Here is a 115343-nt window from a genome sequence, read left to right on the forward strand (position 1 = left end):
CCAGCTATCGCGAAAATTTACCAACAGCAATATGAAGCAGAGCTCGCTGCCTGGGAGAAAGCAGGTTCACAGGGTCGTAAGCCACATATGCAAAACTTCCATAGCTGGGATCAAGATATGGAAAAATGGCGTGCTGAGTTTGATCATCCACTGTGGAAACGCATGGGTGAAGAAGCAGTACGTAACGGTGGCCACGGCGGTATGGACTTCATTATGCTTTGGCGCATGATCTACTGCTTACGCAATAATGAGCCACTCGATCAAGATGTATACGATGCCGCAGCATGGTCATCAATCTTCCCGCAAAGTATGGCATCGGTTGCAGATAGAAGTAACAGTAAAACAATTCCAGACTTTACCCGTGGCGCTTGGCAAACAGGTAAGCCTCTAGGAATTGTGTCTTAACACTTTCTCTCCTGAAAAACTAAAAGCCCGCCCTTTGCCCTGCGGGCTTTTTTATTTCATTGTTCACTCCCTTTAGAGCTTTACTCTATAAAACTTTACCCACAAAAAAGCCCGCAACGTCAGCGGGCTTTTTAATTAGGCCTTTAGCTTACTGAGCATGTGCTGCAGCGCGGAAAATCGTGTTAGCTAAAAGTACATTCATGCCCTCAAGGTAGGCGCGGTAGGTTGGTGATTGTGTAAAGCCTATTACCATGCCTTTGCCTTGCGGTTGATGAACAAGCAATGGCTTATACGCAAGCTGTGCTTTATTTTGCTGCCACAGATAACCACTTGCTAGCACATCATCTTTACCTGTAAACCACGCTAGGTTTTTACCTGAGTTCAGTTTTATAGGCGTGTAAATATCATTACCGTAAGCTACCGCAACAAGGTCTTTATCAACCCCAGCGGTTAACCAGTGCTCTTGGTCTACTTCAACATTAGCAAGTACACCGGCTACATAGTCTGGCGATGTATGTGGCTCAATGCTCGCTGCTTTTAAATCATCACGAGAAGCGAATAACTGCCCTGCCACTTTACTGCTTTTATCATCGCTGCTGTCGGCTTTATCTTCTCGGTAAGCTTGCTCGCGTTTAACATCTAACAAACCGTAATCAGCGTTGGTGGTAAAACGGTTAGCATTACCGAGGGCAATCAACACGCCACCTGCTTCAACCCAGCTTTTTAAATTAGTCGCGCCCGATTTACCGAGTGCTTGCTCGTAATTACCTTCTGGTAAAATAAGCACTTGGTAATCACTTAAATCAGCCCAAGCAAGCATGGGTGTGCGAATAGCTGTCACCGGGTAGCCAAGCTGTCTTTCGATAACAAAACGGGTGTTACCGGCGCTTAGCTCTCGAGTGGCTGCATCCCATGCAATCGCCACTTTTGGTGCTACCATAGGCACTGTTTTGTTACTACCGAAGCTTGGGCCTTCAATCACCCAACTTGAATCAACACCATCAACTATTGCACCAGTTTGCTCGGCAATTTGGCTAATTTTAGTCAGTAAGTCTTTATCGTTTAGGCGCTTTTCGATTACTAAGCTACCCGCTGGGTAGTTAGTTTTATCACCTAATACAAATGCTTGGTCAGCACTTTTCAGTTTAATGCCAGCTTGCAGCGCTGCTGTTAAAAAGCGTGCTGCGGCCGTATCACTCCAAGCAACAATATAAGCCACTGAGGCTTCTGGATTATTCACTTTACCAAGCAATGTGTCGTCGGCCTGAACCACTTTACTATCTGCGCTAACTGCGCGACCACAACTTTCGCTATCAACATTAAACATCATCGGCAGCGACCAACCTGTGACATCGTAAATTTCATCACCTAGGTTACGAGCGCGGCGTCTTTCTTGCTCTTTTACAAAAGCCTCTGCCATATCTACTTGGTCAGTAAAGGTGGTACGTACAAATACCCCGCGTGGCTGTGCAGTATCAATAAAATAGCTGCCTGCTTTGTACTTAACGCCACAGGCTTTGAAGTCTTCAGTTGCTTGTTTAACTTCAACACCATGTTCAGCCATTAAGGTTGCGAGTCTATGAGCGCCTTCACGGTTACTTTGTTTAGGTAAGATATAAACACGCTCTTTGCTATCTTTACCCGAATCAATCGCATCAACTTGATATTGATAAAAGTCACCTAGTAGTTTTTCACGTTGATTGGCAGCCCCTTCGGCAGTCGAAATTGAGGCCACAAACTGACGCTTTACAGTATTAAAATAGGTGAGTAGTTCGCCGGTATTTTTCTCAAAAACATGGCCACGCGCAGAGCCTACTTCGTAAGTTGATGCTGATGCACCATAAAATACTGGCCAGCTATCACCGTAGCCTGGGTAAAAGGCATCAAAAATTTCACGGGTAAAGTAATCAAAGCCAAATTCATCAAAATACTTCGCATGATTTTGCCCAATTGCATCCATGTTGGCGATTTGAGTTTTCGTCATATGCGGATTAAATGGCTGAGCAGCCGGTGCAAAGTAGTAAGATTGGTCGCCGCCCATTTCATGAATATCAACCACTACTTGCGGTTTATATTTATTGATTGCAGCCACTCTACCTTTACTTTCAGGCTGAGTAAGTGCCAACCAATCACGGTTCATATCAAACAAATAATGATTTGTTCGGCCTCTTGGCCATGGCTCATTATGCTCTGCACTTAACCTATCTGCACTGTGCTCAAGACCCACGGTTGCATAATAACGAGTAACAAAGCGCTCACGGCCATCAGGGTTTTGCAATGGGTCGATAAACACCACGGTGTTGTCTAAAATTTTGCTGTTAACGGCATCATTCGGGGCTGCTAGTAAGTGATATGCAGTGAATAGAGCAGCATCGGTTGAGCTAATTTCATTACCGTGCACGGCATACTGAAGCCACACAGACGTCGGTAAATTTTTAATTAGCGACTTAGCTTCTTTTTCAGAGGTGATACGCGGATCAGCCAAGGCTTGGGTGTTATTGGCGAGGGTTTCTAATGAGCGAATATGCTTCGCTGTGCCAACCACCGCATAAACCAGTTCACGACCTTCCCAGCTGTTTGCGTACTTAAACACTTTAAAACGATCAGGCGCAGCTTGTTCAAGGGCGCTTAAATAACGGCGCATATCGTTGTAATTGGTAATGCGCTCACCTACATCGTATCCGAGCACTTGTTTAAATGTTGGTATTTGCTGATTATAAGCCGTGCCTGGCCACATTGCTTCGGTATTCGCAGCACTGGCATTAAAGCTTGCCGTTATTGCCATAACACTCACTGAAATGGCTTTTATTATTTGTTTGGCGCTCATTATTTTTCCCAAGTAAAAGTATCTGCTTTGTACATTACAAAAGTATTGAAAATAAACAAATTAAAAACGTTAGATTGGCAAAAAATTAAAGACATAAAAAAACCGCAGCAATTGCTGCGGTTATTTTCAAAATAGCAGGGCTATTTAACTAAGGTCATTTCATCAAGTAGGTAACCTGCGTTATCAACTTCTTCCATTAACCAAAGCATGTATCGAATATCAACGTGAATAGCACGGGTGATTTTGGCGTTAAAGTACCAATCTTTGGTGATTGATTCATAAGTCGAGTCAAAATTAAGACCCACTAATTCACCTTTACCATTCATGACTGGCGAACCTGAGTTACCCCCTGTGGTATCAGCGCTACTTAAAAAGTTGACTGGTACTGAGTTAACTTCAAGAGGTTTAGCCGCTTGTGACTCACAACCAAAGCTGAATAAGCTACAACTTACGCCTGGTAGACCTAAGTCACCACGGTAATACGCGCCAAATGCTTGCTTTTTGTATGCTTCAAGTACTTTATCGGTAACAACAAATGGTTTTTCACCTGTGTGTTTAGCCACTAAACCACGTAGTGATGTAAATGGCGTTTTATACACAGCATCTGCTGCTGGGTAACCATCAACTTGTGCGTAGCTTACGCGTAATGTGCCATTTGCATCTGGGTAAACTGGCTTACCTTTAGCATTATTGAAAGCGATCACAGCTTGCATATACTGCGGGCGAATTTCAGCTAAACGCCCCGCCATTTCTTTTTCGTCAGCTTCTTGTGCCATGTTGGTATCGTATAGAGCAACAGCTAACTTTATGAATGGGTCGTTTGATGCTTCAAACTCTGCGACAGATTTACCAATCCAGTTAACACGTGCTTCTACATCTGTAAGCTCTGTATTAGCATAAAAAGAAGCAATAATCGCATCAAGTTCAGCTTGTGTTGTGGTATCTGTAATACCTAAGCCGTCGTTTAATGCCGCAACTTGCGCTGCTTTATCTTGCGCTAAATAGTTACCTAAGTAGCTTAACCATAAGGCTTTATCGACTTCAGGCGTAAACTGTTTTTGTAAACGCTCCAAACGCGCTTTAAGCATAGGAAGATCGCGCTCTTGATAACCCATTTCGCGCTCTGCATTTGGTTTTTCACTTTCTTTAGCTAAACGATATAAACGAATTGCCGTGCTTAGTAAGTCTGCGCGTTTTGCATAATCAAAGTAAAAATGGCTTTGTTGCTGTGCATGTGCTTCAACTAATAATGACTTTAATGCGTGATATGAATCTGCGTATGCTTTACGTTCAGCACTTTGTGCAAACCAAGCGAGGTACTCTTGCTCTTGAGCAGCTTTAATACCCGGAATATCCGTTACTTTAAAGCCATCTTGTAAGCCTTCCAGTTTCTTTAAACGGTTGTTAGTGCTTTTTACACGAGAGGCATATTTAACTTGTGCTTGCTCATCGCCTTCACTCTGCTTGGCGATTACGTCTAGGGTCATGTTATAAGTATTAAGCAATGTTGGGTAATACCAACTCGCAGAATAATTTACTTCGTCTGCAAGCTTATAGCGGCTAGTTCGACCCGGGTAACCGGCCACCAGCACACCATCACCTAAGCTTACGCCGCTCGCATTCACTTTTAAGAACGACTTTGGCTCATAAGGTACGTTATCTTCGCTGTAATCTGCAGGCTTACCATCTTTACCAACGTAACCACGTACAAAGGTAAAATCCGCCGTGTGACGTGGGTATTCAAAGTTATCAATGTCGCCACCAAAGTTACCTAGCGCTTCTGCTGGAGCATACACTAAGCGCACATCTTTGATCATCAGTTGTTTGATCATGAAGTACTCTAAGCCATGGTGAAAATCACGCACGGTACAACGGTAGTTAGGATCTGACTCACACTCGCTGATCAAAGCTTTGCGATTTGCTTGAATTGCTTCATAACGCGCTTTGCCGTGTAGTTCTGCAGGTAAGTTACCCAGTACGCGCTCAGTAACATCACCCACTTGTTCAGTTACATACAAACGCTCTTGCGGGCCTGCAGGTAATTCTTTTGATAAATCAGCTGCTAAAAAACCTTTTTCAATTAAGTTGTTTTCTGGTGTGCTGTTATTTTGGATCGCGCCATAAGCACAGTGATGATTAGTTACCGCTAAGCCTTTTGGTGACACAAATGACGCTGAACAATAGCCTAAACCAACCACTGCATTGAGTGGATATTGGTTAAGATCTGCCACTTGTGATGCAGGTAATTCGATACCAACGCGATCAAACTCGCTTTGTAATTGTTTTAATTGATGCGGTTGCCACTGCCCTTCATCAGCGTGCGCGCTACCGATAGCGACAACACCCATGAGTGCTAATGAAGTAGTAATAATATTTTTTTTAATCATGTTAATCCCAGTCAGTGCAAAGCACTATTCCATTGTTGCCTTAAAAAATCGCGCTAAGACTACCATAACCTTGATTGACTCAAGACATATTGCGATTAAATACAATTGGAGAGTAAAAATAGAGGGGAGAAAAAGCTCCTACCGTAAGAATGCAGTAAGCAGGAGCATTAGCTTCGATTCAATTATTAAGCATTGGCTTTTAAAAAGTCATAAAGTTCATCTTTAAGCACGGCGCGTTGTTGCTTTTTTTCATGCATATCCGCATCTTCAATCGGCGAGTTTTGCAATTCAAGCTCACGAATTTCTTTATCCATATCATCATAACGCTGCATGGTTTTCTTGAAATGAGCATCGTGTTTTGCAAGGCTGTGGATTAGTTCATTAAACTCAGGGAATTCATTCAATAACGAGTGTTTCTCACCTAACATGGGCAACTCCTTTGGCTAGAATTTCAGTTCAATTTCAATGTATCACCCTAACATACAGAGTCAATGTCGCAACCTTGTCCAAGATCAATAATACAGCGATTCATACAAGTTTCTGAAACTCATTGAGTAAGCAACAAAGAAGATGTAGTTCGCACAAAATTCTAAGAATTATTCCTAGACATAACCATTTGAATTAGAGATATAATCAAATTTGATGGAGGGAAACATGCGTATTGGTATTATTGAAGATCACCAACTAGTAAGGGATAGCTTTAAAAAGTTACTAGAACTACAACAGGAGTGGCAGGTAATTATTGAAACCTGCACGGTTAGCGAGGCTAAACTTGCCGTTGAAATTGAACAACCTGATATTTTTATAGTTGATATTTCAATGCATGAAGGAGAAACTGGCCTAGCATTTTTAAGCTACTTAAATAGTTACTACCCTGAAATTAAAACAATTGTTGCCTCCATGTATGACTACGAGCCTTATGTAAGCAACGCTCTTAGCTTGGGCGCGCAAGGTTACGTCTCTAAACGTTCAGCATCAGAAGCCTTAATCGACGCTGTCAATTCTGTAATTAAGGGCGGCAGGTATATAAGTGAAGATGTGAAGTTTAACTATAAAGACCCTTCTAATAAACTCGCTTTACTAACACCAAGAGAAAAGGAAGCTTTACCTCTATTTGCAAAAGGGCTTAACGCAAAACAAGTGGCGCAACAGTTAGACATGATGCCTAAAACTGCTCATGTGCATAAGGCTAATATTTACCAAAAACTAAAAGTATCTAACTCGTTCGATTTACTCAAAATTGCAATAGATAATGGACTCATTGCGCTTGATGAACTGGCATAATTTCCCTTTCGTGAATGTATCTGTGAACCAAGCTTTTGCTGAGTTTACAAAACAAGCTCTAGTCGCTGTTATTTACTTTGTTACCTTATGCTTTTCTTCTTGGGTAAGTAATCATTTAGAAACGGTGGCGCAAAGTAGCGCCATATTCTTGCCTGCGGGAGTTAAGCTCGCTTTTTTTATTATCTTCCCAATTAGGTTTTGGCCAATTCTTTGGTTTAGCTCAAGGCTTTATGCTGCTTATATCGGCATGTTTTATAACGATGCTTGGCACTTCGATTTATTACATGGCTTTTGGCAAGAAGCTACCTACATGATAATAGTACACTGCTTTAAAGAAAGTCGTTGGCCACCCAAGATCGATGCTAATACCGGCGTTATCTCAATCGTTTTGTTGGCTACTTCAACAGCCGCTATCAAGTGGTTTTTGTTTGCTAGTGCTTTTGAGTTCACTACATGGTTAGCTGGTAAGCAGTTATTACAATACCAACTCAATATGACCCTAGGTGATTTAACAGGGACACTACTCGTTGCGCCAATATTGCTAAGTATTAAGGAAAGCTATAAACATAAAATTACGCTAAACAACTATTTACTCGTAATTGCGCTGTTAGCCCTGACCATAGTTTACCTTGCAGCCTATATACATAGGCCTGACCTATATTCTCTGCTACGCTTGTTCTCTTTACTGCCTATTCTTTGGTTTTCTTATAAGTTTGCTACAACAGGTGCTATTTTGAGTGCTTTACTCAGCAATAGTCTAATTGTTGTACAAGCAGGCATCCAACAAGATGCAACGAATACTTATATAAGTCAGTTATTTATCTTAGCAAACTCAATTACTGGGCTTTTAATTGGTACTGCAACAAATGAACTCAAATTAAAAAACGCTGAATTACAACAAAGCAATGAACAACTTTCTCAATTACTTGCTAAAAACAAACAACTTGCAAAACGGATGGTTACAATCCAAGAAGACGAGCGCAAATATCTGTCTCAAGAATTACATGACGAATTAGGGCAAAATCTCACAGCGCTAAAAACAGATTTAGCAGTATTATCACTCTCACAACAAAACAGCAATAATTCAATCATTGCTACCCTTAGAGAAAATGCCAAAGCTATGTATGACTCTGTGTATCAAATTATGCATCATTTGAGACCGAGAGAGCTTGACGAGTTAGGCCTTGAACACGCTCTAAAAAATGGCAAATTAAAATCCCTATTAAATAAAGCTGATATCGAGTATCAAACGAACTTAGATATCAACAGTACATTGGCTGATGAACACCAAACGGCTATTTACAGAATCTGCCAAGAAGCTGTTACCAATTGCATTAAACACAGCAGCGCCTCACAATTATTAGTTCAGTTGAGTGTACATAAACAAGCCATAGATCTCTTAATTAAAGATAATGGTGAGCAAGTGCGTAACAACGCAGAATCTGGTGGCTATGGCCTTTTATTTATTGAAGAGCGAGTGCTTGCTTTAGGTGGTAAGTGTAGTTTTGACACGCAGGGTGGCTTCACTATTAAAGTATCTTTTTAACTTCATGTATTAGAGTTACGTAACCAACGTGATAAATATGCGATTTATCGTTTCTACTCGAATTGTTTATTAAAAACGCTACACTGGGTGCGTCAATTAAAAAACAACGAGAAAGATGAATGAAAGCGCAATTATCACTTTTGAGCTTAGCCTTGGTGACAAGCCTTGGTAGTGCACAGGTTAGTGCGAAAGAAGCTCTGCAATTTAAAGACGTGTTTGATTTTAAATACGCAAAAGGCACCCAACTTTCTGAAGATGGCCAAATTCTTAGCTTTAGTGCCGACCCTTATCGCGGTAATGCACAAGGTCAGGTTTATACATTAAACAACAACACCCTACTAACTAGCGTTGAGCGCGGTACTCGCCCAACTATTAATAAAGCAGCAAACTGGGTGGCTTTTACTCAGGTACCAACCCTACTTGAAAAAGAAACCACCAAGAAAAAAGATGAGCTAAAGAACAACCTTGTTTTAGTGAATACTAAAAGTGGTGAGCAACAGACCTTTAACGATGTAAAAGACTATGTATTATCGGATGATGGTGCATGGCTTGCTTACCGACTCGATAAAAAAGCAGATAAAAAAGACAGCGAAGAAAAAGACGAAAACAGCAGCGAAATCAAGCCAGATAAAAAAGATAAAAGCTTTGATTTAGTGCTTGTTAACCTTCAAGACAAAACCACGCACACTCTCAACAACGTATTCAGCTATGCGATGAGCAGTACCGGTGAGCAGTTATTAGCAAGCCAAAGCTACAGTGATGGTGCCGACAACCAAGTTGTATTAGTTAATCTTAATAATGACTTTAAAACTAGTGTGTTGATCGATGAGCCAGGTGTTGTGGCAAACAAAATTGCTTGGCAGCCAAACAGCAATACCGCAGCGCTGTTAATTGGCAATTATGTGAATGATGATACACGCCGTCGTGACCACAGCTTACAGCTTTTACAAAACGGGGCGCTTTCAACTATTAATTCTGCAGATAGCAGCTGGACTATTGGCAAAACAGCATCGCTAAAATGGTCTGAAGATGGTGCTCGTTTATACTTTGAAAACCACCCTAAACTCGCTGCAAAAGTTGCCCTAAAAGAATACAAAGATGAAGCCTCTTTATATGATTTCGATACCATTCGCGACCAAAAGGGCCTTAACGTTTGGCACAACAAAGACGCTGAAATTAAGCCTCGCGAAGAGCAGCAATGGAACAAAGCGAATAAGCTTCGTCATTACCAAGCGGTATATCATGTAAATGGTCAGCACGTTGTGCAGTTGAGCACACCGAACATGCCAGAGGTGTCGCTTAATACTCATCGTGAAGCGCTATTAGGCTATTCAGACCGACCTTACCTAGAACGTGTTATGTATGGTGGTTTTTACGCAGATTATTTCAGTGTTGATGTTAAAACCGGTAAACAAACCGCTATCGTCAGCGACTATCCGTTTAGACCAAGCCTTGCGCCAAATGGTCAATTTGCAGCATTTTTCCAAGACAGCCAAGTACAGCTTAAAGATTTAGGTAACAACAAGGTTTCAACCTTATCTAAAGCAATTAACGCTATTTTTGCTGATGATAAACATGACTACCCATCACCTCAGCCGGGTTATGGTTTTGCAGGCTGGTTAAACGACAGCAGCCAAGTACTGGTTTACAGTAAATTTGATATTTGGGCTTTTGATGTCGCAACACAAAAGGCAACGCGCCTAACTCAAGGTAAAGAAAGCAATACCCAATATCGTGTTATTAAACTAGATAAAGACCAAGTGGGCTTTGCCAAAGACGAAACATTATTACTAAGCGCAACCAACCTGCAAGATAAGCAAACTGAAATTGCAAAACTTGATTTAACAAGCAATAAAGTAAGCAAAGTACTTTCGGGTAAAAAGCGCTATGATGTAGTTAAAAAGGCGAAAAATGCCGACAAATACCTATTCACAGCGCAAACATATCAGCAATTCCCTGATTACTACCAAGCTGATTTTAGCTTCAAAAAGCCACAGCGTGTTACCAACCTCAACCCACAAATTAGCAACTTTGCATGGGGCGAAAAACCTGAGCTTATTAGCTATAAAGGGTTTGATGGTGAAGATTTACAAGGCGTATTAATTAAGCCTGCGGGCTACAAAAAAGGCGATAAGGTGCCAGTGGTTGTGTACTTCTACCGCTATATGAGCCAACGCATGTATGACTTCCCGAAAATGGAATTAAATCATCGTCCTAACTTCCCGATGTTTACTTCAAATGGTTATGCGATTTTCTTACCTGATATCCGTTTTGAAATTGGTCATCCGGGTAAATCGTCAACCCAAACGATGATCAACGCCACTCAAAAGTTGATTGATTTAGGCATTGCTGATCCAAATAAAATTGGTTTACAAGGTCACTCATGGGCAGGCTACCAAAGTGCCTTTATGATCACGCAGACAGATATGTTTAAGGCGGTTGTATCGGGTGCGCCAGTATCTAACATGACCAGTGCATACAGCGGTATTCGCTTAAAATCAGGTCTTGCTCGTCAGTTCCAATACGAAACAGGGCAAAGCCGCATTGGTAAAACGTTATTCGAAGCGCCAGAGCTATACATCGAAAACTCACCGGTGTTCTTCGCTGATAAAGTGAATACCCCAATTCTGATTATGTTTGGCGACAAAGATGATGCTGTGCCATGGCACGAAGGTGTTCAATACTACCTAGCACTTCGTCGTGCGGGTAAAGATGCCACCTTCTTACAATACGAAGGTGAACCACATCACCTGAAGAAATTCCCTAACCAAGTGGATTTCTCAGTACGCATGATGGAATATTTTGATCACTACTTAAAAGGCAAACCAGCCGCTGAGTGGATCAAAAACGGCGTACCCTTTATTGAAGAATAAGCAACAAGCTGAATTTAAGCTTACTGCACACTCCCCTAGAGCCAGCATTTTCGCTGGCTTTGTTCTATAAAATCAATTAAACCATCTGTTTTTTCGATTTTATCAATCGATTTAAACCCCAGTTTGTAAGTGGAAAGTTAACCTGAACAAATCTATATTTCACCCAACTTCTAACTGGAGACTACACAATGTTTAAAAAATCAACGTCAGCTTTGTCTAAAGTAGCTGTTGCGGTATCACTGTTGGTGGCAACAGGCGTACAAGCTACAAACGACATCAAATCAAACCAATTCTGGTGGCCAGAGCAATTAGATCTTAGCCAACTTCGTGCCCATGGTGCAGAGTCTGATCCTATGGGTCCTTACTTTGATTACAAAAAAGAATTCTTAAAGTTAGACCTAAACGCAGTGAAAGCTGATATTGAGAAAGTATTGACTGATTCTCAAGATTGGTGGCCTGCTGACTACGGTCACTATGGTCCATTCTTCATCCGTATGGCGTGGCACGCATCAGGTACTTACCGTACGTTTGATGGTCGTGGTGGCGCAGGCGGTGGTCAACAACGTTTCGACCCGCTAAATAGCTGGCCTGATAACGCAAACCTTGATAAGGCACGTCGTTTACTTTGGCCTATAAAACAAAAATACGGTCGCAGCATTTCTTGGGCTGACTTGATGGCGTTAACAGGTAACGTTGCGCTTGAATCAATGGGCTTCAAAACCTTTGGTTATGCCGGTGGTCGTGAAGACGATTGGGAACCAGATTACGTATACTGGGGCCCTGAAGGCAAAATGTTAACTGACGAACGTCGTGACAAAAAAGGCAAACTTAAAGGCCCATTAGCGGCAGTTGAGATGGGCTTAATCTATGTAAACCCAGAAGGCCCTCACGGTAACCCTGATCCACTACTTGCAGCAGACGACATCCGTTTATCATTCGGCCGCATGGCAATGAACGATGAAGAAATCGTTGCACTAATCGCCGGTGGTCACAGCTTTGGTAAAGCACACGGTGCGAAAAAAGCGACCTGCTTAGACAAAGAGCCTGCAGCAGCCGGTATCGAAGAGCAAGGTTTAGGTTGGAAAAACAAATGTGGTAAAGGTCACTCAGAAGACACCATCACTTCAGGTCTTGAAGGTGCATGGACAGTGACACCAACACGCTGGTCAATCAACTACCTACAAAACTTATTTGCTTTTGAATGGGTTAAAACTAAGAGCCCTGCAGGTGCGACTCAATGGATCCCTGAAAATGGTCAAGCGTCTAACCTAGTGCCAGATGCACACATTAAAGGTAAGCGTCATGCGCCTATCATGTTCACAACTGATATCGCGTTAAAAGCAGATCCTGAGTTTCGTAAGATTTCAGAGCGTTTCTTAAACGACCCGAAAGAGTTCGAACTGGCATTTGCTAAAGCATGGTTCAAACTAAACCACCGCGATATGGGCCCACGTGCTCGTTACCTAGGTGACTTAGTGCCAGAAGAAGTATTAATTTGGCAAGACTACATCCCTGCGGTTGACCACAAACTAGTTGATAGCAAAGATATCGCGTCACTTAAAGCTAGCATCTTAGATTCAGGTTTATCTGTATCTGAACTAGTGCGTGTTGCTTGGGCATCAGCAGCAAGCTACCGCGACACAGATATGCGTGGTGGTGCAAACGGTGCACGTATTCGCTTTGCTCCGCAAAAAGATTGGCCGGTAAACAACCCGAAAGAAGTAGCTAAAGTACTTAGCAAACTTGAGAAAATCCAAACTAAGTTCAATAAAAAAGCATCTGGTGGTAAAGAAATTTCACTTGCAGATATGATTGTTCTTGGTGGTGCGGCTGCAATCGAAAAAGCAGCAAGCGACGCAGGTTTCTCTATCGCAGTACCGTTTAAGCCAGGCCGTATGGACGCGTCATTAGAAATGACTGACGTTGAATCATTCGAAGTACTTGAGCCAACAGCAGATGCGTTCCGTAATTACTACAGCTCAGCATGGAAATCACCGGCTGAAATGTTAGTTGAACGCGCTGATTTACTAAGCTTATCAGTACCAGAAATGACTGCACTACTAGGTGGTATGCGTGCCCTTAACGCGAATACTGACCAAACTAAACACGGTGTATTCACGAAAAAACCAGGCACATTAAGCAACGATTTCTTCGTTAACCTATTAGATATGTCAACGAAGTGGTCTAAGTCTTCTGACGAAGGTGTTTACGAAGGCCGTGACCGTCAATCAGGCAAACTTAAGTGGACAGCAACACCAGTAGATTTAATCTTCGGTTCAAACTCAGAGCTACGTTCAATCGCTGAAGTGTATGCCTCTGACGATGCTAAACAGAAGTTCGTTGATGACTTCGTAGCAGCGTGGACTAAAGTAATGACGCTAGATCGCTTCGACCTACGTTAACCCTATATCAATCGTGTTAAGTCGATTGGTATCATATTTTCGCAACCAACAAAGCCGCTAAGTTAGCGGCTTTTTTATTTCAAACCGAGTTATTAGAGCACTTTGAGATTTACAGGCACTCGAGTTCAGCTCATTACTCAATAGCATGAAGCCACCGTAACATTAGATGTAGGTCGCCATTTATGGCGTCATAATAAACGCGCTAAAGCACGACCTACAAGCAAGTGCTAACCTAGCAACTAGCAGCTAGCAGCTAGCAGCTAGAAACTTAAATCAACAATACTGCCCTGCTGCAAAGCCGCAGCTCCAGGCGTATTGGAAGTTGTAGCCGCCTAGCCAGCCGGTGACGTCAGTGACTTCGCCGATGAAATAAAGGCCCGGTGACTTTTTCGCTTCGAAAGTTTTTGAACTTAACTCGTCGGTGTCTACACCGCCAAGCGTTACTTCGGCTGTTCTATAACCCTCTGTGCCGTTGGGTTTAATTTGCCAATTGTGAATGTAGTCATGTAACGCGTCGATTTGCGCATGGCTTAGCTGGTTTACATTGCAATCTGGGATCGCTTTCGTGTCGTGCAGCATTTCAACAAAGCGTTTTGGTAAAATGGTCGCTAGGGTATTTTTTAGTGACTTTTGCCCTTGGCTTTGACGCCAAAGCTCAAGCTGCTGCTTTAAATCGAGCTCGGGTAACAAGTTGATGTACACAGTTTGCCCTGCACGCCAAAAAGAGCTGATTTGTAAAATAGCTGGGCCCGAAAGGCCACGGTGAGTAAACAAGATGTTTTCTTTAAACTGGGTGCCATCTTCACTGGTAACCAGACAAGGAATGCTGATCCCCGATAACCCATCAAAGCGATCTTTATCATGCTGGTGCAACGTAAATGGCACTAATGCCGCCATGGTTGGTAGCACTGTTAAACCAAATTGCTCAGCAATTTTATAACCAATTGGTGATGCCCCAAGCTTAGGCATGGTTAATCCGCCCGATGCGACAACTAACGACTCGCATTGATAGCTATCTTGCTCGGTAATAACTTCATAACCCGCATCGGTTTTTGTCACGCTGAGTACTTCGTTACGCAGCGCTATGTTAACACCTGCCCACTCACACTCAGTTAAAAGAATGTCAACGATATCTTGTGCGCTGTTATCACAAAATAGCTGACCCAGCGTTTTATGGTGATACGCCAAGCCGTGACGGTCCACCAGCTCTATAAAGTCATGTTGGGTATAACGGCTTAAACACGATTTTACAAAGTGAGGATTGCCACATAAGTAGTTGTCTGGGCTTGCGTTTTCATTGGTGAAGTTACAACGTCCGCCGCCGCTGATTAATATTTTACGGCCCGGCTTTTTGCCCATATCAAGCACAGTAACATTGCGACCACGGTAGCCTGCTTGTGCAGCGCACATCAAACCTGCGGCGCCGGCACCAATCACAATTACATCTACTTGGGTCATTACTCATACTCACTAAAAAAATTTAGCTGATTATAACAAGTTATTGTCGTCGCTGTGTTAACTCAGAGATGTTTTTACAAAAAAGATAAAACCAAAAAACGAAATAAAGCAAAAACTCAAAACCATAAAATTATAACTTTATTATGAGAAAATAAGCAAAAAACACCACAAAAAGACTGATTTAGACGTCTATACATTTAGTTATAACCAAAATAGAGACAACCATAATAAAACGATATTTTAACTAAATTAACATATATTTTACCTTTGTCCCCCTTCACGAAAAACATCGTGGAGATTTACATAACAATCTAGGGATCATTATGACAACTAACAACAACTTGAAGAAATGCGCAATTGCACTGAGCTTGACTGCGTTGTTTGGAACAACAGCAGCTATGGCTACTCCAGATCAACTTATGTCACCATCTATGCAGGAAACTGCAGCTAAATTACAAGGCCAAGAAGGCTTTGGTACTCAATTTATCATCAAGTATAAAAACAATAGTGATGAAATGATGACCATGTCGGCAGCAGAACAAACGCCGACTATGATGAACAAAAAAGCAAAAGGCTTTATTAAAAACTTCAGCAGCAAAAAAGGTAAAGTAAAAGCACAATACGTTCGTGCAATGGCGATGAGTAATCACCACGTAATGCGTGCTGATAAAAAACTATCAGCTGAAGAAACCCAAGAATTTATGCAAGAAATGGTCGCTTCTGGTAACGTTGAATACATCGAAATCGACCAAATGTTAAAGCCGTTTGCGACGCCTAACGACCCTCGTTATGACGACCAATGGCACTACTACGAGCAAGCGGGCGGTCTTAACCTTCCTACTGCTTGGGATACAGCAACGGGTAGCGGTGTCGTTGTAGCGGTACTTGATACTGGTTACCGCCCTCATATTGATTTAAATGCTAACATTCTTCAAGGCTATGACATGATCTCTAACGTGTCTGTAGCGAACGATGGCGGTGGTCGTGATAGCGATGCACGCGATCCGGGTGATGCAATCAGCGCTAACGAATGTGGTTACACACACAGTGCACAAAGCTCAAGCTGGCACGGTACACACGTTGCGGGTACTGTTGCAGCAGTCACTAATAACGGTGAAGGTGTTGCCGGTGTTGCTTACAACTCAAAAGTAGTGCCAGTGCGTGTACTTGGTAAATGTGGTGGTTTAACTTCTGATATCGCTGACGGCATCATCTGGGCATCGGGTGGTTCAGTTTCTGGCGTACCAGCAAATGCTAACCCTGCTGATGTTATTAACATGAGTTTAGGTGGTAGCGGTTCATGTAGCTCAACAACGCAAAATGCAATCAATCAAGCGCGTAACAACGGTTCTGTAATTGTAATCGCTGCAGGTAACGATAACGATAACTCTGCAAACTACAACCCTGGTAACTGTAATGGTGTTGTAAACGTTGCATCTGTTGGTCGTAACGGTGGTCGTGCATACTACTCAAACTACGGTAGCAACATTGACGTTGCAGCACCGGGTGGCGCGCAAAGCTTTGCGAATGACTCTGAAGGTGTGTTATCTACTCACAACTCAGGCTCTTCAAGCCCTAGCAGTGATTCATACCACTACTCACAAGGTACATCGATGGCAGCTCCACATGTTGCGGGTGTCGCAGCATTAATCAAACAAGCTAAGCCATCAGCAACACCTGATGAAATCGAAAGTATCTTAAAATCGACAACTCGTTCTTTCCCAGCAACATGTACTAGCTGTGGTACAGGTATTGTTGATGCGGCAGCCGCGGTTGCAGCAGCCTCAGGTACAACACCGCCACCACCAACGGGTAACGTATTAGAAGATGGTCAAGCACTAACTGGTTTAAGTGGCTCTGCTAGCAGCCAAACTTTCTACACAATGGAAGTTCCAACAGGTGCGACTAACGTAACCTTCACAATGAGTGGCGGTTCAGGCGATGCTGACCTTTACGTTCGTGCAGGTAGCGCACCAACAACATCAACCTATGATTGTCGCCCGTATAAAGGCGGTAACAACGAAGTATGTTCTATCGATAACCCAACAGCAGGTACTTACCATGTAATGCTGAATGGTTACTCTGCATACTCAGGTGTTAGCCTAGTAGGTGATTTAACAACTTCTGGCGGTGGTTCAGGCTCAGGTTCACCACAAGCAGGTGGTGGCACAGTAACAGATATCTCTGCAAGTGCAGGCCAATGGAAGCATTACACTATTGATGTTCCTGCCGGTATGGCAAGCTTTACAGTAACGACATCAGGCGGTACTGGCGATTCAGACTTATTCGTTAAGTTTGGTAGCCAACCAACATCATCAAGCTATGATTGTCGCCCTTACAAAAACGGTAACGCAGAAACTTGTACGTTCAGTAATCCACAAGCAGGTACTTGGCACTTAAGCTTAAATGCTTACCGTACTTTCTCGGGTGTTACACTGGATGCGCAATATCAACCTTAATAGTTGATCTCCTAAGTCACCCCCAGGGACTTTCAGCCGGACTTACGTCCGGCTTTTTTGTATTTATGAATTGCTATTAAAGCTTTTCTAGCACAGCTTCAGCGCGGCTTACTACAAACTCTTTGTCTTGTTCAACAAACAGCCCTGTTACAGTTTGGTTTTCAACGATCATTGCATAACGCTTAGAACGTATACCACCAAAACCAGCTGTGTCTTTATCTAAACCAAGTGCTTTGGTAAAACTTGCATCACCATCTGCTAACATACGAATATGCTCAGCGTTATGAGCTTCTCCCCATGCTTTCATTACAAATGCATCGTTCACCGATACACAGTAGATTGCATCAACGCCTTTAGCAGTAATTTTATCGGCCAGGGTAATAAACTCAGGTAAGTGAGCATTAGAGCATGTTGGTGTAAATGCACCCGGCACCGCAAACAACACTACTTTTTTATCTGCAAATAATGCCTCTGTTGTTAAGGTTTGCATGCCTTCGCTAGTTAATTCACTAAGGGTTGCTGTAGGTATAGTGTGGCCTTGTTCGATCATCGTAATTCCTTGAAAGAAAATAAGAGTACAGAGTATATACCTAAAAAATTGAATACAGCATGATTTTAAGGACAAACAACGTAAACCATTGCTCGCCCTTTGAAGGGTTATAAACCTAAGCTGGCTTTAATGGTATGCATTTGCTCTTGTAGGCGATGTTGAATATCACTAACCAGAGAGTTTGATTCGCTTACCTGCCCTTTCATGCTTTGCATTGATTGACTGAAGTTTTCTAGTAAGGCGTTTTGCTGTTTAGCCAGCTCCATAGCATCAAATGCGACCTTATTTGCATCTTGCGCGTTGCCAGCTACGCCTTCGGAGTTACGTTTAAGTTCTTGGGCATTTTGTGTTTGTAGCTCGGCATCATTAGCCAGTGCGCTAATTTGCTCCGATACCATGGTGGAGTTTTCACTTAAGCGGTTTAACTGATTGTTAATATCATCAAGTGACCCCTGCGTTTGTCTGGCAAGTTTTCGTACTTCGTCAGCGACCACCGCAAAGCCTCGGCCATGCTCACCTGCACGCGCCGATTCAATCGCTGCATTCAGTGCTAATAAGTTTGTTTGCTCAGCAATATTTTTAATCACCTCAATAACTTGACCCACATCATCAACGCCTTTTAATAGCTCTTTTAAGCTATCTAGGCCTTGCTCAACGCGTTCTTCAGTACGAGAGCTTGCGGTTAACATGCTATCTGCAAAGCCTAGGCTCTGCTCCATCGCACCAAAGGTTTGTTTGGCGTTATCAGCAACTTGACCATTGATGTTATTAACCTGTTCACCAATGTCTTGAATATCAGTAAGTAAACTTTGGTTTTGTTCAACCTGAGAGTGGCTAGCATCAGTTTGCTGGGCAATCGTATGTAAGTGCTCGCTCATCTCTAGCATAAAGTCATTAATAACCTTAAGCATTTGTGCTCGTTCTTCTGCTTCACCACGCTGGCGCTCAATCAATTGATTAAAGTAATGGGCAATTTCACCGACTTCAGTTTTCGGATTTTTACTCTCAATGTTTTTAAGCTCATTACTCTCAATTAAGAAAGCAAAGCCATCACGCAATTGACGCAGCGGGTTAAGCACTTGGTTACGCTGTACGAAATACACACCCGCTGCTAAAACCACCAGCATGCCAATGGCTACACAAAACACGATAAACACTTGCTGCTTAAGGTCGCTCTGTTCATCTTTTAGCTTTTGCTCTGCACCGAGCACCGTTGTAGACAAGGCGCCTATTTGCTCGCGCAATGCTTGCATGCCGGTTTGACGCTGCTCTGCTTGCTCAAGAGTGGATGCTAAATCACGTGGGAAGCGTTTGGGCCAGCTACTTAACTCAGCTTTTATGTCACCGGCCAAATCTTCTGCTTCTTCGCCAAAAAATAAAGCGTCTTCATCCACTTCGCTCATTACACCTAAATTTTCGAGTTTATCGATTTTAGCCCCAAGCGCATTTAGGTTTTCAACACTTTGATTGAGGCTGTTTTTAGTGTCTTGATCAAAGTTGATCACTAACTTATAAGTGTACAAAGCAAGTGAAGTGACTTCGCTGTAGTAGTCAGCAGCTAGTTGGTAATACTCAAGTGCAAGCGCTGTTTGCGGCTCGGCTTTACTTGCATAGCCAATTAATGATGAAGCTGAACCTGCCATTTGTCTTAACGAGTTATCAAGCAGCGCCATTTCGTTACCCGATAGCTTACCTAAAGCGCGGTACTTACCGTTGATGTCTTTATCGAGTGCTGTTAGCTGGCTATTAAGCTGACTTGCAAGATCACTAGGCAACTTAGCTAAAAGCTGCTTTTTAACATCACTTATCAGCGTAGAAGCTTTATTTAAGTGTTGGCTGTCACCTTGTTCTAAATAATCATCAAGGTAGCTTTTTAAATCAATAATGATGGTGTTTTTTAGCTTGTTATAAGCGTTATCTTGTTGCTCTAAACCGAATAAGGTTTGACTTGCCCAAAACAGAGTGGCTGCTAATAAAATACTAGCGAGAGTAAGTAAAACGGCCAATAGCCGAGTAAATGATGACACGCGCATAAACGATATTCCCAAGTAACGTTGCGCGCGTAGAATATTAACCTTTTATGACAATATGATGAAATGCCACCATAAACAACTACACGAAAAAACCAGATACATCCAAAAACATTAGATTTAAACCATTGCCGCTTTTACATATACATCAAAGCGGTTCTTTTTGGTTTTGATTTGCATACTCGGGGTTTTGTCATTTAAAAATGGCGCGTAATCAGGGCGCTTCACAACCACTCGCTTACTAGCAAGCGGATAAGCAAACTCTAATAGATCATCGGCATCGCTATCTGAGCCAACAAGCTCTTGGAATACTCGCATTTCTTTTTTAACGAGGGCTGATTTTTCACGATGAGGAAACATAGGATCTAAGTACACAACATCAGGAGTATCACTACATTGCGCCAGTAACGTATGACTAGAGCCAAACACTAAGCTCATGTTTTCTTTCATCCAGGGGCCAATTTCTGCATCGTTATAGGCGCGTTCTAGGCCATCAAATAATAGCGCAGCAACTACTGGATGGCGCTCATGTAAAATCACTTTACAGCCTAGTGATGCCAGTACAAAGCCATCACGACCAAGGCCTGCGGTGGCATCAAGAACCACTGGTGTGGCACCTTTATTTAACCCTACAGCCTTTGCTATAGCTTGCCCTTTACCTCCACCAAACTTACGGCGGTGAGCTGCAGCACCCGTTACAAAATCAACGTGGATTGCACCCAGCTTTGGCTCGTCCTTTTTCTTCAGGCTAAGACCTTGGTCGTCATAATGAAGCGAAAAGCCCGCATTCTGCTCAGCCCACTTAGCTAAACCAAAACGTAACTCTATTGCATCTAAATAAGGACGCATTTCTTTAAAAGGACAATGAATTACCACACAAAACTCCGAGCTATATTAATCGGCGTCAGTATAGCATGGCTTAAAATAGCTCGATATCCGTTTGTGAAGTGACATCTTCAGTGTGACTAGGCTCTGCCATTTTTTGCAAACTGGCGAGAAGATCACTACGCGCTTCAATAATGTGTTTTAACTGATATTTTATAAACGCTAAATCATCATTGAGCGAAGAAAATAATAACTTAGTCTGCTCTAATTGCTGTAGATGAAAAGTTACTTCATCACTACTCGACAAATTGCTTTGTGCGATTGACTTATTTAACTCATCCAATTGCGCAGCTAGTTTTTCAACCGCTCGTTCGCGTGAATCACTGTTTTGATACATTTGTTGAGATAGTTCATTAAAGGCATTCCCAATTTGCTGTGCCTGAGTCAGTGCCCGCTCATTAATTTCCATATCTTGAACTTTTGCGTTTGTGACTTCGAGGATGTGCGGGAATAAATCTTTATAACGACCATAAAGTTGGGCATCATCTAGTGGCATGTTTTTGACTAACATTGACACTTTAGGGTAATTAATAATGGTGCGGTGGCTAAAATCAACAAAGCGATTCGCATCACGATGTTTTTCAAGTAACTCCTGCTCTAAAGGACATACTCCACCTTCGGCACAGCAAAACACGCCGACATCGTGATACCAAAACGCCAGCACGACATCAAGCTCCATCGGGTTAAAAAACTCAAACATATGCTCAGATAACGCTTTGATATCATGCGCATGATAAGTCTGCCCAACGTAGCGCATGATGCGTCCCATATCACCTGAATCTGTCATCGCTATTTCGGCGGTTATTTGCGCTCGCTCAACGTCACTGGTTAATTTTTTTGAATGCTGGCGGTACTGATATAACACGCGAATACGTGCCATCAGCTCTTCAGCATTAAATGGTTTTACAATGTAATCAGCTGCACCTGCGTTATAGCCTTTTACACGGTCTGGTAAGTCCGCTTTACCCGATAAAAACATCACAGGAATATCTTTAGTTTGCGGGTTAGCTTTTAATTCGTTACACACCTCGTACCCTGATTTAGCAGGCATTTCAACATCAAGTAAAATAATGTCTGGGCTGTACTTTATCGCCTGTCTTAATCCTTCTTCACCATTTTTAGCATGGATCAACGTGCAAAAGCCCGATAGTGATTCTTCAATCACATGATGGACATACTTATCATCATCAATGGCTAATACAAGTTTTGACATACTTAATTCCTGCAACTGTTTTTAAAAAGAATAGTACGCAAGATTGAATTTGCTAAGAATTATTAATAAAAAAGCGCCTTACGGCGCTTTAGTTTAAGTAATGTGTATTATGCTGCAATACCACTATGTCTTAGTAGTGCATCAACTTGTGGTTCGCGTCCGCGGAACTTTTTAAATAGCTCCATAGGCTCTTCGCTCCCCCCTTTTTCTAAAATGTTCTTTAAGAAAGCTTCGCCCGTTGCTGGGTTAAAAATGCCTTCTTCTTCAAATTTAGAAAACGCATCGGCCGAGAGTACTTCAGCCCATTTATAAGAGTAATAACCTGCGCTATAACCGCCTGCAAAAATATGGCTAAAGCCATGCTGGAAACGATTAAACGCTGGCGCTTTAACAACAGCCGTTTTACTGCGTACCTCATCAAGTGTTGCTTGAATATGACATGGCTCACCTGCTTTGTAAGTATGGTGAATAGTAAAATCAAACAACGAGAACTCAAGCTGACGCAGCATTTGCATACCTGATTGGAAGTTCTTCGCCGCAAGGAGTTTATCTAGTAACTCTTTTGGTAATGGCTCATCTGTTTCGTAATGACCCGAAATAAAGCTCAGCGCTTCTTCTTCGTAACACCAGTTTTCAAGGAACTGACTTGGTAACTCAACCGCGTCCCATGCAACACCGTTAATACCAGCAACTGGCGCAGCATCAACTTGTGTCAACATATGGTGAATACCATGACCAAACTCATGGAATAACGTAGTCACTTCGTTATGCGTAAACAAAGCCGGCTTATCACCCACTGCTTTATTAAAGTTACACACTAAGTACGCAACTGGGGTTTGTAATTCGCCGTTTGCACGTACTTTTCGACCCATGCAGTCATCCATCCACGCGCCACCGCGCTTGCGATCGCGGGCGTATAAATCTAGATAAAAGCGACCACGTAACGTGTTGCTGTTATCGTAAATTTCGAAGAAACGTACATCAGGGTGGTAAGTATCAAACTCTGTCACTTCTTTAACGCTAATACCAAATAAACGATTAACGGTAGTGAATAAGCCACTTAGAACTTTATTGGCAGGAAAATATGGGCGCAATACTTCATCAGAAATCGCGTACTTCTCTTGCTTGAGCTTTTCGCCGTAGTAAGCGTAGTCCCACGCAGCCAGTTCAGTCACACCGTGCTTATCTTTTGCGTAAGCTGTTAGCTCAGCAAGCTCTTGCTCAGCTTGTGGCTTAGACTTAGCAGCTAAATCTTCTAAGAATGAGAAAACTTGCTCTGGCGTTTCTGCCATTTTAGTCGCCAATGACATATCAGCGTAGCTGTTAAAACCAAGTAACTCGGCAAGTTCATGACGCAGGGCAAGCTCTTCGCTCATAATAGCTGAGTTATCAAATTCACCAGCGTTAGGGCCTTGATCAGAGGCACGCGTCACAAACGCAGTGTAAAACTCTTCACGTAACTCGCGGTTATCAGCATAAGTCATGATTGGTAAGTAAGATGGAAAATCTAGCGTGAATACCCAGCCTTCTAGCTCTTTGCTTTTAGCTGTATCAGCACCTAGTGCTAACGCAGACTCTGGTAAACCAGCCAGTTCGCTTTCATCTGTAATATGCTTTTGCCAAGCAAGCGTGGCATCCATTACATTGTTACCAAACTTAGAGGCCAGCTCAGATAAGCGCGCACTGATTTCGCCATAACGCTTTTGTTGTTCAGGTTTTAAGGCAATACCAGATAGCTCAAAATCGCGCAGTGCATTAGTAATGGTTTTTTGCTGGGCAGTCGTTAGTGTTTTAAATTCATCACTGTTGTGAAGCGCGTTGTAAGCATCGTACAAACCTTGATGCTGACCAACAAAGGTTGAATACTCAGATAACAACGGCAAACATTGCTCATAGGCTTCACGTAGCTCGTCGTTATTAACGACAGAATTCATATGTGATACCGGTGAAAATAAGCGTGATAACTTGTCATCAGCTTCTTCAAGCGGAAGCACCAAATCATTCCATGTGTATGATTTAGTTGCCAGTACCTCATCTATTTTGGTACGACACTCAGCAATCGCTGCTTTTAATGCTGGCACTACGTGTGCTGGTTTAATTTTAGAAAACGGCGGTAGCCCTTCTAAACCAATGAGCGGGTTATTTTCTGCAATTGTCATTTTCGTTCTCAAATTTTATGCGAAGATGATTTTGAAGTTGGGGCGAATTGATGAAATACAAGGGGCTTAACCTTGGTCTTTATTATGCTATTATCAACTTATTACTAAATCGATTAATTAATAAAAAGTTATCTATTTTTGAGGACAAACTATGGCTCAGCATTTTGATTACATTGCAATTGGTGGTGGTAGTGGCGGTATTGCCTCTGCAAACCGTGCAGCAATGCGTGGCGCAAAAGTCGCTCTTATTGAAGCAAAACACATGGGTGGCACCTGTGTAAACGTGGGTTGTGTTCCAAAGAAAGTAATGTGGCACGGCGCACAAATTGCTGAAGCAATTAACGCATATGCACCTGACTACGGCTTTGATGTTGAATTAAAAGGTTTTAGCTGGGCTAAATTAGTTGAAAGCCGCGAAGCGTATATTGGCCGTATTCACCAAGGTTACAACAAGTACTTATCGAGTAATGGTGTAACTGTAATCAATGGCTTTGCTAAGTTTGTTGATAACAAAACGGTTGAAGTAAACGGTGAGCTATACACGGCAGACCATATTCTTGTTGCTGTTGGTGGCCGCCCTACTATTCCTAACATTCCAGGCGCTGAGCTTGGTATTGATTCAAATGGCTTCTTTGAGCTAGACACACAGCCTAAGCGTGTTGCTGTGGTTGGTGCAGGCTACATTGCCGTTGAAATCGCAGGCGTACTTCATAGCCTTGGTACAGAAACACACCTGTTTGTTCGTAAAAACAAACCACTACGTACTTTTGACCCATACATTGTTGATACGCTTATCGATATTATGGCAAAAGAAGGCCCGACTCTTCACACTGAGTGCACACCTAAAGAAGTAGTTAAAGAAAGCGATGGCAGCTTAACCATTCACTTTGAAAATGGTCACAGCCAAAACGTTGATGAAGTTATTTGGGCAATTGGCCGTACACCTACAACTGACAAGATCAATCTTGCTGCGGCAGGTGTTGAAGTAACTGAAGCTGGTTACGTTAAAGTAGACGAATTCCAAAATACCACAGCTGAAAACGTATACGCAGTTGGCGATATCATCGAAAACGGTATCGAACTTACGCCAGTAGCCGTTAAAGCAGGTCGTATTTTATCAGAGCGCTTATTCAATAAAGAACTACCTGATGATTTAAAAATGGACTACGAGCTAGTACCTACTGTGGTATTCAGCCATCCACCAATCGGCACAATTGGTTTAACAGAGCAGCAAGCGATTGATCAATACGGCAGCGATAACGTTAAAGTATATAAATCAAGCTTTGCAGCAATGTACACAGCGGTTACTCAGCACCGTCAAGCATGTAACATGATGCTAGTGTGTGCAGGCGAAGACGAAAAAGTTGTTGGCTTACACGGCATTGGCTTTACCGTTGACGAAATGATCCAAGGCTTTGCCGTTGCAATGAAGATGGGCGCAACCAAAGCAGACTTTGATGCTGTTGTGGCTATTCACCCGACGGGCTCAGAAGAGTTTGTAACGATGAGATAAACTCGCGTTGCGAGTCAATTTTAAAACCTTGTGGTGCTGCCACAAGGTTTTTTATTGAGTAAATTTGGTAGTGATTTCAGTACACTATCAAAGCTCAGAAATTGCTTGACTAAAAATACGTTTAAGTAAATCTAGGTTTAAATTCACACCTGCAATATTCGCATCAATCCACTCTCTCTGAGAGATTGGAGGCCACGAAACCTTATAGCCGATGCTATATAACACTTCTTCAAAAAAGAAACGTAACACTCTACCGTTACCTTCGCGGAATGGGTGAAGTAAATTTAGCTCACAAAACAAGTCTGCCACTTTTTCAATTAGTTCATCATTATTCTGACAATTCGATATTGCCGGAATGGTTCGAAATAATTTGTTAGCTTAAGGCTCAATACGCGTCCAAGTACAAAAGCGGGTATTACCCTTGGAGATATCAACATCCCTAATTTGACCTGCCTACACATATAAGTCTTGAAATAAGTGGTGATGAAGATGTTTTAAATGCTCAAGTGAAAACTTAGATAGAGGTTGTTCGGGGGAGTCATAAGTTCTATAGCGTTCAGCGGTAAACTCAGCTTCAGCTTGATCTAATATATCCGATTCTCGAATATCTAATAAATTAATTAATACATCAGAGGCAGGGTAGCAATATTTATCTTGAGCTACCCCGTATTTATCGCGCATATTTACGCTTCAATTCAGCAATACTTTTGCCTTCACTATTAGTTTTCAGCGTTAGACCTTCATAGCTTAAACTGACCTTAAAGTTATCCATATCGGGCATAAACTTAGTTTTTTGCTGATTGCTAGTCTTAGCAGTTTTGGTAGTCATAAACCCTCCTGTAATACTGATAATTCTAGCTTATTCAAGCATAAATTGCCATTAATCAACTTATTCGAAAGTACAGCCAAAAAGAAGAGAAAAAGGCAATTAAAATACTGACCAATTTAAACTTTTTAATGCCTATGATTACAAAGTGAGGGGGAGTTGTTAAACTCAGCTAAAAGAATAAAAACGTAAACTACTTTGCAATCAATCACTTTATTCCCTGTACACCTTGTACAGAGTATCTTTCTGTTCCAAATGTTATTTGGTGCATTATTAATTAATAGCCAAAAACAAAGTCGTTCCTTGGTGCTGCTGTTTGCATTTCAAGGCTGTGTGTGCGCCTTTAACCTGCTAGAAGGGTTAGGGTTTTCTAGTTACTTAATTACCCCTGCATTTACATTACTGTATGGGCCTATGATTTACTTTTTTACCTTGTCGATTACAGGTAAACAGCCCTTTAAAACATCACAATACGCGGTACACTTAATTCCTGCGGCTATTTCCTTGGCCTTTACCCACTACACGCAAGCGATCATTTTACTTGGTTCGCTCAGTCAACTTGGTTATTTCTACTTCGCTTATGGCATTTTAAAGCGCTATCACAAACAACTTATGCATGCGCGCTCAGATGCTGAGAGCCTTAAATTAAAGTGGCTGATCAAAGCATTATTTATTTTTGCCATTATTGTCGTATTTGATTTGCTGCGCATGAATGTGCAACCAATCACGCCGCTCGATTTAAAGATGCACTGGTATTTATTAAATGAAATACTGTTACTGCTGATGTTTAGCTTTTTGTTGTTTCACACCATCAAAAATAGCTTTCAATTCGAGCCAGTCACATTGTCAGAAGAACCCGAAGCTGAACAAACTGATTCGGCTGACGAGCAACTTGCGCAGCAAATTTTCTCAACCATTGATAACTTGATTATTAACGAATCGCTTTATCGACAACCTAGGCTCTCACTAAACGACTTAGCAAATCAAACCGGGCTCGGTAGTAAAGAAATATCTTGGGCTATTAACAGCACAACGGGGAACAATTTTTGTGAGTACATCAACCAGCATAGAGTGAATGATGTTAAACGCGAAATAGAGCAAGACTCACCTCAAAAACTCAGCCTGATAGAGCTGGCATTTCAAGCAGGCTTTAATTCTAAATCGACTTTTAATGCCGTGTTTAAAAAAGAAACGGGATTAACACCGAGTCAATTTAAGAAGCAAACGCAAAAGAATTAGCTCATAAAACAGACAAAAAACGTCCTAAATCCTGTTTTAGGACGCTTTTTTACAACTCAAACGCTAATTTAAACAAAAAACAACTTTGAGACTCCTGATGTACAAGTCCTATTTTTTACTACTAACTTTGTGCCTATTAATAAACTTTTCGGGTTTTGCTTTAGCAACGAATCACTCTTTAGAGGTGACGAATCAAGCTTTAAAAGTGCAGCCAAGTCGTGTTGGTGCAAGCGATCCAATCGCTTACTTTCAATCGAAAACAGCAGCAATAGAATTTGCTAAACAACAAAACTGGGCTCAGGTGAATAAACTCACAAAAATGCTCATTAATGAATATCAACACGATGGCGATACTTGGTATGTACTTGGCCTCAGTTATTTTCAATTGGCCGATTACCAAAATGCCAGCAATGCTTTGCAACGCGCACTTGCAATTGGGACTAGCTTAAAAGGCATTCCTAATGGGGCCAGTAACCCAAACGATTTAATGGTTAAAATTGCAGAGGCATACGCAGAGCTTGATAACCAACAGCAAGCCGAGTATTGGCTTAAAAAAGCACTAGCAGCAAGATGGGATGACCGCCCAACACTTGCTGGCACCAGCTTATTTAAATCTGGTATTAACCCTTACTTTGAACGCTTTGCACAATCAGCCAGTTATAAATCACTTGCGGGTAATAATTTGGATACTGAACTCAATCGAGATCAAAAATGGCGCGCCGATTTAGCGTTTTTAGTCTCAGAAATTAAACGTTTACACGTGGCAATGTATCAAAACATGAGCTCACAACAGTTTGCAGAAAAAGTAGCTGAGATTGATAAGTCGATTCCTATTCTAACCGATCAGCAAATTGTTTTTCAGTTTATGGAGCTAATTGCATTACTTGGCAATGGTCATAATCTATTGATCCCAGCATGGGGTGAAACAGGCAACTTTCAGCAACTACCATTTCAGTTTTATCAATTTAGTGACGGTTTATACATCAGCAAAGCAAGTAGCGATTACCAGCAATATGTTGGCTATAAAGTTGAGGCATTTTCCGATACACCAGCCCAGCAAGCTCTTGAGTTAACTAAACGTATTAATGCTCGCGATAATGAAATGCAAACCCTTTGGTTGGGTCCCTATTATTTAAGTTTGCTTGATGTGCTAAACGGGCTTGGCATTAGCAAAGGGAGCGAGGTAACACTTACGCTCAGCTCACCACAAGGCGCTATCACCACAGTTACACCAGCGCTCAAACCAATGCAATTTACAGGTTTTCCTAAGTTACCAAAACTTGCTGAGCACCCTACGCTTAGATACTTAGCAAAAAACAATACGCCGTTTTGGAGCGAACAAATCAAAACGAATAAATTACTGTATGTACAATTCAATGATGTGCGAAATAACAAAGATCTCACCCTTGCTGAATTTGCCATGCAGCTACAAGCACAAATCAAACACGATGACATTGAGCATCTGGTGCTAGACCTTCGCCATAACAGTGGTGGTAATGGCTCGCTCACCCCGCCTTTGGTGGCAACGGCCGCATTTTTTAACGTATTAAAACCACAAGGAAAGCTATTTATATTAATTGGCCGCAATACGTTTTCGGCAGGCCATGATGTAGCTGTAAAGATTGCCAATATAGTGCCAGCGATTTTTGTAGGTGAGCCATCAGGCACCCGCCCGAATGTGGCAGGTGAAGCTGGCTGGTTTAACCTGCCATACAGTAAACAAACAGGCCTTATTTCGAGCCAATTCCACCAGCAAAGCCGAGCGGAAGATCATCGAATCTGGTTAGCGCCCGATATGCCAATTACACTTTCTGCAAAAGACTACTTTGCAGGTATCGATCCGGTAATGGATGCTGTTTTAACTATAACTAAGCAATAACCCGTGCTGGCACAAACCTTGTAACTGTTAATAAAGTAACCAGTTATAGCAAGAGTTTGCTCTTGTTTACTGTGTAATTAAGTAGTTATTACGCAGTAAACAAGGCATTTTTACAAGGAGGCACTGTGTCTAAGTCTGCAATTTTATATCGCATGGTGACCGATGAGCATATTTGCCCATTCGGTTTAAAATCAAAAGATTTACTAGAGCGTCATGGTTACGATGTTGATGATCGTCACTTAACCAGCCGTGAGCAAACTGACGAATTCAAACAGCAGCATGATGTAAAAACCACACCACAAACCTTTATCAATGATAAACGCATTGGTGGTTACGATGATTTACGCGACTTTTTTAATCTGCCCGAGGCTGGCCAACAAGGTACCAGTTATACCCCTGTTTTAGCCATTTTCGCAGTAGCTATGCTACTAAGCTGCGGTTTCACTTATGCCAGTGGTGAGGCTTTATTTTCTATGCAAAATCTGATGCTGTTTGTTGCATTATCCATGGCGGTATTAGCGATACAAAAGCTGCAAGACTTATACAGCTTTTCTAACTCATTTATTACCTATGACTTACTAGCCATGCGTGTCGTGCACTACGCCTATGTTTATCCATTTATAGAGGCGTATGTAGCGATAGGTATGGTGGCTAAATTACCCGCCTTAGCTGTAGCACCATTTTCATTATTTATTGGTGGTATAGGTGCGGTATCAGTTATTAAGGCTGTGTATATCGATAAACGAGAGCTGAAATGCGCCTGTGTTGGTGGCGACAGTAATGTGCCGCTCGGCTTTATCTCTCTGAGTGAAAACTTATTTATGATTGCCGCAGGTATATGGATGCTATTGAGCTAATACAAAAACGCGAGGGATTACCCTCGCGTTCACTATAACTATCAGTAGGGACAATTAAGCCGTACCACCCACAGTTAGGTTATCAATTTTAAGGCTTGGTTGACCCACACCAACAGGTACGCTTTGGCCATCTTTGCCACACACGCCAACGCCTTTATCAAGCGCTAAGTCGTTGCCTACCATCGAAATTTGCTGCATCACTTCTGGGCCATTGCCAATCAGTGTTGCGCCTTTGATAGGTTGCGTGATTTTACCGTTTTCAATTAAGTAGGCTTCAGAGGCACTAAATACAAACTTACCTGACGTAATATCCACTTGGCCGCCACCAAAGTTAGGCGCGAAGATACCTTTTTTCACTGAGCTGATGATATCAGCTTGGCTGTGCTCGCCACCTAACATATAGGTGTTGGTCATACGCGGCATAGGTAAATGAGCATACGATTCACGGCGTGCGTTACCAGTAGGGTTAACTCCCATCAAACGGGCATTTAGCTTATCTTGCATGTAGCCTTTTAGAATACCGTTTTCAATAAGCACGTTATACGCAGCTGGTGTCCCTTCGTCATCCACGTTCAATGAACCACGGCGATCAGCAATAGTGCCGTCATCCACGACTGTACACAGCTCAGATGCCACCTTTTGACCTACTTTACCGCTAAACGCCGATGCGCCTTTACGGTTAAAGTCACCTTCTAGGCCATGGCCTACCGCTTCGTGTAGTAACACACCCGGCCAACCTGCGCCTAGCACAACTTCCATGCTACCGGCAGGTGCATCGATTGCTTCTAGGTTTACTTTTGCTTGACGAACAGCCTCTTCAGCGTATTCCATCCAACGCGGTTTGCCATCGACTAATTCTTTAAAATAGCCATAATCTAAACGCGCACCGCCCCCTGCACCACCGCGCTCACGACGGCCGTTCTTCTCAAGTAACACTGAGCAGTTTAAGCGAATAAGCGGGCGAATATCGGTGGCAAAGGTGCCATCACTTGCAGCAATTAACACTTCTTCATAAACCGCCGACATTGAACTGATCACTTGCTCAGCATCCGGCGCTAATTGACGAATATAGTTTTCAAGTTCACGTAGCAGGCTTACTTTGTCATCGTTGCTCATGCTTTGAATTGGCTGATGCGGCGCATACTGTTGTTTAGCAGCTACATCACTGAACACCTGAATTGTTTTGTTTTCGCCAGCATTGGCAATGCTACGTGCAGCCGTTGCTGCTTTGTTTAACGCTTCAAGGTTAATCGCATCTGAGTATGAAAAACCGGTTTTTTCACCGCTAACAGCACGCACACCCACACCACGCTCAACGTTGTATGAGCCTTCTTTTACTAAACCGTCTTCAAGCACCCAAGATTCGTGATGGCTCGATTGAAAATACAGGTCGGCATAGTCAACTTGGTGCTGATGAATAAAAGCGAGCGTTTTTTCTAATTCTTCTCTTGTTAATTGGCTGTCATGTAATAAATGCTGTTCAACCGTGTTCATAATAAATGCTCTCTAAATCGTTGCTGAGACTGCACAGGCATGTCTTGGCGAATTGTATTCAAGCGGTTTAAATCAAGCTCATGGCTGATAAACCCGGTACCAGAGGCAAGCTCACTGAGCGTTTCTCCCCATGGTGAAATAATAATGCTGTGCCCATAAGTGTGGCGGCCATTCTCGTGCTCGCCCCACTGCGCTGCGGCAACCACATAACATTGTGTTTCGATTGCACGTGCAGCTAATAAAATATGCCAATGAGCAGCACCGGTGACTGTGGTAAAGGCACTGGGCACTAAAATAAGCTCAGCCCCTTGGCGCTGCATGGCGGTAAATAAGCCACTAAAACGTAGATCATAACATACTGCTAAGCCAATTTTACCAAATGGCGAGTCGACCACCACAATATCATTGCCTGCTTGCGTCGCATCAGACTCTCGGTAACTGCGGGTAGTGTCGGCTACATCTACATCAAATAAATGAATTTTATTGTACTGCGCAACAACATCGCCTTGGTTGTTAAATAAAAACGAGGCGGCTAAATACTTACCATTTTGCTGCGAAACAGGCAGGGTGCCAGCGGCTAACCAAATATCATGTTGCTTGCATAAATCGGCAAGTTTCGCTTTATATGCCTCACTTTGGTGACCTAATTGATAGCTTGCTTGGCTTTGCTTACTAAAGATCAAAAAGCTTTCCGGTAAACACACTAGCAATGGCCGAGTTGCAGGTAACTGATTCAACGTCTCTGCTAAAAAAGCGAGATTTTGCTCAGCATTCATACTTGAGCACATTTGTACTGCAACAACCTGTGGGTGAGGATTAGCCTTCATTATTATCTAAACTCGCTGAAGATGCGGCATCTTTTAATTTTAGTTGCGTCGACGACTGCGGCTGGCTTTGCGCGGCTTGCGGTAACGTCACTTCACGGCTCTTACGATCAACTTCTTCGACAACAGGATCGTTCATACTGCCTGTTACTTTAAAGTTGATCTCTGAGATCACCCGCGCTGAGTGAATCACTTTGTCGATTGCCAACGCAGCAAGACCACTTACCGGATTAACCATCCATGCCACAATCACTGGAATACTCGACGTTACCTGCGGCGCAACCGCTAGGTCGTAATCAATTTCAAAGGTATTTAAGTTTGTATGGCCTTTAATCGTTAAATCAGCAGGCACACCATCAAGTTTGGTATCTTGAGTGTAAGCAATGCCCTTTTCTAGCTGCATCGTGCCTTGCATGCTGTTATAGAAAAAGCCTTTGGAGAATACATCCCTAAAGTCCAGTTTCAGCTTACGCACTAACGAGTCTAAACTCAGTAATGAGAATACTCGCGCACCACCATCACTGATCTCAGCAAGGTGCCCTTCACCTAAACGCCAATCTAACTCACCGGCTAAACTTGGTACATCAAAGCTATAAGGGGCGCCTTGCCATGCAAGATCAAACTTAATATTGGCGTCAGAGTCTTTTACTGTAGTAGTGATATCAAACTCATCAAATAGCGCACCAATATCGTCACTTTGTAAGTTACCACTAAAGCGTGTTTGACCATCGGCAAATTGCCCTTTACCGCGCAATACGTGATCGCCTTTGTCGATAACCAGCTCAGTAAACAAAAGTTTATCGTTCTCCCCAACTAAGCTACTTTTAATTTTATCGAGCTGATAGTCAGCGACTTTACAATCTTCACAGTTAAACTCGATGGCCGGGACTCGGGTTAACCAGCTTAAATCTTCAGGTTCAGTGCTTTGCTCTGTTTGCTCTGCAACTTCGTTAAAATTAATACGCAGGTAGTCAGTAAAAATTTGAATTGGTCTGCGTGTTTCACCGGTTGGGATCAGTGCATCGGCACGTAATTCTTTAGCATTTAGCTTTAACTCTAAATCTGATTGTTTTGGCGCTAAGCGAAATTCAAAATCGTTAAAGTCGATATTGTGTAGTGCCAGTTTATTAAATTTGCCCGTTACGTTGTTGAATGCAGGCATCACACTTGGCGCATCTGACTTAACTTTGGTAAGCGCAATAATTTGATCAATTAAGCCAAACCAAGGCACTATTTCGGTTTCTGGTAAATCAATAGATACCGCAAAACCTTCACGGTTCAAACCTAAATCTTGTGCACCTAAAATTAAATGGGCATTACTAAATTTCTTTTCGCCATTATCTAAAATCGCATTAAAAAATAACTGCTCATCAACATTTGCGGTGATCAAATTAGAAATACGGTCGCCCTGTACCACTGCAGTTAATGGCCATTTCTGCTCTGCGCCTTTGTTATAAGGTGCAGGTAGTTGGCTAGTCACACCGATTAAATTACCACTCACATCGGCGCGGTAATTAAAGTCATTCGGTAAAAAGTTAAGCGACACATTAATATCTACATCACTTTGGCCGCTTAAGTAACCGGCCAGTAAACCATGCGCCTGTTCAATTAAAGGCTCAGCTTCAAGTGCTAACTTTATAGCAATTTCAGCGCGATAGTTATCAGCCACACTTTCACTGTTATAACTTGCAGTGAGCGGCATACCCATCCAATCTGCTTTGGCATTTTTTAAGTCGATTTTATCGTTGTTAAACTTAACAATACCGGTCATGTGATTAAGTGTGATCCCAGGCTGTGCAAGGTAAATCGGAATATTAGCTAACTCAACTTCACCAATCGCATCAACATGACCAGACTCTAGATCTACTAGTAATTCAATTTCAGCCTGCGCTTCCCCTTTAGCTTGAACTACCTCAAATACATCAGCTAACGGTTTTGCTAACGGAGTCGCAGAAAAGAAGGGATTAAGCTTATCGCCATGGGCGCGTTTATTAATAGCAACTTTTAAGACATCTGCATTCATTAAATCGGCAATACTGACATGCACGCTATCGCCAAGGACTAGATTAACCAACTTGCCCGACTTGCTATAGATATCCATGCGCTCATTTTCGAAATGTAAAATGACGTTGGCATCTTCAACTTCTGGCCAGCTTGGTGAAAACTTATAGTTCGCGTTTTCAACATTCGCTAACACTTCAAATTGACCTTGCTGCTCTTTGAACGGAAACCCTTTAAATGGCCCTGAGAACAACACTTGCGCTTTATTTACTTCGCCACCTTTAATGGCTCCATTGAGGTAGCTAACAAGGCTTTTGCTCATGACAGGTAACGGAAAATAATGCCCAGCGACTTTAGCATCAGGGGCATAGGCTTCAGCATATAAATCTAACCACGGTTCATCAGTCAGGCTGAGCATCATCTCAGCAGCCACAGTTACTTCGTCGTTATCAAGCCAAATATTATCGCTACTAATGCGCCAGCCATCATCGTAATGATGAAGGTCTAGTTCTACATTTAATTGGTTATAGGCAATATCTTGGCTAAAGCTGCCGTTTGTTAATAGTTGATTATTCTCGCCATAAAGCTGAATTCGCCCAGCTGATTGATTAATTAAGCCATTAACGCGGATAGCTTGCCCACCCGGAACACCTTGCAGCGACAGCCAATTAATTTGTTCGCCCTGAAACCAAAGTTGCCAGTTATCCTGCTGACCTAACTCAAGGTAGGCATCACTTAACTGACCATTGGGTTGACGAGCTAAAAACGGGGCAAGTACTTCAAAGTTACTTAACTGCGATAACTTGGCCAGCAATGCAAAATCAAATTGCTTTAACCAAATTTGATTTTTATCGCCAAGCTGACCTTCAAATTGTAAGGTTGGCCATTGTTTTAAATCGCTTTCAAAGGTAAGTCCGGTGCTTTTTAAGCGCCAGCCACCTTGCTTTGGAAATAAATGAAAACCACCTTCGCTTAAACTGATTTGATGCGCTTCTTGGTTTTGTTGCCAGTTGATAAAACTCGGTAGCCACTGCACTTTTACATCGCTGATCAGGCCTTTATCAAGGCTAAACCAAGTTTGTAAGTTGATGTCTGAATTAAGCTGCTGCTTGTCGGTATTAATATATTGTGCCAGCCATTTAGATACATCAACGTTCGCCGCTTGCACATAGATATCACCTGCCATGGTTTCGAGGGTCGAACCATTCAGCGCCATACGGGCGTCAAAGCTACCAACAGAAATTCCTGGTAACGCTAATGTACCTGAGCCTTGATGTTGCTCAGGGGTATTTTGCCAGACAATGTTTTCAAGAATGAGCTTACGCTCTTTACCATCATTGAGGATAAAGTTAAGGCTACTATCTTGCACTGCAAAGTGCCCTGTTTCACCAAGAAACAAACCTTCGATAAGTTCTTTTTGCTCAAAGTTACCTGATTGTTGATTATTGCCTAAATCAAGCATCGTTGGTAAATCGACATCAGCATGAAAACCATTGATCACAAAGTAGCTCGATTTAAGCTGACGGGTTTTTACCGATTCCCATAAGTTAACTTCAAGGCTCGCTTTATCAATGGTGAGTGCAATGGGTGAGGTTTGGTTATCTTCAAAGGAAATATCTTCGATGACTAAGGCGGGTCCTTTCCCCTGCCAACTGGCTGAGATTGAGCCAATCGCTAAATTTACATCAAAACGTTCATACAAAAACGCTTCAATGTCATCTTTATAGTCATTCGCGTATGGCAGTGAGTACTTTACCACAGAGACAATAACGGCCAGCAGTACGAGAGTAATAGCAAATACTTGCCATAACTTACGTAAACAATAAAAGCAGACCGTTTTTGCCTTCATTACATCATTACCACATCAAACTGTTCTTGGTTGTATAAACTCTCTGTTTGAATACTGACTTGCTTACCAATAAATAGTTCCAGCTCAGCAAGGTTGTGATACTCATCATTGATCAATGCTTCACTTACCGAAGGCGATGCGTAAACCATGAACTTATCAGCTGCATAGGCACGGTTTACCCTCACGATTTCACGCAAGATTTCGTAGCAAACCGTTTCGACCGTTTTTTGCGAGCCGCGCCCTGAACACGCTGGACACACATCACAAAGAATGTGCTCCAAGCTTTCGCGGGTGCGTTTGCGGGTCATCTCTACTAAGCCTAGTGCAGATAAGCCATTTATGTTGGCTTTTGCACGATCTTTTGCAAGCGCAGATTCAAGTGAATGCAATACTCGGCGTTTGTGCTCATCACTAATCATATCGATAAAGTCGATGATAATGATGCCGCCTAAATTACGTAAACGTAGCTGACGAGCAATTGCTGAGGTTGCTTCGATATTAGTATTAAAAATGGTCTCTTCGAGGTTACGGTGGCCAACAAACGCACCGGTATTTACATCAACGGTTGTCATCGCTTCGGTTTGGTCGATAATTAAATAACCTCCCGATTTAAGCTCAACTTTACGATGTAGTGCTTTTTGGATCTCGGTTTCAACATCGAATAAATCGAAAATAGGTCGCTCACCCGGGTAGTATTCTAATGCTCCCGATAACAGCGGCACAAATTCTTCAGTAAATTCTTTAAGCTCTTGATAGGTTAGTTTTGAGTCAACACGAATACGCTCCATGTCTTCACCTACGTAGTCACGTAGAGTACGAAACGCCAGTGTTAAGTCTTCATGCAAGATACTTTCTTTACTGGTTTTTTTGCGCTTAGTGACGATTTTTTGCCACAGCTTTTTTAAAAATTCCGCATCGTGACGTAGCTCTGCTTCAGATGCACCTTCTGCTGCGGTACGAACAATAAAGCTGCCGTCATCATCACCATATTCAGCAACAATTTTCTTTAAACGCGAACGTTCTTCTTCGGTTTCAATACGCTGGCTTACACCTACATGTGTTGCATCTGGCATAAACACTAAATAACGAGAAGGAATCGTGATATCGGTTGTTAAGCGCGCGCCCTTGGTACCTAGCGGGTCTTTAACCACTTGCACCATGATATGTTGACCTTGGCGCACAAGCTCTCGAATATCTTGTACTTTTTTGATTGGCTGTTCGTCAACGCCTTCTACAATTGAGGCACTGTTTACAATGTCTGATGCATGTAAAAAGGCGGCTTTCTCTAAGCCAATATCGACAAACGCAGCCTGCATACCCGGTAGTACGCGGCTGATTTTACCTAGGTAAATATTGCCCACTATGCCAAGGTTGCCAATTCGCTCTAATTGGATTTCTTGCAGTACGCCATTTTCGATAAGCGCAACGCGACTTTCGCTCGGTGTAACGTTGATCAGTAATTCGGTGCTCATGTTACCCTCTTAAAAATTCGTTTAATAACTGCTCTGTCTCATATAAAGGTAAGCCGACAACCGCAAAATAGCTACCCGAAAGATGACTCACAAAGCGGCCACCTAAGCCTTGAATGCCATAACCACCGGCTTTATCTTGCGGCTCACCACTATGCCAGTAGGCATCAATTTCAGCATCGCTGAGTGGTTTAAATGTAACATCGGTGACAACAAGGCAGCTTTTTACTTGCTCACTATCAGCAATAGCCACAGCCGTCATCACTTGATGGGTACGGCCAGATAAGCGCTTCATGGTAGCGGTAAAATCAGCTTGGTCTAGCGGCTTACCAAGTGCGGTATCATCAATGACAACCACGGTATCGCTGCCAAGTACTGGGCGGTCGGTGTAACCCATAGCAACGCCCGATTGTGCTTTGAGTTTGGCTAGGCGCTCTACAAAGTCACGCGGGGCTTCGTTTGGGAATTGGCTTTCATCAGCATCAACGCTAAATTGAGAAAACTCAACGCCAAGTTGGCTGAGCAACTCTTTTCGGCGCGGTGATGCAGACGCCAAATAAATTGCGGTTTGCATTATCTAATCCTGAAATGACGGCGATATTTACGCAAAATTAAGAATATCCACCACCAACAAAGCATGCCGGTTAGCACTGGCCACATATAATGCGGGCTAAAATAAACGCCCATTAAAAAGTGGTTAAGCCAAAATTGCATGAGGTGGTAAAGCGTTAAAAACAAAGCAATTAAAATGCTTTGCTGCCATAAAGAAAAGTTTCTAATTTTTTGGAAGTTACTCGCAGTGATAAATATACACACCGAATAAGTCAGTGAGTTCACACCGAGTGGCGAACCTGATGCAAGGTCCATTAATAAACCAACGACCCAGGCTGTGCCAATATTTAGACGGTGCGGCACCGCTAACGACCAATACATTAATACCATTAACACCCAGTCTGGGCGGTATGGCTCAAACGAAATTGGTAACGGCATTAGTGCCATTACCAATGCAAAAAAGATACTGATAGCAATCAGCAAAGAGTGACGACTATTCATTGCTGATGCTCTCCTGCTGATTACGCCACAGCACAACCAATAAGCGAATACGGTCAAGTTGCGCAATTGGCTCAGCATAAACTTGCGCAAAAGGACGCCCTTCATCGCGGTTAATTTCGGTCACCACGGCAACCGGATAACCCTCAGGGAAAGTACCACCAAGACCAGACGTAACCAAAATATCGCCAATACGAACATCAAGGCTATGCGGCACATGCGAAAGCTTTACCACGTTAATTTTACCAATACCCTCAACCACGGTACGCACATCGTTACGTAAAATACGCACAGGTGTGGCATGAGTTGTATCTGTCATCAGTAGTACGCGCGAGGTAGTTGACCCCACTTGAGTGATTTGCCCTACAACACCCATTTCGTCAATCACAGCTTGGCCTTCGCTTAGGCCATCGGTTGTACCACGGTTAATAACCACTTGGTGGCTATACGGGTTTGAGTGAACAGAGAGGACTTGTGCAATAATTTTACGATTTGATTGTTTAGCCGATGAACCAAGTAAAGCACGTAATTTATCGTTTTCACGAGATAGAAATTGCAGTTGTTGTAATTGTTCGCTTTGTAGTAACTGCTTCTTTTTTAATGCTTCGTTTTCGGTTAAAAGCTGTTCGCGGGTATGCAGATTCTTCGCGCCAATACTAAATAGCTCATAGGGCAAGTTGGCAAGGTAAATGAGTGGGCTAACTAGAGTGTTTAGGCTGGTGCGGATTGTTGTACCACCTTGCGTGTAGCGATCGCCCACGATCAGCACGACACTCAAAAGCACTGCGACAAAAAGCCGCAGTTGCAAAGAGATGGTACGACCAAAAAGTAACTTCATTAGTCGTAGCTAAATACGTCACCACCGTGCATATCAATCATTTCTAGTGCCTTACCGCCGCCACGTGCAACACAGGTTAATGGATCATCAGCAACCACAACTGGGATACCAGTTTCTTCCATTAATAAACGGTCTAGATCCTTTAATAATGCACCACCACCGGTTAATACCATACCGTGAGCAGAGATATCAGATGCAAGCTCTGGTGGAGATTGCTCAAGAGCAACCATTACCGCGCTTACAATACCCATTAATGGCTCTTGCAGTGCTTCTAAAATTTCGTGCGAGTTAAGGGTGAATGAGCGCGGCACACCTTCCGCTAGGTTGCGACCACGTACTTCAATTTCAATTGGCTCATCTGTTTTGAAAGCCGAACCGATTTGGTGTTTGATGTTTTCGGCAGTTGCTTCACCAATTAAGCTACCAAAGTTACGACGTACATAGTTAATGATAGCTTCATCAAACTTGTCACCACCGATGCGTACAGATGAAGAGTAAACCACACCATTTAAAGAAATAATGGCAACTTCAGTTGTACCACCACCGATATCAACAACCATTGAACCGGTTGCTTCAGACACTGGTAGGCCAGCACCGATAGCCGCAGCCATTGGCTCTTCGATTAGATAAACTTCACGAGCACCGGCACCCATAGCCGACTCACGAATCGCACGTTTTTCTACTTGTGTTGCACCACAAGGCACACAGATAAGAACACGCGGGCTTGGGCGCATAAAGTTGTTGTTATGCACTTGCTTGATAAAGTGTTGTAGCATTTTTTCAGTCACGTAGAAGTCAGCAATGACACCGTCTTTCATTGGACGAATTGCTTTAATGTTACCCGGTGTACGACCTAGCATTTGCTTAGCTTCGGTACCGACAGATGCTACGCTCTTAGGGCCACCAGCACGCTCTTGACGAATAGCAACAACTGAAGGCTCGTTTAATACAATACCTTCTTCTTTTACGTAAATTAGGGTATTGGCTGTACCCAAGTCGATCGATAGATCGTTTGAAAAAATACCACGGAGTTTTTTAAACATGAGGCTGGATGACCTTTGAAAATTCGTTCTTATATTAGCTGCTCTCACTCTATCATGCTAATCATGAAAAAGCGCAACTGCTTTAATTAAATTGCTAAAAAGGAAGCATCCATTGCTTCCTTTTTAAATTCTTATCGTTCGCGTACTAAACGGAAACCGATATAGTTTGCACGAAAATCTGGCGCTAAGATTAAGCGCGTTGAAACGCGTGCTAGGCTTGGAGCAAAATTCCATGCACCGCCTCGAACAGCCACATCAGACTGCCCTGACTTTTTGTTTGTCCATTCCCACACATTACCTACTGTATCGTATAGGCCGAATGCGTTAGGAGAAAACGACCCTGTTGGTGCTGCGCTCCTGTTTGACCATTCGCTTCCACACCAGCCACAGTTCGCTAAATTTTTACCAATTTCGTTACCCCAAGGGTATTCAGTTTCTTTACCTGCACGTGCAGCGTATTCCCACTCAACCTCGTTTGGTAAACGAAATAACTGGCCTGTTTGACCCGATAACCAATCTGCATACGCTTTGGCATCGTTGTAAGTTAAACAAACCGCCGGGAAATCGCTTTCTTGATCAAAACCCGGATTGCGCCAGTTTAGAGTTGCTTCCCAAACTGGTTCACCATTTAAGTAATATGCACAGCCGCGATCTTTTTCTGCTTCTGTTTTATAGCCGGTATTCGCAACGAATTGCTCATACTCACCAACGCTTACTTCTTTGCTTTGCATTGCAAATGAGTTAGCAATGGTTTTTTCTACCACTGGGCGCTCATTCGCTAACCCATTGCCGTTAATATCACCCATCTTAAATTTACCAGCAGGAATAACTACAATGCTGGCAGAACTGGTTTTATTAACAATACTTGCAACAGGTGCTGTTACAGGTTGCTCTGGTGCCGCTGTCACTTCAGCAACAACTGGCTCAGGCACTTTAACTAGGTTTGCATTAATGGTTTGTGCTTTACGCAGATCAATTCGCGCTTTATAGCTTTTGTAGCCACGTTTGCGAATTTCAATATTGTGAAAGCCCTTTGGTAATGACGTTGTTAACCTAGTTGCACCATAGCTCACGCCATCAATAAACACTTCATCATCATAAACATTTGAACGCAGTGTTAATTCAACCATTTTAGATTTATTTTGATCAGGTAATGGTTCAACCTTAATTGGCTTTTTTACAGAATAATCGCTTACAGGTTGCTCATTAAAACGTGATACAGAGACCACTTGATTATTATCCTGAGAGTTACTGAATGTTAACTGACTATCTGAATACGTTGCGTCGTAATTTGCTTGATAATTACCGGCCAAAGGCGTGCCATAATCTGCACAAAAACGATTGTCTAAATTAAGTAGGCTACATAAACGACTGCTGTTTACATCACCGCGCATGGTCACGCTTAAATTAACGTTGTAGTTACCTTGACCACTAAAAGCACTGTTCACGACATGGCTACTTAAAATCTTAACCTGTGCACCGGCAAGGTTACGTTTTGGTTCAACTAAACGCTCTTCTGTTAAGTTAGCAAAAATCTGGTCTACAAAGCGTTTAGTGGCTTTTTGTAAGCCCATTTGTTGGCCACGCTGCTCACAGGCAGCAAGTGTTTCGGTGCGCTTACAGTTAATCGTATGATTAACCTCTAATGTGCCTTCACGAGTGAATTCGTTACGTAAACGCTCAACACGTGCCGTTGCTAACTGCTCTTTTAAACTTTCTAAGGTATTTAACTGGGTGTGCTTTGATACACGAATTTGCTCAATGTCTTTTCTATGTGAAGCAATTGCCGCCAATTGCATCGAAATATCATCTTTGTTTTGTTTGTGATCAACCACAGCTTTTTGGTAACGCGACTGCGCATTGCTGATATCAAGGGTTGGGTCATCAATCAGTCGGCGATACATCTCATTCATTGCATCTAGCGCTTGGTTTTTTTCTTTATCTAGCTCAGTTGAGCGGGCGCGCAATAATTCGAGTTGTTTTTGTAACTGACTTTCTTCTTTTAGGTGTTTTTCGAGGATTAGGGTCGAGTTATCGTATTCGGCTTGTTTTTTACTGATCTCTGATTCAATGCCAGTTACCGTAGCTGTATCTTGTGCAAATGCACTTGTCGCTAGCAAACTAACTGAAATTAACAGAGATAAAGGAGCAATTCGCATATATTCCATTCCCAAAAAGCGGCAATTATTTGGTCATTATTATTTTTTATAATTAAACTCTTATGCTATGTACTTGCAAGGCAAAACACAAGCTTTGTTCAATTATTATCTCAGTTTACCTCTATTACCTTAGTTGATGCCAGTAAATAACAAAATCATTTTGGTTTAATTGACTAATTTCTATCTCTAAGACGACTTTGCTACAATTGGGCGTGTTTATTTACTAAAAAATGATACCGTGAATAGTTCTTTTGAATCACCAGTACAAACAATTCATCACCCCTTATTAGCGGCACGTAAAGTTCAGCTCAGCATCAAGCGTGATGATCTTATTCACCCGCAAATTAGTGGCAACAAATGGCGTAAGCTAAAATTTAACTTGCAAGCCATGCAGCAACAGAAGAAATCTGAACTACTCACTTTTGGTGGTGCATTTTCAAACCATATTCATGCCACAGCAACTGCGGGTAAACTATTTGGTTTTAAAACACACGGCATTATTCGCGGCCCTGAACTAGACGAAGCAAATCCAACACTTAACTACGCAAAGCAATGCGGTATGAGCTTACACCCAGTAAATCGAATTACTTACCGGTTAAGGCACGACCACACTTACTTAGCACAGTTACAAGCACAGTTTCCGAATGCCTACATATTGCCAGAAGGCGGCACCAACGCAGCTGCGCTTTTAGGTTGCAAAGAGTTAGCACAGAGCCTACCAAGTTCTGATGTGATTGTTTGCCCTACTGGCAGTGGCGGTACATTGGCGGGGTTAATTGAAGGCGCACCGCAGCACACAAAGCTGTTAGGTGTCGCAGTACTGAAACAAGCGCACTACTTAATTGATGAGATAAAGCAGCTAAGTAATAAAGCAAATCAGCAACAAAACTGGCAGCTGCTTTGCGACTTTCATGATGGTGGCTACGGAAAGTTTAGCGATAACTTGTGGCAATTTTGCCAAACTTTTAGCAAGCAACACACAATTCCGCTTGAGCCAATTTACAGCGGTAAAATGCTCTTTGCTGTATGGCAACTTATAGAGCAAGGCTACTTTGCTAAAGGTTCGCACATCATTGCAGTCCATACAGGTGGGCTACAAGGGTTAAATGGCCTCAAGTACCGAGGACTCATTGACTAACTATAGGGCGTAATATCCGCCAGCTTTTGTAATGGCTCGGCAAAGTAAAAGCCTTGCGCGGCAATAACACCTAAGTTTTTTAAGGTCGCAAGTTCGTTCTGTGTTTCTACTCCAACTGCATAGACAGGAAAGTTTAGTTCTGCCCCTTTAGTAATTATTTGCTTAACAATTCTTTGTTGCTGAGCACTTGTGTCTATATTATGAATTAGCTCTAAAGCTAGCTTAATACTACAAATGTTATTAATGCCTTTGTAGGTCGCTAGGTGCTCACTGCTGCGTACATTATCAATAACTATACCTGCCGAGAGTTTTTCTAAACACTCGAACTGTGTACTAAGCTTTTTATGCTGTTTTAAATAATCATCTTCGCTGAGTTCAAATTGCAACCTGTCGATACACTTAAAGTCATCTGTCTGCTGATTTAACCAATCCCAAAACTCATCATTGAACCAGTTCATCGCATGCAAGTTAATACTTACCTTTAAGCTAACAGACTCATTCAACAACATCTTTTTTACTTGTAAAATTACGGTTTTATCTAACAGTAAAACATCTTTTTTACTACTCATGTGTGGAATAAAGTGCCTAGCAGCAAGCAAACCTAAGCTTTTGTGTCGAATACGGATCAATGCCTCATGCTGCAAAATATCGCCCGTTTGCAAGTCAAATAACGGCTGAAAAAACAACATAAAGTGTTTTTTCTTTATATACTCAAAAAGATGTTCTTTGCTATCAGCCAGCATGTTTGACTGCGTGTGACCAAAAGGTAAGCGATGAATATGCTGCCAAGCGCTTTGTTTCGCCAGTGCTAATGCCGATTTAGTAAGCTGATAAACCACTGCCTGATCAGCCCCTGTGCGGTAATTACACACACCAATTTTTATATCAGCGCGAGACAAATCACTACGGTAATTTAAACAAGCTTGATAGATAACTTGATGTAGTCGCTTTGTGTATTTATCAATTTCAGTGGCAGGTACATTATTTAAGGTGACAGCGATACCGCCAGAAGGCAGTAATTTAACAGAGCGATTTACAAGCTCACCAAAGCCTTTAGCAATCACTAATTTAAAGTAGTTATCGATATCAAGGTTAGCAGGAAACGGGCTTTTCCAAAAAAATAGTGCAAACAAATGATTATAATTAGTTGGCACACCATATAAGATATTCAAATCTTGGTGCGCTAATGGTTTTGGAGATGTTAACTGCTTTGGCGGTGCCTCAACCACTTGCTGCTCTTGGCTTTGTATTTGTGGCTGCTCTAAGGTTTCTAATTGCTTGAACATTTTTTTCCACCAACGGAAACCCCAATACCCAGTGCCAAGCAATATTAAATTTAAAAATATAAATAAGTGACTTTCAACTAACCATGAAGGCCAATGAAATAAGCGTAAATTAACGGTCTTATAGCTAAAAACCTCCTGCTCAAGATCGATGAAATTCGCAAAGTTTTGCGGAACGTCGCTAGCATTCATTGCAAAGCCTTGGCTTTTAACTAATGTGGCAATGATATCTTGCGACACAACCGGATCAAGGTTCAGCTCATACACCTGCTTGGCTAGTTCAGTGCCTGTTCGGTGCACTTTGTCGTGTAACACATCACTTAAAAAAATATTAAAAACAACTAACAGCAAAAATGCGGCCGCCACGTAGATGGCCTCCGGTTGCTTTATTCGTGAAGTTAAGTCTCGTTTCATTTCACAGGTTAGTTGCTTAAACATACACAAAGTGTTGTTCAAGAACCCTATAAATACAAGGCTGCGGGGCGATTTAAAGCAATATCAGAAATATCCTATAACCAGCGCTGTCAAAAGTTTTGTAATTTTAAACACCTAGCAAAAACAGTTAATGAGAATTATTTTGTAATCAACACAACCCAAACAAAAGTAGTGATTACGAAGTATTGCGTAAATAAAAAACCCAGCAACTAAGCTGGGTTTTAAAAATTAACTCTACAATCTAATTATATTGTGAATTAGAACGGGATATCGTCATCAAAGTCGATTGGTGGTTCCATTGGATTTGATGCGCCGCCTTGTGGGGCATTTTGAGGCTTAGGAGCAAAACCACCTTGTTGAGGTGCATTGTTTTGCTGCTGACCATAACCGCCACCATATTGGTTATTGCTCTGCTGCGGCGCAGACTGCTGTTGTGGACGCTGTTGCTGCTGTGCTGGCGCAGACTGTTGCTGTGGAGCATAGCTGTTATTGCTTTGTGATTGCTGTGCACCACCGCCGTAACCGCCACCTTGTTGCTGACCACCTTGGTAACCGCCTTGTGATTGACCACCTTGATAGCCACCGCCACCACCTTGCTGCTCACCACGACCGCCTAACATTTGCATTTGACCGCCCATGTCTACCACGATTTCTGTAGTGTATTTTTCTTGGCCTGATTGATCAGTCCATTTACGCGTTTGTAAACGACCTTCGATGTACACTTGTGAACCTTTACGAAGGTATTCACCAGCAACTTCTGCTAGTTTGCCAAATAACACGACACGGTGCCATTCAGTACGCTCTTGCATTTGCCCTGTGTTTTTATCTTTCCAGCTATCTGTCGTAGCAATGCTGATATTCGCTACGCCATTGCCATTAGGCATATAACGTACTTCTGGATCTTGGCCTAAATTACCAACCAAGATAACTTTGTTCACACCGCGTGCCATGGAACTTCTCCTATAAAACGTTAGATTAAACCAGCCACTTTGCGTGCTTGGTCTAGGTCAAATTCTTTATCATTAATCTTTAAATAGCTGCGATTTTCATCACAGACAACCGTTGCTTCAATTACGCCCGGTAAAGCAACAAGACGAGAAGCAAGCGCTTGTGCCTGCTGCTCTGAACTTAATTCAGTCATTAAGCTAATTATTTTACTTCTTGGTGGGACTTGCATATTCCAAGCAAGGATAAGCCATATTACCCCAACAAGTGCCGCCGCCGCAAACACTGCTTGCGCACTTAATGCTTGAGCAACGTAACCCCCTAATAAACCACCTAAAAAGGCACCAAAAAACTGCGTAGATGAAAATACCCCCATCGCAGAACCTTTCTGGTTTGCTGGGGCAATACGCGAAACAAGTGCAGGCATGGTTGCTTCTAAAAAATTAAAAGCAATAAAGTAAACCAACATACAAATACCGATGCCAATCACCGAATCAACCCATAACGACATCGCGAGCATACTTAAAACAAGCAGTGCGATTGAGCCAATAAAGGCTTGTTTTTCTTTTTCTTTACGAATAGCCACAATCATCATTGGTGCCATCAAGAAAAACGCTAAAAACAGCACAGGGATATATAAATACCAATGATGGTCTGCGACTAAGCCGTCTTTTATCAGTTGGCCTGGTAAGGCTACAAATACGGTAGTTAATGTAAGATGAAGCAGCATTACGCCAAAATCGAGGCGTGCTAATTGTGGGTGTTTAATTAGTTGCTTAATATCATCAAGCGTAGCAAGTGTGTCACCTTTTGGCGCCTTATTGACAGCATTAGGCACCAAAAACAACACAATTAAAATACCTAAAATGGCCAGTCCTGCGGTAAGCCAAAATACCCCAGCAACTCCCCACGATGCAGCAACAATAGGCCCTAGTAGCATAGCAACAGCAAAGCTCATACCAATACACATACCAATCACGGCCATAACTTTCGGACGTTGTTCATCACGGCTTAAATCAGAAGCAAGCGCCAATAAGGCACTGGCAATCGCCCCCATGCCTTGAAGTGCACGCCCAAGCGTAACCATTTGCACAGACTCAGCGGTTGCCGCAATTACAGAGCCAAGTGCAAACACACAAAGGCCACCAATAATCACTTTTTTACGACCAATTTTATCAGACAACCAACCCATAGGGATTTGCAGCACGGCTTGCGTTAAACCATAAGCACCAATAGCAAAGCCAATCCAAAGCGGCGAAAACCCTTCTAATTGCTGCCCATAGATAGCCAATACTGGCATCAGCATAAATAGGCCAAGCATACGGAATGCAAAGACGCTCGCCAACGAAACGGCAGCGCGTTTTTCTCGAGAGTTGAGTGAAGATGCTGTCATGAATTACTGATCTTGCTGTCTATTAAAATTTGAGCGTGGATTCTACCACAAGCGAAAACTAAATAATCACCTGTAAGTGATGATTTTTTCTTTGATCAAGGATTAATCTTATCGCGTATTATGAGATACTGAAAAAATAATTAGGTAATAAAACGAGATAGCATGGAAAACATTGAAGTCCGAGGCGCCCGTACGCACAATTTAAAAGACATCAGCCTAACCATTCCCCGTGATAAGCTGATAGTTATCACTGGCCTATCTGGTTCAGGGAAATCGTCTTTAGCGTTTGATACTTTGTATGCAGAAGGGCAACGTCGTTATGTTGAGTCACTGTCAGCGTATGCACGACAGTTCTTATCACTAATGGAAAAACCCGATGTCGATCACATCGAAGGCCTATCGCCAGCTATCTCTATCGAGCAGAAATCAACGTCGCATAACCCGCGTTCAACGGTCGGTACAATTACCGAAATTTACGATTACCTACGTTTATTATTTGCCCGTGTAGGTGAGCCTCGCTGCCCTACTCACGATTTACCGCTTGCAGCACAAACGATCAGCCAAATGGTCGATACGGTTTTAGCGCTTCCTGAAGGAAGTAAGCTAATGCTATTAGCGCCAGTAGTAAAAGATCGTAAAGGTGAGCACGTTAAGCTGCTTGAGCAACTCGCAAGTCAAGGCTTCATTCGCGCCCGTATCGATGGCGAAGTCTGTGACTTATCAGATCCACCGACCCTTGAGCTTCATAAAAAGCATACTATCGAGGTCGTGGTTGACCGTTTTAAAGTTAAAGATGGCCAACAACAGCGTTTAGCTGAATCATTCGAAACAGCCCTTGAGCTATCAGGTGGTATTGCCCATGTAGCTGCAATGGACGATTCACTCAGCGAAGACATGCTGTTTTCTGCTAATTTTGCATGCCCAACGTGTGGCTATGCTATGAGTGAACTTGAGCCGCGTTTATTCTCGTTTAATAACCCGGCAGGTGCGTGTCAAAGCTGTGATGGTTTAGGTGTGCGTCAGTATTTTGATCCAAACCGTGTTGTACAAAATCCTGAGCTAAGCTTATCGGGCGGTGCAATTAAAGGCTGGGACAAACGCAGCTTTTATTACTTCCAAATGCTGCAAGCTGTCGCAGAGCACTATAAGTTTGACCTAGAAGTACCTTTCCAAGAGCTTAGTAAAGAGGCCAAAAAGGTAATTCTTGAAGGTTCTGGCAAAACTAAAATTGCCTTCAACTATCGTAACGACCGTGGCGACTTAATTACACGTAACCATGAGTTTGAAGGCGTTTTAAATAATATGAATCGCCGCTACCGTGAAACCGAGTCAAACTCAGTTCGCGAAGAGCTTGCTAAATACCAAACAAGCCAAGCGTGTCCGAGCTGTCATGGCTCGCGACTTCGTGAAGAAGCTCGCCATGTATTTATAGGTCAAACAAACTTGCCAGCTATCACCACAATGAGTATTGGTGAAAGCATGGCATTTTTTGATAGCTTGAATCTAACTGGTCAGCGCGCACAAATTGCCGAAAAAATTCTCAAAGAAATTCGCGACCGTTTATCTTTCTTAATCAATGTCGGCCTTAATTATTTATCACTTGAGCGAAGTGCCGATACCCTTTCTGGTGGTGAGGCTCAGCGTATTCGTTTGGCAAGCCAAATTGGTGCAGGCCTTGTTGGTGTTATGTACGTACTGGATGAACCATCAATTGGTTTGCACCAACGCGATAACGACCGCCTACTAAAAACCCTTATTCACTTACGCGATTTAGGCAACACCGTTATTGTGGTTGAACATGACGAAGATGCCATTCGCGCTGCGGATCATATTATCGATATCGGCCCGGGTGCCGGTGTTCATGGCGGCCATGTTATTGCACAAGGTACCCATGACGATATTCTAGCTAGCAAAGATTCAATCACGGGTCAGTACCTCTCTGGCGAAAAGAAAATCGAAGTACCGGCGGCTCGCCATCAAACTACTGACAAATGGCTTGAGTTATTTGGTGCCACAGGTAACAACTTAAAGAACGTTGATTTACGTATTCCATTTGGCTTAATGACCTGTATCACAGGTGTATCAGGCTCAGGTAAATCGACGCTTATCAACGACACTTTATTTAAGCTGGCTCATACCGAGTTAAATGGCGCAACTACCGCAGAAGCGGCACCGTATAAGTCAATCAAGGGTCTAGATCATTTTGATAAAGTGATTGATATTGACCAAAGCCCAATTGGCCGTACTCCGCGCTCAAACCCAGCAACTTACACCGGTATTTTTACAGGTATTCGCGAGCTATTTGCGGGTACTCAAGAGGCCCGCTCACGTGGCTATAAGGTCGGTCGCTTTAGCTTTAACGTTAAAGGTGGTCGTTGTGAGGCTTGCCAAGGTGATGGTGTGATCAAGGTAGAAATGCACTTTTTACCTGATGTATATGTGCCTTGTGATGTATGTAAAGGCCAGCGCTACAACCGTGAAACCCTCGAAGTACAGTACAAAGGTAAAAACATTCACCAAGTACTCGAAATGACCGTAGAAGATGCCCGTGACTACTTTGATAAAATTCCGGCTATTGCACGTAAACTGCAAACCCTAATGGATGTAGGCTTGTCGTATATTCGCTTAGGTCAAGCTGCTACTACCCTCTCCGGTGGTGAAGCGCAGCGTGTGAAACTGGCTCGTGAACTTTCAAAACGCGATACAGGTAAAACCTTATATATCCTTGATGAACCAACTACGGGTTTACACTTTGCTGATATTCAGCAATTATTAGTCGTGCTTCACCGCTTACGCGATCACGGTAATACCATTGTTGTTATCGAGCATAACCTTGATGTGATCAAAACCGCAGACTGGATTGTCGATTTAGGCCCTGAAGGCGGCTCAGGCGGTGGTGAAATTTTAATTTCTGGTACACCTGAAGACGTTGCCGATTGTGAGCGTTCACACACAGGAAGGTACTTAAAACCATTACTATAAAAAGGATATTGCGTGCGTAGGTATTTAAAAATTGCAAAATGGCGCGCTAATAAACAGTTTCAACAACAGCAACGTAGCTGGCAGCCTCATAAAACGAGGCTGGTTGAACAGTTAAAAGCCATTTGGTTTAACTTAAGTACCGCGCAAAAGCTCTATCTTTTAGCATTAAGCAGCCTGATTGTTCTGCAATCGGGCTGGTTAAGTGCCACCATCACCATTATTGCGCTTGTTATTGAGTTTTGGCCCAAGTTTAACCAACTTTGGCACTCGCTTGCCGGCAAAGCACTGATTTTAATCTTCTATGCCAGTATCGCTAATTTTGTATTAGCTGGTGCAAGCGGCATAGTTAATGATGTAACTCATGTCTCAGCTAGTCACTTTAACTACACACATAACTTTGCCACCCTGTTATATTTACCACCTTGGGCAATGGGAATAACCCTAGGTACTTTATTGTTATTTCAACTTTTTTTACCTTTTTATATTTTTGTTTTATTGCTGATAAAGCCATTTGGCTCTGAGCGAGTTAAGTTTATTAGTCAAAGCTACTCACCATTATTAACTGCCATTGTACGCTTTGTTTTAGCGTCGGTAGTTTTTATTAACTTAATTTCATTTCTTGATGATAAGCCACCTGAAGAAGTGCTCGACAATATGGTCAGCACCTTTGTGGATAGTAAAGTCATTGCCAAGGAATCAGGTGAAGAACAGCAAAAAGCAGTCGAAGAACTTGGTGAAAAGCTCGAGCAACAACTTCCTGAAAATACACAAAGCTCAGCCCCAAGCCAAGACGTAGATGTAGAAGTTGACGGCGAAACCGCCGAAAACCTTCGCCAATTTTTAGATACCAAAGGTTACTTTGAACGTAGCAAACGTTTAATTGCCATGTTTGCTTACAGCTTTGAAGCCGATAGTTATTCACGCTGTTTAAAAGCAGAAAACAGTAAAGCCGTTGAGCTGAATGATTATGAGATTGTGCAAGTAACCCCTGATCACCATGCTGAGTATGGCTATCGATTTGAAGTCATTGCGTGCGACTCGCCAGGCGTTACCCCAGTAGAAAAATAGCGCAGCAATCTATACTACTCACTTGGCTTACTGCGTTTTTCTCTTATGAAGTGAAATATCGAAAGCCCAATAAAGCCAAAGCAAACTAAGGCGATTACTAAATTAGGTATAAAAATAAGTAACATAGCGGCATCATAGCCGATCTTTGCGAATGCAGCACAAAGGCTACCAATGATAAGCTCAGTTAAGATTATACCAATTCGCTTAATTAAGTGATCTATTTTGAGGCAAGAAAACCTCGTTGATAGCAAGGCAAAAATTTCGTTATTTAGTTGTTCTAAATCAGAAATTTTTAACGCAGATAGCGACAGGTTTAATCCCTCAAAATGATTAAGTATTATTGCGGATTGGTATTAGCTCCCATTCTAATGAGCTATTCGCAGGTACAGTTTTAGCCGCATAATGTTTTACTTTAAAACCCATATCAAAACCTCCAAGTTCCTATTTGCTGCATCCAAACTATCATCAAAAGACAAAACCGCAAAAATTAAATGATTTAAAACCTTATTTCCTCTCATAAGAATTAAACTTAAACCATTGAAAATATTCAAATTAATATTTTAAAACCTTATATATAAATTGCTTAGAACTAGATAAGCGACTCTAGCAGCTTTCCTCGCTATTGTAGTTTCCATCAACGGGCTACCAACCAATTTTGCTTCGCTGATAAAACTAATCAACCAATTAAAGGAATTAAATTATGGCTAACTCAGTCTTAAAAATGATGTCACTTTTAGCGGTCACTGCAATCATTATTACATCAACGAATACCTTACTTAATGCTCAAGGTACTCAAAAGCTAAACAAGCAATTAGAGACCTCTATCGAAGCATCTATTGAGCAAATGAACAATAAAATTGATCAGCAAATTGAGCAACAACTGAATAAGTAATACTTGGCTTGCTCAGCATGCTGAGCAAGCTTCTTTAAATTAACAGGCTTAAATAATGAAAACACTAACTAGACACTTGCTAATCTCATCAATTGCTGCGACAGGCCTATTAATAAGTGGTTTTGGTGCAGCAAAAAGTGCCGTATGGAAAGTTAGTAAAGGTGATGAATTTATATATGTTGCTGGTTCAATCCACGTTTTGCCGCCCAAGGAACTCCCCCTTCCTGATGAATTTAATCAAGCGTATAAACAGGCTGATATCTTAGTACTTGAAACTGATGTGCCCGCACCAAGCGATAGCTCAGCACAACTCACTATGCTTAAAACTCTTAGTTATCAAGCTGGCGAAACACTGAGTAGCAAGTTATCAGCAAAGGTGAAACAGCAACTAGAAGCACGACTTGCCCAGTATGATATGAAACTCAGCGAACTCGATAGCTTTCGCCCCTTTATGTTAAGCGTGCTAATCATGTCGCTAGAACTTCAAAAGCAACAACTTATGGGTGAAGGTGTTGATAGTTACTTCGCGAAATTAGCTAAGCGAGATAAAAAAGAAATCGCTTATCTAGAGACCGTGGCTTTTCAATTAGATCTGTTTAAACAAATAGGTAGCCAAGACGAAAATGCCTTTATTGAGTCACTATTAACGCAAATTTCTAGTTACCAAGCACTGTACATCGCAATGCTTGATGCATGGAAAAATGGCGATATGCAAGCAATAGATGAACTTACTCTTATGCCTTTACAAGAACATGACCCTAATACTTACCAAATGTTGATCAAGCAACGAAATCTAACTTGGCTTGGTCATATTGAAAATTATTTTACTAATTCGCAAAAAGAGTTACTGCTCGTTGGCACAGCCCACTTAGCTGGTGAAGATAGCTTGTTAGGCTTATTAAAAAATAAAGGTTATGTAATTAAACAATTGAATACAGGTGAGAAATAAAAAATGGAAAAAACAGACAAAACCGCTGCTGCACTTATCTGTTTATTTACAGTATTAATGGCGCTTAGCTTTTAATAGCTAAAAAAATACCGCTATCAAGCGGTATTTTTATTTCAATAATTTATCACAAGCTTACGGGCGAGGGATAAAACCTACCGCATCGTAGACTGCTTTTAATGTTTTTTCAGCGCGGATACTCGCTTTTTCAGCACCTGATTTCATAATGCTATCAAGTAATGACTGATCTTCGCGAATTTCTTTAAAGCGTGCTTGAATTGGCTCAATCATATTAACAACCGCTGCTGCAGTGTCTTTTTTCAGATGGCCATACATCTTGTCCTCGTATTCTGGAACTAAATCTTCAATAGAGCGCTTAGTGGCCACTGATAATAAAGTAAGTAGGTTTGATACACCTGGTTTTTCTTCACGATCAAAGTAGATACGAGCTTGCTCGTCTGAATCGGTTACTGCTTTTTTCAGTTTCTTTTCAATCTTCTTCGGCTCATCTAATAACATAATGTAACCGTTTGGATTTTCATCTGATTTAGACATTTTCTTGAGCGGATCTTGTAAACTCATTACACGTGCGCCGAACTCAGGAATGTATGGCTCTGGTAGTTTGAACACGTCACCGTATAGGTTATTGAAACGTGTTGCAATATCACGAGTTAACTCAAGGTGTTGTTTTTGATCTTCACCCACTGGCACTTGATCCGCTTGGTATAGCAAGATATCAGCTGCTTGCAGCACTGGGTAAGAGAATAAACCCACATTAACGTTATTAGCATGCTTAGAAGACTTATCTTTAAACTGCGTCATACGGTTAAGCTCACCCATTTGAGCGTAACAGTTTAAAACCCAACTAAGCTGTGCATGTTCTGGCACTTGAGATTGTACAAATAACGCCGCTTTTTCTGGGTCGATACCACATGCAGCATACAGCGCAATACCGTCAAGCACGCGCGAGCGTAGTTGCTCAGGATCTTGGCGTACAGTAATAGCGTGTAAATCAACTAACATAAAGAAACTTTCGTGGTCTTCCTGTAGCTTAAGCCACTGGTTAATAGCGCCAACATAGTTGCCTATTGTCATACCACCGGTTGGCTGAATGCCACTTAACACTACTGGTTTACTCATGATGTTCCTTTATATTTTTACTAAACTAAAAAGACGAATTTAAAATGCACTTACCTTTGGGTAAGAACGGGTATTATATCTAAGAAATTCTCGCAGAGGTACTCTGGATTGAAATCAACAAGGTTTTCACCTTGGTTATAGCCATAACTAAGCGCAACAACATCCACCTTAGCCGCTTTGGCAGCCAAAATATCACTTTTAGAGTCGCCTATCATAACCGCTTTGGCTGGGCTGACATCTAATTGCTGACAAGCAAATAGTAAAGGCTCAGGTGATGGTTTCTTTGCCATATCATCACCACATACAATCAACTGAAAATGACTAGTCAGTGACAGTTTATCAAGTAGCTTTTCGGTAAAACGACGAGCCTTATTGGTGATCACCACTTTAGGAATACCAGCAAGGGCAGCAAGCCCGGTTTCTACATGTTGATAAAGCGCACTGTAATCGCCTACAACTTGGTCATAGTGCTGATAAAACAAATTAATTGCACGCTCAGCAAGGGCTTCATCTAAATGCTCACTGATTTGCATATCGCCACTCAAACCACGCTTTACAAGCGTTTCTATGCCATTACCTACCCAGCTTTCAACTAGCTTTTGTGTCACAATCGGAAATGCTAGATCAGTTAGGGTCAGGTTCATCGCAATGTATAAATCATAAACACTGTCGACTAAGGTGCCATCTAAATCGAAAAATGCCGCATCGTATTTCATGGCCCAACCTTTGCAAGCTCGTTACGCATCGCATCGATAACCGCTTTGTAATCTGGTTGATTGAAAATCGCCGAGCCTGAAACAAACATATCAGCGCCCGCTTCGGCAATTTCAGCAATGTTATCAACACCAACGCCACCATCAACTTCTAAACGAATTTTGCGACCTGAATCATCAATAATTTTACGCGCTTGGCGAAGCTTTTCGAGGGTATGAGGAATAAAGCTTTGGCCGCCAAAACCAGGGTTAACCGACATTAATAGCACCACATCAACTTTATCGAGCACATGCTCAAGGTAGCTAAGGCTGGTTGCAGGATTAAATACAAGCCCTGCTTGGCAACCACTGTCTTTTATGAGTTGCAAGGTACGGTCAATATGCTCACTGGCTTCTGGGTGAAAGCTGATGATAGAAGCGCCCGCTTCAGCGAAGTCGGGAATTAGACGATCGACAGGCTTTACCATAAGGTGCACATCAATCGGGGCTGTAATGCCGTAATCGCGCAGTGCTTTACAAATCATCGGACCAAAAGTTAGGTTTGGCACATAATGGTTATCCATCACATCAAAATGTACAACATCTGCTCCACTTGCTAGTACACGATCAACATCTTCACCTAAACGGGCAAAGTCGGCTGATAAAATAGAAGGGGCAATTAAATACTTTTGTAATGTTTCCAACATGAGAGATTCCATTAAAATTTGCGACTGCAAGAAGAGCGCATAATGTAACCCAATCGACTGCTGATTTAAACACCGCAGCTGATTGTTAAAGGGCGATTGCTTTAAGCTAATCCTTTTAGCCTATTGAATTAGTGTTATTTTAGTCAAAATTTGAGCAATAACTCTATTAAAAAGCCATCTACAACACAATAAAATGAAACAAATAATAAACATTAAATTTACTTTAAAGAGCTAATTTTATTAAATTTTTATTTAATTCAGCGATAATTAAGTTTGTTATTTGAGCAATTGTTATGTATGCTTGTTTAAGTAACACAAACAAGGGTTATTCTCATGCGTGCTTTTAAAATAGGGATCTTAATCGCGTCCGCACTTACGGTTGCTGCGTTTGTATCTTTTTCATCTGCTGATGAAGACGACTTTTTAGCAGCGGCGTCTGGTTGCTCATGCAACACGCTTAACGCATCATCATCTTCTGCTCAATGTATGAAAGCAGAACAAGAAACAGGATGGTTTTCTTGGTTAACGGGTGATAGCCGCAGTGCTCAGTTCCATTATCTTGATTTACTTGAGTTATTAACAAGTAGTGAAGAGTCAAAGAAAGTTAGCGGTTTAGGTTCTAAGTTCTAAATCGTATGAACAAATTCATGAGTGCATTACAAAGTGTCTTTGCGGCATTTTTTGGTGTGCAATCAGAAAATAAGCGTCAAGCTGACTTCAAAGAGCACTCGCTCAGTACTATCATCGTCATTGCCCTGATTTTTTTCAGTCTATTTGTAGCAGCGATTTATTTCACCGTTTCTTTGGTGCTAAATACATAGCCATTAGCTCGTTCACTTTATTGCGTGAACCGCCCTTGGGGCTAATCGTGCGTTTTACCTGAATCTCATCTAATGATGCTTGGCTGTAGATTTTACGCGTCCACACTGTATCGTGGTTAGAAATAAGTACCGGCGTGTTATTTTCGAATGCGGCTTGCTCAGCTAAATTCGCCAAGTTTGCTTGGTCATCTAAATTGAAACCGCCTTTAGCGTAAGAAGTAAATGAAGCTGTTTTACTCAAAGGCACATAAGGTGGATCGCAATATACAACCGCATTATTAGGAATAAGCTTAAATACCTTGTCATAACCTAAGCAAGTAAAGGTTGCTTGCTGAGCTTTTTCAGCAAAGAAATGCATTTCTTTTTCAGGAAAATACGGGCGCTTATATTTACCAAAAGGAACATTAAAAATACCTTTTAGATTATAGCGACACAACCCGTTATAGCCATGGCGATTCATGTATAAAAATAAAATCGCACGCTCATACACATCACTGCTTTGATTAAACTGAACACGATATTCGTAATAGGCTTCGGGGTGGTTATTAAGCTCTACAAACAACTTTTTAGCGTCGCTAATAAACTCATCGGGCGTGCGCTTAAGCTCAGTGTAAAGATTGATCAGATCCGCATTTATATCATTTAAAATATAATGCTTAAAATCAGTATTAAGGAATACAGAGCCAGCACCAACGAAAGGTTCAACTAAGGTGTCAGCATCCATACTCGCTTGCTTCAAGCGGGTACGAATATCTTCAACTAGGCTGTATTTTCCACCTGCCCATTTAAGGAAGGCTCTGGTCTTTTGCTGCATCTGCTCTTAACTTCAATTCGGTGTTGCGCGATTTTACACTAATCAGTTTTAATTTACTGATTTAGTGAAGCGATTTCTTGTTTAATTTTACTTATTTTTTTATAAAACGGCTGATTTTTACGCACATTATCAGAAAGTGTTGTTACGCCCTTCTTAGCATCATTCAGTGTGGTGTAACTACCATAAGTTACAATCCACCACGGCTTACCACTCCGTAAGCTTTGGTAAGTATTTACTTGCCCTTGCAAGCCATTTTCAGTAATAAACTTATCGCTAATCTCTTTTTTAGTCACCGCAAGTAATTGGATTACAAAATTGTCATCTGGCTGAGATAAATACCACGCATTTCCTACTAATGGCAGCTCTGGCTCAATGGCAGACTCGGTTTGCTCAGCATCGTTGATGACGGCAGCTATAACTTCATCTGTCGTTGGTTGCTCAGTCTCTTGTGTTATTCGCTCTGCTGGCAAAAGGCTATCAACAATCGCAGCGACATTATTGTTATGACTTTCATTCTCACGGTTTTCTATCGCAGAGTTATCAACTGGCACCTTAGCTGCCTGAGTTGTGTTGTCCTCATCATTAGTAGCAACTTGCTGCTCGGCTTGAAGATCGTCTTGAGCTTGTTCTAGAACTAGCTCTTTGCTTTCTACTCGACCATTGATTACTGCTTCTGCAGGCAGTGCTGTTGCCACAGAGTTCGTTGTATCCTGCTGGTAATGCGCTTTCCACCACTCAGTCATATCAGCTTTATATAAAAAGCCAATGATCAGCACCATGGTCGTGATTAAGAGCAAAATTAAATAAAGCAGTTTATAGCTTTTTTCTGGTGCGCGAATGTCTGCAGTTTGTTGTTCCGGCTGCCAAGCAAGTAATAAAGCTGGGTTACCATGCGCTTCTTGTAAAAAGGTGCGAAAAACGGGGTCTTCTTCAACAGGGAGGTTATCGAAAAACCAACGCATCAGTTGCTTACTTTCACTTAAATTTAGCGACTCTAAGTGGATTTCAACTGCTTGACTAAACTGCCCTGCTGATTGTGATGCAATCAGTATGTATAACGTGCTCGGGCTTTGCTTGGCAAGGACTTCTAATTGCTGAATTAACTCTTCAGATAAATGACGCCCTCCATCAATGACCCATAAACAATCACCACAAGGCTGTTGTTTATAAAGTTGATAGAAGTTTTCAGACAAACTTAAAGCGTGATCAATTAGTGGGTTGCTAAAGCTTTGTTCTAACAGTTCAGTCATAAACTGTTGGTCGGTCATTTTTCCCGACAACTGAACAAACGCTTTATTAAAGTCGAGGTATTTATCCGTGATGAAGGTTTCTAATAAATAGCTTTTACCAAGGCCAGAAGGACCGAGTAAGCAAATTAGGTTTTGCCCATATTCAAACTGCAGAGCGATTCGATCAACTAGCGCAGCACGGCTAGGCAATATTTGCGATTGCATTAGCGCGCTATTAAATCACAAACCTGCTGATCAGTAACATCACTTACCAGCGCACATTGACCAAATTGGGTAGGTAGAATAAAGCGAATCGTGCCTTTTTTATTTTTCTTATCTTTACGCATGTGCGTTAAAAACTGCTCGCTGGTCATTTCTGCCGGAATATCGACAGGTAAATCATACTCAGCAATCAATTTAATAATGCGTTCAACTTCTGCTGCGTTTAAGTCATCACGGGTATGTGCAAGGCGTGCTGCCAGTACCATACCTGCCGCAACGGCTTCGCCATGTAGCCAATTACCATAGCCCATTTGCGCTTCAATTGCGTGGCCAAAGGTGTGCCCTAAGTTTAGTAATGCACGTAAACCAGCTTCTTTTTCATCTTGTGCAACAATCAAGGCTTTGATTTCACAACAGCGATAAATCACATGCTGTAAAGTTTGTTCATCAAGAGATTTAAGTTTAGTGATATTTTGCTCAAGGTAAGCAAATAACTCAGTGTCGTAAATAAGGCCATATTTAATCACTTCAGCCATGCCCGCTGCGAATTCACGCTCAGGCAAAGTATGTAGCGATTGCGTATCGATAAATACTGCTTGTGGTTGGTAAAACGCACCAATCATGTTTTTACCAAGTGGGTGGTTTACTGCCGTTTTACCGCCAACAGATGAATCGACTTGCGAAAGCAAAGTCGTTGGCACTTGAATAAAAGGCACGCCACGTTGATAACATGCAGCAACAAAACCAGTGAGATCACCCACCACACCGCCACCTAAGGCAATAAGGCAAGTATCGCGGCCACAGTTATGTTCAAGTAAGAATGCCGAAATCTTTTCAAACCACTCAAGTGATTTATATTGTTCGCCATCAGGGATGGTAAAAGATAACGGGTTTAGATCAGCCAACGACGTCATTACATTATCAAGATATAAAGGTGCAATGGTGTCGTTGGTGATAATGATAGGTCGACAGTCGCCGATGTGCTCGCGCAGCCGACCAGTCTCTTGAAGAGCAGATTGACCAATATAAATAGGATAACTTCGCTCGTCCAAATTAACTGTTAATTCAAGCATAGCTAGTTTCCTTTTTATTATTGGTTTTTAAAAATCTAATTTCTCGATGATTTGATTAGCAACAACTTTCGCGCTTTGCTCATCAGTGCGGACAACAAAATCAGCAACTTCTTTGTATAACGGTTCGCGTTCTTCAGCTAAGCGCTCTAGTACATCACGCGGTGCTTCTTCTGTTTGCAATAATGGGCGACGCTTGTCGCGCTGTGTGCGTGCAACTTGCTTTTCGATTGGTGTCTCAAGGTATACAACAATACCACGAGCAGAAAGCTTGTTACGTACTTCTTTACTGATCACAGAACCACCACCTGTTGCAAGAACGATACCTTGCATCTCAGTTAGGTCTGAAATTACAGTTTCTTCACGAAGTCGAAAGCCCTCTTCACCCTCAAGATCGAATACCCAAGCAATGTCTGCTCCAGTACGACGCTCGATCTCTTGATCTGAATCGAAAAATTCAAGGTGTAATTGGTCAGCAATGTGACGACCAATTGTGCTTTTGCCAGCCCCCATAGGGCCCACTAGAAATATATTACGTTTCTCAGCCATATCTTTTTAGTACAAACGAACTCTAAAATTTGAAATAAAACCCCGCCTAACGACCTGGCCCCAAAATTAAGGAGGGGATTATCTCAGTAATTGCTTGGGTATTTCAAGTCAATTAGCATAAAAAGCCAGATTACGAGCAATTAAAAATGCTAATTGCTCGTTGCTTAAGAAAAAATCACTTAATCAATTTGAATTTTAGGGGTTACGAAGATTAACAACTCTTTCTTCTCGTTAAATTCACTCGTGCTTTTAAACAGCACACCCAAATAAGGAATATCACCTAACAATGGTACTTTCTTAGTTGAGTTAACGATTTGCTGCTGGAAGATACCACCAAGCACCACTGTTTGACCATTTTCTACTAATACTTGGGTTTGGATTTCTTGGGTATTGATCGCCACAGCAGAGCCTGTTGGCGTTTGTACCGTATCACCACGAGTATCTTGTGTAATTACTAAGTCTAAAATCACCTTGTTGTCAGGTGTGATATGAGGCGTTACTTCTAAGCTCAATACCGCTTTTTTGAATGTTACTGTCGTTGCGCCACTAGATGCAGCTTCAACGTATGGAATTTCTGTACCCTGCTCAATACGTGCTTTTTGTTGATTAGCCGTCGTGATGCGTGGGCTTGCGATAATTTCGCCGCGGTTTTCTTCTTCAAGCGCACTTAACTCTAAATCTAAAATAGTGCCATTGGCTAGCTTAGCGACTTGCACACCAATACTACCCGCAGGGCTTGAAACCGGTAAATTGACATTTAAGCGATCAGAAATACTTGGAATATTATCGTAAGAGCCCGCACCAAACATGCCGCCAGCGCCTTCTAAAGAGCCAGAAATAGCACCATCGCTTCCTACGTCACTAATACCCCAACGAACACCCAAGTCTTCTTGCACATTATCATTCACTGTCACCATACGTGATTCAATCACGACTTGCTTAACAGGAATGTCTAGGGTCTCAACCATACGACGCACACTTTCAATGCTTTTTGCAGTGTCTTTGATCAGCAAAGTGTTCGTTCGTTTATCAACAGAAACACTTCCTCGCGCTGAGATAATGCTATTTGTGTCTGTTTTCAATAGGTCTGCAAACTCTTCTGCTTTTGCATAGTTAAGGCGAATATATTCGCTATAAAGCGGTTCTAAGTCTTCAACTTGCTGCTTAGCTTTAAGTTCTTTAGCTTCTCGGGCAGCCAACTCTTCAGAAGGGGCGACCATTAATATAGAGCCATCCATGCGCTTATCTAAGCCTTTCACTTTCAATACTACGTCAAGAGCTTGATCCCAAGGGACTCCTTCTAGTCGTAAAGTAATATTGCCTGTAACAGAATCACTCGTTACTAAGTTAAATTCATTGTAACCTGCGATTATTTGCAGTACTGAACGCACGGGAATATCTTGGAAGTTTAACGTCATTGGACGTCCTTGATACTCAATTCCCCCTTCAAGGTAAGCGCGTTGTGTATCATCTTTTTCGACAGTTAAAGTAAAAATATTCTCAATTTGCTGATGAGTGAATTTAAATGCAGCGTTTGGCTCAACCACGATACGTGTCATATTGCCTTCTTTAAACGTCTCAATATTGCTAACGACTGTGCCAAAGTCCATCACATCAAGCTGATAAAGTAGATCATCGAGAATATCAGTATGGTGGAACTCAGCAATAATTTTGCCACCACTTTCGTGAACATCTATAGCTGCTTGCGTGTCTTGTAAAAATACTAACAGCCTTGCTTCGCCTTTTTCACCACGACGAAAATCTATCGACTGAACTGTATTTATATAATTATTGGCTGCTGAGAGTGGATCCGCTATTTCGTCTCCACTAATTGGGTTATCAGAAACATGCAGCGTTAGGATGTTATCTTTAGCGAACGTTTTATAGATTTTTAATTTATCTAACGATACAACGACCTTCAAACCATCAGCGGTCATGGTGCTTGTTACATGCTGAATACCTGCTTGGTTCACAGGTACATCACGCATTTCATTATCAACACCTACATTACTGAATAACATTTCGATGCGTGCTGGTGAGTTATACACCTGGACTTTTGGTTCGAATGTCAGTGCCTCATCAAACACAAGCTGTAGTTGTGTTTCGCCTTTCATTAATGGGTTATAACGCACATCATATAGTAAAGGTGCCGCAACTGCTGACTGCGCTATTAAAAAAGCAAGTGCAGCTAACATGAACTTATGCATGTTTTTAAACCAAGCCATTCCTTTATGCATATTTTTTTTACCTTTCATAAGATTAACTTGCACCATTTGTATCCGCCTCTAACATTTCTAGCTTTGTCAGACGCTCTTTCCAACAACCAGCCCCATCAGGGATTAATTCTAATAATTCTATGTAATTGTCGTGCACTTCTTTTATTTCACCATGATACAAACCAATGTAATTACCTACGGTTACGCGATAAAGCGTTTCATCTGCCGCTTTGATGAGTGCCCAAGTATTGCCAGCTCGGCCTATGGTACCTTTCATAAGCAAATTATCTAATGGGTATTTCTCAAGAGGTTGGCGAACTCGATTTGGATCAGGATGAAGACAGTTCTTCACCTGCACAAGGTTATTTTGAATAATCTCAGGCTTCGGAGCAACAAATGGGCTGCGAAGTCTACCTGCACTGTATTCAAAATATTCAAATTGCGCTATCTGTGGGATCGGTTCAACTTTCGGCGTTGTGCTAGCTTTTACCTGATCGATAAACTCTTTTTGCTCAGCAGTATCATCATTACAAGCGGCTAACGCAAAGCTCATTAATATAACTAAGGAAAGCTTCTTCATTTTTTAGTGCCCCCCTCGTAACGATATGTTTTGGCTACAACACTAAAAGTAAGCTCGCCATTACCTAAAGTTTGAATTGTAAAATCATGCAAACTAACAATACGCGGTAACTGTGCTACTTTGCCAACGAATTCACCGAATTCATGGTAAGTACCCACCACCTCAATTTTTATCGGTAGCTCTGTATAAAATTCTTTTTCAATTTCAGGTAACCAACCAATTTTTAAGAAGGTTAAACCACTTGTCGTTCCAACATAAGATAAATCATCAAGCAACCCAGGTGTTTCATTCGAGGTAGGTAAGCGCTTCAATAGTTGAGAAAATTTCTCTTCCATTTCTACCATTTGTTGGCGATACAGTTCTAAGTTGCTCGCTAAAGCATATTTTTGCTTGTAAGTGTTACGCAACTCAGTTTCTTTTGCTACGGCGCTGTGATAGCTGGCAATCTCATCAGACACCAATAAGCTATAACTAAAATACAACACGATTGCAGCTACAAAAGCACAACATAACGCTTTTACAGCAATGGGCCAATCACCCATGTTTTCGAGCTCTATTTCATTCCAGTCTATTTCAGTTAACGATTTGATATCAAGGTTCATTACGCGCCTCACCTATCTGATCAAACGGTTTAACATAAAAATCCATATTAAAGTCACTTAATAGCCTTGATGTCTGCTCACCTGCAACAATGCCTTGCATTACTGGGCGCTCTAGTAAATAAGAACTTTGAACTTGACGTAGCATGGTCGATAAGCGGTTATTCGATTCGCTACGACCTGTTACATGAATTTGGTCACCACGGCGCTCCAACTTAGTCAAATAGACACCTGCAGGGACTATTTTCGCAACTTCATCCATGATTTGTGTACCTAAGTTACGACTACTTTGCAGCTCTTCAATTAAACGCATTCGTTGCTGTAAGTTTTCTTTCTTTTTATCAAGCTCATTAATTTCCCTAATACGTTGATTCAAAAGAGCGATCTCAGTATTTAAAAAGTTATTCTTTGCATCTTGGCCTTGACGAAGGCCGCTGTAAAAAGAGCTCAATAGATACATACTGATAAAGCTGACAACAACAACAGAAAAAAGCACAGTTATAAATTTATTCTGTGAGTCTTTTCTTTGCTGTTCTCGCCAGGGCAGTAAATTTATATGTGGCATGATGAAAAGCTCCTTAATGCCAGTCCTGTGGCTATTGCAAACTGAGTTCGGTGACGCTGCAGCATATTCCGATCCACTTTTGCGGAGATTTCAATGTTTGCAAATGGCTCAGCAACCACCGTATGGATTCCCAGTTCTTCAATTAAAAGCCTGTCAAGGCCATCAATCATAGCTGTGCCACCCGTTAGAACAATATAGTCAACTTGCTCTTTACCACTGGTTGTTAAGAACATTTGTACTGCGCGTCTTACTTGCTGCAATAGTGATGTTTGGAATGGCGCTAACACCTCAAAAGTATAATTTGGTGGTAAATCCCCAGTTGTTTTACCTATTTCAGCTTCATCAAAGCTTTTATTATAATAAGCAACGATACTATTAGTATATTGATCGCCGCCAAATACTTGGTCACGGGTATAAATTGTTTCACCCTCTTGCACCACACTAACCAACATCAGAACAGCACCAATATCAACCACAGCGACACACTTATTGTAAGCATCGCTTGGCAACTGTTGATAGTAAACATCCATTGCTCGGCTGAGGGCATAACTTTCTACATCGACCACTGCCGCTTTTAAGTTAGCTGTTTCAAGAGCACCTACACGAGCTTGCACACTTTCAGTTCGCGCTGCCGAAAGAAGTACATTAACTTTACTTGGATCCGCTTCGTTGATAGCCAGTTTTTCGAAATCGATATTAACTTCGTCGAGGGGGTAAGGAATTAAGCTGTCTGCTTCAATAGCAATTTGTGACTCAAGTTCAGCATCAGTTAATGATACATCCATAAAAATTACTTTTGTGATCACGGTTTGCCCAGACACTGCAACAGCAGCGCGTTGTACGGATTTAGGTATTTTTCTTTTTAATTTCGCGATAACATTACCTATTGCTTCTATGTCTTGAATAGAACGTTCAGACATAGCGCCTTTAGGCATAGGTTCAATAGCTAGTGCTTCAAGCCGCAAACCAGCGTCTGTCTCCTGCAATAACACTGCCTTTATACAGTGTGATCCGATGTCGATCCCTACCATCATAGATGAAGGCTTTTTAAATAGCTGACTTAGCATGTTTGCAACTTGGCCTTTGTTTTAATAATAAACAAGTTATAATTTTTATCTGAAAAAATATTATTCATTTTTTAATCAATATATACTAGCAGTCTCCGATTCTAATTGGGAGTCCATTTAGGGAAAATATAAGTGATTTTATTAAAGCGAACTTTACAATTTATTATCATCTGCTCATTCTTAGGACTAATCACTTTAGTTGGTCTATACTATTACGTTAAACCCGACATTCCTAGCGTTCAGGTTTTAAAAGACGTTCAGTTACAGACACCTATGCAAGTTTTCTCACGAGATGGCTTATTGATCAATCAATTTGGTGAAAAACGCCGCATTCCAGTAACAATAGATCAAATACCCCAACCATTAATCGATGCAATATTAGCAACAGAAGATAATCGCTTTTATGAACATATTGGCATTGATCCAATTGGTATAGTTCGCTCAGCCATTGTACTCATATCTACCGGTGAAAAGAAACAAGGCGCAAGTACGATAACCATGCAGCTTGCCCGTAACTTCTTCTTAACCCGAGAAAAAGCATATATCCGTAAAGTTAAAGAGATCTTCATAGCTCTTCACATTGAAAGTATTTTAACTAAGGACGAAATTCTCGAATTATACTTAAACAAAATCGAATTGGGTAATCGCGCCTTTGGTATTGGTGCAGCTGCGCAAGTTTACTATGGCAAAGATTTAAACGAGTTAACTTTAGCGCAAATGGCGATGATTGCAGGCCTACCTAAAGCACCTTCTGCACTTAACCCTATTCGTAACCCAGTTCGCGCAAAGGCTCGTCGAAATGTCGTATTAGGTCGTATGTACACCGAAAAGTACATCACTCGAAGCGAATATGAAGAGGCAATTAACGCACCTATTACTGCAAAATTTCACGGCGCAGAAATTGAAGTCTATGCCCCGTATATTTCAGAGATGGTTCGTGCTGAAATGGTAGCTCGTTATGGTCACGAGCGCGCCTATAATACTGGTTTTAAAGTTTACACCAGCGTTGACTCTAACATTCAACAGGCTGCTCAAGATGCGATTGTTGATAACCTACACGCTTACGATATGCGTCATGGCTTCCGTGGTGCTGCGGCTCAGTTATGGGACAGCGAAAATGAAAGCCCTCTTAGCCAAGAAGAGATCTTATCTAAATTAAAAGATGTCAAAGAATTTGGTCCGCTATTAGCAGGTGTTGTCACCAACGTCGCTGAACAATCAATTGATGTGCTATTAAAAAGCGGTGAACAAGTCACTGTTGAGTGGGATGGTCTAAAATGGGCGCGTAAATATATTACGCGTTACCGTCAAAGCTTTGCACCAAAAACAGCTACCGAAATTTTATCAGCGGGAGCGCAAATTTGGCTGCGTAAAAATGCAGATGAAAGCTATATCCTTAGCCAAGTACCAGAAGCATCGAGCGCACTTGTTTCACTTGACCCACAAGATGGTCGCATTAAAGCGATTGTCGGTGGTTATAGCTTTGAACAAAGCCAATACAATCGCGCAGTTCAAGCAAAACGCCAAGTAGGCTCAAACATTAAGCCATTTATTTATTCAGCGGCACTTGAGAATGGCTATACTCTTGCTTCTATTTTGAATGATGCACCAATTAATCAATGGGATAAAAGCCAAGGTGTGGCATGGCGCCCTAAGAACAGCCCTGCGGTTTATAATGGTCCTATACGTATTCGCAGAGCACTCGCACAATCGAAGAACGTAATCTCGGTGCGCCTATTACGTGGTGTTGGCCTTGAGCGTACAGCCGATCATTTGCTTAAGTTTGGCTTTTTGAATAACGATATTAACCGCAGTGAATCACTCGCACTCGGTAGCGCTTCAATCACTCCACTTGAACTAGCCCGCGGTATGAGTACATTCGCCAATGGCGGCCACTTAATTACCCCTTACTTTATTTCTGAAATTCAGGATTCGGCGGGTACTGTTTTATTCAAAACAGAGCCAGAACTTGCTTGTGATGCGCCTAAGCAAACTGTAACCCCTGAGTTTGCATCTCTTAACCAGAATCAACAGAGTTTTACTGAAGCAGAGATAACGAAAACACCTCGCTGTGCGCCTCGTATCATTTCTAAGCAAAATGCATTTTTAATTTCGCAAGCTATGCACAGTGCAATTTGGGGGGGCGGTAGTTGGACCCATAAAACAGGCTGGAGTGGCACAGGCTGGCGTGCACAAGCACTTGATCGTCGTGATTTAGCTGGTAAAACAGGTACCACCAATGATTCTGTTGATACATGGTTCAGTGGCTTTAATCGCAATGTAATGACCTCTGTATGGGTTGGTTTTGATAACCCTGGAAAAGCGCTAGGCCGCTCGACTTACAATAGCAACCTCGATAAATCGCAAATATCAGGTGCAGAATCCGGCGCTAAAACCGCGCAACCTGCATGGGTCGACTTTATGCGTGCAGCCCTTGATGGTATGCCAGAAGCACCTATTGAGCTTCCTGAAGGTTTAGTATCGGTTCGAATCGACTTAGCAACAGGTCTATTGAGTCACAAAAATGATTACACCAGTCGTTTTGAATACTTCATTAAAGGCACTGCACCAACTAAGTACGTACTCGATCAACCAACAGACGTATTTGAAGAAAAGCTCAGCACAGAGGAAGAGTTGTTCTAAATAACTAAGTTGCTATTTTGAAACAATAAAAAAGCGCCCTTGGGGCGCTTTTTGCTTAGCCATTTAAACTAAGATCAGCAAAATTATTTTAGGTTATTTACCAGCCAATACAGGTCTGAGTGAACCCCAGCGGCAGTGACTTCTTTACCCGCTCCTGGACCCTGGATCACCAATGCATTATCTGTATACCACTGTGAATTGATCACAAAGATGTTATCGCCCGGTTTAAGGCTTGCTAATACATCATCTTTGCCAACATTGACTAAACCAACTTGAGCCTGAACCTTACCATCTAAGAGTGTGATAGCACCGGTGTAGCGCACTACTTTACCTTCAGCTGCTGCTTGCGCTGCTTTTTCTGTCATAAATTCATCAAGTAGCTGTTTGTTTGCAAGGAAATCTTGCCAGCTTCCTGCTGCAAGCTGTTCAGGCATTAGTGGTGTCAAAGCAATGTCATCAAGCTCTAAATCAAGACCTAGATCTCGTGCTAAGATTAGTAGTTTGCGCTGCATATCACGGCCAGATAAATCTTCACGAGGATCTGGCTCTGTATAGCCCATTTGCTGAGCTTGAAGCACTAAATCTGAAAACGGCACGCTACCATCGTAACTGCTACATAACCACGATAAAGTACCCGAGAATACCCCTTCAATACGGTTAATGCTGTCTCCGCTATTTTGCAAATCAGCTAAAGCAAAGTTAATCGGTAAACCTGCGCCCACACTGGTGTTATAACGCCACAACAAGTTTCGCTCAGCCAAATTAGTGCGTAGGTTTTGATACCAACCATTCGCAGCAGTACCCGCATATTTGTTTGCACTGATCAAATGACAGTTAAGTTCAACAAAGTCAGGGTATAACTGACTGAACGCCTCACTGGCAGTGATATCAATCACCACTTTGTGCTCATAATCTAGTTCATTGATACGTGCTAATAATTCAGCTTTGTCGTAGCTTTGCGCTTCGTTATGCCACTGCTCTTGCCATGTTTCGGTATTTAAACCACTGGCACTAAAAAGCATTTGTTTAGAGCGTAAAAGAGCAACTACTTTTACTTTGTACTGAGCAGATAAACGCGCAAACTGAGCTTGTAGTTGCGATAAGAACACTTCGCCCACATTACCAAGGCCAGCAACGATAATGGCCAACTCTTGACCTTTGTTTACCAGCTTGTCATGTAGAAGAGTTAAAACATCACTATCAATTGCCTGATCGTTTAAGATCAACACATAGTTATCGTCTTGTTGTACAAAACGAGGATGAATACTTTGCTCTTTTAAAAGCGCTGTGGCTTGCTCTGTTAGCGCAGATACATCAGCTGTTGGGGCAACTACTGCACAACCACTTAAATTTGACTCGACAATATTTGCACGGCCCGCTAAGTGGCTGACAACTTGGTGAGTGCTTTGACCTGGCACTAATAAGTAAGTATCGCCCTCTTTAGTAAAGTGATGCAGGCTGTGTTGAATTAACTGACTAAGCTCACCGACTTCACCACTGCTTAGTTTATCAACCCGTAATAAATCGATGTTATCTAAGGTCGTAATAAAACGTTTTGCTTTACTATAACCTTCTTTTACTACCTCGGTTGGCGTTGCATCACAATCAAAGCTACTTCTTACCACTAATTTAATTTCTGAGTCTTTTAACGGCGACAAGGTTTTTGCATGCAATACTGGGTTACCTAAACGCGCTAATAAGTTAGCTTGCTCGCGGCATACTTTGGCGTACTTAACCGCATTTTTAACTTTACGAGGGTCAGTACTAAATACCCCTTGTGTATCTGTCCAGATAGACACTTGCTTGGCAAAAGTATAACTCGCTAACAAAGTGGCACTGTAATCACTGCCATTACGGCCTAATGTCACCGTATTACCTTGGCAATCTGCAGCTATAAAACCCGTTACTACGTTGATATGTGTTCTGCTAATCGCATCACTGCATTGCTGTTGGTTTTTTTGATGTAAAAGCTGGCCACCATTTAGAGTAAATAGCTGTCTTGCATCAACATCTTGCGAATCGACACCTAACTGATTTAGATAAGCAGCCAATAACCGCGCCGACCACACTTCACCATGAGCAAGTAAAGGGGCTTCAAGTAACTGCTGCTGACTAATTAATTCATTTAATACAGCAAGTTCATCTTTTAACTGTGCCAACGCCTGTTGTTTATTCTGCCCTATAAGTAGCTGCTCAATAAGCGCACGTTGATTGTTATCAATAAGCAATAGAATATCGCTAACAGCTTGGCTATCTTGCTGCTGGTAACTTTGCCAAAGCTTTACCAGGGTATCGGTTGTTTTACCCGATGCCGACACAACGACGCAATCGCCCTGCTCAGTATTAGCAAGAACGATGTTCGCTACCGCATGATAACGATCTGCCGAGCTTAAGCTTGAGCCACCAAATTTATGAACAATATTTACCATTTTTCTACCACAATGCCGTATGTGCTGGCGTTAACTTAAATGACGCGTTTTGTTGTGTATCTTGCTGTGCTTGCTTAGCTTCAGCTTTTGTAACTTGCAGTCCTTGACCTGGCTTAACTAAATTGAAAACACGGTCTAAATCAGCAATGAGATCTTTTACGTCTTCAATGCCTACAGAAATACGGATCAAGGTATCGCCCACACCAGCTTCAAGACGTGCTTTAGGCTCCATGCCTGCGTGGGTCATTGTTGCAGGGTGACAAATCAAACTTTCTACCCCACCTAACGACTCAGCAAGGCTAAAGTCTTTAAGGCTTGTTAAAAACGCAGCAGCATCGTTGATGTCGCCTTTAATATCAAAGCTCACCATGCCACCAAAACCGCGTTGCTGTGCTTTAGCAAGCTCATGTTGTGGGTGAGAAGCAAGGCCAGGGTAATAAACTTGGCTCACATAAGGAGAGCTTTCTAAATACTCAGCAATGGCAAAGGCATTTTCTTGGTGCTGCTTTAGGCGTACATTTAAAGTACGTAAACCACGAAGCGTTAAGTAGCTGTCAAATGGTGCACCAGTAATACCGATATTATTCGCCCACCAAGCAAGCTCGTCGCCTAGCTCTTGCGTTGCAGCAATCACTGCACCGCCCACTACATCAGAGTGACCATTGATGTATTTAGTGGTTGAGTGCACAACAATATCAACACCAAACTCAATTGGGTTTTGTAATGCAGGTGATAAGAAGGTGTTATCAGCCGCAACCAAAGCACCACACTGCTTAGCAATACTAGTGATTGCTTTAATATCTGTTAAACGCAAGATTGGGTTACTTGGCGTTTCAATCCAAATCAACTTAGGTTTAATCGCTAAAATTTCTTGGAGATTTTCAGATTTAGTTAAATCCAAAACTTTTAGTTTTAACAGGCCACGCTTTTCAAGCGAGGTGAATAAACGATAACTACCGCCATAACAGTCATGTGGGATCACTAACGTGTCGTCACTGTTTAACAGCTGAGTGGCTAAATGCACAGCAGACATACCTGTTGCAGTGATAATACCTTTAGCACCACCTTCAAGCTCAGCTAAGGTTTCAGCTAAGATATCGCGATTTGGATTACCGCTGCGACCATAGTCATACTGGCGCTTAGTATCAAAATCAGCAAACGAATAGGTGGTTGATAAGTATAAAGGAGGCACAACCGCACCATGATGTTTATCGGCTTCAATGCCGTGACGAACAGCAATCGTCGCTTTATTTTTTTCGCTCATTTCATCACCTATTCTTTAATTGGATGTTTAGACGTCTAAAAGGTTAGATGATCAAATATGAGAAGTCAAAGCATTTATCGCTTACACATAGAAGTTTATACATTTACACCACTAGATGGCCAAATAACTAGTATTTGACTATCTTTTTTAAAGAGATAGAATTTCCGCATCTTGCGCTGTGAATAAGGCGTAAATCACTGACAACCGAGGCAACGAAACAACTTATGGCTAAATGGAACGGTGAATACATTCACCCATATGCAGAACACGGTAAAAAATCAGAACAAGTAAAAAAGATTACCGTATCAATCCCACTTAACGTATTAAAAGTATTAACTGACGAGCGTACACGCCGCCAGATCAATAACCTGCGTCATGCGACGAACAGTGAGTTATTGTGTGAAGCTTTCTTACATGCTTTTACAGGTCAACCATTACCAAATGATGACGACCTACGTAAAGACAACCCTGAAAAGGTACCTGAAGAAGTTAAAAGAATTATGCAAGAAATGGGATTAGATATCCCAGTGCTTGATTCAGAATAAGTATTTCGGCCATCGGATCACCGCCGATAATCGCAGATATAAAAAAACTCAGCCTAGGCTGAGTTTTTTATTGAGCGTTATACCTAAGGCTAATTTAGTTTAACGCATGTAATCTTCTGGCATATCGATTTGCGCCACACCCGACTCTACTGCCGCTTCAGCAACAGCACGTGCAATACGTGGTAATAAACGCGGATCCATGGGCTTAGGAATGATGTACTCGGCACCAAACTCAAGTGACTCAACGCCAGCCGCTTTTAATACTTCACTTGGTACAGGCTCTTTCGCGATGCCACGAATAGCATGAACTGCAGCAATTTTCATTTCATCATTAATTGCCGTTGCACGAACATCTAACGCGCCACGGAAAATGAATGGGAAACAAAGCACGTTATTTACTTGGTTAGGGAAATCTGAACGACCCGTTGCCATAATTAAATCGTTACGCGCGCTGTGTGCAACTTCTGGAGCAATCTCAGGATCTGGGTTTGAGCATGCAAACACGACTGGCTTGTCTGCCATCAGCTTAAGATCATCTGCAGTTAACAGATTAGGACCTGATACACCAACGAATACGTCGGCATCAGCAATAACATCTTGTAATGTACGCTTATCGGTATTGTTAGCAAATAATTGCTTATACTCGTTTAAGTCATCACGACGTGTATGGATCACACCTTTACGGTCAAGCATATAAATGTGTTCACGCAGTGCGCCACACTTAATTAAAAGCTCCATACAAGCAACAGCAGCAGCACCAGCACCTAAGCATACGATGATAGCATCTTCGATATCTTTGCCTTGCACTTCAAGGGCGTTAAGCATACCAGCAGCTGTAACAATAGCGGTACCATGTTGGTCATCGTGGAAAACGGGAATATCACAGCGCTCGATAAGCGCTTTTTCGATTTCAAAACATTCTGGTGCTTTAATATCTTCTAGGTTGATACCACCAAACGTATCAGCGATGTTAGCAACCGTATTAATGAAATCTTCTGTTGTGCGGTGTTTAACTTCAATATCAATTGAGTCAAGGCCAGCAAAACGTTTGAATAGTAAGGCTTTACCTTCCATTACAGGTTTTGATGCAAGCGGACCTAAGTTACCTAAACCTAAAATTGCGGTACCGTTTGAAATAACTGCAACCATGTTGCCTTTGCCTGTGTATTTATAGGCGTTTGCTGGATCAGCAGCAATTTCACGGACTGGTTCAGCCACACCTGGGCTATAAGCTAAAGCGAGATCGTTAACCGTTTCGGCTGGCTTGGTTAGTTCAACACTAATTTTACCTGGAACGGGGTGAGCGTGGTAATGTAATGCTTGTTCACGAAAATCTGACATAACGCGATAGTATCCTGCAAAAAGTTAAAAAGTGAGAGAGCTTGCATCAGTACGATACCTGTAATGTATAAAAATTCCAAGTATTATCAGGTCTATCCTGTTATATGCTATATCGCTTAATTTTAAAGGATTTCCCAACAATTTCTGCGCATAGTTGCGATTAATCAGACATAAAAATTCATCTATTTATGATCTTTTAAGCACGTGTTGTTGTATTTTATACGCACGTACACTGCAATTAGCCGAAATTAGCCCAAAACAGCTATTTCAACGAAGTTCACAGCATTTACTAACAAAGTTATTTAAATTTCTTATTTTTAATAACTTTTATGAAAGTTTATACAACAAAGAATATAGCCAAGGGGTGGCGCTTTGTCTGCAAAATTAGCGACATAATGGGCATAACAACCAGAAATAGTTATGCAAGATACATAAGTGAAGACGATAAGTAAGTGGCAGCTTTAATAATGAGTTTTGTAAATTTTAGGCATAAAAAAAGCACCCTAAGGTGCTTTTTTTAACTAAACAGCAGAGATTACTTCTTGCTGCTAAGTGCACCGAAGCGCTTGTTGAAACGATCAACACGGCCGCCAGTGTCTAAAATCTTTTGCTTACCAGTGTAAAACGGGTGACACTCAGAACATACGTCTAAGTGGATGTCTTTACAAAGAGTTGAGCTAGTTTCGAATTTGTTACCACATGAACAAGTTGCAGTGATAGCTTCGTACTTAGGGTGAATACCTTCTTTCATAGGGAACCTCTAGTTAAGGCCGTATCGCTCTCCAAACCCGAAGTCTGGCACCATACGCAGTTAATACAATTAATAGGCCGCGTATTTTATAGCTCAAGACGCCTTACGACAAGCTTTAAATACATCTTTCGCTAAAAAAATAACCAAGTGGTCTGTTGTTCAGTATTTGTTGGTAGGTTTTTAACTGCAATTTTAGTACATTATCTTTCTATCTTTGTTTCAGTTGAGTTGTTATGCACTTTGTAGAAGTTGCCATAAAAGTCCCTTTACAGCGTACCTTCGATTATAAAGTTGAACAGCTGCTGCATAGCCCTGAGTTAAAGCCAGGTATGCGGGTTCGCGTGCCATTTGGTAGTCAAAAAAAGGTTGCCGTGGTACTGGCTCTTAAAACATCAACCGATGTTCCCGCTGACAAAATCAAGCCGATTATTGATGTTATAGACGACACGCCAGTGTTATCTGAACAACATTTAGCATTACTAAAATTCACAGCACGCTACTACTGTTACCCATTGGGCGAGACCATTCATACGGCACTTCCGGCTGCATTAAGGCAAGGCGAATGCCCAGATAAAACCAGTATTAATATGGTTGAGCTGACCGATAAAGGTGCAAAACTGCCGTCATTAAAAGCAAAAACTCAGTTAAGTTTATTAAAACAGCTAGCCGAGTCGGGCAAGTCATCGGTCACAGAATTAAAAGCGCTCGGATTTACAAAAAAAACCATCGACAGTCTGCTTGATAAAGAACTGATCACCCAGTTTATTGAGCATGATAACCAATGGCAGCAACGCGCGCCGACTGTCGGTAGCAAGCCGGTGCTTAATAAAGAGCAAGCTGTTGCCTGCACCAGCATTAACCAAGCTCGTGGCTTTACAAGCTTTTTGCTTGAAGGAGTTACCGGAAGTGGTAAAACCGAAGTGTATTTGCAATGCCTAGAAGAAGTACTGAAAAAAGGTCAGCAAGCCTTAGTATTAGTGCCTGAAATTGGCTTAACACCCCAAACTGTCAACCGCTTTCGTCGTCGCTTTCCCGATACCCCAATTATGCTATGGCACTCAGCACTAACAGATAACGAACGCTTACAAACTTGGCGTTTTTGTGAAAAAGGCAGCTGCGCCATAGTGATCGGCACACGTTCAAGTATTTTCTTACCTTTTTTATCACTTGGCATGATCATCGTTGATGAAGAGCACGACAGCTCGTTTAAGCAACAAGATACATTGCGCTATCATGCTAGAGACCTAGCCGCTTATAGAGCATACCAACATAATATTCCGCTCGTTCTAGGCAGTGCCACACCAGCACTTGAGACCTTACATAAAGCAATTAATAACAAATATCAGCTGTTGAGCCTCACTGAACGGGCCCAAACCAGTACTGATAACCAGTTCCAATTAATGGACATGAAAGGTCAGCCTGAGCAAGCAGGGATTGCCCATGCCAGCCTTGCCTATATGCGCCAGCATTTAGAACGTGGTAAGCAAGTGATGGTGTTTTTAAACCGTCGTGGTTTTTCGCCTACCCTTATATGCCATGAGTGCGGTTGGCTAAGTGAGTGCTCACGTTGCAGCACCAGTGCAACCTTTCATAAAGCCATTGGCCAGATGATTTGTCACCACTGTGGTGAACAACACCAAGTGCCTCATCAATGCCCTGATTGTGGCAGTACGCAGATTTTTCCAAATGGTAAAGGCACTGAACAAATCGAAGAGTTTTTAACACAAACCTTCCCTGACATTCCGATTAGTCGTATCGACCGAGATTCAACTCGTCGTAAAGGCAGCTTAGAAAAAGCCCTTGATGATATTAACCAAGGCGGTGCGCGCATCTTAGTTGGCACGCAAATGTTGGCAAAAGGCCACCACTTTGCCGATGTTAGCCTTGTTTTAATCCTAGATGTAGACAGTGGATTATATTCGTGTGACTTTCGCGCCACTGAACATTTAGCGCAACTTGTTACGCAAGTGGCAGGCCGTGCAGGTCGCAGTGGTGAACCTGGGCAAGTATTATTACAAACTCACTTTCCTGAGCACCCGCTACTGCAAGACTTAGTTAATAATGGTTACCAAGATTTTGCCCGTTACGCACTGACAGAACGAGTAGACGCGCAACTTCCACCAATCACAAATATGGCTATGGTGCGTGCCGAAGGACATAACATAAATCAAGTGATGGATTTTTTAACTGATTTGGTTCCTGTCCAGAACGTATCTGGTATACAATTGCTCGGTCCGATACCCGCACCACTAGAACGTGTGGCAGGTAAATATCGCTTTCAGTTACATATTCAGGCGCAGGAACGCTCCCACTTACACCAATATTTAGCGCAAATGGTCGACTATATAAGTACCAGTAAATTAGCGCAAAAGGTGCGTTGGAGCTTAGATGTCGATCCTATAGATATGATTTAAAGGCCAATTAAGAGTCATGGCACAGCACGATTACATAAATAAAAAACCAGCAAATCGAAATAATAAAAAACAAGCCCCGGCGAAAAAGCCTTTCCCTATTATTCTTGTTTTAATTGCGCTTATCTTAGTAGGCGGGTTTGGTTACGGCCTATGGTATATCAAACATAATGCTGATCCTGAGTTAGTAGAGCAGCAAGCAAACCCTACTAAAAAAGAAGAAGTAGTTATTCCACCACCTAAGACACCTGAATTTATCAAAGAGATTAAAGAGCACGAAGTTCAGGTTGAAGTAAAAGAGATTGAACAAAAAGGCCCATATGTAATGCAATGCGGCTCTTTTAGAACATTAGAGCAAGCACAAACATTAAAAGCTAAAATTGCTTTTGCCGGCTTAGTGGCCGAAGTGAAGAAAACTGAGGGCAGCAATGGTATTTGGTATAAAGTGCGCTTAGGCCCATACGAAACCAAACGTTTAGCCGAAAGTGACAAGAATAAACTTAAACGCATCAAAATAATGGGCTGCGGAATTTGGCTTTGGACTTGATTTTAGTTCATTCACCCATATAAACACCTCATCAATCGCTTTTTACGAGCGGCCTTGCCGCTCGATGATGAGGAATAATCATGACCACTATTGTAAGTGTACGCCGCGACGACAAGGTCGTTATTGGTGGCGACGGCCAAGTTTCACTTGGTAACACCGTAATGAAGGGCAACGCCCGCAAAGTTCGACGTCTTTATAACGGCAAAGTAATCGCTGGTTTCGCTGGCGGTACTGCTGATGCCTTCACCCTTTTCGAACGATTTGAAAGCAAACTAGAAATGCACCAAGGCAACTTAACCAAGGCTGCCGTTGAAATGGCCAAAGATTGGCGTAGTGATCGTGCACTTAGAAAGCTCGAAGCACTATTAGCAGTTGCAGACGAAACTGCTTCATTAATTATTACAGGTAACGGTGATGTTGTGCAGCCAGAAAACGACCTAATTGCGATTGGCAGTGGTGGTAACTTCGCACAATCAGCAGCCACAGCGCTACTAGAAAACACCGACCTAAGTGCACGTGACATTGTAGAGAAGAGCCTAACGATTGCAGGCAACATCTGCGTATTCACGAATAATTTCCAAACTATTGAAGAATTGTAATAGGAACTGCCATGTCTGAGATGACGCCAAGAGAAATCGTTCACGAGCTTGATCAACATATTATTGGCCAAGCTAAAGCTAAAAAAGCAGTTTCAATCGCGCTACGTAACCGCTGGCGCCGTATGCAACTGAGCGATGATTTACGTGCAGAAGTAACACCTAAAAACATTTTAATGATTGGTCCAACTGGTGTGGGTAAAACTGAAATTGCACGCCGCTTAGCTAAACTTGCTAATGCGCCTTTTATTAAAGTTGAAGCAACAAAGTTCACCGAAGTGGGCTATGTTGGTAAAGAAGTAGAAACGATCATCCGCGATTTAGTTGATATCTCAATTAAAATGACGCGTGAACAGCAAACCAAAAAATTCAAACATCGCGCTGAAGAAGCGGCAGAAGAGCGTATTTTAGATGCTCTTTTACCACCAGCACGCGATACCTTTGGTGAGTCAAAGACAGAAGAGAACTCTTCTACTCGCCAATCTTTCCGTAAAAAATTACGTGAAGGTCAGTTAGACGATAAAGAAATTGATATCGATGTTGCACAAGCTCAGCCAAATGTTGAGATCATGGCTCCTCCTGGTATGGAAGAAATGACCAACCAGCTTCAGAGCATGTTCCAAAACATGGGTGGCGATAAGCGCAGCAAGCGTAAGCTAAAAATCAAAGAAGCATTTAAGCTATTAGTTGAAGAAGAAGCAGCAAAGCTTGTTAACCCTGAAGAGTTAAAAGAGCAAGCTATCTTCGCAGTAGAGCAAAACGGTATCGTGTTTATCGATGAGATCGATAAAATCTGTAAACGTGGTGAAGCATCTGGCCCAGATGTTAGCCGTGAAGGTGTACAACGCGACTTACTACCATTAATCGAAGGTTCAACAGTAAGCACTAAGCACGGTATGGTTAAAACTGACCACATGTTATTTATCGCATCTGGTGCATTCCAAATGGCTAAACCATCAGACATGATCCCTGAGCTACAAGGTCGTTTACCAATTCGCGTTGAGCTTGAAGCACTAAGTGCTGATGACTTTAAACGTATCTTAACTGAGCCTCATGCTTCATTAACTGAGCAACAACGTGAGCTGTTAAAAACAGAGCAAGTTGACGTTGAGTTTACTGATGATGCCATTGAACGTATCGCAAAAGCGGCATGGCAAGTTAATGAAAAAACCGAAAACATCGGTGCCCGTCGCTTGCACACAGTGATGGAAAAACTAATGGAAGAAATTTCATTTGATGCTTCAGAAAAAGCAGGTTCAACACTGACAATTGATGCCAATTACGTTGAGCAGCATTTAGGTGCACTTGTTGAAGATGAAGACTTAAGTCGCTTCATTCTTTAATCAACAAATTAGCGTTATAATTAAAAGCCTCCAGTTGGAGGCTTTTTAGTTTATAAATCGTAGATTCGAGGCTGACATGAAAGAAGTCACTAAAGTGCATTATCACAGCGTTAGTAAAGTATTAGATGTTCATTTTGATAATCAGACTATTGCTCAATTTAGTGCTGAATTTTTGCGTGTTCACTCACCTTCTGCTGAAGTACAAGGTCATGGCAATGAACCAATGAAACTCGTACTTGGTAAGCAACAAGTAGGAATTAGTAAAATTGAGCCGGTTGGTCATTATGCGATTCGACTGGTGTTTAGCGATAATCATAATAGCGGTTTATTCAGCTGGCACTATTTAAGTGAGCTGCAAGCTAACCATGATGAGCTTTGGCAGAAATACCAAACGAGAGTCTCTGAGCACGAAGCAAGTAAAGACAGCGTGCCTATTAAGTTTGTGCCTTAATACCTATCAAAATGCCTCGATAAAGCACACCTAAAAACAAAAAAGCGCGATGACAACACCGTCACCGCGCCTTTGTCTATATATAAAGTATCAAGTAATTATTAAACTTTAAACTTATCGATTGCTTGATAAAGCACACGCGCTTGCTCTGATACTTCTTCGCTAGTTTGCGCATTAGTCGCTGCGTGACCCGATGCCTCTTGGGCGATATCACGAATACGAACCACGTTTTTATTCACCTCAGAAGCCACTTGGCTTTGCTCATCAATCGCTGTGGCAATGTGAGTGCTCATATCCATAATGGTTTGTACATCCTCGGTGATAGAACGAAGTAACTCACCGGCTTTACTTGCCTGTGCTGCACTTTCGCCACCTTGCGTACGACATTGCTGCATAATGCTCACCACTTCTTGCGTACGCCCTTGTAAGGTCGAAATGATGCTCTCGATCTCTTGTGTTGAATCTTGAGTACGCTGCGCAAGTGAGCGAACTTCATCTGCTACTACCGCAAAACCACGGCCTTGTTCACCAGCACGCGCCGCTTCAATAGCCGCATTGAGTGCCAGTAAGTTTGTTTGCTCAGCAATGCCACGAATAACATCCAGTACAGAGCCAATCGTTTCAGCGTCTTTTTCTAATTGCGACACCACACTTGACGCATTACCGAGTGAGTCTGATAAGTGATTAATTTGCACTACCGTTGATTCAACCTCAGAACGACCTTGCTGCGCACTTAAGTTAGTCGACTCTGCTTTTTTCGCTGCTGCTTCAGTATTGTGAGAGATATCTTGAATCGTCGCCTGCATTTCTGTTGCAGCAGTAGCAACCATATCAGCTTCATGAAGTTGCTCTTGCATACCAGAGCTAGTTGCCGCTGTCGTTTCAGATAAATGCTCTGTTGCCACATTGAGTGTGCCTAGAGCGGTATTGACTTCGTAAATTAGCTTTTTAAAGTCACTAATCAAGCTATTAAAGTCAACTGTCATCGTGGTGATTTCATCTTTACCTGACTGCTCAATAGACATACTTAAATCATTACTGCGACGTATTTCATTAATCGTGTGATATACACGCTCAATAGGCATAATGATTGAACGACTAGTAAAATAGACTAACAGCATGACCAAAACGCTGGCGACAATGAAAACAAGCAACGCAATGAGTTGCGCTCGCTCGGCGCTAGACTCAACAAAAGCCTTAGTTTCCGTTGTTAATTGATTAACAATCGCATCGCTCTTTTCTACACTTCGCTTCATTTCACCTAGTGCACCTGAGTCTAGATCTAATCCTAGAGTCACCTGTGCATCGACAAGCGCTTTGAATTTAACTTGGTAAGTAGCCAAGTTACTAAGTAATTGCTTCTCATAGCCAATTTCAAATCCTGCATTTTTAATTTCAGACTGAAAATTACTGACTAAATCATCAAATTTAGCCAGATACTTCAAATCAAATCGCAGCATAAAGTCTTTCTCTGCGCGACGAAGCTGCAGCATCAAGGTTAATAGCTGATAGTTTTCACGTTCACTGAGTAAGGTTTCAACTTGATGCACGGCTCCACGTAGCTCACCATACAACGCATCTTTAGGATGCAAACCAATTTTCTTTTGCAACACAACAACTTCATTAAAGTCATCGTAATACAATTTCGCTAAGCTTCTAAATTCATCAAGTTTTGCTGACTCCATTGATAAGTCATTAACTAGCTCGTCAAGACGTGCCATTTTAACTTTAAGCTGTGCATACTCTTTTTCAAAAAGCTCAAGACTTTCGACATCTTTATAAAACAAAAAGTTTTTTTCATGCTTGCGCATTGCAAGTTCATGAATATCAAGTTCCTCCGCATTTTGAATTGTTTCATTGAGTTTTAGCATCATGCGCGACTCAAGGATAATTACACACAGCATCACAATCATTGCAAGACCAACAACGAGCGCGTTTAATTGCAAACGACGCTTAATAGTTAAGTTTTGTAATACATTCATTCAAAGTGCCCTATAGAAACATGCATTTAAGAGTATAGCTAAACTATCTAAAGCAGCTAATAAAAAGTGATTAAACTTGTCGCACATTTTCTAATATTAGGAAGGTTTAAACAATTAGTTTTTGTTCTAAATCAACCTGTTGCCACAGGTATTTATGGAGCTGATCCACCTTTTCCCATTGCTTTTTTCTTATCCACTCAACCAAAGGTGCTGGATCGCTTGGGAAGTTGAGTTTTTTATTCTGTGGAGATTGCAGCCAATCATCCATCGCATTGGGGTTTAAATAACTCATCACATGAGCTGCCCCCATCGACAATAAAGTCTGTGCATTAATACCTTGCTCAAATTGTTTACCTAGCGGTTTTAACAATAATTTTTTACCAAGTTGTAATGCTTCACTTGCAAGTTCGAATCCAGCATTACCAATCACGCCACCCGCATTAGCAAGATCATTTAGAAACCCAACGCGTGATGGTGCTCGCAGATGGATATTACCAATTGAACAATCCTGAGCATCCGGGTGATAACAATAAAACTCTCTTTCAGGAAAATCTTTTAAGTACTCGACCACATTATTAAGATTTTCGAATGGCAGATACACCAACACCTTATTTTCAACCATCACTGGGTTATCGTGATGATGAGTAGCAATAAATGGAGGGATAATATTTTCAGCATAAGGTTGCCAATGTACGCCTAAATAAACACTGGCTGGCGCATAGTTACGGATCAGCGCACGGCGAAAGAATGCGCGGCCAAACATCGGCACTTTATCAGATAAAAATGCCGCTTGATGACTCATGCCAATTACCGGAATATTTTGTTGTTTAGCAGCCCATGCTGTAATTGGCTCAAAGTCATTAAATACCAAATCATAATGACGTAAATCAAGGCCTTTTATATCTTTAATTAGTTGTAGTGGACGTGCATTTTTCAATGTTTTAAAGCTATCAACCTGCCCCGATTTACTGGTAAACGACAAACCTCGAAAAACTCGGTAATCAGCAAAATCATCCATATCAAAGTAGTCTTGCTCTTTTCGACCAGAGAACACATAGTCAACATCGACTCCTAAAGCCCTAAAAGTGCTAGCCATCACACGCGCACGCGTTATGTGCCCATTGCCTGTCCCTTGAATACCGTACAAAATTCTCATATAGACTCCACCACCATCACAGCTAATACTGCACAACTAGAGCCCATTACTGCACCAATAACCACATCAGCGGGGTAATGCACACCAATAATCACTCTAGATGCAGCGACCCCTGATGCCCAAACCAACCACAAACCGGCAAATTCAGGTAAATACATAGTTAAAATTGTCGCCACTACAAATGCTCCCGCACTATGGCCCGATGGCAAACTAAACCTATCACTCGGCACTAAATAAGCGCCTTGTACTAAGCAATCACAAGGTCTTACCCGAGCAATTCGCTTTTTAACTAAAAAATAAATAGGTCGCTCAATGACAAAACCTACCAGTAGACTCATTGCAAGATGTTGAAAATGCGCTTGCTCCGTAAACCACCAAAAGCTCAAAAATAGTGCAACATAAAGACCACCATCACCACTTTTTGAAAAGCCAATGGCTGATCGCCTTAACCACACAGGCGAAGCATCATTAAACACACTTAAGAACAGCTGTTCGTCCACCTTTGCCAATTTTGTAAGTATGTTGTTTGCCATGGTGAGCTCCTTGTCATACTTTGCGTCTAATTTTTATACTCACCTCAGCTTAGGCGCTAAAAATAACAATTAAGTGACGCTTTTGAGACACTAATGTTGCGGTGACAAAATTCCTTTGATTTAAACCAATAATCCGCTATTAAGTCGTTGTTATTGAGTTGTATCAGGGTATACTGAGTACTAAACAGACAGTCTCTTTAGAGGATGAAAAAATGGATTACAGCACTTCTGATTTATGCGACCACTTTGCAGATGTGGTTGATGTGCTCGAACCAATGTTTATCAATTTTGGTGGACGCCCAAGCTTTAGTGGTCGAGTAAAAACCGTTAAATGCTTTGAAAATAACGAGCTGATCCGCGAGATTTTATCAACCGATGGCACCGACAGCGTGTTATTGATTGACGGTGGTGGTTCAACCCGACGTGCCCTAATTGATATTGAGCTGGCTGAAATCGCATTAGAAAACAACTGGCAAGGCATTATCGTTTACGGTGCTATTCGTCATGTTGATGAACTTGAAGAGCTAGACTTAGGCATTCAAGCAATTGCCTCTATTCCTGTTGCTGCCGATAGTGAAGGTGCAGGTGAAGACGGTATTGGCGTTAACTTCGCAGGTGTTTCTTTCTTTGATGACGACTTTGTTTACGCTGATAGCACCGGTATTATATTATCTGCTGAAGAATTAGAGTTAGAAATAATAGAAGACTAATCTCGGTGACAAACTACCTTAAAATTTATGATGAAGCGGCGGTAAAGCACTTATGTGTCCGCCGCGCTAACGAACTCAAAGCTTGGCAAGCCCTTGCCCTTCTCGACACTCAAGTTAACGCCCCACAAGCACTAATCGATGCAAAACATTTCGGTATTCGCTATGTTTTAGTTGGCGTATGTGAGGATATTGGCCCTCGCGCTAACTTAGGTAACGGTGGCTCAGGACAAGCGTGGCAAGCATTTTTAAAGCGCTTTTTAAACCAAACGCATAACCAGTTTTTAAACCACGAGCGTGTGTTGCTACTCGGCGAAGTGGCCCTTGATGACTTAAACCAACAAGCTGCTGACCTTGATAATAAAAACGACGCCGACTTAGCCAAACTACGTGAATTATGCGCTGATATAGACACCCGCGTTGAGCAAGTGATTGCGATGATTTTTGAAGCTGGTCTTGAGCCAATTGTAATCGGTGGCGGCCACAACAACTGCTTAGGTATTTTACGTGCCCTTAGTAAGCAAGATGGTAAACCAGTAAATGCTATTAACTTAGACCCTCATGCTGATTTCAGAGAGTGTGAAGGCCGCCATAGTGGCAATGGCTTTAGATATGCTTACAGCGAAAACCACCTCGCTGATTATCACGTGATGGGGTTACACGAATTTAAAAATAACCAAGCGATTATTGATGCCCTGACAAACGCAAACTTCACGTTTGATAGTTACCAAGACATTCAAGTACGTCGTAAAGTTGATTTATCTTCAGCATGTCAACACGCACTAGCTCAGTTTGATAATGCCTCGCTTGGCGTAGAAGTAGACTTAGACAGTATTTCGTTAATGCCAGTTAGCGCATACACCAACTGTGGTTTTAATGTGAGTGATGCAGAACACTTTGTGCATTTAGCTGCCAGCCAAGCAACAGCCCGCTACTTACATTTATGTGAAGGCGCACCATCACAACACCCGGTTAGTTTAGAAACAGGTATGAACGATGCAGGCCAAATAATCACAGCTTTAGTAAACGCCTACCTGCAAGCCAGAGAGTCTTCTTAACTTGCATTAGGCGCTATTCTTACTGAAACGTCTACTTTGCGAATAAATTCACACCTGCTGCAAACAAGGTGATTTATTCGCCAAGATTTAACGACGGCAACAACTCATCTTCAAACCAATCAGTAATTAAACGCTTGTCGTAATAATAGGCTTCATCACGCCCCATTTTCATGCGGTCCATAAAGCCCATATCTTTAAGCTTTACGTCTTTTGCTTCACTAATCACTTTACCGTCTTTATCAGTAATCGAATAATTAAGGTCTATGCGTGGGAAATAAATTGGCTTGATAATGCGCAGTTCATTCATCGTTCCAAAACGCACATCACCAGCAAGGTCAAGCTCTGTTACTTCCACATTGAAGGTGTAGCCATCAGGTAACTGTTCAGCAAGCTTGTTAAAGTGCTTCTCAAAGCTCTTTGCCACGTTTTTATGAAATGCACCTTTTGGTGAGTTATTTCCGGGGCGCACATCACGGTAATCGTTAAAGTCATGCCATTTAACCTTAGCCTCCCCTGCTTGAGCAAAAGCAGGTAGTGCAATAACCATTGCTAAGGCCATTTTCTTTACAATTTTCATCTTTATCTCCACTTAACAGGAATAGCTTTTGATTAAAATTTAGCAGCTGACAATTAACTATAGCTTAATAACTCAACGCTTGGATGTAACCAATATGGTGCAAAATGTAATCAAAAACAAGACACTGATATTTCTATGAAAGAAGTTTAATCACATTTTATTCATGTAATTTAACGCGAAATGTGATGAAATAAGGCTAATTCAACCAGGTATAGTTCATGGATATTTTATGACCATTTTAGTCACCGGCGGAGCCGGGTACATCGGTTCTCACACCGTTTTAGAGTTACTACAACAAGGCACAGACGTTGTTGTACTTGATAATTTAAGCAATTCATCAAATGAGTCATTGGCTCGCGTAAAACAAATCACCGGCAAAGACGTCACGTTTTATCAAGGTGATATTTTAGATAGAGCCTGTTTAGACAAAATCTTCAGTGAACACACGATTGATAGTGTTATTCACTTCGCTGGTTTAAAAGCGGTTGGTGAATCGGTTGTAAAACCTATAGAGTATTATCAAAACAACGTACAAGGTACACTGACTCTGGTTGATGCTATGCGTGATGCTGGCGTGTTTAAGTTAGTATTTAGCTCATCAGCAACCGTGTACGGTGACCCAGCAAGCTTACCAATTCGCGAAGACTTCCCAGTTGGCGGCACGACTAACCCGTATGGCACATCAAAGCTTATGGTAGAGATGATGCTGCAAGATATCGCGAAATCAGATGAACGCTTTGCCTTTGTTATCTTACGTTACTTTAACCCTGTAGGCGCACATGAGTCTGGCCTTATTGGTGAAGACCCTAATGGTATTCCTAACAACTTATTACCTTATATTTCGCAAGTTGCTGTGGGTAAACTAGAAAAGCTTGGTGTGTTTGGGGATGACTACGATACTGTAGATGGTACAGGTGTTCGTGACTATATCCACGTTGTCGATTTAGCATTAGGTCACTTAAAAGCACTGAACCGAATTGCAAGTGATACAGGTGCGCACGTATTTAACCTAGGCACAGGTAATGGTTATTCAGTACTGCAGATGGTTACCGCTTTTGAGAAAGCCAGCGGTCAAGCAGTCCCATACCAAATTTCGCCGCGCCGAGCAGGTGATATTGCAGCTTGTTACGCAGCACCAGAAAAAGCATTAAAAGAACTTGGCTGGCAAGCAGAGCGTGGCATCGATGAGATGATGCAAGATACATGGCGCTGGCAAAGCAATAACCCGAACGGTTACAAATAGTCAGAAGAATTAAAAGGCACTTACAAATAAGTGCCTTTTTACTTGCTACTTTATAAAATCCTGCGTTTCAAAATAGGCTATTTGGCTGTACTCACAGTCTTGAAAGCTATTAGATAATTGCGTAAATGTTGGCACGTTTACTTCTACCTGCAAACGCTCAGCTTCACACCCTCTTACTAAAACAATGGCGTCAAATGACGGGCTGGCCTGTATTTGATGTACCAATATTTGTATTCCTTGTTCATTTGTCGCTTTATTTATTCTTTGCCAGCGCGGTTGCGACACGTGCTGAGCCGATGACAGTGCTCGTTTATATACAAGAGAAACAAACTTAAAGTTTTCATCCTTTAGCCATTTTTTACCGCCTCGTTCGAAGTGACCAAAGAATAACTGGCTGGGCACACTGAATGTCTGCCCAGCAATTAACTTATTCAAGTCAAACTTAGCAGGCAATAGAGTGATCATCGAATTTAAATACTGAGGAGTTGAATCACTTTCTTGCACAGTAAGCCAACGAATTAGTTCTTTCTCATAGCGAGTTTCTACACGATAAATTAATTGATAATCATGCGGGGCGTGGTACATAGGAAGGTGGCTGGCATAGAGCTCAACGCCATCGGTGAACAACACCATGCCATGCATGCCAACTCGGCTATGCGCATGAAAATGTTTAACCTCTTTTGCTACGCTTTTAAAACTGACAATTAAACAACAAAGTAACAACAGAACAGCGAAATTTGCTTTCATTTTTTAATACCTTTTATTTAACACGAACAATCGCTTTACCGGTATTCTTCCCTTCGAACAATCCCTCAAGCGCGCTTGGTAAATTTTCAAAGCCATTAATTTCGGTTGTTTTAAATTGGATCTCTCCTGCTTTTAACCACGGCAAAATATGATTAATCATTTCAGGCATACGGTGAGTAAAGTCTCTTGCTAAAATCCCTTGAATTGTCGCTCGTTTATAAAGTAATTGATGAAGAAAGCGAGGGCCTAGTTCGGGGTTGTCAAGTGAACCATCGTACTGCGAGATTTGCCCGCAAATCACTACGCGAGCACGCAAGTTTAAGCTGCTCAACACCGCATCAGTGTTCATCCCGCCAACATTATCAAAATAAACATCAACACCTCCAAGCTCCATCAACCTTTCGTGCAACTGTTGGGCTGAGTCAAATTGCTTATAGTTAAGCGCATAAGCGACCCCAAGCTTTTCTAACCAAGTACATTTTTCTTCAGATCCAGCTAGGGCAATAACACGACAACCATTTTTTATCGCAAACTGAGTAACTAACGAACCCACAGCTCCTGCAGCACCTGAAACGACAACCGTCTCGCCGGCTTTTGGTTTACCTGCTTCCATTAAACCAAACCAAGCTGTTCGCCCAGGCATACCTAAAACACCTAGTGCCGTTTTTACATCGGCATCATTAGGGTTTAAGGCTTGTATTTCATTGGCATGGACAACTGCATGAGTTTGCCAACCTGAATAAGCGCTTACCCAATCACCTTGCTTAAATCGTTCGCTATTTGACTTTAAAACCTGAGCAACAACCGCAGCTCCTTGCACTGTATTTAATGCATGAGGTTGCTCCCAGTTCGGCTTAGCAGCTTGTTGAATACGCATATATGGATCGACAGAAATATACTTTGCCTCTAGTAGCACTTCGTTTTTAGCCAATGTCGGCGAAATTACAGATTCTCGCAATGCATAATGCTGCTCACTAACACGTCCATCAGGGCGCTTAACATAAAACCACTGCTTAAGATTGTAAGACGTCATCGCTCTCTCATTTAATGAAATTTAATAACGAAATTATTGCACTTAAACAATTAACCATTAAGCTATTAAAACTATCTATACGTTTCCATATTGGAATTAGAGGCAAACTTGGATACAGAAGATTTACGAAAGTTTTTGATCATCGCAAAGCACAATAACTTACAGCAAGCATCTGCAACATTAAATGTCACACCTGGTGCGCTTTCGAAGGTCATAAAACGGCTCGAAATTAAGCTAAATACACAACTATTTAAGCGAATTGGTCGAAATATAAAACTAAATCAGCAAGGTGAAAAATTTCGCCATTATGCGCTTAATTTGGTTCATGAGGCTGATCAAGCTATCAGCGAGTTTAATGGAAGCACGAAAAATACGGTTGTTAACTTATCTGGCCCCTCTTTGCTGTTACAGCATTACCTGCCTTTATTATTATCGCAATTTAATGAGCAAGGTTTTCAATTTAATATTGATACAAGTTGGGAAGGTCAAGCCATTGAACAGGTTGCCAGCGGCCATGCCCATTTAGCTTTAGTTACCGAAGTGGCATTAAATGAAAGCACACTGCAAAGTGACTTTGAACGTATATATTTAGGCACAACAACATTTAAGGTTGTAGCTGCGCACTCGCATCCATTATTCGAACAGTTTAGTAAGGGTTCACTCACCAACAGAGAGCTTTTTCAATTTAGTTTTGCTTGTCCGAGTATTTCACCCTTTTGTGGCGTAACTAGGGGGATCGGCTCAGATGGTTGGCGAGATGACAAAGTACCTAGAACCATAAGTTATCGCTGCAACGATTTCAGCACCTTACTGTCACTCGTCAAACAAGGTATTGCATTAGCATACGTCCCTGATTTTATTGCAAACGATCCAGCCCTCAAAGTCATCGATGTCTTAGACTGTAACTACACTTGCCAAGAGCGCCTCGAGCTAGTTTACAAACCAAGTTTAGCTACTGGCTGGTTAAATCAATTCGCAGTAAAAGTGAGAGCCGCACATCAGCGCATTGCTTGAATGCTCTCAAGTGCTACAGCTAGCTGTGTTTTTAATTTTTTATAGCGTATATAAACAGCCAGCACGATAATGCCATTAATACCAAGCTGGATAAGCCATAGGCTGTATGTTTTAAACATAACCATATTAAACAAGGCAACGATTAGCAAAGCGCACCAAAGCACAACGCAGCCAATAAAACTCACATGCCAATAATGAACTTGGTGCTTCAGCTGATTCTCTTTAAAATTAAGCATTGCATTGACGTCTAGCGCTTCTGCTCGCCAAAGCTTTCGCCTTAAACGGTATGACCAAATTCCAAAACTTAGAGGAATAGGCACTAATAGCGCAAACATAATGGTTTCATAGGTATTTTTTGCCTCAAACAACATGGCGTAAATACAAAATACGGTTACCACAACACCTAAAAATGAGTCGATTAACCCTTTTAGCTTTAACTTAGTTCGCGACTTTTGCGTTTGTGCTATTAACGCTGCACTATCCACTTTCGGCGTTGCTTGCACAAATGCCTGCTGCCACTTAGCTAATTGATCATCTGCTTCGAATTTATCCACTTTATTTACTCCATTAGGCTCGCAATTTGCTGTCTTGCTCTACTGGCACGTTTAGCAACAGCATCTTCAGACAGTCCCAGCGTTAGAGCTATCTCACTTTGATTAAACCCTTCAAGCTGTAAAGCAAGCACCTGCCGATATTTCAGCGTTAATTTACGAAGGGCAGCCATTAAATCTAAACTGTCGTCTGGTGACTTATGCGCACTTAAGGCTTGGGTGTAATCAATACTTTCAGAGCTTGCCACCTCTTTGCGGTTTTGCTCTTTTATCACATGATCAACCGCTTTATTGTGAGCTATTCGGGCAATATAGGTTTTTATGCTGGCATCGCCCCGAAAGGCAACATCGGGTGATGAGTCATTACTTTCAAAAGCGCGCCAAACAGCCAGCGACATCTCTTGAATTAGCTCATCTTGTAGCGCTTGATTGATCTCGTAGGTTGCAGCAACACGCGCCAACAGCGGCGCGTATTCATTCAGCAATGTGTTTATTTGAACATCAGCTTTCACTGTACTTCCATGTTTTTATTATTATTTGAACAAACGATTATAGGCACAAAAGTAGGTACATGCTAATACCGGCCCTACCAACAACATAGGTAAAAGACTATAAGGGGCAGCAAAGGTAACGAGCATATTAATCAAACAAAGCATGCTTAATGGTTTAATCACCTTTAGTGCCGTTGTAATGCCTTCTTTAACAGCTGCACTAAGCGAAGCATTGTTTAAAAGTAACAGAGGTACCACAAACATAAGCAACATATTTACAGGAACAATTGATACAAACATGACCCCTACGCGCCAGCGCTCAACATCAACAAACTGACCTGACAATAAAGCCGATAACTGCTCACTACCAATCAAAGTACTCCCAACAGCAAATTGCACCAGCGCCAGTAAAATACCAACAACTGACCACACGGCAACTCGCCCCCACTTCATCCATGTTGCATTGTGCTTAAATGAAAAGCCTTGCTGATTATTCAGGTTAAACAACAGTGGCCACACCGTTGCCATTAACATAGGCGCTAACCACTTTGATACGGTTAAACCCGTAGGTGCAGGTAATAGCTGCACTAAACCTGGCACAATAGCGAACAGCGTCATAAGTGAAAAAAGTTTAAACGGTGCTTTTTTAAATAGCCCCCACCCTTCTTTTAACCAAAGAGCAGCATCACTAAATGGTGCATTTGTTGAATCAAGTTTTAGCGTATTCACAGTTGATGTTGTAGTCGTCATGAGTTTGTCCTTTTCGTAAAAATAGATACATAAGACACTGCCTATCGCTACCACCAAATAGAACAACTTCGTGTCATTTGCAGCTATAGACGAGACAAACACAGAAAACCTGACAAAATATTTTTAAAAAATTAAAAAATAATTTTATTTCGTTGAACTTTAAAGATAAAAAAGAGGTGGAACAATAGTGGAACGCAGCTGCTTGAGATAGATTTAAGCTTTGGTTTTTGGTTTTTTACAGCAAGAAAATGGTGGCCCCTCCCAGACTTGAACTGGGGACCTAACGATTATGAGTCGTGTGCTCTAACCAACTGAGCTAAGGGGCCATTGTATTAGCGAAAGCTAAATTTTTTGATGCGTTTAACAGGTTTGACTGACTAAAGCGGGATGCAGTATAAAAAGTTTTTGCAACCTTGTCACTAGCAAAACCCTTTATTTTAACAATCACTAAATCAACTGCTCAAATAGTAAACTCTTTGTTTTTACAACGACCTTAAAGCATTGCCGATTCGTTTCTATTCTCCGACATTGTTCTAGATCAAATAGCTAACTTGCTAAACTCGTTAAAATAGCCGCTCAATCAATTGCGGAGTGCTGACTGTGATAAATTTACCAAGCTGGGATCAATCTCTGATCAACAAGTACAATATTTCTGGGCCTCGATATACATCTTACCCAACGGCATTGTCTTTAGCTGATGGTTATAAGCAACAAGATATGATTAACGCTATTGCAGCGTCGAAAAGCCGTTCTTTATCGCTGTATATCCATATCCCTTTTTGCAGTCAGCTTTGTTATTACTGTGGTTGTAATAAGGTGATCACTCGTCATCAATCTAAAGCCGATTTATACCTAGATAACTTAGCGCTTGAAATTGCTGAGCAAGCAACACTTTTTGCCGATTATAACGTTGAGCAACTGCATTTAGGGGGTGGTACACCAACGTTCTTATCGGCAGAGCAAATGAGTCGCTTAATGGCGCTGGTTGAGCAGCATTTTAATTTTTCTGATGATGCCGAACGCGGTATTGAGATTGACCCTCGTTCTTTAGCTGATGGCATGCTAGTTCACCTACGTCAGCTTGGCTTCAATCGTGTCTCGTTTGGTATTCAGGATTTCAATGATGATGTGCAGCTGGCAGTTAATCGCCCACAAAGCGTGCAATCTGTAAAAGGTTTAATAAGTGAGGCTCGTGAACTTGGCTTTAAGTCTATTAATGCAGATATGATTTACGGTTTGCCACTGCAAACACCAGAGAGTTTTAAAGAGACGATTGCGCAGCTGATAGAGTTAAACCCTGATCGCGTGTCGGTATTTAACTATGCCCACTTACCAGATAGATTCGCTGCTCAGCGTAAAATTAAAGACGCTGACTTACCATCTGCTGGCGACAAGCTCACTATGTTCAAAAATACCCTTGAGCAGATGTTAGCGGCGGGTTATCAGTTTATTGGTATGGACCACTTTGCCCGTAAAGACAATGAATTGGCAATTGCACAAAACGCGGGTCAATTACACCGTAATTTCCAAGGTTACACAACGCATGGCCAATGTGACTTATTAGGTTTGGGTGTGTCATCTATTTCGCAAATAGGCAATGCCATTTTACAAAACGAAAAAGAGTTAAAGCACTATTACAAAGCCGTGCAAGAAGGCTTTGGTAGTACAATCTGTAAAGGTGTTGCTTTAACTGATGACGATACGTTACGTGCAGCGGTTATCAAACAATTGATCTGCCAGTTTGAGCTGGATATTCCAGCAATCGAAAAGCAGTTTAATATCAACTTTGCCAGCTACTTCTGCGAGGCGTTACAGGCGCTCGACCCATTACTAGCTGATGGCTTGGTGTCTGTTAGCCAAGATAAGATCACAGTAACAGCGCGCGGTAATTTGTTTATTCGTATTATTTGTATGTGCTTTGATGCGCACCTACAACAACAAATCAAGCAAACTCGTTTCTCACGAGTTATCTAGCCCAACAAAAAGCAGAGCCTGGGCTCTGCTTTTTATTTTGTTTAATTCAACGGTACGTCAACTTAATTAAATACTACGTTTTCGCTGCCTGGAGCGGCTTTAAACTCTTCAATTATACGTGCGCAATCCGCTTTGATTTCATCGCTATGTTGCTCTTCAGCACGCCAGCGAGCAGTGTCCATTTTAAAAATCTCTTTTTTAGAGTATTTCTTACGGGCATCGTGCGTTGGCATATCTTTTACGACTTCGTACATTTTAAATATGCCTGGGTAGCGCTCACTTAGCTCAAACTCTTCAGCAAAGCTATATTGAGAGATCAGCACCCAAATACGTAAGCAGCCTTCTGAGAACTCACATTGCTCTTCATTCATTGCACGGGCAATTAAATGAATGCTATCGGCTAGCTTTGCATTACGCTTTGCTTTTGATGCCGCAAGTTTTTGCTCATGCTCAGCTTGCTTCTTGGCGATAAGCTTATTTTGCTCTTTTAGTTTATACAGAAGTTGTCCTGCATAAAACGCAAGCCCTGCGATAATTGCCGCACCAATTAAGATGGCAATAATCAAGGTTGTGCTCATCGCTCATCCTCATCTTCGTCATCAAACCATTCGTTGGCTAAATCATCAGATAAGTACTTATCGAAGTCAGATTCACCTTCATCGTATGAATCATCTTCAAAGTCATCTTCGTACTCGTCTTCATCTTCAATGCCTAATAACTCGCAAAGTGCTTGGTGGCGAGCAATACGGCTATTGAAGTACTTAGCGTCTTTACCTGTTAATAACTCACCGCGCTCATGACGCTCAACCAGCTTAAGTAGACGCTCGTCATTCTCTAGCGCTTCTAACTCTTGCTCTGGTGTTAGTTCAGGCTCAGTCACTTTCTTAAGCTCAACCATAGGCTTTAAGTTGCGTTTCATTTCAACTTTCGGCTCAGCCTTAGGCGCAACTAAAGAAACTGGCTTTTTACTACCAACACGCTTATCTTTCGGTTGATTGTTTGCAGCAGTGTTTTCTGCATTTTGTGCATCAGGTGCATTTCGAGAGCCAGGTTTAGCACCTTTGGTCTTTTTAACTCGCTGCTCTTTTAACGCGCGCATCTCTCTAAGCTTTTCTTTGCTCAGACGTACAGGACCATTCGATGGAATTTTACGCGACTTTTTCTTTCTACTCATATCTTGATCATCTCACTTAAGAGGTTGTGCACAACGCCTTTGTGGCATTGTAATGCTGGCATAACCAGAAGAATTCGATGTGCGGATGTGGTTGGTCAACTTGACGAACTGCGCACTTTTCATACTTTTAGTACAAACGGTGGCTATTGTAACAGGACAAATAAAAAGGCGGTAGAGAAAACATCTCTACCGCCTACTAATCTGAGCGCCAATTATCTGGACACTTCTCCCTTCGACTTTTTAGTCTTTATTATTTTTATTATTATTGTTTATCCATTTTGTTATTGTTTTAACCTTCCGTGTAGCATTCCATTTTGTTTTTATTATTAAACTTCCATGAGCTTTTATTATTCTCGGTCAATCCTGACACTTTTTTGTTATTTCCTTTAGGACACCTAACTAGTGTCAACCCCTAAAGATTTGCCGCAGTTACTTTCCTTATTACATTGTCCATGTTGTTTTTGCTGTCTCAGCGACAGTGGTTAATTTACTTATTAATAAAATTGTTACAACTAATTTATATAATTTTTCTTACAGATGACTTATTGCAACATTGTCATTTTAATTAATAACAAAGACTTAGCAAAAATAGTGAAATAAAAATAAGACTTGGCTTACAGCTAGATATGGTCAATGTCTCACAAGGGAGTGGGAAATTTCGACATACGTTAGGTACAAAAAAAGCAGCTTGCGCTGCTTTTTCAAACTCTTTACATACTACTGCGGAGCATTTCTTTCCGCAATCAGACTTTAGTGTAAGCCACCTAAGTATTTTGAAAGTACTTCGATGTCTTTGTCTGTTAGCTTTTTAGCGATGTCTTGCATCATACCGTTTAAGTCGTTATTACGCGTACCATCACGGAATTTTTCAAGTTGTGACTTGATGTATTCTGGATGTTGGAACGAAATTTTCGGGAATTTAGCTAGTGATGTACCGTTACCACGAGGACCGTGACACGCAGCACATGCTGGAATACCACGCTCTGCATCACCGGCTTTATAAAGCTGCTGACCTACTTCTACTACATCTTTAGGTGTTGCACCTTCAGACATATTTAAAGAAGAGAAGTAAGCTGCTAGGTCTTTCATGTCTTGATCGCTAAGCGGCATAGCCATACCACTCATTACTGGATCCATACGACCTTCTTTGCCGCCAGATGTCATACCTAATTTAAACTCTTGTAATTGTTTATAGATATAATCTGCGTGTTGGCCTGCAATTTTAGGGTAGATATTAACCGGTGCATTACCGTCTGGGCCGTGACAAGCCGCACACGTTGCCGATTTCTCTTTACCTGCGTTTACATCGCCATCAAATGCTGTTGCGTTGCTTGCTGACAACGTACCAAGCAATATAGTTAAAGATAGTGCTATTTTTTTCATGGTGAATTCTCTGTTTCCGACCCTGTATCATCTACAATATGGATGTTGTGATTTCTATATTCTACACGATAATAAATTCTCTGGCACGTTTTCTGCCCACATTAAGCTCATAATTTATAGGGATTTGACTTAGATTAAGTTTACACCTAGTAATTTTCCTAATTTAAAGCCAATTTAGCACGCTTAAATACGCTTTTGAATGCTGCTTTAATAGTATAAAATACGTGCCTTAAGTGGAAATTAGCCACTGTTTGTTATTTTTTATAAAAGACTAGGAGAGCCTGTGCTCAAATCTCGTATCAAATACAATACTGCGTCCTTTGTTACCAGCGCACCTGATATCTCACGCTTACCTGCTGATACGGGGATTGAAGTCGCGTTTGCTGGTCGCTCTAATGCGGGTAAATCAAGTGCTTTAAACACGTTAACTGATCAAAAGTTAGCGCGTACTTCTAAAACACCTGGTCGTACTCAGCTGATCAATACCTTTGAACTTGATGCCGATAAGCGCCTTATTGACTTGCCGGGCTATGGTTTTGCGAAAGTGCCTATCGAAATGAAAAAGAAGTGGCAAAAATCGCTAGGTGAATATTTACAAAAACGTCAAAGCTTAAAAGGTATCGTTGTTTTGATGGATATTCGCCACCCGTTAAAAGATTTAGACCGTGACTTAATCGACTGGGCGGTGGGCAGCGAAATTCCAGTACTGGCACTATTAACTAAAGCCGACAAGCTAAAACAAGGCGCGCGTAAAGCTCAAGTTTTACAAGTTCGTCGTGAGTTAAGTAGCTTAGACGGTGATATTACAGTACATGCCTTCTCTTCACTAAAAGGCACCGGCTTACCTGAAGTTGCTAAAAAGCTCGATGAGTGGTTTTTAGGCCCTATTGAAGCGCAAGCACCTGAGTCTGACGAACAACCAGAAGACTAAGTGCTTAGGCCAAGTAATAACGCTTGGCTAATGATTCTATATAATAGCCCTGCTCATCTGAGCAGGCTATTTCAGCCCACTGATAATAAACATTTCTCGATACCCTCGCAGCCAAGCCATGTGCTAATTGAAGATAAGGCACACTGACACCTTCAAATTCTCTCAGTAATAGTGGTTGCTTTGCTGATACCAACCAAGCGCGCTGTAAATTATCGACACAACATAGAGCAAGGCCTTGCTCTGTCTCTTCAAAACGCCAATCAACAATAATAAAAGGCACATCAATGACAGTGATGGCCATTTTCTCGACGGGTGTTTTTAAAAAATAACTATCTGCCTCTTTGCAAAGCACAGAGGCAAAGAGTTTAACCATTGCCTCGCGTTTTATTTCACTGCCGCCATAAAACCACCGCCCTTGCGCATCAATCGTTATTGGCACTTGCCCACAGTTTTGTGGCTGCCATTGATCAAAAGGTTTATCGGGCGTCTGAAGAGCGGCTTCTAAGTCAGCAAGTGATTGCATTATTTTTCTTTATCTAGCGTCAAAGAAAATGTTACAGGAACCGCCGTTGCAATTGATGGTAAGCCCGCAAGCTTTTGTAGTTCACTAATGCCTTCTGTTACTTTGAAATCACTCGCATTAATAATAACTGGCGTAAAAGATGACACGCTAATATCGCCCTTTGCTGACATATTAGCTAGAACATCAATCGTTAGCTCTTTCTTGTTACCATGAAAGTCTAATTCAGCTTTTAACCCTTTCAGCACATCTTGACCTGGTTTTAGCGTTAACAGCGCTTTGTTTAAGTCAGCAGTTAACACTGCATTAGGGAATTTAGCTGTTTCAAATAACAACTTAGTCATGCGCTCATTGCGGATAGGGATCAGAGTTTCAACCGATGTTAGGTCGATCATCAACTTAAATTGACCTTGTTCGCTAAGTGTACCCGACACGTTTTTGAAATGATGTGCTTCTGCAATAGAGTTCTTTTTAATAGATACAAAGCTTACGTTACTTTGCTCATTATTAACTTGCCAATTTGCGCTGGCTAAAGGGGCAACTAAAATACTCGATAATGAAAAGGCAGCTATTGCCAAAGATTTAAACATAACGCATTCCTTCGAAAGTAAATAAGAATCACTTTGATGGTATCACTTGCGTGTATTTGTGCAATGAATTGTATGATAAGAAAAGAAAAAGCGACTCACTCAACAAGGAGTGAGTCGTTATAGCAAACTGGGGAGAAGCTATCAATACGTTGCATCCTTTCAGATGCATCATCAACAGGATGTCCTACAGGATGAGGACGGCGCGGACTTTATCAAATACCAGATTAAAAATAAATTGCTTAACCGCAGAAAAAACACAAATTGATAAACATATAACGAAACACTAAAACCATCTTTTCCTGCTTACTTTAATTTAACATTACAGAGAACCCAAATTTGAGGTAAGGTGAATTAGAAGCGCACTAAAATCAGGCTTTTTTAAGGCTTGTTGGTGATAAATATTGAAGTAGAAGAGTAAAAGGTATGAAAAAAATCCCGTTAATTTTATTTGTTACCTTACTTTTTTTGTTGAGCCCTTGGTGCAATGCCAAAAAAACAACTACCCAATATCCAGTTGTTTTAGTTCATGGGCTAATGGGATTCGATAACCTGCTCGGAATCGATTACTTCTACAATATCGCTACAATTATGGAAAAAGATGGTACTTTAGTCTTCACACCTGCCGTTTCTGCTATCAATAGTTCAGAAGTCCGAGGCGAGCAATTACTCACTCAAATAGAATCAATCTTAGCTCTGACTAGTGCTAAAAAAGTAAACTTGATTGGTCACAGTCAAGGTGCGCAAACTGCACGCTATGTTGCATCTATCAGGCCTGATCTAATTGCCTCAGTTACCAGTGTAGGCGGTGCAAATTATGGCAGTGGCATTATTGATCTTATTAATAAGGAGCTAACACCCGGCTCTCAAGCAGAATATACAACTCGATTAGTATTCGATGCATTCGGTGGTGTTATTTCGTTATTATCAGGCAATAGTCAATTACCGCAAAATACACTCGGTGCAATAAATAGTTTAAGCACACAAGGAGCAGCAACATTTAATCAAAAGTACCCCGAAGGCTTGCCCAAAAACGAGTGCGAACAAGGTAATATGCTTGCAAGCAATGGCGTATACTACTTTTCTTGGAGCGGCACAGAAACACTCACTAATATCTTAGATTTAAGTGACTTATCCATGTTATTTGGCTCATTATTTATTTTAGGTCACAGTGACGGTCTCATTTCACGCTGTAGTAGCCATTTAGGGCATGTGATCAAAGATGATTACAAAATGAATCATCTCGATGAGATTAACCAATTTATTGGTTTGCATAGTTTTCGTGAAGTTGATCCAGTTGAACTTTACCGTAGCCACGTGACAAGGTTACAGAAACTAGGGTTATAAAAGCGGTGTTGTATCGTGAAGCCTACCAGAGGAAGAGCACAGCATTACGCTTACTGGTGCTCCAAACGCCATTGTTTAAGCCATGACATCATACCAACACTACTCAATGGGTAATTAAAATAATAGCCCTGTGCAGCATAGGTTTTAAGCGACTTTACAAACTTAAGCTGCTCTAGAGTTTCAACTCCTTCACAAATCACTTTTGCATTATTTTGATTGTGCATATCGACCATGCCCGAAACGAGGCTTCGAATTTGACTTTGATGAGCAAAATCAGCGGTAAGTGAAGCCGCCACTTTAATATACTCAACATTAAGATTCGGAAGCTTAGCTAGCCAAATAGGTGTGTCACCAAAACCATCGATACATAATTTAATACCAATACTATTGAGCCTTGCAACCATCGCTTTACCTTGATCATCTAAACTCATAAATAAATCAAGCGGGCACTCGATAATTAAATCACCCGGCTCTAGTCGATGCTCAGCCATGATACGGTCAACAAACTCAATAAATTCTTCGTGCAGCATCTCAGGGCCAAACACATTTATACTAAGAGGTAATTCAATACCTTCCATTCGTAGTGCCATAGCTAGTTCTGCTGCACGCTCAATAACAAAAGCTGCAACAGGATAGCTTAGGCCTGCAACACGTATATCATCTATAAATTTATTCGCAGAAAGAATCCCTTGCTTAGGATGCTGCCAACGTAACAGCAATTCTAAAAATTCGATTTGCTCATCGCTATTACGAATAACTGGCTGAAAATACAACTCTAGTTCACTTGCAAAATCAAGGTGTGCTAACTCACGTAGTCGTGCTTGCTGCTCCAATTGCTCAATCATCATTTGTGGATGATAAGGCACAATCGCTTTGTCTGGATTTGAATCAAGCGCTAGATTGGCAAACGAAATGAAGTTTTCAAAGCTGTATTCAGGCTCATCACAAACTACATAACTGGCACGAACTTTAACTTCAATGGTGCAATTGGCAACATTAAATGGCTTTAAAGTAACATGGCGAATTTGACTAATTAGTTGCTCATGAAGGTGCTTTTGTTCCTCTAATGAACAAATAAACGCAAAGTTTAAGCCCCCTAAATGCGCCAACTTTTCGGCTTTGCCTGAATTACCCACTATATTAAGAACATTATCAACATTGAGCTGCTGTTTAATTCGGGTTGCTGATTGCGCTAATAACAAATCACCAAAGTCTCGACCTATGTGTTGGTTTACATCGTTAAAACCTTCAAGGCGAAGCATCACTAACGCGCAGTTAGCATCATGCTCCTCGGTCCAAGCAATAAAGCTATTTTTTAGGGCGTTGCGATCGGGTAAGCCTGTAAGAGGTGTCGCATCTAACTCGTCAGTGTGAAGTGGCTCAACGACCACCTGCTCTTCTTCAGGTTCTTCATAGTTAAAAAAGCCTGATATACACAAAATAACGACAGAAAAAACAAGCCAGTAAAGAGCAGTATGTAACAATAAATGAGCTGAATAAAGTACTGTTAATACAATCACAGCAACAACTGAAATAATGATTGCTAACCAATTAGTTGTGCGAAATGCCTGCCACAAATGAAAACAAACACTTGCACTTAACAATAACACTAACCAAGGCATGCCAAGACTAAGAATTGCTAATCCAAGCACGCCATTGACGACTAAGCTCAGCCTTAAAATAGAATTTTGAGTAACACATAAGGCACAAATCATTGCCATAAGAACGCAACCAGCTAAAAACACTGGCACAACATCGCTACTTAAATTTGCAAGGCTCACGCTACTACTTGCTAAGCTGGCAATCAAAGACATGTAAAAATACTACGTAAAAAAGACTTATCTAATTAAGTCTACCCAAAATCCACAGATTTAACAGTTTATTTACGCCAAATTGGTAACTTAATTGTGCTGGGTGGGTTATTTGCCAATGGGCAATATCAGCACGTGCGCCTACCTTTAACACACCACGATCATCAAGTCCTAAAGCACCTGCAGCGTTTCGAGTTACCCCTGCTAATGCTTGCTCTGGTGTCATCCGAAAAATAGTGCATGCCATATTCATCATCAAATGCAATGAACATAAAGGCGAAGTACCCGGATTGAAGTCAGTTGAAATAGCAATTGGAACTTGGTACTGCTGCAGTAGTTCAATTGGCGGATACTTTGTTTCACGTAAGAAGTAAAATGCACCTGGTAATAAAACTGCTGCAGTACCCGCTTTGGCCATTGCCTGAATACCAGCTTCATCTAAGTGTTCAATATGATCCGCAGATAAGCCATTAAATTCAGCAACAAGCTCTGCACCATGTTGATTAGATAACTGCTCAGCGTGCAACTTGACTGGTAAGTTGTGTTTTTTAGCCGCTTCAAACACACGGCGAGTTTGCTCATTACTAAAGCCAACGTTTTCACAAAAAGCATCAACGGCATCAGCTAAATCAGCTTCAACAACACGGTCAAGCATTTCACCGCACACCAGATCAATGTACTCATCGCTACGGCCTTTATATTCAGGTGGTAATGCATGCGCACCTAAAAACGTGGTTTTAACATCAACAGGGTGATTTTCACCGAGTAAACGCGCCACTTCGAGAAGTTTAATTTCGTTTTCGCAATCAAGACCGTAGCCAGATTTAATCTCTACCGTCGTCACACCTTCTGCATATAATGCATTTAAGCGCTCTTTTGCACTGACAAATAAAGCTTCGTGATCGGCTTCTCGCGTTGCACGTACGGTACTTGCAATACCGCCTCCGTTTGCAGCTATTTGCTCATAGCTTACACCTTGTAAACGCTGCTCAAATTCTTCTGCACGGCTACCCGCGAACACTAAGTGAGTGTGGCAATCAATCAACCCGGGGGTTAACCACTGCCCTTTTGCTGACAATGTTGGCGTAGCTAGCGCATCAAACTCTGGTAAATCGGCTTGCTCACCTAACCAAGCAATTTTGCCATCTTTAACAGCAATAGCTGCATTTTCAATAGCACCATAAGGTGCTTCGATGGCTGGGTCCATTGTGGCGATGTTGGCATCTGTGATCACTAAATCCCAGAAAGCTTGATCATTATTGGTTGTGTGCATTTTTCACCTACATTGATACTTGCGATAGGCCCATTACGAGACTAAGTTTAAATTTGCTTAAAGTTTATCAACTCACCTTGTATATACAAGATAATTATGTCACCTTCAAACATACTGTTTACTTACCACATATACACGCATAATGAGTGTTCCTAAATTTGCGCAAATAAAAGAGTTCATTCTGGAAAATATTCGTTCTGGAGCTTGGCAAGAAAATCACCGAGTGCCCTCTGAAAATGAGCTTACCAACCAGTTTAAAGTTAGTCGTATGACTGCAAGACGAGCACTCAGTGAATTAACCGATGCAGGTATATTAACCCGTAGCCAAGGCCTAGGTACTTTTGTGGCTAGCTTTAAGTCACAATCATCTTTATTAGAAATTAAAAATATTGCTGATGAGGTAAAAGTGCGAAGTAACCACTATAGTTGTACCATTTTAGTAATGGAGTCTATAAGCGCTATAGCACCAATTGCGATTGCTTTGGGTGTCGAGGTCGACAGCCATGTTTACAGAAGTGTGATTGTACACAATGAAAACGAGCAACCTCTGCAAGTTGAAGAACGCTTTGTGAACCCCGCTCTTGCTAAAGATTACTTACAGCAGGATTTCCATAGCCTAACGCCTCATGAATACTTATCGCAAAACGCCCCGCTCACCGAGGCACGCCATACAGTCGAAGCGATTATGCCCAACCAAGAAATGTGCGAATGGCTGAACCTTTATAACGAAGAGCCATGCTTACAAGTGATCCGCCGAACTTGGTCATCACAAGGTATTGTGAGCTTTGCCCGTTTAGTATCACCAGGCAGTAAATACCGATTAGGCGGCCACCTTACTTTTAAAAAATAACTAAATAGGCGCTTGATAACGAAAATTCAGTGACTCAATCGCTGAGCCATCAATAAGACGCTCGCCTTTATCATGACTAGTAAAAGTCGGTGGCTGGTTGCCCTGCTCAGCACATTTTTGTTGGTAGTAATCTGCTTTTGTAGGATGTGCCGGATTAACCACATTATAAATACTGCTCGCGTTTGACCAATTTTCAAGTACTGAAAAAATCGCCGCTATCACATCTTGCTGCTGAACCATGTTTACCACTTGCTGACTTGAGCTAGTCAGTTCTTTACCGGCAACAAACCTACCCGGATCGCGCCCAGGCCCTACAAGACCAGCCAAGCGCAATACTTTACCACCAGCATTTAGCACTAACTGTTCAGCATCATATAGCTGTTGTTGACGTGCTGATTGGCAAATAATTTCTGTAGTTTCGTCATATTGACCATTGTTAGATGGATAAACTCCTGTCGAAGAACATAAAATAAAGCCTTTACAATTTAGTTGCTTAGCAAGTTCAAGCCCTGCTTGCAAAGTCGCTAAATAGTTACTTTCTGAGCTACGACTACGCGGTGGAATAGCGCAGACCCACCAAGCATTTTCAAGCGACAGCTCATGCTTGAGCACATCACCTTCAAGTATAAACTGGCGCTGAAAGTCATATTCGTGCTCGCCACCGCGATGTGTTCCCTGTACTTGCCATGCTAATTTATTTGCCTCAACACAAAGTGCATTTCCAAGCCAGCCGGCACCTAAAACAACCAGTTTATTATTTTCAGTACTCATTTACTCAACTGCCCCTTAGTATTTATTATTAACCTTCGCTTAACAGTGTAGCGATTTAGGTGCAAATATGATTAGATAGATAACTCTAACCTATAATAAAAACGCGTGCACTATGTTAAACAACCTCTCTTTACGTAAAAAAATACTTCTGCTCATTGGCGGGACGATAAGTGTGCTACTAATCATCGCGTCTAGCTTTTTTGTAAACCATATTGCTGATCTCTCACGTCATGCAATTCAACGCGAAGCCGACAGCTATTTGCAAAGTGAGCGACTGTCAATGCAGGCCTATTTTGCCAAATACGGCAAAGTTGTCGAAACCTTTGTAACAAACCCGCATTTAGTTAACTGGTTCGATAACTGGACTCAGCGCGATCAAAGCTTAGATAGTCAGCCTGGTTACAGCAGCGTTAATCAAGATTTTGTTCGTATTAGTGGTAACGATGATAACATTTTATCAGCCTTCTTTGCTTCTGCGACCACAGGTGAGTACTTCAAAGAAAACGAGCGTACCGCCACTTATAATGGCCAACCATATTACGCCTACAAACGTGGTTGGTGGCAAGATGCATTAAAAATTAATAAATTGTATGTTGGCCCTATTTCTGTTGATTTAACCACAGGTATCGCCTCTGCAGTTGTACAACAGCCAGTTTATAAACAAAACAAGCTTGTTGGTTTTGGTGGTGTTGATTTACAGCTTAATAATATCAACGACATGGTTGAAGCTATTCGATTTGATGGCCAAGGCTTTGGCTTTTTACTCGACAGCAACCAGAAAGTAGTGCACTTTTCAAAACGAACTGGACATAAACTATCTATCACAGACGAAGGCCCTAATGGCAAAGAAGGCTTAGATGCCCTCGAAAAGCAATTTAACGACACCTCGGGCTTTAGCGAATTAAACCGCGCGATGAAAAGCCAAAAAGAGGGTAGCAGCTTTGTCACATTCAAAGGCGAGCAATATTACGTTGTATACAATCGCCTTGAATTAGAAAGCCCTTACCTTGATTGGTATGTGGGTATTTTAATTCCGACCAGTATGATTGATGAGCCAGTAAATGATGCGGTGATGACAACCACAACATCCGTGATCATCATTCTTGCGATTATTATTGCGATGATCTTCTGGGCCACGCAAATGATCACCAAGCCGCTGACTAAACTCACTTACATCATGCGTGATATCGCATCAGGTGATGGCGATCTAACACAAAAAATCGAGATAAAAAGTCAGGATGAAGTAGGACAGCTTGCTCATCACATGAATACTTTCATCGATAAATTACGTGCAATGATGCTAAATACTGCAGCTCAAGCTGAGCAATTAAGCCAAGCCGCAGCCCAATTGAAAACCGTATCGCAAAAAACCAATGATGAAATTCAGCAAGAAAAGCAACAAGTTGATAGCGTAAGTGCGGCAGTAACCGAAATGGCCTCAACTGTTCTCGAAATTTCACGTAACGCGCAACATACCAATAATGCAGCTGAAGAAGTGCAAACCATTACCGCAGATGGCACTAAGCGCTCAACTCAAGCTCAGTCAGTCATGACCGCTCTTGCAAGTCACATTGGTGAAGCGTCTAAAGTCGTTGCGGGTCTTGAGCAAGAAAGTGGCAATATCGGCGCGGTGGTTGATGTTATCAACTCAATCGCTGAGCAAACCAACTTACTGGCACTTAACGCGGCGATAGAAGCAGCCCGTGCTGGCGAGCAAGGCCGAGGTTTCGCAGTTGTTGCTGATGAAGTTCGTTCACTAGCAAGCAGAACGCAAGAATCTACTGATGATATTCGCAACATGATCAGCCGTTTACAGCAAATTGCCCAACAAGCATCAACAATGATGCAGCAAGGTCAAGAGCGTGCTGAAGGCTCAGTTGAGCAAACACAAATTGTATTGCAAGCATTGCAAGATATCGCGCAATCTGTGACAAATGTGCAAGATCAAAGTCATCAAATTGCGACTTCGACAGAGCAGCAAACTGTGGTTGCAGAAGATATTAACAATAGCTTGGCAGCGATTAATCACTTAGTGAATAGCACTGCAGATCATGCCCATGAATTGGCGGATGAAGCACGTGATTTGAATGAGTTAGCAGAGTCTCTAAATAAGACAGTAAATCAATTTAAGTTATAAAGATAAATTGCTGAAGTAGTTAAAAACCCGATGTCACCTGAAGATGACATCGGGTTTTTATCGTCAGCCTTCCCTGTTAATCGTGGTGCAACCGCTTTCGCGTGTTCCATAAATTCGTGCCACTGTTGCTTGTTCCATAAAGCAACTCCATTATTGGTCAATCCTTGTTTTGATTGCGTTTGTACTTGTTCCATATAGTCTCCTCCTTACGCTAGCTTCATCCGTTTGGGCTCCAAGCCTAAGCTCAATCCTTGCTGTCATCTCCATTCACCTTATCCATAAAGCGTTGCCATTGTGCGCTACTCCATAACGCCTTGTTACTTCCTTGTTGTCCTTTGTGCTTAGTTACATTATCCATACTGTAAACTCCTTGCGGTTTATCGTCCGTTACTCCTACAGCCCTTCCTTGCTGTGCTCCATTACCCATCCTTGTAGATTAATGCGGTGATTATCGCTTAGCGATGATATACACAGCATGAATCAAACCTGGAATATACCCTAATAGAGTTAAAAGAATATTAATCCAGAACTGCGCACCTAAACCTACCTGTAAAAATACGCCGAGAGGTGGAATTAAAACCGATAAAATAATACGTATTAAATCCATGACTCACTCCTTGAAAAAGATAAGCCCAGCCAAAGCTGGGCTATATAGGGCTTGCTATTATTCAGCAACAATCGTTAATTCATCGATTACTTTGCGAACATCTTCAGCGTTTTCAGCAATGCTTACCGCTAATTGCTTTTCTGCATCAGACTCAACAGTACCTTTTAGTGTTACTACACCGTTGTCGGTATCAACATCGATATCTGTACCACCTACTTCTGAGTTAAATAAATAACGTGTGGTGATTACAGTACTGATTTTTGCATCGGTTAAGTCGCTTTCTGCAGAATCAGCTTTGTCTGATTTCATGTGCTTAGCTTTCATGTTTTTAACAACCGTTAGTTTGTTATCAACAGAGCTAACACCGTCTAGGCTAAGAACCAACTCTTCAGCAAGCTCTTTATCTAATTCGCTATCAACTTTACCTGTAAGTACAACCTTGCCATTCGTTACATCAGTGTTGATGTCAAAGTTGTTAAGGTTTGTGTTCATAAGAAGCACAGTTTCCGCCTTACCATCAATCCAAGCATCTTTACTTTCATTTTCCCAGCTGCTTGCCTGAGCTGACATGCTAGTTGCACCAATTACTAAAGCCGCAATCATAGATTTGTTAAAAGTGTTCATAATCTTTCTCCTTTTGATTAAAGACAGTTTAAGTAATGCGACTATGATGCCAACTATTTATTCTTTAAATTTCAGCAGGTTAAAAACCTATTCAGCGGTGATTTATATTCATTTCGGTAAAGATTTACAAGCTGCTCGGTAAGAAGTTCACGATGTTGCAAAAATAACCATTTAGTTGCTGATTTTATTAATCTGTGGTTAATTTAACGAAATTGCTTATTCGTCTAAAAAGACAACCTCATGATTTATATAGAAATAAAATCTGGCCTAAGCTTTGCTTTGTAATTAATAACTAAAGAATCACCTTTAAAATCACAACAGGGAACTACCATGGCCGTTAAACTTGAAGACCGCCCAATCGATCAAGTAAGAGAAGAAGTCATTGATCAACTCATTTATAACTACAGTCATGCTGTTATTTCAGCCGAAGCATTTGAACGCCGCCTAGATCAGGCAATGGAAGCCACCAGCAACGAAGTACTGGTTGAGCTTGTTGCTGATTTAGATCTGAAAGCGGATATTGACTACAAATCGCAAAAGCATGCGCAATTTAAACCTCACTACAGCCACAGCAGCGACAACGAAAGCCTGCAGCTACGCAGTATTCTGGGCTCAAATGAGCGCAGCGGCCAATGGGTAGTACCAAAAGAAATTCACCTAACCAACTGCTTAGGTTCAATTGAACTCGACTTTAGCGAAGCAATTTTCCAACATCAGCACGTCACCATTTACGTGAACTGTATTTTAGGTAACGATGAAATCTACGTACCAGAACATGTAAATGTGGTATCAAAATTATTTAGCGTAATTGGTAGCGTAGAGAACAAATCAGTCGCCTTAAACAAAGGCCAAGGCCCAACCATCACTATTGAAGGTAATGTATGGCTAGGCTCAGTCGAGATTTCAGTTAAACGTACCATGAAAGAAAAGTTCATCAGCTTCGCCAACAGCCTAAAAGCCAGTTGGAAAGAGATGAATAAGGTGCGGTAAAGTTGTGAGATGCTAGGTGCTAGGTGCTAGGTGCTAGGTGCTAGGTGCTAGGTGCTAGGTGCGAGTTATCGTAGCCGCAGTTTTACATCGCGCAATATAATAAGATAACGCGCGAAATAAATTTCACGCCTACATCAAAGACATTTAATCGCACAAAGAGGTTAAGAGACGCTGCGCTTTAGAGGAAGTAAAAAATGATCTTGTGGTTTACTCATTCTCTTCTCATTCACTTCTCTTTGTGCAAATATTTTCGCGCGAAATAAACTTCACACCTACATCAAAGATAATTAATCTCACAAATAGATAATGAGGCGCTGCGCTTCAGAGGAAACAAGAAAAGATAAATATCACTTCCTCATTCTTTCCTCATTCTCTTCTCTTTGTGCAAATATTTTCGCGCGAAATAAATTTCCCGCCTACATCGTAGGCGTCACGCTTGCTTGGCGCGTCGTAAATACAACGCCATTCCATCAATCAATGCCTGACCTACAAACAACACCGCTCGGCTCAAAACTGACAGCTGATAGCTGACGGCTCCTTCACAAGTCATTATTCCTCTCACTCGGGATATCACTAAAATACTCTACAAACTCAACTTCAAAACCTGCTGGGTCGATGAAATATACATTTTTACGATAAGGATTTTCTGGGCCGTGTTTATCAATTTCATAACCAGCCGAAGCCAGGCGTTCAACTATGGCATTAATATCGTTTGTCACATAGGCAAAATGAGCAAGGCCTACTTGGTGGCCGGCTAAATCACGGTTTTCAGCTTCACCGTTATCGCTTAATGCAAGATATTGGTAATCATCACCAAAGTGCAGCCACTTGCGCGGTTTGCCCGACCATTTGCTATCGCCTTGGCTACGCACACGCCAGTGCGGGAATGCCGCTTTATAAAAGTGCAGCATGGCATCAACATTACTAACAACAAGGTTTACGTGTTCTAAATACATGGTAGTTTTCCTTTTTATTTTTAAACTGCCACCAAGATAAAACCTCAAGTTAAGTTTAGGTAAAGCTTTTTTTCAAATAAAAAAGCCCCACAAACGTGAGGCTTCAAAAATTGAGTAGTTATTGATGAATCAGCTACCAGCAACCTGCATTTGTTCTATCAATACAGAGCCTGTTTGAATACCACCGCGGCGCTCGATGTCGCCACCTAAGCCCACAACGGCTTTAAACATATCTTTTAAGTTACCAGCAATTGTGATTTCACTGACTGGGTATTGGATTTCGCCATTCTCAACCCAAAAACCTGCTGCACCACGTGAGTAATCACCCGTTACAGTGTTCACACCTTGGCCCATAAGTTCAGTTACTAATAAGCCTGTGCCCATGGTTTTTAATAGCGCTTTTAAATCGGAATGAGTTTGTTCAACTAGCCAGTTATGAATACCACCAGCATGACCCGTTGGTGCCATAGACAGTTTGCGTGCTGCATAGCTTGCTAATAGGTAAGTTTGCAGCTCACCGCCTTGAATAATTTCACGGTCTACAGTTTTTAAACCTTCAGCATCAAACGGTGAAGACGCTAAACCTTTTAATAAATGCGGGCGCTCAGAGATATTCACACAATCGCTAAATACTTTTGTACCTAAGCTATCAAGCAAGAAGCTCGATTTACGATAAAGCGCGCCGCCACCAATCGCCGACACTAAATGGCCGAATAATGAGTTAGCAATATCTGCTCTAAAGATCACAGGCACTTTCATAGTACCCAGCTTTTGGCTGTTAAGTTTAGCCAAGGTTTCGGTTGCCGCTTCGAGGCCTACTTTTGCAGCGTCGTTTAAATCATCTTTATGACGTGCGATGGTATAAGCCGAGTCGCGCTGCATTTGCTCGCCTTCTTTACCGATCACCATCGTACTAATGCTATGACGCGTACGTGGGTAACCTGCAATCATGCCATGGCTGTTACCATAAACACGTAAACCTTGGTGAGAAGAAAAACTCGCACCATCTGAATTTACAATGCGCTCATCGGCATTCAGCGCAGCTTGTTCTGCTTGATGACAAAACTCCACACCTTGCTCTGGACTAACTTCCCACGGGTGGTATAAATCTAAATCTTGCGGTACAAATTCAAGTAACTCTTTATCAGCGATACCATTGAATGGGTCGTCAGAGGTGAACTTTGCAATATCAATGGCTTTTTCGACCACTGTACGTAATGTTTTCGGGTTTAAATCAGCTGTTGAAGCAGAGCCTTTGTTGTTACCCACATAAACACTGATACCTAAGCCACCGTCTTGGTTAAACTCTATTGTTTCAACTTCGCCCATGCGCGTGCTGACAGACAAACCTGACGTGCTCGACATCGCCGCTTCAGCCGCAGTAGCACCCAATTTTTTTGCATGCTCCAGTACTTCGCTTACCGCGTCTTTCACTTCAGAAATGTGTTGATAAATAGGATCTTTCATCTTGTGTGTCCTAGGTTCTGATATTTTTTATAGTGTAACGAATGCTAACACACTGCGAGACCTGCATCAGCTAATATTAATCATTAACTAAATGGCGTATAATAGCGAATAGTTAAGTTTACTGAATGAGCATCCTTATGGCGAAGAAGAAAAAGCCACTTATCGAAGAAGAAATTATTTACGTATCAAAAAGCGAATTAAAACGTGAAGCCATGCAATATCATGGTCTGGGTGCTGAAATTGCAAAAATGCCGAAAAAGCAACGCGATCGTTTACCGCTTAATCACGATTTAAAAGAAGCCCTTGTTGTTTCTGATAAAGTAAGTGATAAGAGCGATGCTTACCGTCGTAACTTAAACTACATCGCAAAAGTATTACGTACCACAGAAAACGTTGATGAAATCCAAGCGATGATCGACATCATGCTTAATAAAAACAATCAAGCCGATGTGTTGATGAACAAAATCGAAATCCTGCGTGATGATTTGATTAAACAAGGTGACGACCTGATCAATTCAACAATTAATCAATACCCGTCTCTTGAGCGCCAAAAAATGCGCCAATTAGTGCGCAGCGCCGCAAAAGAAGTAAAAGCAGAAAAGCCAGCAAAGAATTACAAAGAGTTATTCCAGTATCTAAAAGATGCGATTATGCTTTGATTTCCTTCGCGCGAAATAAATTTCACGCCTACAACACCGTAGGCGTCACGCTTGCTTGGCGCGTGTTGAACACCACTTAATACACAACCATCGCGCGACATAAATTTCACGTCTCTACAACCAAATACAATTCCAAAACGGGTAATCGCCAACGTGCTTGACTAATTTTGCGCGTAGAGGGTTTGCGACTATATATCGAGCTTGATGTATTAGGTCATTTTCATCTCTGATTTGATGATCATAAAAATTATTTTGCCAAACCACTACTTTGCGCCCCTTTCTCTTACGAATAGACATGGTCACCATGCTTTTGTACAGCTTAATTACTGCTGATAAGTTTTGCTGAGGGCGAAGTTGAAATATCCAATGTAAATGGTCAGGCATAAGGACAAAGCAGATTGTCTCCACTTTATCTTCTAAATGGTAAATTGCTTTGGCAGCATCAACTGCATATAGATAGTTGGCAAATATAGGCACTCGATTCTCACAACAAAGAGTTACTGAATAATAGCAGTTTGAATGTGAGGTACGCCCTTTAAGCCTCTTCCTTGACGAAAACATAAACCTATCAATCCTGAAGGTAAAACCTGATCTTAGAACTTAAAAACACACCTAGCCAATTTACACCAAAAATGTTTGAACCTCACAATACAAAAACATCGCGCGAAATAAATTTCACGCCTACATCAAACATAGGCTTCACGCTTGCTTGGCGCTTCTTGAGCTGATAGCCCCTCAAACAAAAAAGGCTCTGAGCGTTCACTCAGAGCCTTTTTTAAAATCGGTAATCAATTACCAGATTTTTACGCGGTCTTCTGGTTTGATATACATTTTGTCGCCTTCTTTCACATCAAACGCCTGATAGAATTCTGGCATATTTGAAAGAATACCGATTACACGGTAATGGCTTGGTGAATGAGGGTCTGTCATTAGGCGGTTACGTAACTCTTCGTCACGATATTTACGACGCCAAATTTGCGACCAACCCATGAAGAAACGCTGATCACCTGTGTAACCATCAATGATAGGCGCTTTTTCATCACCAAGTGATAACTGGTATGCTGTATAAGCAACTGTTAAGCCTCCTAAGTCACCAATGTTTTCACCTAATGTAAGCTGACCATTTACGCTAGCATCTTCAAATGGTTTGTACTCGTTATACTGAGCAACTAGCTGACCTGTGCGCTCTTCAAACTGTTTAAGGTCTGATTCGCTCCACCAGTTACGTAAGTTACCATCACCATCGTACTTCGCACCTTGGTCATCAAAGCCGTGACCTAATTCGTGGCCGATTACCGCACCGATTGCACCGTAGTTCACAGCGTCATCAGCTTCTAGGTTGAAGAATGGCGGTTGTAAGATAGCCGCAGGGAATACAATCTCGTTGTTCACAGGGTTGTAGTAAGCGTTTACTGTTTGTGGTGTCATGTGCCACTCAGAACGGTCAACTGGCTTACCTAGTTTTGCAGTCATGTCTGCATATTCCCACTCGCTGTGGCGAATGTAGTTACCTACTAAATCGTCACCTTTCACTTCAAGTGCAGAATAGTCTTTCCATTTATCTGGGTAACCAATTTTTGGTGTGAACTTATCAAGCTTTTCTTTTGCCGCGATTTTTGTTTCTGGGCTCATCCACTCAAGGTTTTCAATCGCAACTGCATAACCTTTGATTACATTATCAACTAACTCTTCCATGCGCGCTTTCGCTTCAGGCGGGAAGTTTTCTTTAACGTATACTTTACCTAGAATTTCGCCTAATACACCGTTTGATGCATCAACCGCTTTTTTCCAAAGTGGAGACTGCTCTGTTACACCGCGAAGTGTTGTGCTGTAAAAATCAAAGTTAAGATCTACTAGCTCTTTATCTAATAGGCGAGCATAGTTGCTAACAAAGTGGAACTTAAGGTAGTTCTGCCACGTTGCTAAGTCTGTATCGTTGTAGATACCTGCGAATTTTTCTAGGTAGCTAGGTTGGCGAATAATTACATCGTCAGTTTTGATACCTGATGCATCAAGGTAAGCTGCAAAATCAAAGTCGCCCGTAAGTTTGTTAGCATCTGCAACGCTCATCTTGTTGTAAGATTTAGTCGCATCACGGCTTTCAACACGGCTCCACTGCGCATCGGCAATGCTTGTTTCAAGATCAATAATTGCTTTAGCCGCAGATTCTGCATCAGCAACACCGGCCTTGCTTAAGATTGCTGTTACGTATGCTTGGTAAGCTTCACGAATTTTTGTGAATTTTTC

The 115343-nt window shown here is 41.8% G+C and carries 100 protein-coding genes and 1 tRNA gene (2 of these 101 running past the window's edge); 35 read left to right on the forward strand and 66 right to left on the reverse strand.

Annotated features, from left to right (window positions below; genetic code table 11):
* Window positions 1-405: the end of a Gfo/Idh/MocA family protein gene (locus IRQ78_RS10125; protein ID WP_138598820.1), read on the forward strand. The gene continues 1056 nt to the left of window position 1, outside the view; the window shows 405 of its 1461 coding nt (coding positions 1057-1461); the start codon falls outside the window, past its left edge; the stop codon is at window positions 403-405.
* 148 nt (window positions 406-553) lie between these two features.
* Here IRQ78_RS10125 and IRQ78_RS10130 read toward each other — a convergent pair whose 3' ends face one another.
* The 3 genes from IRQ78_RS10130 to IRQ78_RS10140 all read right to left on the reverse strand — a co-directional run bounded on the left by IRQ78_RS10130 (window position 554) and on the right by IRQ78_RS10140 (window position 6047).
* Window positions 554-3232, reverse strand: a complete 2679-nt coding sequence (locus IRQ78_RS10130) for a M14 family metallopeptidase (RefSeq protein WP_194442016.1) — start codon at window positions 3230-3232, stop codon at window positions 554-556.
* Between the two features lie 140 nt (window positions 3233-3372).
* Window positions 3373-5619: a S46 family peptidase gene (locus IRQ78_RS10135; RefSeq protein ID WP_194442018.1), complete on the reverse strand. Its 2247-nt coding sequence runs from the start codon at window positions 5617-5619 to the stop codon at window positions 3373-3375.
* A gap of 185 nt (window positions 5620-5804) precedes the next feature.
* The gene (locus tag IRQ78_RS10140) at window positions 5805-6047 is read right to left on the reverse strand and encodes a YdcH family protein (protein ID WP_138616187.1); all 243 of its coding nucleotides are present in this window, start codon (window positions 6045-6047) and stop codon (window positions 5805-5807) included.
* Window positions 6048-6273: 226 nt separating this feature from the next.
* Between IRQ78_RS10140 and IRQ78_RS10145 the strand changes: the two genes are divergently transcribed.
* The 4 genes from IRQ78_RS10145 to katG all read left to right on the forward strand — a co-directional run bounded on the left by IRQ78_RS10145 (window position 6274) and on the right by katG (window position 13724).
* The gene (locus IRQ78_RS10145) at window positions 6274-6903 is read left to right on the forward strand and encodes a response regulator transcription factor (RefSeq protein ID WP_054552760.1); all 630 of its coding nucleotides are present in this window, start codon (window positions 6274-6276) and stop codon (window positions 6901-6903) included.
* Window positions 6890-8449, forward strand: coding sequence for an MASE1 domain-containing protein (locus IRQ78_RS10150; RefSeq protein ID WP_194442020.1), 1560 nt, complete (start codon window positions 6890-6892; stop codon window positions 8447-8449). Before IRQ78_RS10145 ends, IRQ78_RS10150 begins: the two co-directional genes overlap by 14 nt.
* Before the next feature lie 119 nt (window positions 8450-8568).
* Window positions 8569-11322: a S9 family peptidase gene (locus IRQ78_RS10155; protein ID WP_194442022.1), complete on the forward strand. Its 2754-nt coding sequence runs from the start codon at window positions 8569-8571 to the stop codon at window positions 11320-11322.
* A gap of 188 nt (window positions 11323-11510) precedes the next feature.
* Entirely contained in the window at window positions 11511-13724 is a 2214-nt protein-coding gene (katG, locus tag IRQ78_RS10160; protein ID WP_194442024.1) for a catalase/peroxidase HPI, read from the forward strand.
* Window positions 13725-13997: 273 nt separating this feature from the next.
* Here katG and IRQ78_RS10165 read toward each other — a convergent pair whose 3' ends face one another.
* Entirely contained in the window at window positions 13998-15182 is a 1185-nt protein-coding gene (locus IRQ78_RS10165) for a BaiN/RdsA family NAD(P)/FAD-dependent oxidoreductase (RefSeq protein ID WP_194442026.1), read from the reverse strand.
* Window positions 15183-15505: 323 nt separating this feature from the next.
* Here IRQ78_RS10165 and IRQ78_RS10170 point away from each other — a divergent pair, with 323 nt between their 5' ends.
* Window positions 15506-17641 carry a S8 family peptidase gene (locus IRQ78_RS10170; protein WP_054552770.1) on the forward strand — a complete coding sequence of 712 codons (2136 nt, stop codon included), beginning with the start codon at window positions 15506-15508 and terminating at the stop codon, window positions 17639-17641.
* 76 nt (window positions 17642-17717) lie between these two features.
* Here the strand turns inward: IRQ78_RS10170 and IRQ78_RS10175 are convergent, their stop codons facing one another.
* From IRQ78_RS10175 to prlC, 5 genes are all read right to left on the reverse strand, one after another.
* A complete protein-coding gene (locus IRQ78_RS10175; protein ID WP_194442028.1) occupies window positions 17718-18191 on the reverse strand; it encodes a peroxiredoxin in 474 nt (157 codons plus the stop codon).
* Window positions 18192-18298: 107 nt separating this feature from the next.
* Window positions 18299-20224: a methyl-accepting chemotaxis protein gene (locus tag IRQ78_RS10180; RefSeq protein ID WP_194442029.1), complete on the reverse strand. Its 1926-nt coding sequence runs from the start codon at window positions 20222-20224 to the stop codon at window positions 18299-18301.
* A 117-nt stretch (window positions 20225-20341) separates the two neighbouring features.
* Entirely contained in the window at window positions 20342-21097 is a 756-nt protein-coding gene (locus IRQ78_RS10185; RefSeq protein WP_138599257.1) for a class I SAM-dependent methyltransferase, read from the reverse strand.
* A 43-nt stretch (window positions 21098-21140) separates the two neighbouring features.
* Window positions 21141-22319, reverse strand: a complete 1179-nt coding sequence (locus tag IRQ78_RS10190; RefSeq protein WP_194442031.1) for a response regulator — start codon at window positions 22317-22319, stop codon at window positions 21141-21143.
* Between the two features lie 107 nt (window positions 22320-22426).
* Window positions 22427-24478 carry an oligopeptidase A gene (prlC, locus tag IRQ78_RS10195; protein WP_194442032.1) on the reverse strand — a complete coding sequence of 684 codons (2052 nt, stop codon included), beginning with the start codon at window positions 24476-24478 and terminating at the stop codon, window positions 22427-22429.
* Window positions 24479-24629: 151 nt separating this feature from the next.
* On the opposite strand from prlC, the gene gorA reads away from it, so the two are divergent.
* Entirely contained in the window at window positions 24630-25991 is a 1362-nt protein-coding gene (gorA, locus tag IRQ78_RS10200; RefSeq protein WP_194442033.1) for a glutathione-disulfide reductase, read from the forward strand.
* Window positions 25992-26078: 87 nt separating this feature from the next.
* Here the strand turns inward: gorA and IRQ78_RS20595 are convergent, their stop codons facing one another.
* The 3 genes from IRQ78_RS20595 to IRQ78_RS10210 form a co-directional block, all read right to left on the reverse strand.
* Window positions 26079-26348, reverse strand: a complete 270-nt coding sequence (locus IRQ78_RS20595) for a Fic family protein (RefSeq protein ID WP_323741565.1) — start codon at window positions 26346-26348, stop codon at window positions 26079-26081.
* Between the two features lie 96 nt (window positions 26349-26444).
* The gene (locus IRQ78_RS20600; RefSeq protein WP_228482595.1) at window positions 26445-26672 is read right to left on the reverse strand and encodes a hypothetical protein; all 228 of its coding nucleotides are present in this window, start codon (window positions 26670-26672) and stop codon (window positions 26445-26447) included.
* Complete coding sequence (locus IRQ78_RS10210) at window positions 26662-26820, reverse strand: hypothetical protein (protein ID WP_166338734.1); 159 nt, start codon at window positions 26818-26820, stop codon at window positions 26662-26664. The genes IRQ78_RS20600 and IRQ78_RS10210 overlap by 11 nt, the downstream gene beginning before the upstream one ends.
* A 195-nt stretch (window positions 26821-27015) precedes the next feature.
* On the opposite strand from IRQ78_RS10210, the gene IRQ78_RS10215 reads away from it, so the two are divergent.
* The 3 genes from IRQ78_RS10215 to IRQ78_RS10225 all read left to right on the forward strand — a co-directional run bounded on the left by IRQ78_RS10215 (window position 27016) and on the right by IRQ78_RS10225 (window position 30792).
* Entirely contained in the window at window positions 27016-28056 is a 1041-nt protein-coding gene (locus IRQ78_RS10215; RefSeq protein ID WP_194442034.1) for a helix-turn-helix domain-containing protein, read from the forward strand.
* A gap of 205 nt (window positions 28057-28261) precedes the next feature.
* A complete protein-coding gene (locus tag IRQ78_RS10220; RefSeq protein ID WP_194442035.1) occupies window positions 28262-29935 on the forward strand; it encodes a hypothetical protein in 1674 nt (557 codons plus the stop codon).
* A gap of 125 nt (window positions 29936-30060) precedes the next feature.
* Entirely contained in the window at window positions 30061-30792 is a 732-nt protein-coding gene (locus IRQ78_RS10225; protein ID WP_194442036.1) for a MauE/DoxX family redox-associated membrane protein, read from the forward strand.
* A gap of 54 nt (window positions 30793-30846) precedes the next feature.
* Here IRQ78_RS10225 and tldD read toward each other — a convergent pair whose 3' ends face one another.
* From tldD to IRQ78_RS10270, 9 genes are all read right to left on the reverse strand, one after another.
* Entirely contained in the window at window positions 30847-32286 is a 1440-nt protein-coding gene (tldD, locus tag IRQ78_RS10230) for a metalloprotease TldD (RefSeq protein WP_054552780.1), read from the reverse strand.
* Entirely contained in the window at window positions 32283-33113 is an 831-nt protein-coding gene (locus tag IRQ78_RS10235) for a carbon-nitrogen hydrolase family protein (protein WP_054552781.1), read from the reverse strand. The genes tldD and IRQ78_RS10235 overlap by 4 nt, the downstream gene beginning before the upstream one ends.
* Window positions 33103-36960 carry a YhdP family protein gene (locus IRQ78_RS10240; protein WP_194442037.1) on the reverse strand — a complete coding sequence of 1286 codons (3858 nt, stop codon included), beginning with the start codon at window positions 36958-36960 and terminating at the stop codon, window positions 33103-33105. Before IRQ78_RS10240 ends, IRQ78_RS10235 begins: the two co-directional genes overlap by 11 nt.
* Window positions 36960-38432 carry a ribonuclease G gene (rng, locus tag IRQ78_RS10245; RefSeq protein ID WP_138616162.1) on the reverse strand — a complete coding sequence of 491 codons (1473 nt, stop codon included), beginning with the start codon at window positions 38430-38432 and terminating at the stop codon, window positions 36960-36962. The genes IRQ78_RS10240 and rng overlap by 1 nt, the downstream gene beginning before the upstream one ends.
* Window position 38433: 1 nt before the next feature.
* Window positions 38434-39003 (reverse strand): Maf family protein, encoded by a 570-nt coding sequence (locus IRQ78_RS10250; protein WP_194442038.1) that lies wholly within the window; start codon window positions 39001-39003, stop codon window positions 38434-38436.
* Window positions 39003-39482, reverse strand: a complete 480-nt coding sequence (mreD, locus tag IRQ78_RS10255) for a rod shape-determining protein MreD (RefSeq protein WP_054552785.1) — start codon at window positions 39480-39482, stop codon at window positions 39003-39005. The genes IRQ78_RS10250 and mreD overlap by 1 nt, the downstream gene beginning before the upstream one ends.
* The gene (gene mreC, locus IRQ78_RS10260) at window positions 39475-40317 is read right to left on the reverse strand and encodes a rod shape-determining protein MreC (RefSeq protein WP_054552786.1); all 843 of its coding nucleotides are present in this window, start codon (window positions 40315-40317) and stop codon (window positions 39475-39477) included. Before mreC ends, mreD begins: the two co-directional genes overlap by 8 nt.
* Entirely contained in the window at window positions 40317-41360 is a 1044-nt protein-coding gene (locus tag IRQ78_RS10265; RefSeq protein WP_054552787.1) for a rod shape-determining protein, read from the reverse strand. Before IRQ78_RS10265 ends, mreC begins: the two co-directional genes overlap by 1 nt.
* A 131-nt stretch (window positions 41361-41491) precedes the next feature.
* Window positions 41492-43519 (reverse strand): SUMF1/EgtB/PvdO family nonheme iron enzyme, encoded by a 2028-nt coding sequence (locus IRQ78_RS10270; protein ID WP_054552788.1) that lies wholly within the window; start codon window positions 43517-43519, stop codon window positions 41492-41494.
* Window positions 43520-43790: 271 nt separating this feature from the next.
* Here IRQ78_RS10270 and IRQ78_RS10275 point away from each other — a divergent pair, with 271 nt between their 5' ends.
* On the forward strand, window positions 43791-44657 hold the full coding sequence (locus tag IRQ78_RS10275; RefSeq protein WP_407681619.1) for a 1-aminocyclopropane-1-carboxylate deaminase/D-cysteine desulfhydrase: 867 nt from the start codon (window positions 43791-43793) through the stop codon (window positions 44655-44657).
* Here the strand turns inward: IRQ78_RS10275 and IRQ78_RS20795 are convergent.
* The 3 genes from IRQ78_RS20795 to IRQ78_RS10290 form a co-directional block, all read right to left on the reverse strand.
* Window positions 44654-46306 (reverse strand): EAL domain-containing protein, encoded by a 1653-nt coding sequence (locus IRQ78_RS20795; RefSeq protein WP_171041504.1) that lies wholly within the window; start codon window positions 46304-46306, stop codon window positions 44654-44656. The genes IRQ78_RS10275 and IRQ78_RS20795 overlap by 4 nt on opposite strands.
* A 326-nt stretch (window positions 46307-46632) precedes the next feature.
* Complete coding sequence (ssb, locus tag IRQ78_RS10285; RefSeq protein ID WP_054552791.1) at window positions 46633-47325, reverse strand: single-stranded DNA-binding protein; 693 nt, start codon at window positions 47323-47325, stop codon at window positions 46633-46635.
* Window positions 47326-47345: 20 nt separating this feature from the next.
* Entirely contained in the window at window positions 47346-48713 is a 1368-nt protein-coding gene (locus IRQ78_RS10290) for an MFS transporter (RefSeq protein ID WP_054552792.1), read from the reverse strand.
* 162 nt (window positions 48714-48875) lie between these two features.
* Here IRQ78_RS10290 and uvrA point away from each other — a divergent pair, with 162 nt between their 5' ends.
* The 4 genes from uvrA (at window position 48876) to IRQ78_RS10310 (ending at window position 54604) form a co-directional block, all read left to right on the forward strand.
* A complete protein-coding gene (gene uvrA, locus IRQ78_RS10295; RefSeq protein WP_194442039.1) occupies window positions 48876-51695 on the forward strand; it encodes an excinuclease ABC subunit UvrA in 2820 nt (939 codons plus the stop codon).
* Window positions 51696-51707: 12 nt separating this feature from the next.
* Complete coding sequence (locus tag IRQ78_RS10300) at window positions 51708-52763, forward strand: hypothetical protein (protein WP_166338726.1); 1056 nt, start codon at window positions 51708-51710, stop codon at window positions 52761-52763.
* 700 nt (window positions 52764-53463) lie between these two features.
* Entirely contained in the window at window positions 53464-53655 is a 192-nt protein-coding gene (locus tag IRQ78_RS10305; protein ID WP_138599271.1) for a hypothetical protein, read from the forward strand.
* A 55-nt stretch (window positions 53656-53710) separates the two neighbouring features.
* Window positions 53711-54604, forward strand: coding sequence for a TraB/GumN family protein (locus IRQ78_RS10310; protein ID WP_194442041.1), 894 nt, complete (start codon window positions 53711-53713; stop codon window positions 54602-54604).
* 132 nt (window positions 54605-54736) lie between these two features.
* On the opposite strand, the gene trpS is transcribed toward IRQ78_RS10310, so the two are convergent.
* From trpS to rpe, 3 genes are read right to left on the reverse strand one after another with little or no spacing between them, the layout of a single operon-like run.
* Entirely contained in the window at window positions 54737-55741 is a 1005-nt protein-coding gene (gene trpS, locus IRQ78_RS10315) for a tryptophan--tRNA ligase (protein WP_054552798.1), read from the reverse strand.
* A gap of 50 nt (window positions 55742-55791) precedes the next feature.
* Window positions 55792-56457: a phosphoglycolate phosphatase gene (locus tag IRQ78_RS10320; RefSeq protein WP_054552799.1), complete on the reverse strand. Its 666-nt coding sequence runs from the start codon at window positions 56455-56457 to the stop codon at window positions 55792-55794.
* Window positions 56454-57140, reverse strand: coding sequence for a ribulose-phosphate 3-epimerase (gene rpe, locus IRQ78_RS10325; RefSeq protein ID WP_194442043.1), 687 nt, complete (start codon window positions 57138-57140; stop codon window positions 56454-56456). The genes IRQ78_RS10320 and rpe overlap by 4 nt, the downstream gene beginning before the upstream one ends.
* A gap of 333 nt (window positions 57141-57473) precedes the next feature.
* Between rpe and IRQ78_RS10330 the strand changes: the two genes are divergently transcribed.
* Window positions 57474-57770 (forward strand): hypothetical protein, encoded by a 297-nt coding sequence (locus IRQ78_RS10330; protein ID WP_054552801.1) that lies wholly within the window; start codon window positions 57474-57476, stop codon window positions 57768-57770.
* Between the two features lie 5 nt (window positions 57771-57775).
* Window positions 57776-57961 carry a DUF2970 domain-containing protein gene (locus IRQ78_RS10335; protein ID WP_054552802.1) on the forward strand — a complete coding sequence of 62 codons (186 nt, stop codon included), beginning with the start codon at window positions 57776-57778 and terminating at the stop codon, window positions 57959-57961.
* Here IRQ78_RS10335 and IRQ78_RS10340 read toward each other — a convergent pair.
* The 9 genes from IRQ78_RS10340 to IRQ78_RS10380 all read right to left on the reverse strand — a co-directional run bounded on the left by IRQ78_RS10340 (window position 57933) and on the right by IRQ78_RS10380 (window position 66872).
* Window positions 57933-58775: a Dam family site-specific DNA-(adenine-N6)-methyltransferase gene (locus IRQ78_RS10340; RefSeq protein ID WP_054552803.1), complete on the reverse strand. Its 843-nt coding sequence runs from the start codon at window positions 58773-58775 to the stop codon at window positions 57933-57935. The genes IRQ78_RS10335 and IRQ78_RS10340 overlap by 29 nt on opposite strands.
* 53 nt (window positions 58776-58828) lie before the next feature.
* Window positions 58829-60229 (reverse strand): AAA family ATPase, encoded by a 1401-nt coding sequence (locus IRQ78_RS10345; protein ID WP_054552804.1) that lies wholly within the window; start codon window positions 60227-60229, stop codon window positions 58829-58831.
* Window positions 60229-61299, reverse strand: a complete 1071-nt coding sequence (gene aroB / locus IRQ78_RS10350) for a 3-dehydroquinate synthase (protein ID WP_166338722.1) — start codon at window positions 61297-61299, stop codon at window positions 60229-60231. The genes IRQ78_RS10345 and aroB overlap by 1 nt, the downstream gene beginning before the upstream one ends.
* 27 nt (window positions 61300-61326) lie before the next feature.
* The gene (gene aroK, locus IRQ78_RS10355) at window positions 61327-61845 is read right to left on the reverse strand and encodes a shikimate kinase AroK (RefSeq protein ID WP_036973192.1); all 519 of its coding nucleotides are present in this window, start codon (window positions 61843-61845) and stop codon (window positions 61327-61329) included.
* 179 nt (window positions 61846-62024) lie between these two features.
* The gene (locus IRQ78_RS10360) at window positions 62025-64082 is read right to left on the reverse strand and encodes a type IV pilus secretin PilQ (protein ID WP_371351972.1); all 2058 of its coding nucleotides are present in this window, start codon (window positions 64080-64082) and stop codon (window positions 62025-62027) included.
* A gap of 22 nt (window positions 64083-64104) precedes the next feature.
* Window positions 64105-64641 (reverse strand): pilus assembly protein PilP, encoded by a 537-nt coding sequence (locus IRQ78_RS10365; RefSeq protein WP_054552806.1) that lies wholly within the window; start codon window positions 64639-64641, stop codon window positions 64105-64107.
* Window positions 64638-65243: a type IV pilus inner membrane component PilO gene (locus tag IRQ78_RS10370; RefSeq protein ID WP_054552807.1), complete on the reverse strand. Its 606-nt coding sequence runs from the start codon at window positions 65241-65243 to the stop codon at window positions 64638-64640. Before IRQ78_RS10370 ends, IRQ78_RS10365 begins: the two co-directional genes overlap by 4 nt.
* Entirely contained in the window at window positions 65233-65805 is a 573-nt protein-coding gene (locus IRQ78_RS10375) for a PilN domain-containing protein (protein WP_054552808.1), read from the reverse strand. Before IRQ78_RS10375 ends, IRQ78_RS10370 begins: the two co-directional genes overlap by 11 nt.
* Window positions 65793-66872, reverse strand: coding sequence for a pilus assembly protein PilM (locus IRQ78_RS10380; RefSeq protein ID WP_054552809.1), 1080 nt, complete (start codon window positions 66870-66872; stop codon window positions 65793-65795). Before IRQ78_RS10380 ends, IRQ78_RS10375 begins: the two co-directional genes overlap by 13 nt.
* A gap of 132 nt (window positions 66873-67004) precedes the next feature.
* Between IRQ78_RS10380 and IRQ78_RS10385 the strand changes: the two genes are divergently transcribed.
* Window positions 67005-69515: a penicillin-binding protein 1A gene (locus IRQ78_RS10385; protein WP_054552810.1), complete on the forward strand. Its 2511-nt coding sequence runs from the start codon at window positions 67005-67007 to the stop codon at window positions 69513-69515.
* 83 nt (window positions 69516-69598) lie between these two features.
* Here the strand turns inward: IRQ78_RS10385 and metL are convergent, their stop codons facing one another.
* Window positions 69599-71944, reverse strand: coding sequence for a bifunctional aspartate kinase/homoserine dehydrogenase II (gene metL / locus IRQ78_RS10390; RefSeq protein WP_194442045.1), 2346 nt, complete (start codon window positions 71942-71944; stop codon window positions 69599-69601).
* 4 nt (window positions 71945-71948) lie between these two features.
* Complete coding sequence (metB, locus tag IRQ78_RS10395; protein ID WP_054552812.1) at window positions 71949-73208, reverse strand: cystathionine gamma-synthase; 1260 nt, start codon at window positions 73206-73208, stop codon at window positions 71949-71951.
* 224 nt (window positions 73209-73432) lie between these two features.
* On the opposite strand from metB, the gene metJ reads away from it, so the two are divergent.
* Window positions 73433-73753 (forward strand): met regulon transcriptional regulator MetJ, encoded by a 321-nt coding sequence (gene metJ / locus IRQ78_RS10400; RefSeq protein WP_036973203.1) that lies wholly within the window; start codon window positions 73433-73435, stop codon window positions 73751-73753.
* A gap of 99 nt (window positions 73754-73852) precedes the next feature.
* Here the strand turns inward: metJ and IRQ78_RS10405 are convergent, their stop codons facing one another.
* Window positions 73853-75094, reverse strand: a complete 1242-nt coding sequence (locus tag IRQ78_RS10405; RefSeq protein ID WP_054552813.1) for a malic enzyme-like NAD(P)-binding protein — start codon at window positions 75092-75094, stop codon at window positions 73853-73855.
* Window positions 75095-75629: 535 nt separating this feature from the next.
* Window positions 75630-75845: a 50S ribosomal protein L31 gene (rpmE, locus tag IRQ78_RS10410; protein WP_036973208.1), complete on the reverse strand. Its 216-nt coding sequence runs from the start codon at window positions 75843-75845 to the stop codon at window positions 75630-75632.
* Window positions 75846-76078: 233 nt separating this feature from the next.
* Here rpmE and priA point away from each other — a divergent pair, with 233 nt between their 5' ends.
* The 5 genes from priA (at window position 76079) to IRQ78_RS10435 (ending at window position 81193) form a co-directional block, all read left to right on the forward strand.
* A complete protein-coding gene (gene priA / locus IRQ78_RS10415) occupies window positions 76079-78259 on the forward strand; it encodes a primosomal protein N' (RefSeq protein WP_194442046.1) in 2181 nt (726 codons plus the stop codon).
* Between the two features lie 16 nt (window positions 78260-78275).
* Complete coding sequence (locus tag IRQ78_RS10420) at window positions 78276-78803, forward strand: SPOR domain-containing protein (RefSeq protein WP_130167267.1); 528 nt, start codon at window positions 78276-78278, stop codon at window positions 78801-78803.
* An 80-nt stretch (window positions 78804-78883) separates the two neighbouring features.
* Window positions 78884-79402, forward strand: a complete 519-nt coding sequence (gene hslV / locus IRQ78_RS10425; protein ID WP_054552816.1) for an ATP-dependent protease subunit HslV — start codon at window positions 78884-78886, stop codon at window positions 79400-79402.
* 11 nt (window positions 79403-79413) lie between these two features.
* A complete protein-coding gene (gene hslU, locus IRQ78_RS10430; protein WP_054552817.1) occupies window positions 79414-80742 on the forward strand; it encodes an HslU--HslV peptidase ATPase subunit in 1329 nt (442 codons plus the stop codon).
* A 76-nt stretch (window positions 80743-80818) separates the two neighbouring features.
* Window positions 80819-81193: a gamma-butyrobetaine hydroxylase-like domain-containing protein gene (locus IRQ78_RS10435; protein WP_194442048.1), complete on the forward strand. Its 375-nt coding sequence runs from the start codon at window positions 80819-80821 to the stop codon at window positions 81191-81193.
* Window positions 81194-81294: 101 nt separating this feature from the next.
* Here the strand turns inward: IRQ78_RS10435 and IRQ78_RS10440 are convergent, their stop codons facing one another.
* The 3 genes from IRQ78_RS10440 to IRQ78_RS10450 form a co-directional block, all read right to left on the reverse strand.
* A complete protein-coding gene (locus tag IRQ78_RS10440; RefSeq protein WP_194442049.1) occupies window positions 81295-83175 on the reverse strand; it encodes a methyl-accepting chemotaxis protein in 1881 nt (626 codons plus the stop codon).
* Window positions 83176-83281: 106 nt separating this feature from the next.
* Entirely contained in the window at window positions 83282-84331 is a 1050-nt protein-coding gene (locus IRQ78_RS10445) for an MJ1255/VC2487 family glycosyltransferase (RefSeq protein WP_138599281.1), read from the reverse strand.
* Entirely contained in the window at window positions 84328-84864 is a 537-nt protein-coding gene (locus tag IRQ78_RS10450; protein WP_187489774.1) for a phosphatase PAP2 family protein, read from the reverse strand. The genes IRQ78_RS10445 and IRQ78_RS10450 overlap by 4 nt, the downstream gene beginning before the upstream one ends.
* Window positions 84865-85076: 212 nt before the next feature.
* Between IRQ78_RS10450 and rraA the strand changes: the two genes are divergently transcribed.
* Entirely contained in the window at window positions 85077-85574 is a 498-nt protein-coding gene (gene rraA, locus IRQ78_RS10455; RefSeq protein WP_054552822.1) for a ribonuclease E activity regulator RraA, read from the forward strand.
* Between the two features lie 5 nt (window positions 85575-85579).
* Entirely contained in the window at window positions 85580-86629 is a 1050-nt protein-coding gene (locus IRQ78_RS10460; protein ID WP_194442051.1) for a formimidoylglutamase, read from the forward strand.
* 73 nt (window positions 86630-86702) lie between these two features.
* On the opposite strand, the gene IRQ78_RS10465 is transcribed toward IRQ78_RS10460, so the two are convergent.
* Complete coding sequence (locus tag IRQ78_RS10465) at window positions 86703-87206, reverse strand: DUF3016 domain-containing protein (RefSeq protein WP_194442053.1); 504 nt, start codon at window positions 87204-87206, stop codon at window positions 86703-86705.
* A 229-nt stretch (window positions 87207-87435) separates the two neighbouring features.
* On the opposite strand from IRQ78_RS10465, the gene galE reads away from it, so the two are divergent.
* A complete protein-coding gene (gene galE / locus IRQ78_RS10470) occupies window positions 87436-88449 on the forward strand; it encodes a UDP-glucose 4-epimerase GalE (RefSeq protein WP_054552825.1) in 1014 nt (337 codons plus the stop codon).
* Window positions 88450-88494: 45 nt separating this feature from the next.
* Here galE and IRQ78_RS10475 read toward each other — a convergent pair whose 3' ends face one another.
* Both IRQ78_RS10475 and IRQ78_RS10480 read right to left on the reverse strand, forming a co-directional pair.
* Window positions 88495-89196, reverse strand: a complete 702-nt coding sequence (locus IRQ78_RS10475) for a hypothetical protein (protein WP_194442055.1) — start codon at window positions 89194-89196, stop codon at window positions 88495-88497.
* Between the two features lie 13 nt (window positions 89197-89209).
* On the reverse strand, window positions 89210-90229 hold the full coding sequence (locus tag IRQ78_RS10480) for an NADP-dependent oxidoreductase (RefSeq protein WP_194442057.1): 1020 nt from the start codon (window positions 90227-90229) through the stop codon (window positions 89210-89212).
* 108 nt (window positions 90230-90337) lie between these two features.
* On the opposite strand from IRQ78_RS10480, the gene IRQ78_RS10485 reads away from it, so the two are divergent.
* On the forward strand, window positions 90338-91243 hold the full coding sequence (locus IRQ78_RS10485) for a LysR family transcriptional regulator (RefSeq protein WP_194442059.1): 906 nt from the start codon (window positions 90338-90340) through the stop codon (window positions 91241-91243).
* On the opposite strand, the gene IRQ78_RS10490 is transcribed toward IRQ78_RS10485, so the two are convergent.
* The 4 genes from IRQ78_RS10490 to IRQ78_RS10505 form a co-directional block, all read right to left on the reverse strand.
* Entirely contained in the window at window positions 91228-91797 is a 570-nt protein-coding gene (locus IRQ78_RS10490) for a hypothetical protein (RefSeq protein WP_194442062.1), read from the reverse strand. The two genes, IRQ78_RS10485 and IRQ78_RS10490, sit on opposite strands and share 16 nt — an antisense overlap.
* Window positions 91798-91802: 5 nt before the next feature.
* Window positions 91803-92306 (reverse strand): RNA polymerase sigma factor, encoded by a 504-nt coding sequence (locus IRQ78_RS10495; protein WP_194442064.1) that lies wholly within the window; start codon window positions 92304-92306, stop codon window positions 91803-91805.
* 21 nt (window positions 92307-92327) lie between these two features.
* Window positions 92328-93035, reverse strand: coding sequence for a hypothetical protein (locus IRQ78_RS10500; RefSeq protein WP_054552831.1), 708 nt, complete (start codon window positions 93033-93035; stop codon window positions 92328-92330).
* 249 nt (window positions 93036-93284) lie between these two features.
* Window positions 93285-93361: transfer RNA gene (locus tag IRQ78_RS10505), tRNA-Ile, on the reverse strand.
* A gap of 274 nt (window positions 93362-93635) precedes the next feature.
* On the opposite strand from IRQ78_RS10505, the gene hemN reads away from it, so the two are divergent.
* Window positions 93636-95009: an oxygen-independent coproporphyrinogen III oxidase gene (gene hemN, locus IRQ78_RS10510; RefSeq protein ID WP_194442066.1), complete on the forward strand. Its 1374-nt coding sequence runs from the start codon at window positions 93636-93638 to the stop codon at window positions 95007-95009.
* Window positions 95010-95071: 62 nt separating this feature from the next.
* Here the strand turns inward: hemN and IRQ78_RS10515 are convergent, their stop codons facing one another.
* From IRQ78_RS10515 to IRQ78_RS10525, 3 genes are all read right to left on the reverse strand, one after another.
* Window positions 95072-95587, reverse strand: a complete 516-nt coding sequence (locus tag IRQ78_RS10515; protein WP_054552853.1) for a DUF2489 domain-containing protein — start codon at window positions 95585-95587, stop codon at window positions 95072-95074.
* Window positions 95584-96183 (reverse strand): Der GTPase-activating protein YihI, encoded by a 600-nt coding sequence (gene yihI / locus IRQ78_RS10520; protein WP_054552854.1) that lies wholly within the window; start codon window positions 96181-96183, stop codon window positions 95584-95586. Before yihI ends, IRQ78_RS10515 begins: the two co-directional genes overlap by 4 nt.
* Window positions 96184-96933: 750 nt before the next feature.
* Window positions 96934-97566, reverse strand: a complete 633-nt coding sequence (locus IRQ78_RS10525) for a c-type cytochrome (RefSeq protein WP_054552855.1) — start codon at window positions 97564-97566, stop codon at window positions 96934-96936.
* Window positions 97567-97849: 283 nt separating this feature from the next.
* Between IRQ78_RS10525 and yihA the strand changes: the two genes are divergently transcribed.
* Entirely contained in the window at window positions 97850-98497 is a 648-nt protein-coding gene (yihA, locus tag IRQ78_RS10530; protein WP_138599290.1) for a ribosome biogenesis GTP-binding protein YihA/YsxC, read from the forward strand.
* 4 nt (window positions 98498-98501) lie between these two features.
* Here yihA and IRQ78_RS10535 read toward each other — a convergent pair whose 3' ends face one another.
* Together IRQ78_RS10535 and IRQ78_RS10540 are read right to left on the reverse strand one after the other, a co-directional pair.
* On the reverse strand, window positions 98502-99020 hold the full coding sequence (locus IRQ78_RS10535) for a DUF1285 domain-containing protein (RefSeq protein ID WP_054552857.1): 519 nt from the start codon (window positions 99018-99020) through the stop codon (window positions 98502-98504).
* Complete coding sequence (locus IRQ78_RS10540) at window positions 99020-99607, reverse strand: YceI family protein (RefSeq protein ID WP_194442068.1); 588 nt, start codon at window positions 99605-99607, stop codon at window positions 99020-99022. The genes IRQ78_RS10535 and IRQ78_RS10540 overlap by 1 nt, the downstream gene beginning before the upstream one ends.
* 423 nt (window positions 99608-100030) lie before the next feature.
* Here IRQ78_RS10540 and IRQ78_RS10545 point away from each other — a divergent pair, with 423 nt between their 5' ends.
* A complete protein-coding gene (locus IRQ78_RS10545; RefSeq protein ID WP_194442071.1) occupies window positions 100031-100951 on the forward strand; it encodes an esterase/lipase family protein in 921 nt (306 codons plus the stop codon).
* A 50-nt stretch (window positions 100952-101001) separates the two neighbouring features.
* Here the strand turns inward: IRQ78_RS10545 and IRQ78_RS10550 are convergent, their stop codons facing one another.
* Window positions 101002-102672 (reverse strand): GGDEF domain-containing phosphodiesterase, encoded by a 1671-nt coding sequence (locus IRQ78_RS10550; RefSeq protein ID WP_194442236.1) that lies wholly within the window; start codon window positions 102670-102672, stop codon window positions 101002-101004.
* 121 nt (window positions 102673-102793) lie between these two features.
* On the reverse strand, window positions 102794-104035 hold the full coding sequence (gene hutI, locus IRQ78_RS10555; protein ID WP_054552861.1) for an imidazolonepropionase: 1242 nt from the start codon (window positions 104033-104035) through the stop codon (window positions 102794-102796).
* A 142-nt stretch (window positions 104036-104177) separates the two neighbouring features.
* Between hutI and hutC the strand changes: the two genes are divergently transcribed.
* Window positions 104178-104885: a histidine utilization repressor gene (gene hutC, locus IRQ78_RS10560; RefSeq protein WP_194442073.1), complete on the forward strand. Its 708-nt coding sequence runs from the start codon at window positions 104178-104180 to the stop codon at window positions 104883-104885.
* Here hutC and IRQ78_RS10565 read toward each other — a convergent pair whose 3' ends face one another.
* The gene (locus tag IRQ78_RS10565; protein WP_194442074.1) at window positions 104886-105656 is read right to left on the reverse strand and encodes a Rossmann-fold NAD(P)-binding domain-containing protein; all 771 of its coding nucleotides are present in this window, start codon (window positions 105654-105656) and stop codon (window positions 104886-104888) included.
* A 112-nt stretch (window positions 105657-105768) separates the two neighbouring features.
* On the opposite strand from IRQ78_RS10565, the gene IRQ78_RS10570 reads away from it, so the two are divergent.
* Entirely contained in the window at window positions 105769-107793 is a 2025-nt protein-coding gene (locus IRQ78_RS10570) for a methyl-accepting chemotaxis protein (RefSeq protein ID WP_138599295.1), read from the forward strand.
* On the opposite strand, the gene IRQ78_RS10575 is transcribed toward IRQ78_RS10570, so the two are convergent.
* The 4 genes from IRQ78_RS10575 to IRQ78_RS10590 are packed head-to-tail and all read right to left on the reverse strand — an operon-like array spanning window position 107778 to window position 109024.
* Window positions 107778-107987, reverse strand: a complete 210-nt coding sequence (locus IRQ78_RS10575) for a hypothetical protein (RefSeq protein ID WP_054552865.1) — start codon at window positions 107985-107987, stop codon at window positions 107778-107780. The genes IRQ78_RS10570 and IRQ78_RS10575 overlap by 16 nt on opposite strands.
* Before the next feature lie 50 nt (window positions 107988-108037).
* Entirely contained in the window at window positions 108038-108220 is a 183-nt protein-coding gene (locus IRQ78_RS10580) for a hypothetical protein (protein WP_054552866.1), read from the reverse strand.
* Between the two features lie 21 nt (window positions 108221-108241).
* On the reverse strand, window positions 108242-108400 hold the full coding sequence (locus IRQ78_RS10585) for a YqaE/Pmp3 family membrane protein (protein ID WP_064971745.1): 159 nt from the start codon (window positions 108398-108400) through the stop codon (window positions 108242-108244).
* 57 nt (window positions 108401-108457) lie between these two features.
* Complete coding sequence (locus IRQ78_RS10590) at window positions 108458-109024, reverse strand: BON domain-containing protein (protein WP_054552867.1); 567 nt, start codon at window positions 109022-109024, stop codon at window positions 108458-108460.
* A gap of 330 nt (window positions 109025-109354) precedes the next feature.
* Here IRQ78_RS10590 and IRQ78_RS10595 point away from each other — a divergent pair, with 330 nt between their 5' ends.
* Window positions 109355-110014, forward strand: a complete 660-nt coding sequence (locus tag IRQ78_RS10595; protein WP_194442075.1) for a LiaF domain-containing protein — start codon at window positions 109355-109357, stop codon at window positions 110012-110014.
* A 539-nt stretch (window positions 110015-110553) separates the two neighbouring features.
* Here IRQ78_RS10595 and IRQ78_RS10600 read toward each other — a convergent pair.
* The gene (locus IRQ78_RS10600; RefSeq protein ID WP_194442076.1) at window positions 110554-110970 is read right to left on the reverse strand and encodes a VOC family protein; all 417 of its coding nucleotides are present in this window, start codon (window positions 110968-110970) and stop codon (window positions 110554-110556) included.
* Between the two features lie 129 nt (window positions 110971-111099).
* Complete coding sequence (pmbA, locus tag IRQ78_RS10605; protein ID WP_138616080.1) at window positions 111100-112437, reverse strand: metalloprotease PmbA; 1338 nt, start codon at window positions 112435-112437, stop codon at window positions 111100-111102.
* A gap of 137 nt (window positions 112438-112574) precedes the next feature.
* Here pmbA and yjgA point away from each other — a divergent pair, with 137 nt between their 5' ends.
* A complete protein-coding gene (gene yjgA / locus IRQ78_RS10610) occupies window positions 112575-113096 on the forward strand; it encodes a ribosome biogenesis factor YjgA (protein ID WP_194442077.1) in 522 nt (173 codons plus the stop codon).
* A 114-nt stretch (window positions 113097-113210) separates the two neighbouring features.
* On the opposite strand, the gene IRQ78_RS10615 is transcribed toward yjgA, so the two are convergent.
* Window positions 113211-113657 (reverse strand): REP-associated tyrosine transposase, encoded by a 447-nt coding sequence (locus IRQ78_RS10615; protein ID WP_138599300.1) that lies wholly within the window; start codon window positions 113655-113657, stop codon window positions 113211-113213.
* 231 nt (window positions 113658-113888) lie between these two features.
* Window positions 113889-115343: the 3' portion of a M13 family metallopeptidase gene (locus tag IRQ78_RS10620; RefSeq protein ID WP_194442078.1), read on the reverse strand. It continues 618 nt past the right edge of the window; only the last 1455 of its 2073 coding nucleotides appear in the window; the start codon falls outside the window, past its right edge — the gene reads right to left on this strand; it ends in the stop codon at window positions 113889-113891.

The sequence above is a fragment of the Pseudoalteromonas simplex genome (assembly GCF_015278155.1).
In the GTDB taxonomy this organism is placed as follows: domain Bacteria; phylum Pseudomonadota; class Gammaproteobacteria; order Enterobacterales; family Alteromonadaceae; genus Pseudoalteromonas; species Pseudoalteromonas simplex.

Excerpts from the sequence above, each read along its gene's own strand:
- IRQ78_RS10130 (WP_194442016.1), bottom strand. The coding sequence starts at position 3,232 with ATGAGCGCCAAACAAATAATAAAAGCCATTTCAGTGAGTGTTATGGCA.
- IRQ78_RS10135 (WP_194442018.1), bottom strand. The coding sequence starts at position 5,619 with ATGATTAAAAAAAATATTATTACTACTTCATTAGCACTCATGGGTGTT.
- IRQ78_RS10140 (WP_138616187.1), bottom strand. The coding sequence starts at position 6,047 with ATGTTAGGTGAGAAACACTCGTTATTGAATGAATTCCCTGAGTTTAAT.
- IRQ78_RS10145 (WP_054552760.1), top strand. The coding sequence starts at position 6,274 with ATGCGTATTGGTATTATTGAAGATCACCAACTAGTAAGGGATAGCTTT.
- IRQ78_RS10150 (WP_194442020.1), top strand. The coding sequence starts at position 6,890 with ATGAACTGGCATAATTTCCCTTTCGTGAATGTATCTGTGAACCAAGCT.
- IRQ78_RS10155 (WP_194442022.1), top strand. The coding sequence starts at position 8,569 with ATGAAAGCGCAATTATCACTTTTGAGCTTAGCCTTGGTGACAAGCCTT.
- katG (WP_194442024.1), top strand. The coding sequence starts at position 11,511 with ATGTTTAAAAAATCAACGTCAGCTTTGTCTAAAGTAGCTGTTGCGGTA.
- IRQ78_RS10165 (WP_194442026.1), bottom strand. The coding sequence starts at position 15,182 with ATGACCCAAGTAGATGTAATTGTGATTGGTGCCGGCGCCGCAGGTTTG.
- IRQ78_RS10170 (WP_054552770.1), top strand. The coding sequence starts at position 15,506 with ATGACAACTAACAACAACTTGAAGAAATGCGCAATTGCACTGAGCTTG.
- IRQ78_RS10175 (WP_194442028.1), bottom strand. The coding sequence starts at position 18,191 with ATGATCGAACAAGGCCACACTATACCTACAGCAACCCTTAGTGAATTA.
- IRQ78_RS10180 (WP_194442029.1), bottom strand. The coding sequence starts at position 20,224 with ATGCGCGTGTCATCATTTACTCGGCTATTGGCCGTTTTACTTACTCTC.
- IRQ78_RS10190 (WP_194442031.1), bottom strand. The coding sequence starts at position 22,319 with ATGTCAAAACTTGTATTAGCCATTGATGATGATAAGTATGTCCATCAT.
- prlC (WP_194442032.1), bottom strand. The coding sequence starts at position 24,478 with ATGACAATTGCAGAAAATAACCCGCTCATTGGTTTAGAAGGGCTACCG.
- gorA (WP_194442033.1), top strand. The coding sequence starts at position 24,630 with ATGGCTCAGCATTTTGATTACATTGCAATTGGTGGTGGTAGTGGCGGT.
- IRQ78_RS20600 (WP_228482595.1), bottom strand. The coding sequence starts at position 26,672 with ATGCGCGATAAATACGGGGTAGCTCAAGATAAATATTGCTACCCTGCC.
- IRQ78_RS10210 (WP_166338734.1), bottom strand. The coding sequence starts at position 26,820 with ATGACTACCAAAACTGCTAAGACTAGCAATCAGCAAAAAACTAAGTTT.
- tldD (WP_054552780.1), bottom strand. The coding sequence starts at position 32,286 with ATGAACACGGTTGAACAGCATTTATTACATGACAGCCAATTAACAAGA.
- IRQ78_RS10235 (WP_054552781.1), bottom strand. The coding sequence starts at position 33,113 with ATGAAGGCTAATCCTCACCCACAGGTTGTTGCAGTACAAATGTGCTCA.
- IRQ78_RS10240 (WP_194442037.1), bottom strand. The coding sequence starts at position 36,960 with ATGAAGGCAAAAACGGTCTGCTTTTATTGTTTACGTAAGTTATGGCAA.
- rng (WP_138616162.1), bottom strand. The coding sequence starts at position 38,432 with ATGAGCACCGAATTACTGATCAACGTTACACCGAGCGAAAGTCGCGTT.
- IRQ78_RS10250 (WP_194442038.1), bottom strand. The coding sequence starts at position 39,003 with ATGCAAACCGCAATTTATTTGGCGTCTGCATCACCGCGCCGAAAAGAG.
- mreD (WP_054552785.1), bottom strand. The coding sequence starts at position 39,482 with ATGAATAGTCGTCACTCTTTGCTGATTGCTATCAGTATCTTTTTTGCA.
- mreC (WP_054552786.1), bottom strand. The coding sequence starts at position 40,317 with ATGAAGTTACTTTTTGGTCGTACCATCTCTTTGCAACTGCGGCTTTTT.
- IRQ78_RS10265 (WP_054552787.1), bottom strand. The coding sequence starts at position 41,360 with ATGTTTAAAAAACTCCGTGGTATTTTTTCAAACGATCTATCGATCGAC.
- IRQ78_RS10270 (WP_054552788.1), bottom strand. The coding sequence starts at position 43,519 with ATGCGAATTGCTCCTTTATCTCTGTTAATTTCAGTTAGTTTGCTAGCG.
- ssb (WP_054552791.1), bottom strand. The coding sequence starts at position 47,325 with ATGGCACGCGGTGTGAACAAAGTTATCTTGGTTGGTAATTTAGGCCAA.
- IRQ78_RS10290 (WP_054552792.1), bottom strand. The coding sequence starts at position 48,713 with ATGACAGCATCTTCACTCAACTCTCGAGAAAAACGCGCTGCCGTTTCG.
- uvrA (WP_194442039.1), top strand. The coding sequence starts at position 48,876 with ATGGAAAACATTGAAGTCCGAGGCGCCCGTACGCACAATTTAAAAGAC.
- IRQ78_RS10305 (WP_138599271.1), top strand. The coding sequence starts at position 53,464 with ATGGCTAACTCAGTCTTAAAAATGATGTCACTTTTAGCGGTCACTGCA.
- IRQ78_RS10310 (WP_194442041.1), top strand. The coding sequence starts at position 53,711 with ATGAAAACACTAACTAGACACTTGCTAATCTCATCAATTGCTGCGACA.
- trpS (WP_054552798.1), bottom strand. The coding sequence starts at position 55,741 with ATGAGTAAACCAGTAGTGTTAAGTGGCATTCAGCCAACCGGTGGTATG.
- IRQ78_RS10320 (WP_054552799.1), bottom strand. The coding sequence starts at position 56,457 with ATGAAATACGATGCGGCATTTTTCGATTTAGATGGCACCTTAGTCGAC.
- rpe (WP_194442043.1), bottom strand. The coding sequence starts at position 57,140 with ATGTTGGAAACATTACAAAAGTATTTAATTGCCCCTTCTATTTTATCA.
- IRQ78_RS10330 (WP_054552801.1), top strand. The coding sequence starts at position 57,474 with ATGCGTGCTTTTAAAATAGGGATCTTAATCGCGTCCGCACTTACGGTT.
- IRQ78_RS10335 (WP_054552802.1), top strand. The coding sequence starts at position 57,776 with ATGAACAAATTCATGAGTGCATTACAAAGTGTCTTTGCGGCATTTTTT.
- IRQ78_RS10340 (WP_054552803.1), bottom strand. The coding sequence starts at position 58,775 with ATGCAGCAAAAGACCAGAGCCTTCCTTAAATGGGCAGGTGGAAAATAC.
- IRQ78_RS10345 (WP_054552804.1), bottom strand. The coding sequence starts at position 60,229 with ATGCAATCGCAAATATTGCCTAGCCGTGCTGCGCTAGTTGATCGAATC.
- aroB (WP_166338722.1), bottom strand. The coding sequence starts at position 61,299 with ATGCTTGAATTAACAGTTAATTTGGACGAGCGAAGTTATCCTATTTAT.
- aroK (WP_036973192.1), bottom strand. The coding sequence starts at position 61,845 with ATGGCTGAGAAACGTAATATATTTCTAGTGGGCCCTATGGGGGCTGGC.
- IRQ78_RS10360 (WP_371351972.1), bottom strand. The coding sequence starts at position 64,082 with ATGCATAAAGGAATGGCTTGGTTTAAAAACATGCATAAGTTCATGTTA.
- IRQ78_RS10365 (WP_054552806.1), bottom strand. The coding sequence starts at position 64,641 with ATGAAGAAGCTTTCCTTAGTTATATTAATGAGCTTTGCGTTAGCCGCT.
- IRQ78_RS10370 (WP_054552807.1), bottom strand. The coding sequence starts at position 65,243 with ATGAACCTTGATATCAAATCGTTAACTGAAATAGACTGGAATGAAATA.
- IRQ78_RS10375 (WP_054552808.1), bottom strand. The coding sequence starts at position 65,805 with ATGCCACATATAAATTTACTGCCCTGGCGAGAACAGCAAAGAAAAGAC.
- IRQ78_RS10380 (WP_054552809.1), bottom strand. The coding sequence starts at position 66,872 with ATGCTAAGTCAGCTATTTAAAAAGCCTTCATCTATGATGGTAGGGATC.
- metL (WP_194442045.1), bottom strand. The coding sequence starts at position 71,944 with ATGGTAAATATTGTTCATAAATTTGGTGGCTCAAGCTTAAGCTCGGCA.
- metB (WP_054552812.1), bottom strand. The coding sequence starts at position 73,208 with ATGAGCGAAAAAAATAAAGCGACGATTGCTGTTCGTCACGGCATTGAA.
- metJ (WP_036973203.1), top strand. The coding sequence starts at position 73,433 with ATGGCTAAATGGAACGGTGAATACATTCACCCATATGCAGAACACGGT.
- IRQ78_RS10405 (WP_054552813.1), bottom strand. The coding sequence starts at position 75,094 with ATGTCAGATTTTCGTGAACAAGCATTACATTACCACGCTCACCCCGTT.
- rpmE (WP_036973208.1), bottom strand. The coding sequence starts at position 75,845 with ATGAAAGAAGGTATTCACCCTAAGTACGAAGCTATCACTGCAACTTGT.
- priA (WP_194442046.1), top strand. The coding sequence starts at position 76,079 with ATGCACTTTGTAGAAGTTGCCATAAAAGTCCCTTTACAGCGTACCTTC.
- IRQ78_RS10420 (WP_130167267.1), top strand. The coding sequence starts at position 78,276 with ATGGCACAGCACGATTACATAAATAAAAAACCAGCAAATCGAAATAAT.
- hslV (WP_054552816.1), top strand. The coding sequence starts at position 78,884 with ATGACCACTATTGTAAGTGTACGCCGCGACGACAAGGTCGTTATTGGT.
- hslU (WP_054552817.1), top strand. The coding sequence starts at position 79,414 with ATGTCTGAGATGACGCCAAGAGAAATCGTTCACGAGCTTGATCAACAT.
- IRQ78_RS10435 (WP_194442048.1), top strand. The coding sequence starts at position 80,819 with ATGAAAGAAGTCACTAAAGTGCATTATCACAGCGTTAGTAAAGTATTA.
- IRQ78_RS10440 (WP_194442049.1), bottom strand. The coding sequence starts at position 83,175 with ATGAATGTATTACAAAACTTAACTATTAAGCGTCGTTTGCAATTAAAC.
- IRQ78_RS10445 (WP_138599281.1), bottom strand. The coding sequence starts at position 84,331 with ATGAGAATTTTGTACGGTATTCAAGGGACAGGCAATGGGCACATAACG.
- IRQ78_RS10450 (WP_187489774.1), bottom strand. The coding sequence starts at position 84,864 with ATGGCAAACAACATACTTACAAAATTGGCAAAGGTGGACGAACAGCTG.
- rraA (WP_054552822.1), top strand. The coding sequence starts at position 85,077 with ATGGATTACAGCACTTCTGATTTATGCGACCACTTTGCAGATGTGGTT.
- IRQ78_RS10465 (WP_194442053.1), bottom strand. The coding sequence starts at position 87,206 with ATGAAAATTGTAAAGAAAATGGCCTTAGCAATGGTTATTGCACTACCT.
- galE (WP_054552825.1), top strand. The coding sequence starts at position 87,436 with ATGACCATTTTAGTCACCGGCGGAGCCGGGTACATCGGTTCTCACACC.
- IRQ78_RS10475 (WP_194442055.1), bottom strand. The coding sequence starts at position 89,196 with ATGAAAGCAAATTTCGCTGTTCTGTTGTTACTTTGTTGTTTAATTGTC.
- IRQ78_RS10480 (WP_194442057.1), bottom strand. The coding sequence starts at position 90,229 with ATGACGTCTTACAATCTTAAGCAGTGGTTTTATGTTAAGCGCCCTGAT.
- IRQ78_RS10500 (WP_054552831.1), bottom strand. The coding sequence starts at position 93,035 with ATGACGACTACAACATCAACTGTGAATACGCTAAAACTTGATTCAACA.
- IRQ78_RS10515 (WP_054552853.1), bottom strand. The coding sequence starts at position 95,587 with ATGAGCACAACCTTGATTATTGCCATCTTAATTGGTGCGGCAATTATC.
- yihI (WP_054552854.1), bottom strand. The coding sequence starts at position 96,183 with ATGAGTAGAAAGAAAAAGTCGCGTAAAATTCCATCGAATGGTCCTGTA.
- IRQ78_RS10525 (WP_054552855.1), bottom strand. The coding sequence starts at position 97,566 with ATGAAAAAAATAGCACTATCTTTAACTATATTGCTTGGTACGTTGTCA.
- IRQ78_RS10535 (WP_054552857.1), bottom strand. The coding sequence starts at position 99,020 with ATGCAATCACTTGCTGACTTAGAAGCCGCTCTTCAGACGCCCGATAAA.
- IRQ78_RS10540 (WP_194442068.1), bottom strand. The coding sequence starts at position 99,607 with ATGTTTAAATCTTTGGCAATAGCTGCCTTTTCATTATCGAGTATTTTA.
- IRQ78_RS10545 (WP_194442071.1), top strand. The coding sequence starts at position 100,031 with ATGAAAAAAATCCCGTTAATTTTATTTGTTACCTTACTTTTTTTGTTG.
- IRQ78_RS10550 (WP_194442236.1), bottom strand. The coding sequence starts at position 102,672 with ATGGCAATGATTTGTGCCTTATGTGTTACTCAAAATTCTATTTTAAGG.
- hutI (WP_054552861.1), bottom strand. The coding sequence starts at position 104,035 with ATGCACACAACCAATAATGATCAAGCTTTCTGGGATTTAGTGATCACA.
- hutC (WP_194442073.1), top strand. The coding sequence starts at position 104,178 with ATGAGTGTTCCTAAATTTGCGCAAATAAAAGAGTTCATTCTGGAAAAT.
- IRQ78_RS10565 (WP_194442074.1), bottom strand. The coding sequence starts at position 105,656 with ATGAGTACTGAAAATAATAAACTGGTTGTTTTAGGTGCCGGCTGGCTT.
- IRQ78_RS10570 (WP_138599295.1), top strand. The coding sequence starts at position 105,769 with ATGTTAAACAACCTCTCTTTACGTAAAAAAATACTTCTGCTCATTGGC.
- IRQ78_RS10575 (WP_054552865.1), bottom strand. The coding sequence starts at position 107,987 with ATGGAACAAGTACAAACGCAATCAAAACAAGGATTGACCAATAATGGA.
- IRQ78_RS10580 (WP_054552866.1), bottom strand. The coding sequence starts at position 108,220 with ATGGGTAATGGAGCACAGCAAGGAAGGGCTGTAGGAGTAACGGACGAT.
- IRQ78_RS10585 (WP_064971745.1), bottom strand. The coding sequence starts at position 108,400 with ATGGATTTAATACGTATTATTTTATCGGTTTTAATTCCACCTCTCGGC.
- IRQ78_RS10590 (WP_054552867.1), bottom strand. The coding sequence starts at position 109,024 with ATGAACACTTTTAACAAATCTATGATTGCGGCTTTAGTAATTGGTGCA.
- IRQ78_RS10595 (WP_194442075.1), top strand. The coding sequence starts at position 109,355 with ATGGCCGTTAAACTTGAAGACCGCCCAATCGATCAAGTAAGAGAAGAA.
- IRQ78_RS10600 (WP_194442076.1), bottom strand. The coding sequence starts at position 110,970 with ATGTATTTAGAACACGTAAACCTTGTTGTTAGTAATGTTGATGCCATG.
- pmbA (WP_138616080.1), bottom strand. The coding sequence starts at position 112,437 with ATGAAAGATCCTATTTATCAACACATTTCTGAAGTGAAAGACGCGGTA.
- yjgA (WP_194442077.1), top strand. The coding sequence starts at position 112,575 with ATGGCGAAGAAGAAAAAGCCACTTATCGAAGAAGAAATTATTTACGTA.
- IRQ78_RS10615 (WP_138599300.1), bottom strand. The coding sequence starts at position 113,657 with ATGTTTTCGTCAAGGAAGAGGCTTAAAGGGCGTACCTCACATTCAAAC.